Origin of the sequence: Clostridium fermenticellae (genome assembly GCF_003600355.1) — a bacterium.
GTDB lineage: Bacteria > Bacillota > Clostridia > Clostridiales > Clostridiaceae > Clostridium_AV > Clostridium_AV fermenticellae.
Window position 1 is genome coordinate 1152632 of the sequence record NZ_CP032416.1, and the last position, 115343, is coordinate 1267974.

Consider the following 115343-nt stretch of genomic DNA (forward strand, 5'->3'; position numbering starts at 1 on the left):
ATTGAACCTGAAAGTAGTGACATTATAATTTCGCAGATGAGAAGGCAAGCCCAAATTGCTATTGAAACTTCTGATGTCATAATATTTATAGTGGATGGCAAGGAAGGACTTACTGATTCTGATAGAGAAGTTGCACAAATGCTTAGAAAAAGCAGTAAACCGATTGTTTTAGTAGTAAATAAAATAGATCACTTAAAAGATGAAAATAATATATATGAATTTTATAATCTGGGAATTGGAGAGCCTGTGTCAATATCGGCATCTCAAGGATTAGGATTAGGCGATATGCTTGACAAGGTTGTAGGAAATTTTAAGGATCCTGATTCATATGATGAAGAGGATGAGTACATAAAGATAGCATTTATAGGTAAACCGAATGTTGGAAAGTCGTCACTTATAAATAAATTGATAGGTGAGGATAGAGTTATAGTGAGTAGTGTTCCAGGAACTACAAGAGATGCTATTGATAGTTATCTGGAGACTGAGTATGGAAAGTTTATTCTAATAGATACTGCGGGAATCAGAAGAAGAAGTAAGGTAAAAGAGGAAATAGAAAGATACAGTGTTATAAGAACGTATGCAGCTATAGAAAGAGCTGATGTTTGTATACTTATGATTGATGCTGTTCATGGAGTAACTGAACAAGATGAGAAAATAATAGGATATGCTCACGAGATGAATAAAGCCATAATTGTCATTGTTAATAAGTGGGATTTGGTGGAAAAAGAAACTAATACAATGAAGAATCTTAAAAATAAGATGCAAGTAAATCTTTCGTTTTTGTCTTATGCCCCATACTTGTTCATATCGGCATTGACAGGACAAAGAGTCCAAAAGGTACTTGAAACTGTAAAGGGAGCTTATGATAATTATTCAAAGAGGATAAAAACTGGAGTTTTAAATGATGTTATAAGTAGAGCGATAAGTATGAAGGAACCACCTATAGTGGGAACACAAAGACTCAAAATTTATTATGCAACGCAGATAGGTACTAAACCTCCTACGTTTGTATTCTTTGTAAATAATCCAGAGTGTCTTCACTTCTCATATCAGAGGTATTTAGAGAATCAACTCAGAGATAATTTTGACTTTGAGGGAACGGGCATAAAGTTGGAGTTTAGAAGGAAGAAAGAGTAATAATTTTATATGACCCTCCATATATATATATTGTTAATATTATAATAGTGGGGGGAATAACTTGGATAACTTTGATATATATAATGACATAGCAGAAAGGACGCAGGGAGACATCTATGTTGGTGTTGTTGGTCCAGTTAGAACGGGAAAATCGACGTTTATAAAAAGATTTATGGAGCTTATGGTTATACCTAAAATTGAAAATGCTTATAAGAAAGAAAGGGCAAAAGATGAATTACCTCAAAGTTCATCAGGAAAGGCAATTCATACTACAGAGCCTAAGTTTGTTCCAAATGAAGCTATAGAGATAAATTTAAATGAAAATACTAAATTTAAGGTTAGGATGGTTGATTGTGTTGGATATATTGTAAAAAATGCATCAGGGTATATGGATGGCGAACATGCAAAAATGGTTACTACTCCATGGTATGATTATGAAATACCATTTGAAGAAGCTGCTGAAATTGGAACAAAGAAGGTTATAAATGAACATTCGACAATAGGTCTTGTTGTTATAACGGATGGATCTATTACGGAAATACCGCGAGATGATTATGTTGAAGCAGAGGAAAGGGTAATAAATGAGCTTAAGGATATAAATAAGCCATTTATAGTGGTGCTTAATTCAGAACATCCGTATGCTCCTGAGACAATTTCATTAAAGAAGGAAATTGAAGAAAAATATGATGTTTCAGTACAGTGCATGAATGTTTTAAATATGACTGAAGAAGATGTAACTAATGTTTTTGAAAGAGTCCTTAGAGAGTTTCCTATAAAGGAAATAAATATAGATATGCCTGAATGGATAGAAAAGCTTGAGTCATCGCATTGGTTAAAAATAGATTTTATAGATGTAGTCAAGGAAATGTGCAAGAATATATATAAAATAAGAGATATAAATAAGTCTATGGAGAATATCAAGGACGTTGAATTCGTTGGAAAGTCAAATATAAGTGAAATAAATATGGGGCAAGGTGTAGCTAGAATAAACTTAAGGCCTAAGGAAAATTTATTTTATAATATTCTAAGCGAAATATGTGAAAGTAAAATTTCTGGTGAAAGTGATTTGCTCTCTGCTGTTAAGGAAATGCATGCAGCAAAATTTGAATATGACAAAATATCGCAGGCACTGACAGATGTTAGAGAAACAGGATATGGTCTGGTTGCTCCTCAGCTTTCAGAAATGAAGTTAGAGGAACCTCAAATAGTAAAACAGGGGAATAGATTTGGCGTAAAGCTTAAAGCTAGTGCACCATCACTTCATTTTATAAGAGCAGATATAGAAACGGAAGTTTCACCTATAATGGGGACAGAACGCGAAAGTGAAGAAATGGTAAAATCACTTTTAGAACAGTTTGAGAGTGATCCATCTAAAATCTGGCAGAGTAATATGTTTGGAAAGTCTCTTGAAATTTTAGTAAAAGAAGGATTACAAAACAAATTATATAAAATGCCAGAGGATGTACAAATTAAAATACAGAAAACTCTTCAGAAAATTATAAACGAAGGTAATGGTGGATTAATCTGTATAATCCTTTAAGTATTAAGGAAATTTACAATATTTTCACATCACATTTTATGATATAATCAATATCGGTATAACTATGGATTAAATAAGTATATCAATATTTATATCATGACATAAATTTGACTTGAAATTAATATTAGTGTTTATGTATAATTAGTATGAATTAACAGTTACACACGGAAGGATGAATGATATGGCAAGAAGTATGACTGGTTTTGGGATAGGAAATTTATCAGATGATACAGGAGAGTTTACCATAGAAATAAAGACAGTTAACCATAGATATTGTGATATAAATATAAAGATGCCTAAGACTTTAATATGTCTTGAAGATAGAATTAGAAAGGTTATACAGAAGAAAATTCATAGAGGCAAAGTAGACGTTTTTATAAATAGAAATAATTTAAGAAAAAAGGGAATTAAAGTTGACTTAAATGAAGAGTTGGTAGATAATTATGTTGAATGTTTAAGAAATATACAATGTAGATATAATATAGATGATAAAATATCTCTTGCTTTGATAACTAAATTTCCAGATGCAGTTAATGTACAGGAGGAACAGGAAGATATAGAAGAAGTGTGGAATGATATCATATGTGAGCCTTTAAATGAAGCTATAGATATGTTGGTTTCCATGAGAGAAAAAGAAGGCATTAAGTTAAAACAGAATATATTATGTAAATGTGATGCGATTAAAGATTTAGTAAATAAAATAGAAATTAAATCACCTGTTGTGGTTGAAGAGTATAGAGATAAATTGAAGAAAAAGTTAGAAGAGTTATTAGGCGATTATAGTATAGATGAAAATAGAGTTATGACAGAGGTTACTATTTTTGCAGATAAGGCATGTATTGATGAAGAAATAGTTAGAATGAAAAGTCATATAATACAGCTTAAGGAGACTTTAGAACATGATGAACCAATAGGAAGAAAGTTAGATTTTATTGTTCAGGAAATGAACAGAGAAACAAATACAATTGCATCAAAAGCTAATAATTTAGATATAACTAATTATGCTTTAACCATAAAAAATGAAATAGAAAAAATTAGAGAACAAATACAAAACATTGAATAAAATTAGGAGGAAACATATGAATATAAAATTAATAAATATAGGGTTTGGAAATATAGTTTCAGCAAATAGGCTTGTAGCTATAGTAAGTCCTGAATCTGCCCCTATAAAAAGAATAATTCAAGAGGCAAGGGACAGAGGTATGCTAATAGATGCTACATATGGCAGAAGAACAAGAGCAGTTATAATTACAGACAGTGATCATGTAATACTTTCTGCAGTTCAACCTGAAACGGTAGCGCATAGATTATCTTCAAAGGGTGAAGATGAGGAAGTAGAGCCCGGAGAGGCAGAGGAATAATGGATGAAAAGAAAGGACTCTTAATAGTTATATCCGGACCATCAGGCACAGGTAAGGGGACTATATGTAAATCTTTAGTTGGAAAAGGTGATTTTCTTATCTCAGTTTCTGCTACGACAAGACAGCCAAGACAAGGAGAGGTGGATGGCGTAAATTATTATTTTTTAACTAAGGAAGAATTTAAGACTAAAATAGAGAATGATGATTTTATTGAGTATGCTGAGGTATATGGAAATTATTATGGAACACCTAAGTCAAAAGTACTTGATTGCATTAAAAATGGGATCAATGTTATTTTAGAAATAGATATTCAAGGTGCATTAAAAGTTAAGAAAACTTGTCCAGATGGAGTATTTATATTTGTAATTCCACCATCAATGGATGAACTAAGAAAACGAATAAGCAACAGAGGAACTGAAACTCCGCAGTCTTTGATGCTGAGGTTTAGATCGGCATATGAGGAAATAAAGTATATATCTAGATACAATTATGTTGTTGTAAATGATACTGTTGATATGGCAGTTAAGAGAATACAGAGTATTATAATAGCTGAACAGTGTCGTGCAGATAGAAGAAAAGGCAAAATACTGGATTTAGAGGAGGAAATTATTGATGAATGATGATATGATTAATCCATCTGTAGTGGATTTGTTAAAATTGGTTGACAATAGGTATACATTGATTACAATGACTGCTAAAAGAGCAAGACAACTTATACAGGGATCTGAACCTCTCGTAAGTGTTGATTCTACTAAACCTGTTACTATAGCAATTAATGAAATCTATAAAGGTGCAATTACTTATAAGACAGTCAAGGAGGGTATAAAGTAATTATGTCATCTAAAGGAAATATTGTAATAGGAGTAACTGGTGGTATTGCTGCGTATAAAGCATTGGATATAATAAGTAGATTAAAAAAAGAAAGTTTTAATATAGATGTAATTATGACTGAATCTGCATCAAAATTTGTGACTCCTTTAAGTTTTCAAACATTGAGTCAGAATATAGTTAATTGTGATATGTTTACTGAACCTAGAGCATGGGAAATAAAACACATTTCTCTTGCTAAAAAAGCAGATTTAATGCTTATAGCACCAGCTACTGCTAATATAATAGGAAAAGTTGCAAATGGTATAGCGGATGATTTATTATCTACTACAATTATGGCAACTCAGGCAAAGGTGATTTTTGCACCAGCTATGAATACTAATATGTATAATAATGCTATAGTTCAACATAATATAGGCAAATTAAAGGATTTTGGATATGAGTTTATAGAACCATTCAGTGGAAGGCTCGCATGTGGTGATTATGGAACAGGTAAACTAGCAGATGTGGAAAAAATAGTTCAGGTTATTCAGAGTATTTTATATGATAAAAAAGATTTAAAAGGTAAAAAAGTGCTGGTTACAGCTGGTCCAACGATGGCGGCCTTAGATCCTGTTAGATATATTACGAATAGATCTTCGGGAAAAATGGGATATGCTATTGCAGAAGAGGCAAGAGATAGGGGAGCAGAGGTTACACTTGTATGTGGAAATACATATATTAAGCCGCCTATTGGAGTAGAATCAGTATATGCTAAGACGAATGAAGATATGCTAAATGTTGTTTTGGGTAATTTTAACAAACAGGATATAGTCGTAAAAGCAGCAGCAGTGGCAGACTATAAACCTAAAAATTACTCTGATAAGAAGATAAAGAAATCTGGAAACGATCTTGATCTGGTTTTAACTCAGGACAATGATATATTAAAAAAACTTGGAAGCATTAAAACTGATCAAGTGCTTGTAGGATTTGCAGCCGAGAGTAATGATTTGCTTGAAAATGCAAAGAAAAAACTTGAAAATAAAAACTTAGACTTTATAGTCGCAAATGATATAACTGCACCGGATTCAGGTTTTGCATCGGATAATAATAGGACTACTATTTTGTGTAGAGATGGCAGAATTATTCCTATGGAGAAAATGCCTAAGAGACAGGTCGCTAGGAAATTATTTGATTTGATAAATGCTAGATAACTTTATATTATTATACTAACTCCCGCTTTATTTTAGGTGGGAGTTAGTATATGTTAAGAAAGAATTATAAATTTAATGGATTTAAAAAGGTGATTAAGTGAATAAATATGTTGGCGTTATAATTAACAATCTCTCTGTGCAACTGGATAGGATATTTACATATAGAATTCCAGAGGCTTTTTTAGAACAAATTGATATAGGATATAGAGTAAAGGTTCCATTTGGCAGATCAAATAAGCTTATAGATGCTTTTATAGTTAGATTTTATAATGAGTATGACGGAGAAAACAAAATAAAAGATTTAAAGGAAATTTGTGAGCCTTTTCCTCTGTTTGATAAAAATGATTTACTAATAATAGAGGAAATGAGAAAAAAATATTTAAGTACTTATTTAGAGTGCATAAAACCTTTTCTACCTGCCGGAACATTTAAAGGTATGAAGAATAAAAAAGAAAACGTAATATGCGTCGCACAGGAACTCGATGGGAAATTTCTAAAGGATAATTATAAAATGATATATGAGGTTGTTAGAAATAATAATGGGATATATAGTAAAAGTTATTTATCAAGCAATTTTAATTTGTCATTGTCTTCAATTAATACGCTGATAAAACATGGATATCTTATAAATAAAGAAAAGATTGTAAGTAGATATGATAAAAGAAAGTACAAAAAATATGCAGTTAAAGAACTTAATTTTGAGCAGAAGTCATCAATTGAAGAAATATTAAATTCTGATAAGAAAGTATTTTTAATACACGGAGTAACTGGCAGTGGAAAAACTGAAATATATATGCACCTTGTAAGTGAAATGATAAAGCAAAATAAAGAATCTATTATATTAGTTCCAGAAATAGCACTGACACCGCAAATGGTTGAAAGGTTTAAAGGGAGGTTTGGAAATAATATAAGTGTATTCCACAGTAAACTCTCTGATGGTGAAAGGTATGATGAGTGGCTAAGGGTGAAAGAAGGAAAAGTTAAACTTGCAATTGGGGCGAGATCTGCAATATTTCTTCCATTTAGAAATCTTGGACTTATAGTAATTGATGAGGAACATGAGGAAAGTTACAAATCGGATAGTAACCCAAAATACAATGCAAGAGAGATAGGAAAACTTCAGTCTGATTTTAAGGGCTGTAAATTGATACTTGGTTCTGCAACACCATCAATAGAAACTTATTATAATTGTATAAAAGGAAACATTGAGCTTATAACTATAAAAAACAGGGTGGATGGAGCCCTTATGCCAAAGATAAAAATAGTTGATATGAGAGAGGAGTTAATGGCCTCCAACAAATCTATTTTTAGCAGAGAACTTTATAACAGTATAGAAGATAGGCTTGAACAGAAAGAGCAAATAATTTTGTTTCTAAATAGACGAGGTTTTTCAACTTTTGTATCATGTAGAAAATGTGGGTATGTTTTTAAATGTGAACATTGTGATATTTCGCTTACATATCATAGTGATAAGAGAAAACTTATATGTCATTACTGTGGTACAAGTCGAAATCTGCCTAGAATATGCCCCAAATGTGGCAGCAGATATGTTAAATTTTTTGGTGTGGGAACTGAAAAAGTGGAAGAAGAAATTAAAAAGGTTTTTCCTCAAGCTGTGACTCTAAGAATGGATTTTGATACTACACGAACAAAAAATTCTTATGAACAAATATATAATGATTTTAAGAATGGAAAAGCAGATATACTTATTGGTACTCAGATGATTGCAAAGGGTTTGGATTTTAAAAATGTGACACTGGTTGGAGTTATTGCAGCAGATGTTTCACTAAATTTGCCAGACTTTAGATCTGCGGAAAGAACGTTTCAACTTATTACACAAGTATCGGGAAGATCAGGAAGAGGTAAAAAAAATGGTGAAGTTATTATTCAAACATACAATCCTGATAATTATAGTATAGTGTATGCTGCGAAAAATGATTATATTGGTTTTTTTAAAGAAGAGATTGGAATTAGAAAATCTATGGAATATCCACCATTTACAGATATTCTTTTAATAAATATGAGTTCTAAAAATGAAAATATGTTAATAAAAAATATACAAAATGTTGGTGTGGTATTGAAAAATAAATTAGAAAAACATGATAAAATAAATATGTTAGGACCATGTCCGTGTCAGATTTCTAAGATAAAAGAATTATTTAGATGGCAAATATTTATAAAAGGTGTAATGAATATTGAATTTATTAAGGAGATAAAAGATATTGTTTATAATACAATGAAAAATGTGTCGGATGATATCAGGATAAGTATTGACGCTCATCCAAATAATTTGCTTTAATTATATGGTATTATAATTATTGTAAAGTATTTATATAATAAACTAGATTTTATTAGAATGTTATTAGGAGGTTAAGTTATGGCATTAAGAAATATAAGAAAGTATGGAGACGAAATTCTGAGGAAAAAAAGTAGAAAGGTAGATAAGATAGATGATAGAATTATAACTTTACTTGATGATATGCAGGAAACTATGTATGATTCAGATGGTGTAGGTCTTGCAGCACCTCAAGTTGGAATACTTAAAAGAATGATTGTAATTGATGTAGGGGATGGAATAATTAGACTTATAAATCCTTCAATAATGTCTTATGATGGAAATCAAGTCGATGAGGAAGGGTGTTTAAGTATTCCAGGAGAATCAAAGGAGGTTAATAGGCCATATAAAGTTAAGGTTAAAGCCTTAAATGAGGATGGAGAAGATATAATTATAGAAGCTGAAGGATTGCTAGCAAGGGCCTTGTGTCATGAAATAGATCATTTGGATGGAATATTATTTATAGATAAGGCAGTTGATAAGAATGAAAAATAGTAATATAAGTGTAGTGTTTATGGGAACACCAGAATTTGCAGTCCCATCACTTAATAAGCTTATAGAAAGTTTTAATGTAACTGGGGTATACACTCAACCTGATAAACCTAAAGGAAGAGGAAAAAAAATGACCATGTCCAAAGTAAAGGAAATTGCGCTTGACAGTAGTATACCAGTATATCAGCCTTTAAGGCTCAAGACAGATGCAGAAGCAATAGAAAAATTGAAAGATATGGCTCCTGATTTTATTGTGGTGGTGGCGTATGGTCAGATACTTACCAAAGAAGTGCTTGATATACCTAAGTATGGATGTATCAATTTGCATGCTTCTATTTTACCTAAGTATAGAGGAGCGGCACCAATAAACTGGGCTGTTATAAATGGGGAGAAAGAAACTGGAAATACCACGATGATGATGGATGTAGGATTGGATACAGGAGATATGCTTCTCCAAAGTAAGATGGAAATAAGTAATAACATGACTGCGGGAGAACTTCATGATTTGCTGATGCTGGATGGAGCGGACTTGCTTATAAAAACATTAAATGGTATTTTAGAGGGAAGGATTACAAGAAAAAAACAAGGAGAGACTACAACAGGGTATGCTTCAATGCTTGATAAAAAAATGGCAAAAATAAATTGGAATTCAACTAGCCGTGAGATAAAGGATTTTATTAGGGGTTTAAATCCATGGCCGGTTGCATATACTGAATACGATGGTCAAAATATGAAAATTTATGAGGCTGAAATCTTGGATGAAACTTCAAAACAGTATGAGCCTGGATATATAGTAGATATTGCAAGTTGTGGTATAAAAGTTGCCTGTAAGCAAGGAATTTTGCTTTTAAAGGTAATACAGTTTCCTGGACGTAAGGCAATGAAGGTTAGTGATTATATAAGAGGACATGAAATAAAGTGTAATGTTATACTTGGATAATAACTCTATTATAGATGAGGAGGTGTATTTTTTATGTTTTATTTTGATAGTACATTTATTATATTGATACCAGCTTTAATAATATCTGCATGGGCTCAGTACAAAGTGTCTTCTACTTTTAATAAGTATTCTAATTATAGAAGCATGAATGGATACACTGGTGCTCAGGTAGCTAGAATGCTTTTGGATAACAGTGGTCTTAACTATGTACCTGTAGAAGTGATACCAGGAAAACTTACAGATCATTATGATCCATCGAAACAGGTTATGAGGCTTTCTGAGGATGTTTTCTATGGTAATTCCGTCGCATCTATTGGAGTTGCAGCACATGAAACAGGTCATGCTATACAACACAAGAGACATTATGCACCTCTAATTATTAGAAATACTATAGTACCTGTTGTAAATTTTAGTTCAAATTTTTCATGGATACTTTTTATAGCTGGAATAATACTTGGATTTAGGGGACTTATAAGTGCCGGGATATTACTTTTTACAGCAGTTGTTATTTTCCAAATTGTAACTCTTCCTGTTGAGTTTAACGCTTCAAGCAGGGCACTTAAAATATTGAGCAGTAGAGGTATTTTATATGGTGATGAAGTTAGAGGCGCAAAGAAAGTCTTGTCTGCTGCAGCCATGACTTATGTAGCAGCTGCGTTAACATCGATAGCACAACTTATTAGATTAATAGTATTAAGCAGAAGAGATGACTAATAAATTTATATTTTAAGAAGAGGTAAAGTGATGAATAATGCTAGAAATATAGCAGTGAATGTACTGAGGAGAGTGCTTAATGAAGGAGCCTATTCAAATATAGAGTTAAAAAAAGAACTCAATTATAAAGACATAGATGATAGAGATAAGGCTCTAATTACTGAAATTGTGTATGGAACTATAAAGTATAAATATACAATAGATACTATATTAAAGAATTATATTAAAAGTGGACTTCAAAAGGTAAATATTGATGTTTTAAATATACTAAGGATATCTATATACCAAATAAGATATTTGGATAAGATTCCGTCTTTCGCTGTGGTAAATGAAGCAGTTGAACTTACAAAGAAAAAAGCGATTAGGAATGCAAAGTTTGTAAATGCAGTTCTCAGAAATTATATAAGAAATATGAAAACCGATTATAATTATGATTCACCAGATTTTGAATTAGCGTTTAAATACTCGTTTTCACCCTGGCTTGTAAAAATGTTCCTGAATCAATATGGTTTTGAAACTACTGAAAATATATTAGCTGGACTAAATAAAACACCGTCTGTGACTGTTAGAGTTAATGATTTAAAAACAGAATATGATAAAGTGTATGAAAGCCTTACAAAAAATGGATATTCAATTAGAGAGGGAAAAATATGTCCTGAAGCCATTGTAATAAGTAAAGGGAAAAATATAGAGGATAATCTTCTATTTAAAGATGGTTTTATAACAGTACAAGATGAGAGTGCAATGCTTGTAGCACCATCTATGGATTTAGAAGAGAATATGACTGTACTCGACTTATGCAGTGCACCTGGTACAAAAACTTCGCATATAGCTGAGCTTATGAAAAATACAGGTAGTATATTTGCATTTGACATTCATGCAAATAAGCTGTCTTTAATAAGACAAAATCTTAAAAGACTTGGTATAACAGATGTAAAATGTATTGAGGCTGATGCAGCAAAATACAATCCAGATTATGAAAAGTTTGGTGACAGAGTACTTGTTGATGTACCTTGTTCAGGATTTGGTATAATATCTAAAAAACCTGAAATTAAATGGACTAAAAATAATGAATCCTTAAAAAGTATTGTAAGGATTCAAAAAGGAATTATTTCAAATGCTGCAAAATATGTAAAACCTGGTGGAAAACTTATATATTCTACATGTACGCTTAATAGGCAGGAGAATGAGGACAACATAAAATGGTTTATAAAAAAACATGCTAACTTTGAAATCGAGCCTTTTTATGTTGGAAAGTTAACCAATATTATATATCATAGAGAAGGATTTATAACTATTTTGCCAGATGAATTTATGGATGGTTTCTTTATTGCCAAGATGATAAGACGTAGGTAGGTGTGGTTATGTATAATATTTTGGATTTTGATATGAATGAGTTAAAGGAATGGATGGAGCAGAATAAAGAAAGCAAATTTAGAGCAAAGCAAATAGTGGATTGGATCTATAAGCAGAATATATGGGATTTTAACGGCATGAAAAATCTTCCTAAATCAACTAAAGAAAAATTAACTAATTCATTTTATATAGATATACCTAAAATTGTCGAGATGTATACCTCAAAAACTAATGATACAGTTAAATTTCTATATGAATTTAGGGATGGAAATGTAATAGAATGTGTTGTCATGAAATATAAATATGGAAATTCTATATGTGTTTCTACTCAAGTTGGCTGTAGAATGGGTTGTAAGTTTTGTGCCTCTACACTGGGAGGAAGAATAAGAAATTTAAGTACAGGCGAAATATTAGCTCAGATATTGAATGCACAATATAAAATTAAAGATAGAATATCAAATGTAGTATTGATGGGAAGCGGGGAACCGTTAGATAACTATATAAATGTGTTAAAATTTTTGGATATGGTCAATTCAAATTATACATTTAATATAGGACAACGACATATAACTTTATCAACATGTGGATTGGTGCCCAAAATTTTAGATCTTGCTGATAAAGAATATCAGTTAACACTTGCGATATCACTTCATGCACCGAATGATAAACTTAGGAAACTTACAATGCCTATAGCGAATGAATATTCTATAAGTGAAATTATTGATGCATGTAAGTATTACATAAAAAAAACTAACAGAAGGATAAGTTTTGAATATGCACTTATAAAGGATTTAAATGATATGGATGAATGTGCTTACGAATTAATTAAATTACTTAAAGGTATGCTGTGTCATGTTAATTTAATACCTATAAATAAAGTGAGAGAGAGAAACTATGAAAAATCATCCTTAAGCAATGTTAAAAGATTTTATGATATTTTAGAAAAAAATGGTATAGAAACAACGATTAGAAGAGAAATGGGTTCAGACATTAATGCTGCTTGTGGCCAACTGAGGAGAAGTTATTTAAAATCTAAAAATGACCTGGAAGGGGTGTAAGATATGGTGGGGATGTTATCCGACGTAGGAAACTTTAGGAAGATAAATGAAGACTATTTAGGATTTCTAAGTAAAAACGAGTGTGATATTTATGTAATAGCCGACGGAATGGGTGGACACAATGCAGGTGAGGTCGCCAGCAAATTGGCAGTGGATACCACTATAGAGTATGTAAAATCTTTAAATTCAATAGATGATATGGATAATGCTTTAGTAGAGGGAATAAAGCTTGCTAATAAAAAAATTTTTGAAGTTTCAAAGAGTGGCGAAAGATTACGAGGTATGGGGACAACTATAACTGCCTGTCTTGTAAAAGATAAGGATATGGTAGTAGCAAATGTTGGCGATAGTAGTTGTTATATATTGAAAGAAGATGGATTAGTAAAAGTGACTAAGGATCATTCTCTTGTTCAGCAGCTTGTAGATGAAGGAAGTATAACAGAAGAAGAAGCTGTAGATCATCCTAATAAAAATATAATAACAAGAGCTTTAGGAACTAATATTTCTGTGGAAATAGACACCTTTGATGTAAAATTGAATGATATAAAAAAAGTTATTTTATGCACAGATGGATTATCTAATGATGTAAGTTTAAGTGAAATGTATGATATAATATTGAAAAATGATAATGAAGATGCATGCAAACAACTTGTTGAACTTAGTAAGTTAAAAGGTGCAAGAGACAATATATCAGTTATTGTATTTTAAGGAGAGTGTAAAGATGATAGGTACTATGCTAGGGAATAGATATGAACTGTTAGAAAAGATAGGAGAAGGGGGTATGGCTTTAGTTTACAAAGCTAAATGTCATCTTCTAAATCGTTTTGTAGCAGTCAAAATATTAAAAAAACAATTTTCAAATGATAGTGATTTTGTTAAAAAATTTAAAAGAGAAGCAACGGCGGCGGCAAGTCTTTCTGATAATAATATAGTAGATATTTATGATGTAGGAACTCAGGATGATATAAATTATATAGTAATGGAGTATATAGATGGTAAAACTTTAAAGCAGATAATTACACAAAATAAGAGAATAAACACAACTAGAGCTGTGAATATAGCTATTCAAATATCAAAGGCTTTAGCATGTGCACATAAGAATAATATTATACACCGTGATATAAAGCCGCATAATATTATGGTTACGGATGATGGAGTAGTTAAAGTAACAGACTTTGGCATAGCTAAGGCATCTAATTCAGTAACGATTACAAATTCGAGTAAAGTTATGGGATCTGCTCATTATTTTTCTCCAGAGCAGGCCAAAGGAAGTTTTGTAGATTTCAGAACTGATATATATTCCTTTGGTATAGTTATATATGAAATGGTTACTGGAAGAGTGCCATATGATGCAGATAGTCCTGTATCTGTAGCATTAAAGCATATACAGGAGCCAGTAGTTCCTCCAATAGAAATAAATCATGATATCCCTCAAAGTTTAAATAAACTTATACTGAAAGCGATTGAAAAGGAACCTGTAAACAGATACCAAGATATAAAGGATATGCTGACTGATCTTAGAAGGATAGAAAAGAATCAGGATTTTAATATAAGTATAAGTGACTTGGATGATGATATGACCAGAGTTATGGATCCGATAGTTATGGATGATGATAAAAACAAAAATTATAATGATAAAGATGATCTTGAAGATGATGATGAAGATAATAATGAAGATAACGATATCGAAGATGCATCCAAATTTAAAAATTTGAATCCAAAAAAGAAAAAAAGAATACTTATGGCTGCAATAGGATTGTTAGTCGTTGTAATAGGTGCAGTTACGGGGTATTTTGCATTTGGCAAATATTTTGATGCATCTGCAAAAGAGGTTTCAGTACCAAATGTAGTTGGTATGAAACAGAATGATGCTAAAAAAGCAATAGAAGATAAAAAATTAAAATTTGTCTTAGCGGGAAAGGAAAAAAGTAGTCAACCTGAAGGAACTGTAATAAAGACATATCCTTCCTCAGGAACAAAAGTAAAGGCGAATTCTGAAGTTAGAGTTAGTGTTAGTTCTGGGCAGGATAATTTGAGTGTTCCTAATGTAGTTGGAGTTGATTTGGGATCTGCAAAGGATATTATAACTAGTAGTGGGCTTAAGGTTGGAAGCATAACTTATAAGTATAGTGATAGTACTCAAAGTGGTTATGTTATAAGTCAGAGTCCGGAATCTGATTCAAATGCCACATCGGACACTGAGGTGAGTATTGTTGTAAGCAGAGGACCACAGATTAAAAATGTTACAGTACCAGATGTAACTGGAAAGGGTGTGGATGAAGCAGCTAGTATTTTATATGGATCTGGTTTTAAAGTGTCTAAATCAGCAATAACTACCAATGATAAGTCTCAAGATGGAAAGGTTGCAAGTCAATCAATAAGTGGTTCTGCAAGACAGGGGTCAACCGTCAATCTTAATTACTACCAGTATAAGGAACCAACAACCACACCATCAGATGTAAATAATTCTAATAATAATGGCGGAAATAATGGCGGAGACAGTAATAATGATAATGGTGGAAATGATGGTGAAAATGGTAATGATAAAGGTAATGGTAATGGCAATAACACTAATACTGATCCGAATAATAACAATCCAAGCAATCCATCAAAGAATAAACAATAGTTAAATGTGTTAGTGCTTCAAGTAATAAAATTACTTGAGGCCTAACTTTTTATAATGAAATGTGTGAACTATATAAATTAGGAGGTTATATGCAGGGTATTATAACAAAAGGAATATCAGGTTTTTATTACATAGAAGTTGATAAGAAGATAATAGAATGTAAGGCGAGAGGTAAATTTAGATATAATAGTCTTGTGCCTATGGTTGGTGATAATGTCGAAGTATCCATAAAAAATGGAAAGGGAGTTATTGATAAAATATATCCGAGGAAAAATAGACTTATAAGGCCAGCGGTTGCGAATGTGACTCAGGCACTATTGGTTGTTGCACTAAAAAATCCTGATGTAAATTTAGATTTGATTAATAGGCTCCTTTTAAATTGTGAATATAATGGATTAAAGGTAATTGTCTGTTTTAATAAACTGGATCTTGTAGATATGAGGAGTCAAAATATAGAAGATGTGGTAGATATGATAAAAAGTTGTGGATATAAAACAATATTTTTGAAAGCAAAAGATGGATATGGTATAGATGATATAATTGATATATTAGATAATAATGTTACTGTATTTTGTGGAGCTTCAGGTGTTGGTAAATCAACTATATTAAATGCTGTTGTTGGTAAACAATTAATGGAAACCGGGGATATAAGTGAGAAACTAAAAAGAGGAAAGCATACGACAAGACATAGTGAGATTATAGAAGTGAACAATGGATTTGTGGTTGATACTCCAGGTTTTTCATCGATAGATATAGATTTTATGGATAAGTTAGAATTACAGAATTATTTTCCTGAATTTATAGATTATATTGGTGGGTGTAAATTTACAGGTTGTATACATTATAAAGAACCATCATGTGCAGTAAAAAAAGCGGTTGAAGATGGAAAGATAAATGCCAGGCGGTATGAATTTTATATTAAAACATTAGAAAGTATAATAAATAAAAGTAATAAGTGGTAGTGTACATTATAAGGAGGAATAAAAAATGATAAAGATAGCACCATCAATATTATCAGCTAATTTTGCAAGGTTGGGTGAAGATATTGAATTACTTAATAAATCGAGAGCGGACTGGATTCATATAGATGTAATGGATGGAATGTTTGTTCCTAATATATCTTTTGGAATTCCTGTAATAAAATCTATAAGAAAGATTACATCTCTTCCATTTGATGTACATCTTATGATAGAAAAACCAGACAGATATATAGAAGACTTTGTAAAAAGTGGTGCGGATATAATAACTATACATTATGAAGCGGATAAACATTTGGATAGGACTATAAACTATATAAAAAGTTTTGGAGTTAAAGCAGCTGTAGCATTAAATCCGGCGACTCCAATAGAAAGTATAAGATACCTTATTCCTAATTTAGATATGGTGCTTATAATGTCTGTAAATCCAGGATTCGGGGGACAAAAATACATAAGATACTCATCAGATAAGATAAGGGAACTTAAAGAAATGAAAGATAAGTTTAATGAGAATTTATTAATTGAAGTAGATGGTGGAATCACAATGGAAAATGTAGAAGAAGTAGTTAAAAATGGTGCTGATATAATAGTTGCTGGTTCAGCTGTATTTAAGGGCGGTAACATTAAAAAAAATATAGAGAATTTAAGGGGAGATCTTTAGATGAAGGTAGTTATTTTATCTGGAGGGAATGCACCATCAATTGATTTAATTGAGGAAGAATTAAAAGATTCTTCCATTTTAATATGTGCAGATAGTGGTGCTAATGTGCTTTATAAATATTCCATAATCCCGGATTATTTGATGGGAGACTTTGATTCTATAGATGAAAAGGCATTTAGACATTTTGATAATTGTAAAGAATGTTCTGTTGAAAAGTTTCCACCGGAGAAAGATTTTACAGATACGGAATCGGTAGTTGAAAAAGCCCTTAGCTTTAATCCTGATGAAATTGTACTGCTTGGCTGTACTGGAACAAGAGTCGATCATATGCTTGGAAGTATTGGCATGCTTTTAAAATGTTTAAAGGAAGGTGTTAGGTGTTACATAAAGGATGATTTTAATGTTATTTGGCTCACTGATAAATCTGTAAAACTTAAAGGGAAAAGGAAAGATACATTTTCACTTCATGCATATTGTGACAGAGTTGAAGATTTAAGCATATATGGTGCGAAATACAAACTTGATAATTATTTGCTTAAAATTGGAGACAGTAGATGTGTGTCAAATGAGTTTTTAAATGAAGAGGTTGATATCACTTTTTCAAGTGGATTGTTGCTTGTGTTTTATAGTAAAGATTAAGTGAATTTTATTTGTAACACTATTATGACATTCTTCATATAATAGTATAGAGTAATTATATAGGATAGTATATGTCAAAAAAATATATTATAAAGAAAATTAAAGAAAATTTGGGCTTTGTAACTATGGCTGTTGGCATAGGCATTATAGTGACAATTGTTTTGCCTATTTGGGGCTGGATAATTGTTGTAGGTGTAACGCTTATTTATGTTGGATGGTACCTGATTCAAAATCATAAATAAAGAGGTGTGATTGATTTGAAAATAGTGACTATAAGGCTTCCTAAAGTTCTATCTTCCATAATAAAATTTTTCAGAAGAAAAAAATAAGTTATGATAACATAAATCATTGAAATATTTCTATGGAAATAAAAAAATGCAATTGCTTTTGTCAATTGCATTTTTTATTTATTATATGGCACGTTGAACCTTTCCTGAACGAAGGCACCTTGTACAAACATGCATAGTCTTTGGTGTTCCATTAACTATAGCTTTAACTTTTCTTACATTTGGAGCCCAAGATCTCTTTGACTGACGATGAGAATGACTGAACTGTACTCCGAATACAACGCCTTTACCACAAATTTCACATTTTTTTGACATCTAAAACACCTCCTTCGAAAGTTTTAAATAAACTTCCTTTTCAATTCAAACATTTATTATTTTACCACATAGTCATTGATAAGTGCAAGTCACGATATATACTAAAGTGTGAAAATAAGAATAAATAAGCTTACAGTTGTAAATTATCAAGATAAGGGTGGTAATTTTATTTCCTTGAATAAATTTTTTATTTAATATAAAATATGTAATATGGTAGTTGTATTAAGGAGGGTTAATTATGATATGTAATATCAATAATGAACACGGTTATATTGATTACTCGGAGGACGTTGTGGCTAATATCGTAGGTATTTCCACTATGGAATGTTATGGAGTAGTAGGTATGGCTTCTAGAAATGCTAAAGATGGACTTTGGAAATTGATAAAAAGTGAAAATTTAAGTAAAGGAGTAAAAGTTCGTTGTAAGGACAATACATTACTTATAGAGTTATATATAATAGTAGAATATGGAACTAAAATATCAGTAATATGCAATAATGTAATTCAGAAAATAAAATACAATGTAGAAAATTATACAGGAATTAAAGTTTCAAGTATAACAGTAAATGTGCAAGGTGTTAGAGTCTAGGAGGTAATTCAGTAAATGGAACACTTAAAGATAAATGGAAAGTGCTTTTACAATATGATAATCAATGCGAGCAACAAATTGAATTCACAGAGGGAGTATGTAAATTCATTAAATGTTTTTCCAGTTCCAGATGGGGATACAGGAACTAATATGTCTATGACACTTAGAAGTGCAGCTTTAGAAATATCTGGTATGGAGAATAAAGGTATTTTTGATATAGCGAAAACTGTTTCCAGAGGTGCGCTTATGGGTGCAAGAGGTAATTCTGGAGTAATACTTTCACAGATACTAAGGGGTATAGCAAAAGGATTAGAAGGGAAAAACGAGGTTTGCTGTAGTGAGTTTGCTCAAAGTTTGGTTGAAGGTTCAAGATCAGCATATAAAGCTGTTATGAAACCTACCGAAGGAACAATACTTACAATAATAAAGGCTGCGGGTGAAAAGGCTCAGGAGTTTCAGACTCAAGATATAACAGTACTTATGAAAGAGGTATGTAAACATTGTGAGGATATGTTAAATAAAACACCTGATATGCTTCCGGTTTTAAAAAAGGCTAAGGTTGTAGATGCTGGTGGTATGGGATTACTCTTTATTTTAAAAGGTATGTATCAAGTTTTAGAGGAAAATACAGATGAATTACTTTATATTAATGATGAACTGGAAAATACAGTTAAACATGTTTCAAGTAAATTAGATGATCATGATATAAGATTTGGATATTGTACTGAATTTTTTATTAAATCAAGTGATGCTGATGTAGAGGCCTTAAAATGCAAACTGAAGACTGCTGGAGATTCAATGGTAGTAGTTAAAGATGATAATATAATAAAAGTACATATCCATACAAATAACCCTGGATGGATTTTATCTGAGGCTATTAAGCTTGGTGAATTATCAAAAATAAAGATTGACAATATGAAAGAACAGCATAGAAATTTACTTGATATAAAGGATAGAGGCCCGGATATAAAAACTGAAAGTAAAAATATAGAAAAATCTAAAGGTGATTGTGATGTAAAAAAATATGCAATTATTTCAGTTTCAACTGGTTCGGGAATAGAAAATATATTTAAAGATCTTGGGGCAGACAATGTAATTGAGGGTGGCCAAACAATGAATCCAAGTACTCAGGATATATTGAAAAGTATAGATAGTATTAATGCTCAAAATATATTTATTTTACCCAACAATAAAAATATAATAATGACAGCTAATCAGGCATGTGGATTGACGGATAAAAATGTAAAAGTTATACCTACAAAAACAATACCCCAGGGTATTGCAGCAATAACCTGTTTTAATGAAGATTTGGATTTAGATAGTAATGTAGAATCTATGTTGGGAGCTATAAATAAAATAGCAAGCGGCTCTGTAACTTTTGCAGTGAGAGATACCCAAATTGATGGAAAAGATGTAAAGAGTGGAGATATGCTTGGAATTATAGAAGGTAAAATAGAGTATGTAGGTAAAGACAGATATCAAATATGTGAAGATATTATTTCAAGTATGGTAAATGAAGAAAGTGAACTTATAACTATATTATATGGTGAAGACTGTGATAATGAAACTGTAAATAAACTTGTATCAAAATTAGAGGAAAAATATCCTCAACTTGATGTACAATGTTATAATGGGGATCAGCCTATTTATTATTTTATAGTGTCTGTAGAATAAAATAAAAAAGCCTGTAATTGGGCTTTTTTTTGTTAGGTGGTGTTTTTTATATGAATATATACGATAATATAAATGTTTTAAAGGGAGTAGGCCCAAAGACTACTGAAATTCTAAATAAACTTTTTATATTTAATATTATGGATTTGCTGTTATACTTTCCTAGAGATTATGAAGTGATTTCACTTTGCAGAAATATAGATAATAATAAAACGAATCAAAAAGTTATAGTAAAGTGTAGGGTGCAAAAGATAGAAAGGGATATAAGAACTAAGTCAGGCAAAGTAATAACCACTATATTGTTCAATAGTGGCAGTAATTATTTTAAAGGTAAATGGTTTAATCAGCCATACATGAAGAATAATTTTAGATTAAATAATACATATACTATTTCAGGAAAAATGGAACAGTTCAATCATGAATTATTTATAATGAATCCTAAAGTATTAAGAGAAAGGTTACCAGATAATGCCGGGCAAAGAATAATACCAAAATATACTCTTAAATCGGGAATAAGTAATAATAGTATAATGAAATTGATAGCTTATTTATTGAGTAATATAAAAATAGAGGAAAATCTACCCAAGAGCTTAATAGAAAAGTATAAATTATTGGATTTAGATACTTCTATAAGAACAATACATAACCCGGATAATTTCAAGAAATTAAATCAAGCTAGAAGAAGGCTTAAATTTCAAGAACTATTTACATACTCACTTAAATTACTGATGCTCAAGAGAAGAACTTTAAATGTCAGTGGTATGGGGTTTAGAATAGCCGATGACTTAATTAAACTCAAAAATAGTCTCCCGTATCCTCTTACTAAAGCTCAGAATAAAGTTATAAGAGAAATATTGATGGATGAAAAGAGAGAAAAGACGATGAGTAGACTTGTACAAGGTGATGTTGGAAGCGGTAAGACTATAGTCGCACTTATAAGTATATTTAATGTTATAAAGAATGGATATCAGGCATGTTTGATGGCACCGACAGAAATACTTGCAAAGCAGCATTTTATAGAGGCCGAAAAGCTGTTTGAATCCTTCAATATAAATATAAAACTCTTGACTGGAAGTACCGGTAAAAAGGAAAAGGATCGAATAAAGGATTTACTTAAAGTTGGAGAGATTGATTTTGTAGTAGGTACACATGCTCTTATTGAAGATGATGTTGAATTTAAAAGGCTTGGAATAGTTGTGACAGATGAACAGCATAGATTTGGAGTAATGCAGAGAAGTAAACTTACAAATAAATCTCGAAATGTGGATACTTTGGTTATGACTGCAACTCCTATTCCAAGGACATTAACATTATGCCTATATGGTGATTTAGATGTGTCCATAATAGATGAGTTGCCTCCTGGAAGACAAAAAATAGAAACGCGTTATGTGAGTAAAATAAATAAAGATAAAGCTTATAATTTTGTTTTGAGTGAAATAGAGAAGGGAAGACAGGCATATGTAGTATGCCCACTGGTACAAGAAAATGAGGTACTTAATATAACTTCTGTAGAGGAATTATTTAATGATCTAAAAAATAAATATTTTAAGGAAGAATCAATAAAGATGCTTCATGGGAAAATGAATTCTAAGGAAAAAGAAAAAATTATGGAAGAGTTTAAGACTGGAAAAGTAAAAGTTTTAATATCAACCACAGTTATTGAGGTTGGAATTAATGTTCCAAATGCAACTGTAATGGTTGTGGAAAATGCTGAAAGATTTGGATTGTCACAATTACATCAGCTTAGAGGAAGAGTAGGAAGAGGAAAATATAAATCATACTGCATACTTATTCCAGATGTTAAAAATGACATAATAAGGAGAAGGATGGAGATAATGGAGAGCAGTAATGATGGATTCTTTATAGCTGAACAGGATCTAAAAATACGAGGCGGAGGAGAAGTATTCGGTTTTAAGCAGCATGGAGAAGATGAATTTTTGATTTCAGATGTGGTAGAGGATATAGGAATATTTAAATTTGCAAATATTGAGGCTAAAAGGCTTATTATGAGTACAGATGAGAGAGATCTTAGGATAAAAGAACAAATACTAGATAAGCTTGAGAAAACGTCAAGGTTTATTTGTTTCAACTAATAATTTTATGAAATTCTTTGTATAATGATAATAGATGTGTTAAAATGTTATAGAAATTATCAAAATTTTATTTAAAGCTGTAACTAAATAGGGAGGAAGAAATATGAGAATTATTGCAGGTCTTGCAAAAGGCAGGAAAATCATATCACCAATTGGAGCAAATATTACAAGACCTACTTTAGATAGAGTAAAAGAAGCTATGTTTAATATAATTCAAATGAGAGTATATGGTTCAGAAGTTTTGGATATGTTTTCAGGTACGGGAAGTCTTGGATTGGAAGCTGCAAGCAGAGGATGCAAGTTGTGCTATCTTGTGGATCAGGATCCTCAAACATATTCTTTTCTTGTTAAAAATGTTGAGAACTTGAAATTTAAAGATATATGTACATGTGTTAACATGGATTCATATAAGGTTCTTGAAGAATTTCAGCGAAAGGGAACAGTGTTTGATATAATATTTATAGATCCGCCTTATATGAAAAATATGATACCACCGGCTGTAGAATCAATTGATCAAAAGGGATTGCTTAAAAAAGATGGAATAATAGTTACAAAAATAGATACTTCAGAAAAATTGTATTATGGTAATTCAAGGATAGTATTAAGCAATTATAGGAAATATGGAAACACAACAGTATGTTTTTATCAGTATGAGGAGGAGAACCAAAAATGAAAATAGCGGTTTATCCGGGTAGTTTTGATCCTATAACGAATGGCCATTTGGATATAATAAAAAGGGCATGTAAAGTGTTTGACAAGGTAATTATAGGAGTACTTGTAAATCCAAATAAAGCAGGTTTGTTTACTATTGATGAAAGGGTCGAACTTATAACGAAAGTTGTTAAAAATATACCAAATGTTGAAGTTGAAAGTTTTAGTGGACTTTTGATAAATTTTATGAAGAAAAAGGAATCAAAGATAATAATAAAGGGTCTGCGCGCTGTTTCTGATTTTGAGTATGAATTGCAAATGTCACTTATGAATAAAAAACTGGATCCCGAAATAGAAACTGTATTTATGATGACAAGTGCGATAAATTCTTTTTTGAGTTCCTCTGCTGTAAAACAAGTTGCAATATTTGATGGATGTATTAAAGATTTAGTGCCGGATGAAATTATACCTTGTATATTTAAAAAAATAAAAGAACTTTAGGAGGAAAGAAAATGGATGTTATAAAATTATTAGAATATCTTCATGAAATTTTAGAGACATCTGCTAAGGTTCCTATGACAGGAAAAGTAATATTAGATAAAAATGAAACTTTAGAAATAGTTGAAAAAATTATAAATTATCTTCCTGATGAATTGAAAAAGGCTCAATGGATAGTTGAGGAAAAAGAAAGAATATTAAATGAGTCTATTCAAGAAGCGGAAAATTTAAAAAAGGAAAACTTAGTGTTTTTGAGAAAACAAGTTGAAAATCATGATATAACTAAAGAAGCTACAGAAAGAGCAGATAAGATAATAGAATCTGCTAAAAAGAATGCAAAATCTATTACTTTAGGGGCAAGGGATTATGCCGACGAAATATTAAATGAATTGGATAGAGAGGTAACTGAAAAAAAGAAGCAGTTACTTTTAAATTTGAAAAGTGAACTGCAGGGTTTTTTAGTTGAACTTGATTCAAGTATAAAATTCAAAACTGATGTAATAAAACAAAATATAAAAGAATTAAGAGATATGAAATAAGGATCTTAGTTTACTTAATATCCATGGGATTAAAAACAGTATATATATAAGTAATATAAGATTTTGTGTACTATAATGGTTGCAGTCGGCGTTATTATTGAAACTACTTATAATAGGCAAACTGTGATAGAAGAATATCTTATATAAAAATATGGTTATTAAGGAGCATATAACACCCTGAATAAGTTTTCTAAAAACATATGTCTTCATAGATATATCGAACTTATAGGTGAATGAATATACCTGTGAAATTATGGATAAGCCACTGAAGGTAAATAAAAAACTTATAATTGCTATTTTATATAACAGCGACAGACTGGTCTCTGAAATTAAATTGCAGCCATTGGTCATTTCTATTATTCCAAGTATAAAGCCCTGAATTGCATCTAATGGTATTTTTGTTATATTGTTAATAGTATTTGATAATATATGAAATAATATATTGTTTTTAATTATATTGTTTGCTACAGAGAATAAAGTCACAAATCCTCCTATTGATAAACAGTTCTTTATGGAACTTTCTACACTTGATTTTAGCACATTTCCAATGTTTTGCTGCGATTTTACATTATGAGGATGTAAGAACGTATCCTTTAAGACAACACCATCTGAAGGAACTATGAAAGCCATAGCTATACACGAGAGTATATTTGATAGAAGCAGTATATAACCTATTGAGTCATTTTTTAACATTGATATGCCAACTGAGCCTAATATGAACAAAGGGCTGCCATTTGAGGCTATGTTTATAAGTCTCTCGCAAGTCTTCGTATTTATTATCTTATTTTCATATAATTGACAGGCATATTTTGCACCAAGTGGATAGCCGCAAAGTACACTTACTATAAGGACAAAACTGCAGTTTATAGGAAGTTTTAGGGGTTTACAAATAAACTTTCCAAGTAACTTAGAATATATATGCACTCCGTCGTAAGCCATTATAATATTGCATACAATTAAAAATGAAAAAAGGGATGGAAAAACCTTATAAAAAAATAAAGATGCCCCAGATATTACGCCATCGATACATAGCTTCGGAGTTATTATAATTTGAATTATAATAAGTGAAAAAATTATGGTTATAACTATATTTTTGTTTTTTAGTAAAATGGCTAAAAGTACAATTATAATAAATATTAATATGTAGAATATTGAATTTAACATTAAGTACCTCCATCTTTAATTTATAAATTTTATCGTATGTCTTTTGATATAGATATATAAATAAACATATAAATATATTCCTCTTATTTTAAATAATGGAGGTTCTACAAAATAACGGCGTGTTAAATATATTTTATTGGACTTATAAGATAATCAGAAGCAGCATTTATATTTTTGTTTATTAAGCTATAGACTTTAGTGCTCTGCACATCAATAGCAAGTGAATCATTAATATTGTTTGGAAGTTTAGTATAGATTGGCACTGCAGAATTAGATTTCATTTCTTTTAATATTTTTAATCCGGTTTTATTAAAACCAAGAACCCGTGCATATGAACATTTGGATTTTCTTATAAAGTCGGTATTCCACTTTTCAAAACCGATAAAAAATTGACACAATATTCTGCTTATACGTGTATATGTATATCTCTTTGTTTTTGATTTGTCAATCAAATCTTTTAAGCTAGTTGCTTCATTTAAAAATTTAAATATCCTGTTTTCAATTCCTTCTGATACATCGGGAATATTTTTTATATAATTTGTGCCATCCAAAAAATATTTATATTTTATATATTTTAAAATTGAATTACTAAAAACAAATTCATATTGATTTTTTTTCAGATTTTCCAAAGAATAGTATACATTATCAGGCAAAAATTTTTTTAATCCACCTAATGAAGAAAAATTTTTAATATAATTCCTTATTGCGGTTGCACTTGAAATATCTTGATTCAAAGATGTGCTGTTATAGCCTTCACCTATTCTTTTTATTGTAAATGGTTTTATACTGCTTTTTAATTTTAATATATTTTTACAGTATTCTATACCAAGTATGTTATTTGATGCTTGCAATAAGTTGTCTAGATTAATATTGTTAAGCTCAGGGTACTCAGTATTGTGGTTATTTAAAAATTCAATAAGAGCTTTATTTCTTGCACCTGGATAAGACAGACCAAGTGATAATTTATGTTTTAATAATATTTTATATTCATTATTTTCAAAAGATAAAATTTTGGCTATAGAAATTAGTGGCTCAATTTTTCCAAGCTCGCTTCCGAAACATATATTGTTTATTGTACCGATACTGTCTAAAAGGCTTAAAGCGCCATATGCAAAAAATTCAGCGGATGATAGACTGTATACAACGGGAAGTTCAAGAACTAGATCAACACCATTTTTTAAAGCCATTTCTGTTCTATTCCATTTATCTATTAAAGCTGGTTCGCCTCTCTGAACAAAGTTGCCACTCATGATAGCTACTATGCCATCTGATTTACATATTTCTCTCGTTTTTTTTATATGATAAATATGACCTTTGTGAGGAGGATTAAATTCTACGATAATTCCAGTAACATTCATACAAAACACCCCTATACATTGATATTAATCTGTGAACTTTCAAATGTCAATCTTTGAGTGGTTACTAGATGTAATACAAGTTTAAATGATTTTTTACTTTTAATATAAATAATATCAATTTTATTGAGAATAATATACAGTATATTTGATTTATTCATACAATTCTCTAATTAAAGGAATTTATTTTTTTTATTGAAAAATGTGCAGAAAAAGGATTATAGTATAAGTGTATGTAAATTTATTTATAGGGGGAAACGAACATGGAACTTATGAACGAAATTTGGAAAAAAGCAAAAGCAGATAAGAAAAGAATTGCTCTAGCAGAAGGAGAGGAAGAGAGAAATCTCAAAGCTTGTTCAAAAATATTAGAAAATGAATTGGCTGATATAGTTTTGGTAGGTGATAAGAAAGTAATAGCTGACAAAGCCCAAAAGTTAGGTGTGAATGTCAGTGGAGCAGAAATAGCTAATCCTCAAACTTCGGAAAGGGCTTCGGCATATGCGGAGGCATTTTATGAACTTAGAAAGAAAAAAGGAATGACTTTAGAAAAAGCAGAAAAGATAGTAAAAGATCCTCTTTATTTTGCAACAATGATGATTAAACTTGGAGATGTAGATGGAATGGTTTCTGGTGCTATACATACTACAGGTGACTTATTAAGACCGGGATTACAAATTGTAAAGACTGCACCTCAAACATCAGTAGTTTCAAGTATGTTTATCATGGAAGTGCCAAACTGTGATTATGGAAAAAATGGTATGTTGTTATTCGCAGACTGTGCTGTAAATCCTCAACCAAGTGCAGAGGAATTAGCATCAATAGCTATAAGCACTGCCGAGACAGCAAAAAGTCTTTGTGGAATAGATCCCAAAATTGCTATGTTATCATTTTCAACAAAAGGAAGTGCCAGTCACGATTTAGTTGATAAAGTTACTAAGGCAACTCAGATTGCTAAAGAAAGTAGGCCTGATTTGTCGATAGATGGAGAATTACAGCTTGATGCTGCTATAGTTAAGGAAGTTGCAAATTTAAAAGCTCCTCAAAGTGATGTAGCTGGAAAAGCTAATGTTTTAGTATTTCCGGATCTTCAAGCAGGAAATATTGGATATAAATTGGTTCAAAGATTTGCTAAAGCTGAAGCTATAGGACCTATATGTCAAGGTTTCGCTAAACCAATAAATGATTTATCAAGAGGTTGTAGTGCAGATGATATAGTAAATGTAGTGGCTATTACTGCAGTCCAAGCGCAGGCCAATTAGTTGTAATACTGTTACAGCTATAAATTTAAATATAATATGGTTCAATGTGAAAGGAAGATATAAATGAAAATATTAGTAATCAACTGCGGAAGTTCATCTTTGAAATATCAATTGATAAATATGGAAGATGAAAGCGTATTAGCAAAGGGACTTGTAGAGAGAATAGGAATTGAAGGTTCTGTTTTAACACACAAGGTAAATGGAGAAAAGGTTAAGATCGAGCAGCCAATGGAAGATCACAAAATAGCAATCAAATTGGTTCTGGATGCACTTATCGATGAAAAACATGGAGTAATTAAAGATATGTCTGAAATATCAGCAGTAGGACATAGAGTTGTACATGGAGGAGAAAAATACGCAGAATCTGTTTTAATAGATGATAATGTTATGAAAGCAATTGAAGATTGTGTAGATTTAGCACCTCTTCATAATCCACCTAACATAATAGGAATAAATGCATGTAAAGAACTTATGCCGGATACACCTATGGTTGCTGTTTTCGACACTGCATTTCATCAAACTATGCCGAATTATGCTTATATGTATGCATTACCATATGACTTATATGAAAAGTATGGTATAAGAAAATATGGATTCCATGGAACTTCTCATAGGTTTGTATCAAAAGAAGCTGCTAGAATGCTGGGAAAAGATTTAAGAGATCTAAAGATTATTACATGTCATTTGGGAAATGGTGCAAGTCTTTGTGCAATTAAAGATGGAAAGTCTATAGATACTACAATGGGATTTACCCCACTTGCAGGACTTGTTATGGGAACTAGATGTGGAGATATAGATCCTGCTGTTGTGACCTTCCTTATGAATAAATTGAATATGTCAGCAGCAGAAATTGATAAATTAATAAATAAAGAATCAGGTGTATTAGGACTTTCGGGATTAAGCAGTGATTTTAGAGATTTGGGAGAGGCTCAGGAAAATGGAAATGAGAGAGCCAAACTTGCGTTAGATGTTTATTACTATAGAGTAATAAGTTACATAGGACAATATGTTGCTGCTTTAAATGGAGTTGATTGTATTGTATTTACTGCTGGTCTTGGAGAAAATGCAGCAGATGGAAGAGAAAGAATTTGCAAGGGATTAAAATATTTAGGAATAGAAATAGATGATGCCAATAATTCCTCTGCAAGAGGAAAAGCTATGGAAATAAGTACATCAGCTTCTAAGGTTAAAGTACTTGCTATACCAACAAATGAAGAACTTATGATAGCAAGGGATACAAGGGCTATCGTGGAAAAATAATTATTTATATTATTGTTTACATAGGATTCTGCAAATCAAATAAATCTTGACTTTTAATGCCCATCTCTATATAATAAATTGTGGCTAATGTATAGAGGTGAGCATTATGAAATTATGTGTATCAGATTTATTAGAAAAAGAAGTGTTTGAAAAAGAGCTCCATGTTAATGTGGAAAAAGATAGCCTCAATGATGGAAGCGAAGATATCAAATTGCTTGAACCAATTAAATTAGATGGGATTTTAAGTAAAGCAGGAGATATCATTGAATTAAATGGTGCGGTACATACTGTTTTAGAACTCACTTGTTCAAGATGCTTAGAAAAGTTTAGTTATATCGTAGATATTCCTATTAAAGAAAGATTTGAAAACGCTGAAAAGGACAATAAAGATGATGATATTATTTTTATAAGTGATAATGCAATAGATATCATAGAAGTATTAGAAAATAATATAATATTGATGCTGCCAATTAAAAGATTATGTAAGAAAGATTGTAAAGGGTTATGTCAGCATTGTGGGACTAATTTAAATTATTTCACATGTAATTGTAAAGATGATGATATAGATCCTAGATTGGCAAAACTGAAAGAGATGTTTTCGACTGATTAAGGAGGTGTTTATTGTGGGAAATCCAGCAAGAAAATTTTCAAAAGGAAGAAGAGATTCAAGAAGAGCTCAGACTTTTAAAGCGAGTTTACCAGGAATAGTTGAATGTCCTCAATGTCATGAGATGAAACTTGCACATAGAGTATGTAAGAATTGTGGATATTATAATGGCAAGGAAGTTGTTTCAACTGAGAAATAGGAAGAAAGTCATATGACTTTCTTTTTTTGTTACAGGGGGCATGTTATATGATAATAGCTGTTGATGGAATGGGAGGAGATTTTGCACCTAAAAGTGTAGTTGAAGGCTGTATTATGGCCTTGGATGAATTTGATGCAGATATAGTAATTACTGGCAAGGAAGAAGAATTAAAAAGAGAACTTACTAATTATAATTATACCCGCGGTAGAATTCAGCTTGTAGATGCAAGAGAAGTTATAGATACAAATGAAGCACCTGTTATGGCTATTAGAAAGAAAAAGGATTCTAGTTTAGTTAAAGCAATTAAACTTGTCAAAGATAAAAAAGCTGATGCAGTGGTTTCAGCAGGAAGTACTGGAGCATTTATGGCAGGTTCTACTTTGATACTTGGAAGAATAAAGGGTATTGACAGAGTTGCACTAGCACCAATATTGCCCGGAAAAAATGGAACATTTATGGTAGTAGATGCAGGCGCAAATGTTGACTGTAAGCCTCAATATTTAGTTCAGTTTGCATTGATGGGAAAATTATATGTTGAAAATATATTAAATATAAAAAACCCATCTGTAGGACTTGTAAATATAGGTGTAGAAGCAGAAAAAGGTAATGAACTTACTAAAAATGCATATAATATGTTAAAGGATACAGAACTTAATTTTATAGGAAATGTTGAACCGCGAGATGCTTCAAATGGTGATGTGAATATTTTAGTGTGCGATGGTTTTGTTGGCAATACTATATTAAAGATGTATGAGGGCGTTGGCATGAATCTGTTCAGGATGATAAAAGATGAAATTTTAAAATCAAACAGAAATAAACTTGGAGCACTCCTGCTTAAGCCAATGTTCAAGGATTTAAAGAAAAAGTTTGACTATACTGAGTATGGTGGAGTGTGCTTTTTAGGAGCCAATGGTATATGTGTGAAAGCACATGGAAGTTCAAACAGCAAGGCATTTAAAAATGCGATAGGTAATGCCGTTATATGTCATCAAAATGGAATTACAGGTATTATAAAAAAACAGTTAAGTGAAAAGTAGAATAATTAAAAAAATACTATTAATATAAAATACTGTTAATATTAAATATTTTAATATAATAATTTTAATACTATTTTATATTGACGGTGTAACCGTTATGTAATATTATTTATTTATAAAGCTTTTAGGAGGTGAAGACTGTGATATTTGAAAAGGTTAAAAGTATAATAGCGGAACAGCTTGGTATTGATGAAGGAGAAATTACTATGGAATCATCATTTGTTGATGATTTAGGTGCTGATTCTTTAGATGTAGTTGAATTGATAATGGCTCTGGAAACAGAGTTTAATTTGGAAATACCTGATGAGGATGCTGAAAAAGTAACTATTGTTGGGGATATAGTTGATTACATAAAAGCTCATACAGAAGAGTAATTTTAAAGTCCCGTTTATGTACGGGACTTTAAGTTTTTAAAATGTAGTTTATTCTTGAATATGTTAATATTTAGCAAATTGAAGAATAAACTTCAAAAAGGAGTTTATTTAATGAAGAGAGATACATATGTATTAGATGATTTGGAACTAAAATTAGGAGTAATATTTAGTGATAAAGATATATTAAAAACTGCTGTCACCCATAGTTCATATGCTAACGGGAATAAAAATATAAAATTTAATGAGAGGCTTGAGTTTTTAGGAGATGCTGTTTTGCAAATTTGTATATCGGAGTATTTGTTTTTAAATTATACAAATAAAGCAGAAGGTGAGCTTACAAGAAAAAGGGCACTTATAGTGTGTGAAAATTCGCTTTATGAAGTTGCTAAAAATTTGGGCGTAGGCAAGTATATAAGAATGAGCAAAGGAGAAGAACTAACTGGTGGAAGAGAAAGAGTATCTATACTTGCGGATTGTATGGAAGCTATAATTGCTGCAATTTATATAGATAAAGGCATTGAACAGGCAAGAGTATTTGTTATGTCTAATTTTAAAAATATAATAGAGAAAGCAATGCTAAATAAGATAATTCTTGATTATAAAACAAAACTTCAAGAAATTGCCCAAAAAAATGGATATGTAGATATTGAATACAATCTATTAAAATATGACGGACCTCCTCATAGAAGAAAATTTTATACACAAGTTTTAGTGAATGAAAAAATGCTTGGTAATGGAACTGGATATAGTAAAAAAGAAGCAGAACAAAATGCAGCAAGATGCGCACTTGATAATATGGAGGAAGAAGATGAGTAAAGGTCATTATATAATACCGATTTTTGTTCCTCATGAAGGGTGTCCTCATAATTGTGTATTTTGCAATCAAAATACAATTACAGCGAGTGCACAAAATGTACAAAATGTAGATGCAAAATTCACAAGAAATATTATAGAAGAGTACCTAAAGACTATGAATCATGATGAGTCTACTATAGAGGTATCATTTTTTGGTGGTACTTTTACAGCAATAGATATTAATAAGCAGAATGAATTGCTTGAAGTGGCGAAGTATTATAAAGATGGAGGATATATAGATTATATACATCTTTCAACCAGACCAGATTATATTGATGATGATATACTCAAGAATCTAAAGAAGTATTCTGTTGATGTAATAGAACTTGGAGTTCAATCTTTAGATGATGAAGTTCTTAAAAAATCCGGAAGGGGACATTCTGCTAAGGATGTGAGAATAGCTTCTGAACTTATAAGACAGTATGGATTTTGTCTGGGACATCAGATGATGCTTGGACTTCCAGGAGATAGTTTTGAAAAGGATATTGAGAGTATCAAAATGTCTATAGCTATGAAACCAGACATATATAGGATATATCCAGCTTTGGTTATAAAAGATACTCCCATGGAAAAAATGTATAATCAAAACATCTATAAGCCATATGAGTTGTATGAAGCTGTAAATATATGCAGGGTATTATATATTATGCTTCTTGCAAGTAATATAAATGTCATAAGAATAGGACTTCAGCCAACAACAGAAATAAATGTTGGAGGTGAACTTATTGCAGGACCTTTTCATCCTGCCTTTAGAGAGCTGGTTGAGGGAAGGATATATAATGAGTGCTTATATAGTAAAATTGCAGCGAGTAATAGTGATGATGTTATTGTTTATATAAACAGCAGGGATATCTCAAAATTATATGCAGATAAAAAGAAATTTTTTAATGACACTATGAAACAAATAAAAACAAAAAATGTTAAGATTATACAGGATGATTCTGTTATGCGTGGTAAATTGATTTTTAATATGGGAAAAGAGTGCAAAAAGGTGTCAATATATAAGTATATTATAAAAAAGTATAAAGAAGGAAATGAAAACATTTTATAGAAATATAACTATGAATATAACTAATATTTGTAGGGAGGAATTATTTCATGGAAGTATTAAAAGTATCAGCTCAATCACAGCCAAAATCTGTAGCAGGAGCATTAGCAGCAGTGCTTAGAGATAATATATCCGCAGAGGTTCAAGCAGTTGGAGCAGGAGCAGTTAATCAAGCTGTAAAAGCCATTGCAATTACAAGAGGGTTTGTAGCCCCAAATGGGATTGATTTAGTAGTAGTTCCGGCTTTTTCTGAAATAAGCATAGATGGGGAAGAGAGGACTGCCATAAAGTTTATCGTGGAACCAAGATAATTAAACTATTATAAACCCTGTGTGTTGAATCGCAGGGCTTTTATTTTATAATTGATATTTTTATTTTTATAATATAAACTATATTATGTAGACTTGCAATCTTATTATGTAGAATGGAGTGTTTAAAGTTGAAGAAGAAGCAAAGAGAGAAAATGACTAAATTTCTTATTGTTTTTGTAGTTATTATATTTTTAGTTAGCTTACTCCCAATGTTAGGTAGATAGGAGTGACTTTATGTTTTTAAAGTATATTGAAATACGTGGTTTTAAATCTTTTGCAGATAAAACCGAAATAACCCTAAAGAAGGGTGTTACAGGTATTGTCGGTCCAAATGGAAGTGGAAAAAGTAATATTGCAGATGCTGTAAGGTGGGTACTTGGTGAGCAGAGCATAAAAAACCTCCGAGGTGGTAAAATGGAAGATGTAATTTTTTCCGGAACTCAATTTAGGAGGGCTGTGGGATTAAGCCAGGTATCCCTTACTCTCGATAATGAAGATAAAAAGCTGCCAATTGGTTATACCGATGTGACTATAGCTAGGAGATTATATCGTTCAGGGGAAAGTGAATACTACATAAATAATACCCGGTGCAGACTTAAAGATATTCAGCAGCTTTTTATGGATACCGGTATAGGTAAAGAAGGTTATTCTATAATAGGACAAGGCAAAATAGATGCAATTTTAAGTGGTAAACCTGAAGATAGAAGAGGTCTTTTAGAGGAAGCAGCTGGAATAGTCAAATTTAGATGGAGAAAAGATGAAGCTCAGAAGAAATTAGAAAATACAGATGCAAATTTAATAAGAATAGATGATATTTTAAGAACATATAATGAAAGATTGGAACCATTGAGGCTGGAGAATGAAAAGGCTAAAAAATTTATAGTTATATCAAAAGAACTTAAGGATAAGGAAGTAAATATAGTAATTCATTCCATTGAAGAAATACAAATTAAAATTGATGACCTTGATAAAAAATCAGATAAGATAAGTTCTGATATAGATAAACTGAATTTGGATTATAAGAATGTTAATGACTATATAGTTAAGAATAATGCATTAATAGAAGAATTGAATCTTAAAGATGAGGACTATAAAAAGCAGTACTATGATAATAAATCAAGGAAACAAAATATAGAGGCAAATATAAACCTGCTTAATGAAAGATTAAAGAATGCAAAAATTTCTATAGAAACTCATTCAAGCGAATTTAAGGATATTGAATTAAAAGTTAAGGGTTTAATTGAAAATAAGAATGATATTGATAAAATTTTGAGAAATTTAATTGAAAAACAAAATTTTCTTAAAGAAAATACGGATGTTTTTCAAAAGCGGATAGATAATTTAAGTGCATCCATATATGATAAAAGCGATCTAGTTAAAAATTTGAAGAATGACCAGATAGAGTACGTTACAACTGTATCAAATGTAAAAAATGATTTGACTATGATGAATAATAATATTAAGGAATTAAAAGAAAAGATAAGCAATATGGAAAAGCAGTGCAGGGGGTATTCAAATTCTATGGACATGAATTTGAATACAAAAAGCATATTACAAAAAACCTTTTCTGATATGAAAAGTGAAATATCAGGTATTGATGATAAAATTCATCAGAATAAAAAGAGTATAGTTCAACTTAATAAGTCAGTTTTATCTTGTGAAAATGAACTGAGAGAAGTTAATACTAAAAAGGCAAAGTTAGAAGCTAATTATATTATGCTGAATAATCTTGAAAAACAACATGAGGGTTATTCAAAATCTGTTAAGATACTTATGAATGATATAAATAAGGGAAAAGTAAATGTGGGTAAAGACGGATGTTTTGTATTGGGTGATGTTTTTAAGGTTAGAAAAAAATTTGAAATTGCGATAGAAATAGCTTTAGGTTTTACTATATCACAGATTATAACACTTAATGATAACATTGCGCGAAAACTTATAAAGTATTTAAAAGACAATAATATAGGGAGAGCAACTTTCCTGCCTTTAAATACAGTCAGAGGTAAAAAATTTACTGATATGAAGCATATAAGCAGCATGAATGGGTATATAGGAATAGCAAGTGATCTTATAGAATATGATACTGTGTTTACTAATGCTATTGTACATATTCTTGGTAGGACAATTGTAGTAGATAATATGAATAATGCACTTAAGATAGCAAAACAGGGCAATTACTCCTTCAAGATTGTTACACTTGACGGTCAAGTTGTTAATCCAGGTGGTTCGCTTACAGGTGGAAGCCTTCAGCATAAAAGTATTAGTATAATAGGAAGAAAAAGGCAAATACATGAAACGAAATTTGAAATAGACAAGTATACTGAAAAAGTTGAAACTCTGGATAATAGTATAAGAATTCATAGATATGAAATTAAGAAGCTAGATGATCAAAATCTTAATTTTAAGGATGAAATTTACAATAAGAATTTGGAAGTGGCGAAGATAGATCAAAAAATAAGGACAATTGAGGATGAATACAAAAAACTTAATGAAAATATAAAAGTTTGTACAACTGAAATAGCTTCTTTAAATTTAAAATTAGAAGAAACAATTAATAACATAAAATTAAAAGAAACTGAATTGCAGGTTATATCGAATAAACAAATGGAAAATAATAAACTTATAATTGAAACTGAAAATAAACTTGAAGATAGAAATAAGGAAATAAATGAGAATAGGGATAAGCTTACTGGTTTTAAAGTAGAAAAAGCTCAAATAGATGAAAGTGTTTTAAATAAAAGATCTGAACTCCAAAATATAAAGTTTAGTATAGATGAGATGACCACAAAAAAAGTTAATTTAAAAGATGAAATAAAGAAACTTGAAGACGAGTTAGTAGATTATAAAAACAATATAAATAATAGTAGAAGTGAAATTTTAAAAATAGATGAGTATCTATCAGAACTTGATCATAAGAGCAGAGATATAAGTGTTGACTTAATACGTATAAAACAGGAGCTTGAAAAACATAATCAAGGTATACATGATATTTCTATGGATAAATCAAAGCTAGAGAAGGAATTACATAAAATAGAGATACTTATAACAAGGTTTAATACCGAAAAAGATGGATTTTATACTAAATTAAATCAGGAATTGGAAATTACTTTTGAAGAGGCATTAAAATTAAAAAAAAGTATACCAAATCTCGAATCATATAAAAGAGATATATTCAACTTAAAAAAGGAAATTTCAGAACTTGGTGTTGTGAATCTTGGATCAATAGAAGAGTATAAAACTTTAGTTGAAAAAGTTAATTTTATGACTTCTCAAAGAGAAGATCTTGTAAGTTCCAAAAGTGAACTTATAAGCCTTATAAATGAGATGACAGATAAGATGAGAGATTTATTTGCAAAGAATTTTGAAGAGCTTAGAAAGAATTTTAATGAGATATTTAATCAGCTTTTTAAGGGTGGAAGTGCAGACTTGATTTTATCAGATGGAGATGAACTTACGGGAAATATAGAGATCAAAGCACAGCCTGCAGGTAAAAAGCTTCAAAATATTAATCTTATGTCAGGCGGAGAAAAGGGTTTGTCTGCTATAGCTCTTTTGTTTGCTATATTAAAGATGAAGCCAACGCCGTTTTGCATATTAGATGAAATAGAAGCTGCACTTGATGATGCAAATGTAGTGAGATATGCTGATTTCTTAAAGAGATTTTCGAATGGCATACAGTTCATAGTTATAACACATAGAAAGGGAACTATGGAAGCTGCGGATGTGTTGTATGGTGTTACTATGGAGGAAAAAGGTATATCTAAAATAGTATCTGTGGATTTGAAGGAAAAAGTCTCATAATTTTATAAACGTGGAGGAATAAGTAATGTTTAGTAATTTTTTTGATAAATTAAAAAACGGTTTGAGTAAAACGAAAAATAATTTAACAGAGAGGGTAACTGATATCCTAGCCGGAGCAATGACCATAGACGATGAACTTTATGAAAGTCTAGAAGAAATATTGATAACAGCTGACATAGGAGTAGAAACCACTATGGAGATAATAGATAAGTTAAGAGAGAAAATAAGAGAAAAGAAGATAAAAGATCCTACTTTAGTGAATTCTTGCCTTAAAGAGGTTGTTGCAGATATGATGGGAAATGAAATATCTTCAATAGAGCCTGAAATGCTTCCAGAAGTGATAATGGTAATAGGTGTGAATGGAGTTGGAAAAACAACTTCCATAGGCAAGATGGCTTCAAAACTTAAAAATAATGGTCATAAAGTAATTGTGGCTGCTGCAGATACTTTTAGAGCTGCAGCTATAGACCAACTTGAGGTCTGGAGTAATAGGTCTGGAGTTGATCTTATAAAGCATAAGGAGGGATCAGATCCAGCAGCTGTTGTTTTTGATGCAATACAAGCAGCAAAGGCAAGAAAATCCGATATACTAATATGTGATACGGCCGGGAGACTTCATAATAAAAAGAATTTAATGGATGAACTTGGGAAAATAAATAGGGTGCTTGACAGAGAATTCAGTGAAGCTAAAAAGCAAATATTGTTGGTTTTGGATGCTACTACAGGTCAGAATGCAGTGAATCAAGCAAAACAGTTTTCGGAGGTATGTCCTATAGATGGGATAATACTAACCAAATTGGATGGAACGGCTAAAGGTGGTATTGTAATATCGATAAAAAACACTTTAAATATTCCTGTCAAACTTATAGGAGTTGGAGAAGGGATAGATGACCTTCAAGAATTTAATGCAAAGGAATTTGCTGAGGCACTTTTTTAAAATTTTTAGATGTGTTAAGTAAAGCTACTTGACACATCTAAAAATGTTTGTTATTATGTAATTCGTAAGTAAAGGAGAGATATGCAGTAGAAGTATTGCAGATGCTTAATGGAAGATAGAGTTAGAGTATCTATATTAATGGATATTTATGGAAAGCTTTTAACAGAAAAACAAAGAAACGTAATGGATTTATATTATAATGATGATTTGTCATTATCAGAAATATCTGAGTTGACCTTTACAAGTAGGCAGGCAGTTTATGATATAATAAAAAGATGTAATAAACTTTTGGATGGATATGAGGATAAAATTGCTCTTATGGATAGAATTTTTAAAATGAGAGATGCTAAAAAATCTATACTTGGTGAATTAAATAAAGTTAAATGTGCAGATAAAGATAGCAAATTGATACTTAAGAATATAAAAAAATCTATAATAGATAATTTTTAGGAGGAAATGGCATGGCTTTTGAAGGATTAACGTCTAAACTTCAAGGTACATTAAAAAAGCTTAGGGGTAAGGGTAAACTTTCAGAAAAAGATATAAAAGATGCTATGCGCGAAGTAAAACTTGCACTTTTGGAAGCAGATGTCAATTATAAAGTTGTAAAAGACTTTATAAAAAAGGTAAGTGAGAAGAGTTTAGGAGAAGAAGTTCTTAAAAGTTTGACTCCAGCACAGCAGGTTGTAAATATTGTTAATGAAGAACTTAAAGAATTAATGGGCAGCACTCAGAGTGACATTAAATATGGTTCAAATGGAATTACTGTTATAATGCTAGTTGGTCTTCAGGGAGCTGGTAAGACTACTATGTGTGGTAAACTTGCACTTCAGCTGAGAAAAAAGAATAAAAAACCACTTCTTGCAGCATGTGACATATATAGACCTGCGGCCATAAAGCAGCTTCAAGTAGTTGGAAAACAAATAGATATACCTGTTTTTTCAATGGGTGATAAGGTTACCCCGGTTGATATATCTAAAGGAGCCGTAGAGTATGCAAAAAATAATGGATTGAATGTTGTTATAATAGATACTGCTGGAAGGCTTCATATAGATGAGACTTTAATGAATGAATTAAAGGATGTAAAAGAAAATGCAAGGCCTGATGAAATATTGTTGGTAGTTGATGCCATGACAGGTCAAGATGCAGTAAATGTGGCTGACAGTTTCAATGAAAAGTTGGATATAGATGGAGTAATACTCACAAAACTAGATGGTGATACAAGGGGAGGAGCAGCTCTATCAATAAAGGCTATGACGCAGAAACCTATCAAGTTTATAGGTACTGGTGAAAAAATGAGTGACTTTGAGGAATTTCATCCAGATAGAATGGCGTCTAGAATACTTGGAATGGGTGATGTCCTGTCTCTTATTGAAAAAGCAAAACAGGCAATAGATGAAGATGAAGCTAAAGAATTAGGAACAAGGATTATGAATCAGGAATTTAATCTTGAGGATTTTTTGACTTCTATGCATCAAATGAAAAAACTTGGACCATTAGATAAGCTTCTTGAAATGGTACCTGGTGTTACACCCAAAGAATTAAAGGGTATAGATTTAGGCAATCAGGAAAAGGAAATTGCAAAAATGGAAGCCATAATAAATTCTATGACAGTGAAGGAAAGGAGAAATCCTTCTATAATATCTTCTTCTATGTCCAGGAAAAAGAGAATAGCTAAAGGCTCAGGTACTGCAGTTCAAAATGTAAATAAAGTATTAAAAGATTTTGAAAATATGAAAAAGATGATGAAACAGATGAAGGGTATGAAAAAGTCATTTAACAAGAAAAGCTTATTTGGTGGTAAGATGCCTTTCTAGCATTATTTGTATCGAGTAAAATTATTAAAATAAAAGATTTATAGTTACTATATTAAATAATACAATGCTTGTAAGGAGGTGATATAAATGGCAGTTAAAATAAGATTAAGAAGAATGGGTGCAAAGAAAGCTCCATTTTATAGAGTAGTTGTTGCAGATTCAAGATCTCCAAGAAACGGTAGATTTATTGAAGAAATAGGATATTATAATCCAATAACTGAGCCAGTTACTATAAAGTTTGATGAAGAAAAGGCTGTTAAATGGGTGAAAAATGGTGCTCAACCAACAGAAGTTGTAAAAAGGCTTTTTGAAAAAACTGGATTAAATGAAAAACTTGCAAAATAGTTACTGGGGGTGTAATGAATGAAAGAATTAGTTGAAATTATAGCCAAATCACTAGTTGATAACCCAGACATGGTTCAAGTTAATGAAATATCGGGAGAACAGTCGATTATTTTAGAATTGAAAGTAGCTCCGGATGATATGGGAAAAGTAATAGGAAAACAGGGAAGAATAGCAAAAGCTATAAGAACTGTTGTGAAGGCGGCAGCTATAAAGGAAAATAAAAGAGTTGTTGTTGAGATAATATAAGAGTTAGGTATACCTAACTCTTTTGTTTGATTAATTTTAAAAGGAGGGGTACACTTATGAAGAAGTTTTTAACTGTTGGTCAGATAATAAATACTCATGGAATCAATGGTGAATTGAAAGTATATCCTTTAACAGATGATGTAAAAAGGTTTAAAAAATTAGATAAAATATATATTGATGGTAATGAAAATAAAGTTGTTTCATGCAAAATTGGACCCAAGATAGTTATTTTGAAAATTGAAAATATAGATAGTATTGATGAGGCGACTAAATATAGGCAGAAATATATTGAAGTTTCAAGAGAAGATGCTGTAAGCCTTAAAAAAGGAAGTTACTTTATTGCAGATATAGTAGGATGCCATGTTGTAGATGAAAATGGCTTAGATTATGGAGAAATATCAGATGTAATACAAACAAAAAATAATGATGTATACTGGATAAAAGGTAGTAGAGAACTTCTAATTCCAGCATTAAAAAATGTTGTGGTTAATGTTAATGTAGAAGATAAAAAAGTGATCATAAGGCCTTTAGATACATGGCAATGAAGATAGATATATTGACTTTGTTTCCTGAGATGTTTGATATATTTAACCACAGTATAATTGGAAGGGCTATAAAAAACAATATTATTGAGATAAATACTTTTGATATTAGAAACTGCACTTTAGATAAGCATAGAAAAGTTGATGATTACCCATATGGGGGTGGAGCTGGCATGATAATGGCAGCGCAGCCAATAGTTGATTCTATAAAGACGGTAAAAACAAATAATAATGGAAAAGTTATATTCTTAGGACCTAGAGGAAAAACTTTTGATCAGGATTTAGCAAAGCAGCTTTCTAGGGAAAGTGAACTTATATTTTTGTGTGGACACTATGAAGGAATAGATGAAAGAGTTTATGAATATATAGATATGGAAATATCATTAGGAGATTTTGTATTGACAGGTGGAGAAATGGCTTGCATACCGATAGTAGATAGTATATGCAGGTTGATTAATGGGGTATTATCTAACAGCAACAGTTGTATTGATGAATCATTTTACAGTGGGTTACTTGAGTATCCTCAGTATACAAGGCCAGAAAATTTTAGAGGACAAAAAGTGCCAGAGGTACTTATCTCAGGACATCATGATAATATAAGGAAGTGGAAAAAGGCTCAATCTTTAAATATAACAAAGATTAAAAGGCCTGATTTATTTAAAAAGTATGTGCTTACAGAAGAGGATAAAAAGCTTATAAAAGATGTAAAGCTATAGTCGATTGCAAACTTAAAAAATATATACTTAATAATGTTGAAAATTATAAAAGCATATGATAAAATAAAGTTTGTGCTATACAGGCGCTCCGCTGTCTGCTTGTAAATTAGCTGGATATGAACGTCGAATAATTGTTAGGAGGGTAATGCACAATGTTAGAAGTAATAAAACAAATAGAAGCAGAGCAAATAAGAAATGATTTACCACAATTTAATGTAGGAGATACTGTAAAAGTCCATGTAAGAATCAAAGAAGGAAACAGAGAAAGAATTCAGGTATTTGAGGGAATAGTACTTAAAAGACAGAATGGTGGCTTAAGAGAAACCTTCACTGTAAGAAGAGTAGCTTATGGTGTCGGAGTAGAAAGAACTTTTCCTGTTAATGCACCTATAATTGAAAAATTAGAAGTTGTAAGAAGAGGTAAAGTAAGAAGAGCAAGATTGTTCTACTTAAGACACAGAGTTGGTAAGGCAGCAAAGGTAAAGGAAATATTATAATTGAAATGGGGCTTTTAGAGTCCCTTTTTGTATATTAAGGTGGTGTTTTGTTTTGGTGAAGGAGCTATTGGATTTAGGTAAATCTATAATTATAGCGATAATAGCGGCATTTCTTATAATTACATTTGTATTTGAAACAGTTAGTGTAGACGGCCACTCTATGGATCCTACTTTGAACAATAAGGATAGACTTATAGTTGAAAAGGTAAGTTATTATTTTAGAGCACCTAAGAAAGGTGACATAGTTGTTATTAAATATCCTGCTAATCCAAAAGAAAAATTTATTAAAAGAGTTATAGGCATTGGTGGAGACAGAATTAAAATTCAAGATAATAAATTATATATAAATGATGTAGAGCAAGATGAGCCGTACATACTTGAGAAGACAATGGCTGATTTTAATGAGGTTACTGTTCCACAAAATACAGTTTTTGTCTTAGGAGATAATAGAAATAATAGTAGAGACAGTAGATTTAGTGATGTGGGATTTGTAGATTATAAAATGATAGTTGGAAGAGCTGCACTTAGAATATTCCCATTTAGTAGATTTGGACCTTTGAAATGATTAGAAAGGATAGGTTAATATGGTTATAAATTGGTTTCCAGGTCATATGGCAAAGACGAAGAGAGAACTTAAGGAAAGCTTGAAACTTGTTGATGCCGTGATAGAGATAAGAGATGCTAGAATAGTTAAATCAAGTGAAAATCCTGATATAAATGATATATGTGAAGGTAAGCCGCGAATAATACTACTAAATAAAAGTGATTTAAGTGCGCCATTGATTACTAAAGGTTGGATCAAATGTCTATCGAATAATAATGTAAAAACAATAAGTGCAAACTGTGTTACAGGAGATGGTTTGAAGTCCATCAAATCGTTGTTGAATGAACTTTTAAAGGATAAACATGATAGAGCTAAGCAAAGAGGAATTGCAAAGATAGTGGACAGAGTAATGGTGGTTGGCATACCTAATGTTGGAAAATCATCTTTTATAAATAGAATTGCAAAAAGTAAAAATGCGAAAACTGGTGATAGACCAGGTGTTACAAAAAGCAAACAATGGATAAGAACTAAAATTGGTATTGAACTTATGGATACACCAGGAATCTTATGGCCCAAACTTGAAAAACCTGAAACTCAATTAAATTTAGCATTTACTGGTGCAATAAAGGATGAAATACTTGACACAGAAGAATTAGCACTAAAATTAATAGAAAGGCTTATGGAGGATTATCCTAGTAACTTGATGATCAGATATAAGTTAAATGAATTATATGATGATCCTTTAAAAAACATGGAGGCTATAGCTTTAAAAAGAGGAGCAGTTCTATCAGGCCATAATATAGATTATACTAGAGTTTCCACAATAATACTTGATGAATTTAGAGGCGGAAAATTAGGGAAAATATCATTGGAGAGACCGTAGAATAGTTACATGGAATGAGGTTTTAAGTTTTATGAATATAGGCAATGATGGAAATTTAGATTTTGATATAACAGAAAACTGTTTATTTGATGATTCATCAAAGTTAAAATTTACAGATATAAAAAGTTATGTCAATCTCTTAAAGAATTCTTATTTTGATACTAAAGAAGAAAAATATCTTAAGGTTATAAAGATACTTTCGGGTGACCAAAGAAAAAATGTTATAAAATTGTCTGAGAGTTTAAGCAAATTTATATATAAAATGGATCAGGAAATAAATAGAGTTAAAAGTATGTATGAATTTGATAGAAAGTTTAGCAAATGCATTTTTATAGCGGGGACAGATGAAGTAGGAAGAGGTCCACTTGCAGGTCCAATAGTAGCTGCATCTGTAATTTTAAATTTAAATTACAAGAGTGATAAAGACTTGATTTTAGGAATAAAAGACTCTAAAAAACTATCGGCATCTGTGAGAGAAAAGCTTTCTAAAGTGATAAAATCAAAGGCGTTGGATTTTAATATAGCATTGATTAATAATACGAAAATTGATGAGAGAGGTATATCATGGTGCAATAATGAGGTACTTAGAAAGGCTGCGGATGGCTTGAAAATACAACCGGACTTGGTGCTTTCAGATGGGTATGCCGTAAAAAATTTAAACATAGATAATGAGTTTATCATAAAAGGAGATGCAAAAAGTGCAAGTATAGCATGTGCATCTATAATAGCAAAAGTATATAGAGATAATTTAATGAGGGAGTATTCTAAAGAATATCCTAACTATAGATTTGAAAATAACTCAGGATATGGAACTAAGGAACATATAGAAGCTATTCGTAAATATGGTGTATGTAAAATACACAGAAGGTATTTCTTGAAAAATATTATATAAATTAAAACTGCATTTTTGATAATGCAGTTTTTTGTTGTGCCTATTCTTATAGTTGGAATGCATCCTTGATCAATTTTACAGAAGGAGTATTAGTGTCATTTGAGAGAATTATTTCAATAACATCAAATCTAAAGTTAAATTTGAAAAGTTTTTTCTTCATTATATATAGTTCAGCTGTTTTATATATTTTTCGCTGCTTTGAATAGGTTACAGATTCACACGGGTTACCAAATAATGAACCATATCTTGTTTTGACTTCAATAAAACATATATAGTCTCCATCCTTACCAATTAAATCTATTTCACCTATCCTGCATCTGAAATTTCTTTGAAGAATTGTGTATCCAATTTGTCTTAAATAATTTTCAGCAATATCTTCGCCCAGGGAACCTATATCCTTGTTAAAAGAATGCATACATATCTTCCTTTCAAATATATATTGTAAAATAGTATTATGTTTAAAAAGTACTAATAAACAAGTTTATATGCTATGATTCTAACATTAATATCGTCGATTGTAAATCACATTTGTATATGTTTACAAAAAATCAGTGTGTTTTGAATATATAATTTTTTATTTGTCAATACTTAAGCAGAGGTGATATTATGGCAGTTAAAATTATAACTGCTGCAGTTAGAGGTATAGATGGATTTATGATAAGTGTCGAGATTGATATAGAAAGGGGACTCCCGTGTTTTAATATTGTAGGACTTGCAGAAGCTTCAGTTAGGGAATCAAAGGAAAGAGTTAGAGCTGCAATAATAAATTCTGGATTTGAATTTCCTGTAGCAAGAATAATAGTAAATCTAGCTCCAGCTGATGTTAGAAAAGATGGTTCACAGTTTGATTTGCCTATAGCTATAGGAATACTTACTGCAACAAATCAGATTGTTTTTACTGATACAGAAGAATTTGTAATAATGGGTGAACTTTCATTGTTTGGCGAATTGAAGGGAATAAAGGGCGTTCTTCCGATTACTATCGAGGCGATTAAAAATAATATAAATAGTTTTTTATTACCATATGAAAATGCAAACGAGTGCTCAGCTGTAAAAGGAAGCAAAGCATATTATTTTAATGATTTAAAACAGGTTGCAGGGTATATATCATATAGGGATTTAGTGCCATACGAATATAGTGAAAATTACGATTGCATTAGATCAAATTTAGATTTTGAGGATGTTATAGGACAGGAGAGTTGCAAAAGGGCTGTGGAAGTTGCGGCAGCTGGTAATCATAATATATTAATGGTTGGAGCACCTGGATCCGGTAAGACAATGATTGCAGAAAGAATACCATCTATATTGCCAGAGCTTACCTATGAGGAATCATTAGAAGTAACTAAAATTTATAGCATATTAGGTAAACTTGATTGCAGCAACGGTCTAATAAAAAATAGGCCATTTAGAAATCCGCATCATAATACTACGGTTACTTCAATTATAGGAGGTGGAAATCTTATGCCCGGGGAAGTATCGCTTTCTCATAATGGAGTTCTATTTTTGGATGAAGTATTAGAATTTAAAAGTAAAGTGTTAGAAGCATTAAGACAGCCATTGGAAGAAAAGAAGATAAGAATATCCAGGCTTTCTGGTAATGTCGAATATCCAGCTAATTTTATGGCAGTATTTTCTACAAATCCATGTCCGTGTGGTTTTTATAAGTCATCAAGGCCGTGTACTTGCAGCGATTACGAAAGAAAGAGATATATAAATAAGTTGTCTGGACCTATAATAGATAGGATTGATTTATTTACTTTTGTGAATCCAATTTCATATAATGAAATACAAAGTAAAACTAAAAATGAAAATTCATCTTGCATAAGAAACAGAGTTGAGATGGCAAGGAAGATTCAGAAAGAAAGGTTTAAAAATTATGGCATACATTGCAATTCTGAAATGAATACAAGACTTATAAAAAAATATTGTAAATTAAGCAGAGGGTGTTCAGATATTATGGCTACAATATATAATAAATTTAACTTGAGTACAAGGGCGTATAGCAGGATATTAAAGGTTTCCAGAACAATAGCTGATCTAGAAGGATCAAAAAATATAGAAAAAAAACATATAGTAGAATCGCTTCAGTACAGAAGGTTTTTAAATGAGGAGATTATATAAAAGACCCTTTAGTTTTATAAAGAGTCTTTTAAAAGTATATATTATAAATTTTCATATGTTTCTTTTAGGAGAAGAGCGTCATCTTCAAGTATAGGACTTTCGCATATTATACATCCTTTTATGTCAAAATCTTTAAATGCACGTAAGCAATCTATGTAATTAAAGTCACTTTCCTTAAGTGGTAGATGATTTCGTTCTCCTTTAGCACTATACCTTATGCCTGACATATGTATATGCATATCCTTGAGTGCATCTTCTCCCAAATTTGATTTTACATATTGTAATATTTTTGCAAAATCATCATAACTTTTAAGGGAACCATTATATCTTGCATGTATGTGAGAAAAGTCGATGCAAAGTTTGCATGAAGGAATTTCTCTGCAGAGTGATACTAATTCTTCTAAGCTTCCGAATTGAGAGGCTTTACCTGTAGTCTCGAGTCTATAATCTATAGTATCATGTGGAAGCTTAAGCAAGTTGGATTTTATTGTACTATAAGCTTCCTCCTTGGAGTCCTTTAGATAAAAGCCTGGATGAAATACAAGACTTCTTCCATTTATTTTTGATAGGCCATTAGCACATTTTATGATTCTTTCAAGCGATTTATTTTGTTTTTCATCTTCATCAGCATTTAAATTCACATAGTAAGAACCATGAGCTGAAAGGTAAAAGTTATTTTTAATTTTAGTTTCTAGTATACTTTCTTTATTTTTATCTGTTACATTTACGGAACGCACAAAAGGAAGTTCCATTGCGTCAAGATTTAAGGATTTTAAATATTCTATTCCTGATGAGTAATTAAACTTTTGAGTTCCGTTTCCATGAGGAAGTCCTGAAATGCCAAATAATAATTTGTCCATAGTATTTTGTATCCTTTCTTAAAATAGATAGTTATAGATAAATATATCTGTTAGATATTAATAATTAATTATAGACTTGCATATAAAATGTAATTTGTCAAGTTGATTTAAGGAGAAATATTAATGAGTATATACGATTTGTGGTTTAGTTCAATAAAGTTGTCGAATAAATCTAAAATAAAATTGTTAAGTAGTTTCAATAGTATTTATGATATATGGAGTTATGTATTGTACAGCAATGATAATTCATTAATAGATGAAAAAGTAAAGAAATACATTAAAAAGTTTTGGGACAGATCAAAACTTGAAGATATTTATAAGGAATGCATTAATAAGAATATAAGAACTGTAAGCTTATATGATAAAGACTATCCATGTAATTTGAAGAATATATGTGATTATCCATCAATATTGTTTTATAAGGGAAATATAAAAAAACTCAGTCAAAATGTGAATGTTGCCATTGTGGGATCAAGAAATTACACTGTATATGGTAAAAATATTGCGGAAGCAATAAGCAGAGAACTTGCCCAAAATGGAGTAAATATAGTTAGTGGAATGGCGAGGGGAATAGATACATTTTCACATACAGGGAGTCTTGCTCAGAATGGATTTACTTGTGCAGTATTAGGATGTGGAATAGATGTAATATACCCAAGGGAGAATAGAAAATTATATGATTCAATATGTGAGAAAGGTTGTGTTATTTCAGAATTTATGCCTGGAACTAGACCATTTTCATATAACTTTCCAGTTAGAAATAGAATAATAAGTGGACTCAGCAGCCTTGTAATTGTAATCGAGGCCGGGGAGAAAAGTGGATCTCTTATAACTGCTGGGTTAGCATTAGATCAGGGAAGAGATGTTATGAGTGTTCCTGGCTCAATTTTCAAAAATCAAAGTAAGGGAACGAATAAACTTATAAGAGAAGGGTCTTATGTATTCACAGAGATTAAAGATGTTTTTGAAGTTTTGGGCTTAAATTACAAGAATGAAGTCAAATGTAAAAAAGTTTTAGATATGTCTAATGAAATAGAAAGAAGAATATATAATGTGTTGAGTGATGAACCAATGCATATAGATGATATATTTAGAAGAACTAATATTGACATAAAACAATTATATGAGGTATTATTTGAATTGCAACTTAGAAACTGGGTAATATGTATTTCAGGAAACTACTTTGCAAGGATAGAAAAAACCTCTTAAATAGATTAATCTATATTTGTGAAGGTATAATTATTTACATATAGTGAATAGTATTTATTGAAAATAGAATACATTTATTAACTAAAAGTTTTAAAACGAGGGGGTGTAAAACTCTAGTTAAAATGCTAACTGGAGCTAAAAATGGGACAGAAATTAATTATAGTTGAATCACCAGCGAAAGCCAAAACCATAGGAAAATATTTAGGTAAAAATTATACGGTTCAAGCATCTATGGGACATGTAAGGGATCTACCCAAGAGTCAATTGGGAGTTGATATAGATAATGAGTACAATCCTAAGTATATAACGATAAGAGGAAAGGGAGAACTTCTTGATAAAATAAGAAAAGAAGCAAAAAAAAGTGATAAGATCTACCTTGCTACTGACCCTGATAGAGAAGGGGAGGCTATTTCGTGGCATTTATCTCATGTACTTAAATTGGATGAAGATCAGGATTGCAGGATAGAATTTCATGAGGTAACAAAAGATGCTGTTAAAAACGCTATAAAAAACCCACGCAAGATAAAGCTGGATTTGGTCAATGCCCAACAGGCCAGAAGAGTACTTGATAGGTTGGTTGGTTATAAGATAAGTCCTATACTATGGAATAAGGTAAGATGGGGATTAAGTGCGGGTAGAGTACAATCTGTAGCTTTAAAAATGATATGTGACAGAGAAAAGGAAATAAAAGGATTTATACCCAAAGAATATTGGACAATAGAGTGTGAGCTTCATAAGGAAAAGATGAAAAAAGCATTTAAAGTTAAACTTACGACATTTAATAAAAAGAAAATAGAAATAAAGAGCAAAGAGGAGACTGACAAAATAATAAAAGAACTAGAAAATGGAGAGTTTATTGTAAAATCGATAAAAAAGTCAATAAAGACCAGGAATCCGCTTCCTCCATTTACAACTAGTACGCTTCAACAGGATGCATATAAAAAATTGAGTTTTTCAACTAAGAGAACTATGTCAGTTGCTCAGCAATTATACGAAGGCATTGATGTTAAAGGGTATGGGACAGTTGGACTTATAACCTATATGAGAACAGATTCTGTGAGAATAGCACTTGAAGCACAAAATTCGTGTAAGGATTTTATAGAGGAGAAATTCGGAAGAGAATATACTGTAGAGAAATTTAGAAACTTTAAGGGTAAAAAAAATATACAAGATGCCCATGAAGCTATAAGACCAACTAATGTTCAGATTACACCTGAAATAGCTAAGGAAAATTTAAAACCAGAACAGTACAAATTATATTCGCTTATATGGAATAGATTTGTTGCAAGTCAAATGGCAGAGTGCACGATTAATGCTATATCCGTAGATATATATAATGAGAAATATGGACTTAAGGCAAATGCTTCAAGTATAAAGTTTGATGGTTTTATGAAGGTATATGATTATACAACTGATGATGAAGGGAACAATACAAATTTTCCGACTTTGGAAGAAGGAGAGAAATTAGTTAGAAAATCTATAGAAGGAAAACAGCACTTCACACAGCCACCTGCTAGATATTCTGAAGCTAGCCTTGTAAAAACACTCGAAGAGAATGGAATAGGAAGGCCGAGTACGTATGCTCCAATAATATCAACACTTCTTGCCCGAAAGTATGTTGAAAGATTAAAAAAGACATTAGAGCCAACCGAATTGGGTGAAATAGTAAATAATATAGTAAGCGAATATTTTAAGCAGATAGTCGATATAGAATTTACCGCAGAAATGGAGAAAAAACTTGATGATGTAGAAGAGGGTAAAGAAAAATGGAATAAGGTAGTTGATGAGTTTTATAGTCCGCTTAAAGAGGCTATTGATGTTGCGGAAAAGGAAATTGCGAAGGTGACAATAGAGGATAAAGTAACGGATATAAAATGTGAGAAATGCGGAAGAAATATGGTTATAAAACATGGCAGATTTGGAGAATTTCTTGCGTGTCCTGGATATCCTGAATGTAAAAATACCAAACCTATAGTTCAAGAATTAGATGTAAAATGTCCTAAGTGTGGAGGAAAGGTTTTAGTTAAAAAAAGTAAAAAAGGCAGAAAATTTTATGGCTGCAGTAACTATCCTGAGTGTGATTTTATAAGTTGGTTTGAACCTACTTTAACCAAGTGTTCTGTATGTGGAAGTTATATGGTTAAAAAATATAGCAAGGCTAAAGGCAATTATTTGCAATGCTCTAATGATGAATGCAAAAATATACAACAAGTAGAAGATAAAAATTAAAGTTAGCTATTTCTTTATATAATGAGGAAACTTGATTTATATGCTGCTTAAAGAACAATATGTCGAATAATATAAAAATCAGGTTGAAATACAATTACTATTATGTTATGATAACTAATGTGTGTAAGAGATAATTCTAAATATTTAAAAAAGTCTAAATTATTTACATGATACTTTAGTATGTGACGTTTTTGTATTTTAATGATATTACTATATAAATATTGTAAATAACAAATAGTTTGGTTGTATTGCAAATTATAAGGAGGAATAACGATGAAGTCTTTATTAGACAAAACTAGAATGTTAAATAAGATATTACAGAAGTCGGGCACCGAACCAGTTGTTTTTAATGATATATGTAATTTATTAAGCGACGTATTAAACTGTAATGTTTATATTATAAGCAGGAAAGGGAAGGTACTTGGATATAATTTTTCAACAGGATTTGAATGTGATGTTGTGAAAAATAGAGTTATAAGTGAAATGAGATTTCCTGAAGAATATAATTCTAAGTTATTAAATGTTCATGAGACATTATCTAATTTACCTAATAATGGTATGTGTGTCTTTGAAGATGATGAATCTTGTAAAGTTGATAACAAATTAACAACTATAGTACCTATAAACGGAAATAGAGAAAGATTAGGCACTCTTTTGCTTGCAAGGTTTGATGAAGAATTTACAGATGATGATTTAGTTCTGGGAGAGTATAGCGCTACAATAATAGGATTAGAAATATTAAGGGCAAAACATGATGAAATAGAGGAAGATGCAAGAAAAAAAGCTGTGGTTCAGCTTGCAATAGGCACGCTTTCTTATTCAGAATTAGAAGCAGTTGAGCACATTTTTGATGAGCTGGATGGAAATGAAGGTTTGCTAGTTGCTTCTAAAATAGCGGATAAGGTTGGAATCACGAGATCTGTTATTGTAAATGCACTTAGGAAATTTGAGAGTGCCGGAGTTATTGAATCAAGATCATTAGGAATGAAAGGAACTCATATAAAGATACTAAATGAAAAGTTATTGGATGAATTAAAAAAGATAAAATAATCAATAATATTATTTAAAGGTTAGGTTAAGATATTTTAGCCTAGCCTTTATTATTTAGGCATACCGTAGAAATTTGAATTTATAGTTGAATAGTACTGATGCTTATGATATACTACTATAGGTGATAATACACACATTGCTTAATTTATGGAATGGTTCCTTTGATTTTAAGGTATTCTGTAAATATGATTGCGATGGAGGAAAAAACCTAGGAGGTAAGATTATGTCAGTTATTTCAATGAAACAATTATTAGAAGCAGGTGTTCATTTTGGACATCAAACAAGAAGATGGAATCCTAAAATGGCTCCATACATATTCACAGAAAGAAATGGGATCTATATTATAGATCTACAAAAGACAGTTAAAAAGGTAGAAGAAGCTTATGACTTCATAAAAAGTACTGCCGAAGAAGGAAAAGATATACTATTTGTAGGAACTAAAAAACAGGCACAGGAAGCTATCAAAGAAGAAGCATTGAGAAGTGGAATGCACTATGTTAACAATAGATGGCTTGGTGGAATGATGACTAACTTTGTTACCATAAAGGCTAGAATTAAAAAATTAGAAGAACTTGAAAAAATGGAAGAAGACGGAACATTTGAAGTTCTTCCTAAAAAAGAAGTTATAAAGCTTAGAAATGAAAAGGAAAAATTAGAAAGAAACTTAGGCGGAATAAAGAAAATGGATGCTAACAATATTGGAGCACTTTTCGTAGTTGATCCAAGAAAAGAAAGAAATGCTATATCTGAGGCTAAGATTTCAGGAATACCAGTAGTAGCTATTGTTGATACAAATTGTGATCCAGATGAAGTTGATTATGTAATCCCGGGAAATGATGATGCAATAAGAGCTGTAAAATTGATAACATCAAAGATTGCAGATGCAGTAGTAGAGGGAAAACAAGGAGAAGAGTTAGCAGAATAGTCTGTTGAGGTAAATGAAAAGTTTTTCATTTACCTTTTGAATTGACTTTAATTAAAGGATTATAGGAGGAATAAACATGATAACTGCACAAATGGTTAAAGAATTAAGAGAAAGAACCGGCGCAGGAATGATGAACTGCAAAAAAGCATTAAATGAAGCAAATGGTGATACAGAAAAAGCTGTTGAGATATTAAGAGAAAAAGGATTGGCAGCTGCAGCTAAGAAGGCTGGAAGAGTGGCATCTGAAGGAATAGTAAAAACTTATTTATCAGATGATTGTAAAAAGGCATCAATAGTGGAAGTTAATTGTGAAACTGATTTCGTTGCAGTAAATGAAGATTTTACTGGATTTGTTGATATTGTTTCGAAAAAAGCAGCTTCTACAAGTACTCAGACAGTAGAAGAATTTGTTGAGGAAAAATATGATGATACTACTACAATAAAAGATGCCTTGACTGCTTTAATTGCAAAGCTTGGAGAGAACATGAATGTTAGAAGATTTAAAGCTCTTTCAGTAGAAAATGGTGTAATTCAGGCTTATGTTCATGGTGGAGGAAGAATAGGTGTTCTTGTTAAACTTGAATGTGAAAAACAGAGTGATTTATTAAAAGAAGTTGCAAAAGATGTTGCTATGCAGGTTGCTGCAACTAATCCGCTATTCTTAGATAAGGATTCAGTAGATAAAAATGTACTAGAAAAAGAAAAAGAAATATATAAAGTTCAAGCTTTAAATGAGGGAAAACCTGAAAAAATTGTTGAAAAAATGGTAATGGGAAGAATTCAGAAGTATTACAAAGAGAATTGTTTAGTTAGCCAAATTTGGGTTAAGGATTCAGATTTTACCATTGAAAAATATCTTCAGGTAAAATCAAAAGAAATTGGAGCACCAATAAAAATTGCAAGTTTCGTGAGATTTGAAAAAGGTGAAGGAATAGAAAAGAAGGAAGAAAACTTTGCTGAAGAAGTTCAAAAACAAATGCAGGGTAAATAAGAAATTGAAAATAGAGAACACAGGGTGTTCTCTTTTTTTAAAGTACAAAAATAAATATATAGTTTATTACAAATTGGAGGTATAATATATGTGTAAACCTAAATATAAGAGAGTTATGTTGAAACTTTCAGGAGAAGCTTTGTCAGGAGAAAAAGGATTTGGGATAGATTTTGATATAAGTAATAAAATAGCAAAGCAAATAAAAGCTCTTGTAGATATGGGTGTTGAAGTGGGAACTGTTGTAGGTGGCGGAAATATTTGGAGAGGCAGAAATGGAAAAGAAATGGACAGAACTACTGCTGATTATATGGGTATGCTTGCAACTTGTATAAATGCCTTAGCTCTTCAAGATTCTCTTGAAAATATAGGAGTTAACACTAGAGTTCAAACTGCAATAGAAATGAGGGAAATAGCTGAGCCTTTTATAAGGAGAAGAGCTATGAGACATCTTGAGAAAGATAGAGTTGTAATATTTGCAGCAGGTACAGGAAATCCTTATTTTTCAACAGATACTACTGCAGCATTAAGAGCTGCTGAGATTGAAGCAAATGTTATACTTCTTGCAAAAAAAGTAGATGGTGTTTATGATAAAGATCCTCACAAATATGAGGATGCTAAAAAGTTTAACAAATTGAGTTACATAGAAGTTTTAGATAAGGGTTTACAGGTTATGGATTCTACAGCAACTTCATTATGTATGGATAATGATATACCTATATTAGTATTTGGATTAGATACTCCTGAAAATATAATAAAAGCCGTAACTGGAGAGAACATTGGTACAATTGTTTCTAAATAGTAAATAAAAGGGAGGTATTTTTATGATTAAAGATATTTTAAATGTGGCAAATGAAAAAATGGTTAAAACTACTGTAGTTTTGAAAAAAGAACTGGCATCATTAAAGGCAGGCAGAGCCAATCCGGCAATACTAGATAAAATAGAAGTTGAATATTATGGTACTGTTACACCTATATCACAATTAGCTAATATATCAGTTCCAGAACCTAGAATTCTTGCCATACAACCCTGGGATAAAAATTCTATTAAGGATATAGAAAAAGCTATTTTAAAATCAGATTTAGGTATAAATCCTAACAATGATGGTGAAATGATAAGGTTAATAATACCTGAACTAACAGAAGAAACGAGGAAAGATCTAGTTAAAAATATAAAAAAAGATGGGGAAGAATGTAAGGTCGCTATAAGAAGTATAAGAAGAGATTGCAATGATAAGATAAAATCGTTAAAAAAGCAGGGAGATATTTCCGAGGATGAAATAAAAAAAGGTGAAGAAGAGATACAAAGGAAGACAGATTCGTTTATAAAGGAAGTAGACAAATTAGTTGAAAATAAAGAAAAGGAAATTATGGCAATATAATAAAAAGCTACAATTAGATTGTTCATTGCTAAGTTAATTGTATGTCTAAAAACAAGATAGCATTCAAACAGAATGATATCTTGTTTTTTACTTTAGACGAAGATATAGTAACATATCTGTAGAAATATGTTTTAAAATTTAGTTTGTTGTATGCAAATTTTGAATTAAATAGGTTATTACTAGTAGAAGATGATAAATTAGTATATAATATAAAAGTATGAACTTTAAAACAGTGTAATATGGAGGTAGATGATGTTTAAGTTTTTAGATAAACAAGATGAAGGATTTAAAGTAGATAATATAAAACTTGATATGAATAATATACCAAAACATATAGCAATAATAATGGATGGAAATGGAAGATGGGCGAAAAAGAGAAAATTGCCAAGGGCCATGGGACATAAGGCTGGTGTAGAAGCTGTAAGAGAAATAGTTAAGGAATGCAGCAAGTTAAATGTAGAATATTTAACTTTATACGTTTTCTCAACTGAAAATTGGAAAAGACCTCAAGAAGAGGTTACAACACTAATGAACATTCTTGCAAAATATTTAAAGAGCGAATTTAAGGAACTAGACTCAAATAATGTTAAGATAAATCATATAGGTGATATGTCTAAATTGCCAGATATTTGTCAAACAGAATTAACAGATGCCTGTGAGAAAACTAAAACTAATACTGGACTAACTTTAAACCTTGCTATAAATTATGGCGGAAGAAATGAGATTGTTCACGCATTTAAAAACATAGTCTCTGATATAAAAGATGGCATAATTAATGAAAGTGATATAGATGAAAAATTAATAAGTAATTATCTTTACACTAAAAATATACCTGATCCAGATATAATAATAAGGCCAAGTGGAGAACAACGATTAAGTAATTTTTTACTTTGGCAGTGTGCTTATTCAGAATTTTGGTATTCGAATATAAACTGGCCAGATTTTAAAAAAGTTGACCTCCATAGAGCTATATATGATTATCAAAATAGGGATAGAAGATTTGGAGGAATAAAATAAATCTTGATGTTGTAAATTTTTAGTGTAGGAGATGATTTAGTGAATAGTAGATACCTTGGGGCAGCAATACTGGCACCATTTTTAATAGTTCTATTTGTAGGGGGAGAAATTTTAAAATATGGCATTATGATATTGTCACTTGTGGGAATGTATGAATTATATAATGTCATGAGACATAATGGAGAAAATCATCCTATAAATACAATAGGATATGCACTTTGTATAATATATTATATAACCCTGGATAAGTCTATAAATACTCAACTGGTGTTTTTTATAGTTATATTAACACTTTTCATTTTGTTATGTATGCCAGTCTTAGATCTGGGATATAATTTTATAGATGTTTCTTTAACTATGTTTGCATTTTTGTATGCTTCAGTGTTTTTTAGTTTTATAGTCCTTGTAAGTAATAAAGAGCATGGAAATTATTTTGTTTGGATCATATTTATAGCATCGTGGCTTTGTGATACAGCGGCATATTATACTGGAAAGTACTTTGGAAAGAATAAATTATGTCCAAAGATAAGTCCTAAAAAAACTATAGAAGGTTCTATAGGTGGTATAATAGGCAGTGTTATTGGATGTTTGTTTTTTGGAATCTTTATTAATTCAAGAGGAATTATTATACCATTATATCATTACATAATATTAGGATTTATATGTGGAGTTTTCGGTCAGTTTGGTGATCTTACAGCGTCTTCAATAAAAAGGCATGCAGGAGTTAAAGATTATAGCAATTTGATACCAGGCCATGGTGGAATCTTAGATAGATTTGACAGCATTTTATTTTCATCTGTTATAGTATATTATTATTTAACATTCGTAATGCAAATATAAGGGAATCCAGTTCTTACTAGATTCCTTTTTAACATAATATTAACTATAGGGTTATTGCATAAAAATCCTATAGAAAGGTGATTATAATTACTTTATTTTAAATAATAAATATGGTATATTTAATCGTGTTAAAAATCTTAAAAACTAAAATATTCTGTAATGAATTTGAAAGTTATTATTTGATATAAATTAGGAGATGTTAGATTTGAGGAAATTAGCTATACTTGGCGTTACAGGATCAATTGGAACGCAAACACTTGATGTTATAAGAAAATTTAAAGATAAATTTGAACTCATTGCTGTGTCTGCAAATAAGAATTTTGATAAAATGATAGATATAATTGGGGAGTTTAGACCTCAATTTGTTACAATGATGGATAAGGAAGCGTTTAAAAAGGTACAGTCTTATTGTGCAGAGAAAAAATTAAAAACAAACGTATTTTTCGGCATGGATGGATTAATAGAAATAAGTACACTCTCCTCTGTTGATATGATTGTTACAGCTGTAGTCGGTATGGTTGGATTGCTTCCAACTATGGCAGCTATAAAGTCAGGAAAGGATATAGCATTAGCCAATAAGGAAACACTAGTTACAGGTGGAGAGCTAGTTATAAAAGAAGCTAAAAAAAATAATGTAAAGATACTGCCTGTAGACTCTGAACATGGAGCTATATTCCAATGTCTGCAGGGAAATGACAGAACTTCTGTAAAAAGTATAATAGTAACTGCTTCTGGAGGACCATTTAGACGAAAAAAACTTGATGAGCTTAAAGATGTTACAGTTGATCAGGCGTTAAAACATCCGAGATGGAATATGGGTAAGAAGATTTCTATTGATTCAGCTACACTTATGAATAAAGGACTTGAGGTTATAGAGGCACATTGGCTGTTTAATATGGATTATGATAACATAAAAGTGGTTGTCCATCCAGAAAGTGTTATACATTCTATGGTAGAATATAGTGATGGCAGCGTTATAGCTCAATTGGCAGCTACAGATATGAGACTTCCTATACAATATGCATTGACATATCCGAATAGATATGGGGCTGTAGTTAAGAGGGTTAATTTTTTTAAACTTGGTTCATTGACTTTTGAGGAACCTGATTTAGATACGTTTAAACCTTTGAAACTTGCATATGAAGCAGGAAGGATAGGAGGTACTATGCCAGCAATTTTAAATGCGACAAATGAAGAAGCTGTAAAACTTTTTATACATAAAAAGATTAAATTCTTAGATATAGGAGATATATTAGAAGAAAGTATGAATAAGTTTGAAGTTAAAAATTCGTATAAATTGGAAGATATACTGGAAATAGATTCAAAAGTAAAAGAATATATTTGTAATAAATTCGATTAAATTGGAGGGATTTTTTTGTATATAATAGCAGCTATAATAGCTTTTGGATTGTTAATTTTAATCCATGAACTTGGTCACTTCACTCTTGCAAAATTGAATGGTGTAAAAGTTGAGGAATTTGCTATAGGTATGGGACCTAAACTTTTTAGTATAAATGGCAAAGAAACTGTATATTCTATAAGAATACTTCCTATAGGTGGATACGTTAAGATGCTTGGAGAAGAATCTGAAAGTAACGATCCGAGAGCGTTTAATAATAAAACTGCGTGGCAAAAATTGAGTATAGTAACTGCGGGACCTGTAATGAATATATTACTTGGAGTACTGTTATTTGCGATAATAGCGTCAGCAAGGGGATATGTATCTTCAACAGTAGATAAGGTTGTCCAAAATCAACCTGCAGCTATTATGGGACTTAAATCTGGAGATAGAATTGTAAAGGTAAATAATTCTAAGGTAGCACTTGGAGATGATTTTGTAACGGAGTTATATACTAATGGTGCTAAATCTGTTAATGTAACCTATATTAGAGGTGGTAAAGAACAAAACATTAAAATAACACCAATAAGAGATAAAAGTGAAAATAGGTATGTTGTTGGTATATATTTTAAAACAATTGAAAATGCGACTTTTGGTCAATCCGTAAAATATGGATTGGATGAAACTAGATCTCTCATAAAACAGACATTTGCATTTTTTAAGATATTATTTGCTGGAAGAGCATCCATGAATGATTTTGGAGGACCTGTTACGATAATAAAATTATCTGGAGCAGCTGCCAGGGCTGGAATTTTAAGCCTTATTGCTTTTGCAGCATATATAACACTTCAATTGGGAATATTTAACTTGCTGCCTATACCGGCATTAGATGGAGGATATATTTTATTATTTATATTTGAAATAATAACCGGTAAGAAGGTAAGTGATAATAAAGTTGGAGTCATTAACTATATAGGTTTTGCACTGCTGATGACTATTATGGTTTTAGTAACTATAAAAGATATATTCTACCCTATAAAAATCTAATAAATATTTATAGGGTTTGGAACTTAAGCTTGGAATTACAAACCCTATAAAATCTATGCTGTCATCTTCTAAGGTGGTAGCATTCATTATAAAGGGGATGATTTTTTGAAAAGGAAAGATACTTTTAAAATAAAAATAGGAAATACATATATTGGAGATAAAGAACCTATATCAGTTCAATCAATGACCAACACAGATACAAGAGATGCAATAAGTACAGTTGCCCAAATAAAAGAACTCGAGAATTGTGGCTGTGATATAGTAAGATGTGCTGTACCAGATATGGAGGCTGCAGATTCTATAAAAAAAATAGTTAATAAGGTAAATATTCCGTTTGTCGCAGATATTCATTTCGATTATAGACTAGCACTTAAATCTATTGAAAATGGAGTTGATGCGCTTAGAATAAATCCAGGAAACATTGGGGATATAGATAAGGTTAAAAAAGTAGTTGAAGCAGCCAAAGAAAGAAATATACCTATAAGGATAGGTGTAAATTCGGGTTCCTTAGAAAAAAATATTCTAAATAAATATGGGAAAGTATGCCCGGAAGCTCTTGTTGAAAGTGCAATGGAACATGTAATTATATTTGAAAAATTAGATTTTCATAATATTGTTATATCTATAAAATCGTCTAACGTCAATCAAATGATAGAAAGTTATAAAATTATATCAAATAAAGTCAAATATCCACTTCATTTGGGAGTGACAGAAGCAGGTACAATATGGAGAGGAACGATAAAATCGAGCATAGGTATAGGAGCCTTACTGTCACAGGGTATAGGTGATACTATAAGGGTATCTCTTACTGGTGATCCAATAGAAGAAGTTAAAACAGGCAAAGAAATTCTAAAGACATTAGGATTAATAAAAAGTGGCATAGAATTCATATCATGTCCTACTTGTGGAAGAACACAGATAGATATAATAAAAATAGCGAATGAAGTTGAAAGAAGACTAGATAATTGTAATAAAAGTATAAAGATTGCAGTAATGGGTTGTGTTGTTAATGGACCTGGAGAAGCAAAAGAGGCCGATATTGGAATAGCGGGAGGAAAAGGCGAAGGATTGATATTTAAGAGAGGAAAAATAATAAAGAAGGTTAGAGAAGAATACCTGGTAGATGAACTTATAGATCAGATTAAAAAGATGTAAATTGAATATAAGATTTGCTATATATACGTTAAACTTTAGCAGATTGTAAGATAAGTTTTTCTTGAAATAAATTATTTAGTGTGCTAAAATGGTTTTAACAAAGCTAGATAGTTTTACTGAGATTATGTAGAGTGGGTTAAAGCCCGCTCTTTCTATTTGTTAAAAACGCAGCGTTAGTTGCGTTTTTAAATTATGTATGATTTAAGTTATATCTTATTTCAAGTTATATGGTATATAAATAGGGAGGGATAAATTTATGAGTAAAGACAGTTTGAAGGATAGGCTTGGAGATCTTGTAGAGCCTATTGTATCTGAACTCGGATTTGATTTGTATCATCTTGAATTTGTAAAAGAAGGAAAAGAAAATTACCTAAGAGTATATATAGATAAAGAAGATGGAAATATATCGTTAGATGACTGTGAGAAGGTAAGTAGAGCTGTGAGTGATATGCTAGATTTAGAAGATCCGATAAAAGACAGTTATTACTTAGAGGTGTCGTCTCCAGGAATAGAAAGAACACTATATACTGAAGAACATTTAAAAAGATATATTGGATCAGATGTATCGATAAAATTATATTCTGTATTTGATGGAAAAAAACAATATGATGGAAAATTAATTGATTTTGATAAGGAAAATATAGTGGTAGATTGCACTGGAAGTAATATTTCCATTCCGAGAAATAAAGTTTCAAATGTAAGTTTAAGAGCAGAATTTTAAGGGAGGGTATTAGAAAAATGAATCAGGAGTTTATTGAAGCTTTACGAGAGATAGTTAAAGAAAAAGGAATAAGTGAAGATTTGTTGTTTACGACTATAGAAGATGCATTGGTTGCTGCTTATAAGAAGAATTATGCAAATCATGGGGCAGGAAATCAAAATGTCAAGGTTACAATGAATAGGGAGAATGGAGAAATTCATGTATATTCACAGAAGACAGTTGTTGAAGATGTGATGGATGATGTAGATGAAATATCTCTTGAGGATGCTAAAGGTATAGATTCAAATTATAATATTGATGATATAGTTAGTATAGAGGTTACTCCTAAAAAATTTGGAAGAGTAGCTGCACAGGCTGCAAAACAAGTTGTTATTCAAAGAATAAAAGAAGAAGAGAGAAGAATAGTATATAATGATTTTATAGAAAAGGAAGATGATATAATAACAGGTACTGTTATTAGAAAAGATAAGAATAATGTACTTGTTGATCTTGGAAAAACAGAAGCTGTTCTTGGACCTAATGAGCAGATGCGTGGTGAGAAATACAATTTTAATGATAAACTTAAACTTTATATTGTGGAGGTTAAGAATACTACAAAAGGAGCACAGATTGTCATATCAAGAACTCATCCCGGGCTCATAAAGAGACTGTTTGAACTTGAAGTTCCAGAAATTTTTGATGGAACTGTTGAAATAAAGGCAATATCAAGAGAAGCAGGTTCTAGAACTAAGATAGCAGTCAGTTCAAATGATGAAAATGTTGATCCTATGGGAGCCTGCGTTGGACCTAAAGGTATAAGGGTACAGAATATAGTTGATGAGCTCAAAAATGAAAAAATCGATATTATAAAATGGAGTAAGCTCCCGGAGGAGTATATAGCTAATTCTTTAAGTCCAGCTAAAGTTTTGGATGTAACATTGGATGAAGAAAGTAAATTTGCCCAGATTGTGGTAGATGACAATCAACTTTCACTTGCAATTGGTAAAGAGGGTCAAAATGTTAGATTGGCTGCAAGACTTACGGGATGGAAAATTGATATCAAAAGTAAATCTCAAGCAGATGAAGCCAGGGACATTTGTAAGGAAGATGCTAATAGTGACACTCAAAATGTTGAGGACACCGGTGATATTTTAGAATAAATTTGTTTTTAGGACTGGATGGTGAGAGTATGAAGGTGAAAAAAATACCCAAAAGAATGTGTACTGGATGCATGGAAATGAAACCTAAAAAAGAGCTTATAAGAGTTGTGAAAAATAAAGAAGATGAAGTCTTTATAGATTTGACAGGTAAAAAAAATGGTAGAGGAGCTTATGTCTGTAAAAACATAGATTGTCTAGACAAAGCGCTCAAAAGTAAAAGGCTAGAAAAAAACCTTGAAATTACTATAGATGAAGAGATATACAATAGACTTAAGGAAGAAATAGAAAATGAAAAATGACTTTTTTCAGTTCTTGGGATTGGCAAAACGTGCAGGAAAAATCCTGGAAGGTTATAATAAATGTGAAGATGGTATAAAACATCACAAGGTTTTTTTAATATTACTTACTTCAACTGTAAGTAAAAATACTCTGAATAAATTTAAGAACTATGCAGAAAAATTTAATATACCTGTAATAGAAAATATTGATGGAGATAAAATAAGTGGGTCAATAGGTGTAGATATTATAAAAGTACTGGGAATATCTGATAAAAACATAAGCAGAAAATTAATTGACATATGGAAATAAAATTTAGTTTCGGGGGTGATCTATTTGACAAAAGTAAGAGTATACGAATTAGCTAAAGAGTTAAATATATCAAGTAAAAGTTTAATAAAAATCTTACAAGAAGAATTTAATGTCAAAGTAAAGAATCATATGAGTGTTATAGAGGAAGAAGATGCTCAGTTAATTAAGGAATTATTTGCAGAAAAAAAAGATGAAAAGAATCCAGATGATGAAGAGAGCATAGAGGAAAAATATGAAGATTTAGCAGAAGAAGATCTCAAGAAGTCTTTAAAAAAGAGTAAGGTAAAGAATAAGAATAATAAAGATAAAAAAGAAGATACGTCAAAAGCTTTAGCTTCAAATAGAGATAATGTAATAGAATTAGAGGAAAGTACTATAACTGTAAAGGAATTTGCTGAAAAAATAAAAAAACAGACTACAGAGGTAATAAAACAGCTCATATTTATGGGAGTAATGGCAGCTATAAATGATGAGATAGATTTTTCTACTGCCAAAAAATTAGGAGAAAAATTTGATACTGTAGTTGTTCAGAAGGAATTGGATATTGATAAAGAAGCGGTAGAACAAGAGGAAGATGATGATGAAGATGATAATTTAGTCAGCAGACCTCCAGTTATAACAGTCATGGGACACGTTGACCATGGAAAAACTTCATTACTTGATGCAATTAGAAAAGCAAAAGTTACTAGTATGGAAGCTGGCGGAATTACACAACATATAGGTGCATATACAGTAAACTTAAATGGACAAAAGATTACGTTTTTAGATACTCCAGGACATGAAGCATTTACTGCCATGAGAGCAAGAGGTGCACAAATTACTGATATAGTTATATTAGTTGTAGCGGCAGATGATGGCATAATGCCTCAGACTGTGGAAGCAATAAATCACTGTAAAGCTGCTAATGTTCCCATAGTAGTAGCTATAAATAAGATGGATAGACCTGGTGCAAATCCAGATAGAGTTAAACAGGAATTAACTGAGTATGATCTTGTACCTGAAGATTGGGGTGGAGATGTAATATGTGTTCCAGTATCGGCCCATACAAAAGAAGGAATAGATACACTTTTGGAAATGGTTATTTTAACGGCCGAAATGCAGGAATTAAAAGCAAATCCTGATAGAAATGCGAAAGGAACAGTTGTAGAAGCCAAACTCGATAAGGGAAGAGGAGCTGTAGCAACTTTATTAGTTCAAAATGGAACACTTCATGTTGGAGATTCTATAATAGTTGGATCAACATATGGAAGGATAAGAGCTATGTTTGACGACAAGGGCAAAAAGATAAAGTCAGCAGGACCTTCCATACCAGTTGAAATATTAGGACTCTCAGAAGTACCTGCTTCAGGAGATAGATTTCATCAAGTAAAAGATGAAAAAACAGCTAGAGAAATGGCTGATAAAAGAAAAGAAAAACTTAGATTACAATATTTACAGTCAACCCACAAGGTTTCACTTGAAAACTTGTATAATCAGATAAAAGAGGGCAAGGTAAAAGAGTTAAATGTTATAATTAAAGCAGATGTTCATGGATCGATAGAAGCTTTAAAACAATCTTTAGAAAAGTTGTCTAATGAAGAAGTAAAGGTAAGAGTTATACATGGAGCAGTAGGAGCTGTAACTGGAACGGATGTAGCACTGGCATCTGCATCTAATGCAATAATAATAGCTTTTAATGTAAGACCAGATTCTAATGCAACAATTTTGGCTGAAAAGGAATCAGTTGATATAAAGACATATAGGGTAATATATAATGCAATAGATGATATAAAAGCTGCTATGGAAGGTATGCTTGAACCGGATTATAAGGAAGTTGTAATTGGAAAAGCAGAGATTAGACAGACATACAAGATTTCAAATGTTGGAACTATAGCTGGTTGTTATGTTACGGATGGTAAGATAATTAGAAACAGCAGTGTTAGAATTATAAGAGATGGAATAGTGATATTTGAGTCTGAACTTGCATCTTTAAAGAGATTTAAGGATGATGTAAAAGAAGTTGCTTCCGGATACGAATGTGGCCTTTCAATTGAAAAGTTTAACGATATAAAAGAGGGCGATGTGGTAGAAGCCTATGAAATGGAAGAAGTAAAGAAGCAGTTGTAGTTTATATGAATAGGTTATTCCTGCTTTTGGAGTGACTAGAAATGAGGTGAATTATATGGCTAAGTATAGAGGCGGAAGAATAAATGAAGAGATGAAAAAAGAGATAAGTAATATAATTCAAAATGAGGTAAAGGATCCTAGAATAACTGCAATGGTAAGTGTTACGAAAGTTGATGTTACAAAAGATTTAAGATATGCAAAAGTATATGTAAGCATTTTTGGTAATGAAGATGCTAAAACGAGTACTTTTGAAGCTTTAAAAAGTTCTGCAGGATTTATAAGAAGAGAAGTAGGACGAAAGGTTAGTTTAAGGTATACTCCTGAAATAATAATGGAAATAGATAATAGTATAGAACAAGGGATGCATATAGATAAAATTCTTCAGAAAATAAAGGATAAGCAAAATGGTAATGAATGAAGTGCTGGAAAAGATGGAGGAGAGTAATAGTATAGCGATTACTTTTCACACTTCTCCAGATGGTGATTCCTTAGGTTCTTCTTTAGCTTTAATGCAGGCATTGAGGAAAATGGGGAAGGATGCATATATATTATCAAAAGAAATAATCCCAGAAGATTTCAAATTTTTGCCTTGTTCTTGTGAAATAGATGGGAGTAAATTAAATGTAAGGCCAAATACTGAGTGTGTTATAGTACTCGATTGTGGAAATACAGATAGAATAAATGCAAATTTAGATTTAAATAATAGAGAGTATGTTTTAATAAATATAGATCACCATATGTCAAATGATTTATATGCGGATTTAAATTATGTAGATACGAATGCAGCCGCTGTCAGTGAGATTATCTATCAAATGATAAGGATAATGGGTATAGAGCTTGATAAAGAAATAGCTTCATGTTTATATACTTCGATAATTACAGATAGTGGATCATTTAAATATCCATCTACAACAAGTGTTACACATACTATAGCAGGAGACCTAATTAATACAGGTATTGATTTTAGTGAGATTCATAGAACTATATTTGATAATAAGAAATTTGAGAGAATAAAGTTATATGGAAAAGCAATAGAAAGTATGAAGTTAATAGATAAAAAAATATGTTTAATGACTCTTACTAAAGATATGCTTTTGAGTTTAGGAATTGAGGAAAAGACTAATACTTCTGATATTATAAGTTTTGCAATGCAGGTGGAAGGTATTGAGGTTGGAATTTTAGTGAAGGAAACAGATGAAGGATCAAAAGTAAGTTTGAGATCAAAATCTCGAGTTGATGTAAGGAAGGTTGCCGAAATTTTTGGTGGAGGCGGACATACTATGGCTTCTGGTTGTTCTATGGACGGAAAGAATGTATATGAGGCTGAGAAACTAATAGTTGAAGCATTAAAAAAAGAATTTAATTAAAAGAGAGATATACGTATATGGATGGAGTATTAAATATAAACAAACCAGTTGGAATTAGTTCCTTTGATGTAGTTAGAAAGATTAGAAAATTAACTGGTATAAAGAAGGTTGGACATACTGGCACTTTAGACCCGGAGGCATCAGGAGTTTTACCTGTATGTATTGGATCTGCGACGAAATTAGTTAATCATATAATGAGTGACTGTAAGGTGTATAGAGTTGAACTTATGCTTGGTGTAGTTACTGATAGCTATGATAGAGAAGGAACTATAGTTAGAAATTCAAGAGTAGATTTAAGAAATGATGAAATAAAAAAGGCAATAAAGAGTTTTGAAGGCGAAATAAATCAAGTTCCACCAATGTATTCAGCTTTGAAGGTGAATGGAAGAAGGCTTTATTCACTTGCAAGACAGGGTATAGAAATAGAAAGAGAGCCTAGAAAAGTAAAAATTTATTCTATCAATATATTAGAATTGAATCTTCCAAAAGTTATTTTTACTGTAAAATGTTCTAAGGGCACATATATCAGAAGTTTATGTTATGATATAGGTGAAAAGTTAAAGTGTGGGGGATCAATGTGGAATCTTCAAAGAATTGAAACGGGAAATTTCAATATAAGAAATTCTGTAGAACTTGATGAACTTACAAAAGATAATATATACAAATATATTATATCCATGGATAAAGTTTTGTTTGATTATCCAGAGATTCATATAGATGAAAAATATGAAAAATTATTATTAAATGGAGTAGAAATGAATAATCCATTTATTATAAGAAATATACAAAAGAATGAATTTCATAGAGTCTATATTGGAAAGGATAAATTTATTGGTATAGGAATTAGAAAAGATTCTGGATTTAAAATGACAAAGTTATTGTTACAGAGGTAGTATTAATATGATTGTAATAGAAGATAATTTTCAAAAGCATTTACAAAATAGTACATATGTTGCACTTGGAAGCTTTGACGGGTTACATATGGGACATATGAAACTTATAGATAAAACAATAAAGCTTGCTAAGATAAATGATGCAAAGAGCATGGTATTTACTTTTAAGAATCATCCTCGTATGGTTATAAATAAAGAATTGGCTCCCAAAATTATTATGGATAATAAAACTAAAATAAATGTATTACAATCTGCTGGACTTGATATAATTAATTTTGCAAGCTTTGACAAGGAATTTATGAAGATAACTCCTGAAAGATTCATAATTAACCTAGTAGAGCATTATAATGTCAAGGGAATTGTAATTGGATTTAATTATAGATTTGGATATAAGAATTTGGGCGATTTAGAACTTTTAAAGAAAATGAGTAAAAAATATGGATATTTGCTTCAGGTAGTTGAACCAGTAAAATTAAAAAACCAGATTGTAAGTAGTTCAATAATAAGAAATCTCATATCCGAAGAAGGCGATGTAAAAACTGCCAGGAAAATGCTCACAAGACCGTTTATGATTGAGGGAAATGTAATAAAAGGTAAGCAACTTGGAAGAAAATTAGGATTTCCAACTGTAAATCTTGATTATGATAAAAGATTTATACTTCCAAGGGGAGGAGTATACTATACAATTGTATACTATGATGGAAGGCCATTTAGAGGTATAACTAATATAGGTTACAATCCTACTGTTCATGATAATAAATTGAGTGTAGAAACTAATATATTGGATTTTAATAAAATTGTCTATAATGAACATATAACTATATTTTTTATAGATAGAATAAGAGATGAAAAAAAATTTGATTCATTAGAGGAATTATCAGCACGGCTAAAAAAAGACAAAATGTATGCTGTTAAGCATAAATTAGAAATTAATCTTAAAAATTAATTTACATTTGATAATATATTTGCTATAATACACTCGTGAACCCTATGCTATGAGAACCGACTTGCCGACGGCTTTCATGGAATTGGGAGATTACAATTGGAGGTGTCAGTAGATGGAAAAGGCAATGAAAAATAAGATAATGGTAGAGTATGCAAGACATGAAGGAGATACAGGTTCTCCAGAAGTACAGATTGCATTGCTTACTGAGAGAATTAATCATTTAAATGAACATTTAAAGGTTCATAAGAAAGACCACCATTCAAGAAGAGGTCTTTTGATGATGGTTGGTAAAAGAAGAGGACTTTTAAATTATTTGATGAAACAAGATATTGAGAGATATCGTGCTATTATTGCAAAATTACATTTAAGAAAGTAATTTCAGAGCGGCTTAAATACCGCTCTTGTTTTAATTAGTTATCAATTTTTAAAGCATAAGATATCAACTATAATTTTGTAAGTTCAGTAAATGTATAATAAAAATTACTAATAACTATAATAATATTAAAACCTATGAAGGGAGGTTAAATTATTTATGAGTCAGACATTACAGACTAGTGTAGCAGGAAGAACTCTTAAAATTGATTATGGAAAAGTTGGAATGCTTTCAAACTGTGCATTATTGGTAAGCTATGGAGATACGGTGGTTCTTATAAATGCAAATGCTTCAAATGAGCCAAGAGAAGGGGTGGATTTTTTCCCACTAAGTATAGAATATGAAGAAAGATTATATTCGGTAGGTAAAATACCGGGAGGATTTATCAAGAGAGAAGGTAAACCATCTGAAAAGGCTATTTTACATGCGAGGGCTATAGATAGACCGCTTAGACCATTATTTCCAAAAGGATATAGAAATGATGTTCAGGTAGTATGTACTGTTCTTTCTGTAGAACAGGATAATTTGCCGGATATATTAGCAATAAATGGGGCATCGATGGCTTTGTGCTTATCAAGTATACCATTTGATACTCCAGTTGGAGCAGTATCAGTAGGTATCGTTGATGGAGAATATGTAATAAATCCAACACTTGAACAGAGAGAAAAGAGTACTTTAAATTTGACTGTCTGCGCTACAAAAGAGAGAATTATGATGATAGAAGCAGGTGGAGATGAAATACCTGAAGATAGTATGTATGATGCTATTTTATTTGGATTTGAAGAATGTAAGAAAATAGTCGCATTTCAGGAAGAAGCCATGCAAAAATTTGGCAAGCAAAAAGTTATACCAACATTATACGAAGTAGACGATACTCTTGAAAAAGAGATAAGAGCGTTTTCATTTGATATGTTGAATGAAGCTATGTACATAACGGATAGAGATAAAAGAAATGAAGCTATTGATGAAGTAAAAGAAAGAATAGACGAAGAATTCAGTGAAAAATATCCAGATAGTGGTGCTGACATTGCTGATGTTATATATAGAATTCAAAAAGAAATAGTCAGGAATATGTTACTTAATGAACACAGGAGGCCAGATGGAAGAGCATTTAATGAAATTAGACCTATAAGTTGTGAAGTGGGATTGCTGCCCAGGACACATGGTACTGGTCTATTTACTAGAGGATTAACTCAGGTAATGACAGTTGCAACTCTTGGAGCTTTAGGAGATGTTCAAATTTTAGATGGACTAGGTTCAGAGGAATTTAAGAGATATATGCATCATTATAATTTCCCATCATATAGTACTGGAGAGGTTAGGCCACTCAGAGGACCAGGAAGAAGAGAAATAGGACACGGTGCTTTAGCAGAAAAAGCATTAGATCCACTTATTCCTGGTGAGGATAAATTTCCGTATACAATAAGGTTGGTTTCAGAAGTATTGAGTTCAAATGGGTCAACATCACAAGCCAGCGTATGTGGAAGTACACTTGCATTACTTGATGCTGGTGTTCCAATAAAAAGACCAGCAGCAGGAATTGCTATGGGACTTATAACAAATGAAGATTTGTCAAAGCAAGAGATACTGACAGATATACAGGGTATAGAGGATTTTTTTGGAGATATGGATTTTAAAGTCGCCGGAACAGAGATAGGAATTACAGCTATACAGTTTGATACAAAGATACATGGATTAACTATTGAATGTATCAATGAAACTCTTAAAAAAGCAAGAGAAGGTAGATTATTCATATTAAGAAAAATAAATGAATGTATACCGGAGCATAGGGCAGAAGTGTCTAAATATGCACCTAAGACTTATACTATGACGATTGATCCAGATAAGATAAGAGACGTTATAGGTGCAGGTGGAAAAGTTATAAATAAAATTATAGCTGAGACAGGAGTTAAAATTGATATCAAAGAAGATGGAAGAATATTTGTTATGGCTGAGGATAGTGTTGGAGCAAAAAGGGCACTTAAGATAATAGAAGATTTGACTAGAGAAGTAAAAGCAGGAGAGATATATCTTGGTAAAGTAACTAAGATAACTAATTTTGGGGCTTTCGTGGAAATACTTCCTGGAAAAGAAGGACTTGTTCACATATCTAAGCTTGATTTTAGTAGGGTAAATAAAGTTGAAGATGTAGTATCTGTAGGGGATGAAATACTAGTTAAGGTTACTGAAATTGATAATCAGGGAAGGATTAACTTATCCAGAAAAGATGCTATAAAGGATTCGGAAGATAAGAATTCTAAAGAGCAGCAAAAGTAGAAGGGCATTAAAATGCCTTTTTATTTTTATTAATAATTAAGATATAAAATATTTATCTGTATTTAATAATCTTATTTGTAGGAGGATATATGTATAACTTATTTAAATTAGATAATGGTTTAAGGGTTGTTTTAGAAAATATAGATTATGTTAATTCAGTAAGTGTTGGATTATGGGTAAAAAATGGTTCCAGAAATGAAAATAAAAATAATAATGGCATATCGCATTTTATAGAGCATATGCTTTTTAAAGGTACTCAAAATAGGAGTGCACTCGAAATAGCGGAATGTATAGAAAATGTGGGTGGACAAATAAATGCCTTTACTGGAAAAGAATCTACGTGTTTCTATATAAAAGCTCTGGATTCTCATCTTGAACTTGCTATAGATGTAATAGCTGATATGCTATTTAATAGCAAATTTGAACCTCAAGATATAAAGAAGGAAAAAGGAGTTATTATAGAGGAAATAAATATGGGGGAAGATCTTCCTGAGGATGTTTTGGCTGATTTGCACAGTAAGGCCTCATGGGGAGATGATCCTATATCACTTCCAATACTTGGCACTATTGATACTGTTAATTCATTTAATAGACAGCAAATATTAGATTATGTTGAAAAATATTATATACCACAAAATTCAGTATTGTCTATTTCCGGAAAATTTGAAGTCGATAATACATTAAACTTAATAAAGAGGTACTTCGGAAATTGGGTAAGTCATAATAAAAAAGTTACATTATATTCTAAACCTAAGATTTTAAATAATCATATGTTTAAGAAAAAGAGTATAGAACAGCTTCATATGACTCTTGGAATTCCAGGAATTGATATGGATAATGAAGACATGTATGCATTGTCAATTTTAAATAGTATATTTGGTGGAGGAGCATCATCACTTCTTTTTCAGAAGATAAGGGAAGAGAAGGGACTATGCTATTCAATATATTCATATATATCCTCATTTGAAAATACAGGAATAATAAATATATATAATAGTTTAAATAGTAAGTATTGTGAAAATGTAATATATATGATAAAAGAAGAAATATATAAATTTACAAAAAATGGGATAAACAATAAAAAATTAGAGGTAGCTAAGGAACAACTTAAAGGAAGTTATATATTAGGACTCGAAAGTACTAGCAGCAGAATGTTCAGTAATGGAAGATCGATGTTGTTTTTAAATAAAATAAAGGTGCCTGAAGACATAATAGCTAAGATTGACAGTGTTACTTCTGACGATATAAATAGAGTTATGGATTATACATTCAAAAATGGGATAGTAAACTCTGCTTTTGTTGGTGATGATATTAATTTGGACAATATTAAAAATTTAATAGAAAAGGATATAGATTTATTTAATACAGCTGGGAATAAAAAATTTGTTTAGAATTTTTGGTATAGAAGCTTTAGAAAAATCATGGTAATATTTTAAGTTCTCATATCATAATTGTAGATTAATAGATATGTGTGAAATATTTATTTAAACTTAAGGAGGGTAATTATGAGTGAGAATTTAAAATTGTATAGTGAAATGGAAGGCTATGAAGTAATTAATGTAAATGATGGAAACAAATTTAATTGTTTGGGAAATAATGATGTAATAATAGACGAAAATGGTAATTTTAAAATGCTTGTTTTAACTAACAATAAATCTAAAATAGGCCTATTCAGTAAAAATGAATTTATAGAGGTGCCATGGGAATATGTTAGGAAAATAGGAACAAAAACTGTGATAATAGATGCGGATGAAGAACTTTTAAAAAAATATCATTAATTTAAATAGTAAAAAATGTATATATAATTTCTCTAATGCACAAAATATAATTGTGTTAAAGGAGGGAAATTATATGTGTGAAAAAGATGATAAAAAGGGTCAAGAAAGAGAAAACTTAAAGGAATTTGGAAACCAAAATATCCCTAACAGTATTGATAGAATTCAAATTTTACCAATAATAGGTCAGATAGAAGGGCATATGGTACTTACACCGCAGACTAAATCAACAAAATATGAACATGTGATTCCACAGTTAATAGCAATAGAGAATAACAAAAAAGTAGAAGGTTTACTAATAGTCTTAAATACTGTTGGTGGAGATGTAGAGGCAGGTCTTGCAATAGCAGAAATGATAAGAAGTTTAAGCAAACCGACAGTTTCACTTGTGATAGGAGGAGGACACTCTATAGGAGTTCCACTTGCAACTTCAGCTGATTATTCATTTATATCACCATCTGCAACGATGATAGTTCACCCCATAAGAATGAATGGATTAATAATAGGAGTACCGCAGACGTTTGAATATTTTAGAAAGATGCAGGATAGAATTACCGATTTTATAGTTAGAACATCAAAAATTAAAGAAGAGGCTTTAAAAAAACTTATGTCACAGACGGATGATTTATTAAATGATATGGGTACAATTTTGATTGGAAAACAGGCTGTTGCAGAGGGATTAATTGACGAAGTAGGAGGGATAAGTGCTGCATTAACTAAACTTGAAGTCTTGATAAAACAGAAGTCAGATAATGAATAGATAAGATTATAAAATATTTCATTTTATGTATTTGATATGTTAAATAAAAGGAAATATTATAAGCACGTAGAATTATTAACTTGAGGTGATAACGTACATGGCTAAAAAGGTAAAAATTCATCAAAATAATAATGATGTGAAGGGTATTGTACTAGTTACAGCAGGTATACTTATGCTAATTAGTGTCTTCTCAACAGAGACATCGGGCATAGCTGGCAAATTTGTAAAGAAAATGCTGATAACTGCTGCTGGTTTGGGAGCTTTTATATTTCCAGCATTAATAATATTTATAGGTTTTTGCTATATAGCCAAAAAGAAAAAGATAAATTTCAGTCCAAAGTTTTATGGTATAATGCTTTTTCTGATAAATACATTACTTTTTATACAAATGACTGTGATTGATAATTATTATATAGATAGTGATATTCAAGCTTCAATAAGGAAATTGTATCAATCAGATGATATAATTCACGCTGGAATTATAGGAATGATAATAGACATACCATTAATGAAGTTATTTGGCAAAGTTGGATGTTATGTGATTTTTATATCATTATATATAATATCAATTATTTTAATGAGCAGGATTAGCATATATGAAGTAGTGGATAGTATAAGAAATTTCATTCACAAAGATGATGATGATGCTATAAAACTTATTGACGAAGAGCAGGAAGGTACTAAAAAGAGTGTTGATAGTAAAAGGGAAAAGTTTATAAAAAATATAAATAGTAAGATAAAAATACTAAATTTTATGAAGTCATCTGAAGGAGGAAAGGAAGATCGGAAGTTAGATGAACAAGAAGAGTATACGCATAACGAATATAGAAAACACCCTATAAATATTGAGTGTGCATCGGACAGAAAGGTTGATGCACCTATTCCTATGGATGATGAATTAAGTAGACGAATACAGAATATGACTACTAATACTACATATGAATTTCCAAATTCAAATTTATTGAATACAAATTCACAATCTAAGTTGAATAAAGAAGATAAAAAAGAATTAATAGGCAACGCCAGTAAACTTGAAGAAACTTTGTTGAGTTTTGGAGTTGAAGCTAAGGTTATTCAAGTCAGTAAAGGTCCATCCGTCACAAGATTTGAAATTCAACCGAGCCCTGGAGTTAAGGTTAGTAAAATAGTAAACTTAGCTGATGATATAGCACTAGGGCTTGCATCATCTGGAATTAGAATAGAGGCACCTATTCCTGGAAAATCAGCTATAGGAATAGAGGTCCCAAATAGGGAGCTCACACCAGTATATTTAAGAGAGGTTATTGAATCCCCCGAATTCAAAAATTCAAATAAGAATCTTGCATTTTGTCTTGGAAAAGATATAGCAGGTAATTGTGTTATATCTGATCTTTCAAGGATGCCACATATGCTTATAGCAGGATCAACAGGATCAGGTAAGAGTGTATGTATAAATACTCTTATAATAAGTCTAGTATATAAATATTCCCCGGATAATGTAAAACTTTTAATGATAGATCCTAAAGTAGTAGAGTTAAGTATATATAACGGCATACCACATTTGCTTATACCTGTAGTTACTGATCCTAAGAAGGCAGCGGGAGCCTTAAATTGGGCTGTACAGGAAATGAAAAGAAGATATAAATTATTTGCTGGTAATGGTGTTAGAAGTATTGAGAGTTATAATGAACTAGCCGGTCATAAAATTACTTTAGAAAAACTTCCTTTTGTTGTAATTATAATAGATGAATTAGCCGATTTAATGATGGTTTCACCTCATGATGTTGAGGATTATGTATGTAGATTAGCGCAAATGGCGAGAGCTGCTGGTATGCACTTAGTTATAGCAACTCAAAGGCCATCTGTAGATGTAATTACAGGTGTCATAAAGGCAAATATTCCGTCGAGAATATCTTTTGCTGTATCTAGCCAAATTGACTCAAGAACTATACTAGATAGTGCTGGTGCAGAAAAATTATTAGGAAAAGGTGACATGCTTTTTTATCCAGTTGGGGAGTCAAAACCAATAAGGATACAAGGCGCATTTATATCTGAAGGCGAAGTTGAAAGAGTTGTTAGTTTTATAAAGTCTACAGAAGAACCACCAAGTTACCAGAATGATATAATAGATCAAATTAGTACAAGTACTGATAGTAAGAATGAGTATAATAGTGATGAATTATTACAAGAGGCGATAAATATTGTTGTACAAGCAAATCAGGCATCTACTTCACTTCTTCAAAGAAAACTTAGAATAGGATATAATAGGGCGGCTAGGATTATAGACCAAATGGAGGCAAATGGAATAATATCTGCGAGAGATGGAAGTAAACCTCGAAAGATATTAATAAAGAGAGATGATATATAGAATTTGTATTTGTGATTTAATAAGAATTTAATTTACTGCTTGTAAAAATTAATAAGTAGTTTTAAAATAAATTATATGTTGATTTTAATATACTATAATACAGGAGGAAATATAGTGGATGGCGTAAAGATTGGACTAGTAAGTTTAGGCTGTGACAAAAATAGGGTGGATTCAGAAATTATTTTAAGTGGTATTAAGGCTGAGCATATTATAGTAAATGACCCTAGAGAAGCTGATATTATAATTGTAAATACATGTGGATTCATAGAGAGTTCAAAGCAGGAATCCATAGATACAATATTGGAAATGGCTGAATACAAAAGTAAATATAAATGCAGGCTTTTGGTTGCAACAGGATGTCTTACTCAAAGGTATGGTAAGGAATTAATTGATTTAATCCCCGAAATAGATATACTTCTTGGGGTAAATGACTATGATAAACTGAGTGAAGCAATAGATAAGTGTATCAGTGGAGATAAGGAAAAATTCTACAGTTGTACATATAGTGATGTAAATATAAATGAAGGAAACAGAGTCTTGACTACCGGTTCACATTTCGCATATATAAGAATAGCAGAGGGATGTAACAATTTTTGTACCTATTGTATAATACCAAAAATAAGAGGGAAATATAGGAGTAGACAAATAGAGAGTATATTAAAGGAAGCGACTAGTTTAGCTAGGTCTGGAGTAAAGGAATTAATACTAATAGCACAGGATACAAGTATTTATGGCATCGATATATATGGGAAAAGTGTACTTCACAAACTTATAAAAAGGCTTTCTTTAATAGATGGCATAGAATGGATTAGGATTCTATACTGTTATCCTGAACAGATCACACAGGAGCTTATAGACGAAATAGAAAGCAATAAAAAAGTATGTAAATATTTAGATATACCGATTCAGCACATAAGCGACAATGTATTAAAGGCTATGGGAAGAAAAGGTACCAGACAGGATATAATAAATAATATATATAAGCTTAGACAAAAAATAAAAAATATTGTACTCAGGACCTCTATTATAGTTGGATTTCCAGGTGAAACACAAGAAGATTTTGAAAAACTCAAGAAATTTATAAAGGATATTAAATTTGACAAATTAGGAGTATTCAAATATTCTAAAGAGGAAGGTACTGCTGCTGCTTTAATGGATTGTCAGGTTTCTGAAGATGTAAAGGAAAGCAGAGAAGAAGAACTTATGAGTATTCAACAACAGATATCAAAGAATATTAATGATTCAAAGATTGGAAAGACATATGAGGTTATAGTAGAAGGCAAAGAAGAAGAGTGGTATGGAAGAAGTTATGAAATGACACCTGAAGTCGATGGAATGATTTACTTTAATTCTAATAATGATTTGAAAATAGGTGAAATTGTAAAAGTGAAAATCACTCACGCTTTTGAATATGATTTAATAGGAGTTGAGTGTTATGAATCTTGCTAATAAACTTACAATACTTAGAATTATATTGGTTCCATTTTTTCTGATATTTGTCACTGTAAAGGATATACCATATGGCATACTTATCTCTATAGTCATATTTATTTTGGCATCTATAACAGATAAGTTGGACGGTTATATTGCTAGAAGTAGAAACCAAGTAACTAGTTTTGGCAAAATAATGGACCCGCTAGCAGATAAATTATTGGTCACAACGGCATTGGTATGTTTGGTTGAATATCACATAATACCTTCATGGGTTGCAATAATAATTATAGCTAGAGAATTTGCAGTCAGTGGACTTAGGACTGTTGCCGCTGCAGAGGGAAAAGTTATAGCAGCTAGTAAATGGGGAAAGGCAAAAACAGTTACTCAGATAATAGCTATAATATTAGCTTTGATAAATTTAAATTATAATCATGTTTCTTTAGGAGTACTAAAGAAATTTATTACATATCCACATAAGTTTTTAAATATAACGACAGATGCAGTTATGGCGTTAGCTATAATAATGACTATAATATCTGGATTAGAATACTTTGTAAATAATAATGATATATTTAAATCAAGTAAATAGATTAAGCAGGGAGTTAAGTTTTTGAATTTAGCTCTCTATTTTTGTTTAAAATATTATTTTATGTGTATAATTATAATGTTATATAACAATATCAATGATTTTAATGAGATTTTATGTTGAATAAATCCTATAATGCAGATTTGATTTAAATAGTTAAAATATACTAGGTTGACCAAATATATAATGTATTATATAATTATCTTAGAACAAATGTTCGAATAAATTCAATATATTATATATATCATATTTAGAGAAGGGAAGTGGCTGTTTTGGCAAATGTTAATAACGAAAAATTAAAGGCACTTGATTCTGCGTTGATGCAAATAGAGAAGCAGTTTGGTAAAGGCTCTATAATGAAATTGGGTGAACATAGTACTCTTGACTTAGATGCAATATCAACTGGATGCTTGGATCTTGATATAGCACTTGGAATAGGAGGTATTCCAAAAGGAAGAGTTGTAGAAATATTTGGCCCCGAATCATCTGGTAAAACTACAGTAGCATTACATATAATAGGAGAAGCTCAGAAAGCTGGTGGAGCAGCGGCATTTATAGATGCTGAGCATGCACTTGATCCTGGGTATGCAAAGATACTTGGTGTAGATATAGAAAATTTGATTGTATCTCAACCGGATACTGGGGAACAAGCACTTGAAATAGCTGAAGCACTTGTAAGGTCTGGAGCTATAGATGTTATAGTAGTTGATTCTGTAGCTGCGTTAGTTCCTAAGGCAGAAATAGAAGGAGAAATGGGAGATTCTCATGTTGGACTTCAAGCAAGGCTTATGTCTCAGGCTTTAAGAAAACTTACTGGATCTATAAATAAATCCAAATGTTCAGTAGTATTTATAAACCAGCTTAGAGAAAAGGTTGGTATTATGTTTGGAAATCCAGAAATTACACCTGGTGGAAGAGCACTTAAATTTTATTCTTCTGTCAGAATGGATGTAAGGAGAATAGACTCTATAAAACAAGGCGATGAAGTGGTAGGGAATAGAACTAGGATAAAGGTAATTAAAAATAAAGTTGCACCTCCGTTTAAACAAGCAGAATTTGATATAATGTATAAACAGGGAATATCAAGAGAAGGGAATGTTTTGGATGTTGGTGTAAGAGAAGAGTTAGTTCAAAAAAGTGGGGCATGGTTCTCATATAAAGAGACAAGACTTGGACAAGGAAGGGAAAATGCAAAGCAATTTTTAAAAGAAAACCCAAATATAATGTATGAGATAGAAAATACGATAAGAGAAAAATACGATCTTCCAATTATAAATCCTAAGATAAATGAAGAGAGTAAGGAAAAACCTAAGAATAAAAAAGAAGATGTTGATCAAGAAAAATAGAAGTTTAAATTAAAGAATAAGAATAAGATTTCTTTTAAAAAATATAGTATTTCAAATATAAGTTATGTTTATTATGGAATATCATATTAAATTAATAATATAACTCTTAAAACTTGACAATAATAAAAATATAATATAAAATTAAGACAAATTCTGGTTTATCATTTATTTAAATAAATACCAATTGAATAAATAGGGCACCTTTTCTATGCTTACATATTTATCTGAAATATATACGCGGAAGAGCAAAGGAGGTGTTTGTATGAATTCTATTATATATGTGATTATTACTGGTATAGTAGTAGCTATTGTTTTGTTAATAATGTTATACCTTATAAAAAATAAGGCTGAAACTATAAAATCGGAGGCTCTTGTAGAGTCTAATAGACTGAAAGAAGAAGCTAAGAGAGATGCAGAATCCAAAAAGAAGGAAGCAATACTTGAGGCTAAAGAAGAAGTCCATAAATTAAGGGCAGATTTTGATAAAGAATCAAGGGATCGAAGAAATGAATCCCAGAGATTTGAAAGAAGATTAATTCAAAGAGAAGAACTTCTTGATAAGAAGAGTGATATGCTTGAAAAAAGAGATGAAAATCTTAATAAAAAACAGCAAAAAATTGATGAATTACAACAAAATGTAGAGCAATTATATGAAAGACAAAGAGAGGAACTTGAGAGGTTATCAGGGTTGACATCTGAGCAGGCTAAAGAAATATTGCTAGATGAAGTTAAAAGGGAAATCAAGCATGAATCTGCAATTATGATTAAAGAAGTAGAAACAAAGGCAAAGGAAGAAGCAGACAAAAAGGCAAGAGAAATAATAACATGTGCTATTCAAAGATGTGCAGCAGATCATGTTGCAGAAACAACTGTATATGTTGTTTCTCTCCCTAATGATGAAATGAAAGGTAGAATAATAGGAAGAGAAGGCAGAAATATAAGGACTCTTGAAACGTTGACTGGTGTTGATTTAATTATCGATGATACACCGGAGGCTGTTATTCTCTCTGGATTTGATCCTATAAGAAGAGAAGTAGCTAGAATAGCGTTAGAGAAGCTGATAATTGATGGAAGAATTCATCCAGCGAGAATTGAAGAAATGGTTGAAAAAGCTAAAAAAGAAGTTGAAAATAACATAAAAGAAGAGGGAGAGCAGGCAACTTTTGAAACAAGTGTACATGGCCTTCACTTAGAATTGATAAAATTGTTAGGAAGATTGAAATATAGAACTAGTTATGGCCAAAATGTATTAAAACATTCAATTGAAGTTGCATATTTAGCTGGTCTTATGGCATCAGAGCTTGGAATTGATCCTACCATAGCGAAAAGGGCAGGATTACTTCATGATATAGGTAAAGCAGTTGATCACGAAGTAGAAGGACCCCATGCAATTATTGGATCAGAAGTAGCAAAAAAATATCATGAATCTCCTATAATTGTAAATGCTATTGCAGCTCATCATGATGATGTAGAGTCTGAATCGCTTGAAGCTGTGCTTGTTCAAGCAGCAGATGCTATATCAGCAGCAAGGCCTGGAGCTAGAAGAGAGACTTTAGAGGCTTATATAAAGAGATTAGAAAAGCTGGAAGAAATAGCAAATTCATGTGAAGGCGTGGAAAAGTCATATGCCATTCAAGCAGGTAGAGAAATAAGAATTATGATCAAACCAGAAGAAATTGATGATGCAGGAGCTTTGGAAATGGCAAGAAACATAGTAAAGAGAATAGAAAATGAATTGGAGTATCCTGGTCAAATAAAAGTAAATGTAATAAGAGAAACACGTGCGATTGAATACGCAAAGTAATTGATTTTGTTAATATTCCTTTTAAATTTTGTAAAAGCTTTACAAAAATTAAAAGGAATTTTTAATTTTATGTAGAATAGTATTATGTAGAATAGTATATTGTAGTAACAATAACAAGTAAAGTTAGATGATTATTATAATTAATATGTAGGAGGTATATTATGGAAGTATTAAAAGTTTCAGCAAAATCAAGTCCAAATTCAGTTGCAGGAGCCTTAGCAGGTGTTTTAAGAGAAAGAGGGGCTGCAGAGATACAAGCTATAGGAGCAGGAGCTCTAAACCAGGCTGTAAAAGCTGTTGCAATAGCAAGAGGTTTTGTAGCACCAAGTGGTATAGATTTAATATGTATTCCCGCATTTACGGATATTGAAATAGATGGTGAAGAAAGAACTGCGATAAAGTTAATTGTTCAACCAAGATAGTATATAAATAAAAGGCTTGAAATTTCAGGCCTTTTTCTTAATATATGTGATAAAATTAAATTATACTTATATCAAAATATGTATAATTTAAGTTGACTATATTTTGCTCTGTGTTAAAATGTAAAAAGGCATTGTATTATAGTTTTTGTATTGCAAGGAGGAAAATATGGACATAAAGGCGATATTACAACTTATGAGACCAAAACAGTGGATAAAAAATTCATTTGTGTTTGCTGCCATAGTCTTTTCTGGTAATTTCTTAAATGGAAGGCTACTTTATTATAATATATTAACTTTTATTATATTTTGTTTTACATCATCAACTGTATATATATTAAATGATATAGTTGATATAGAAAAAGATAAATGTCATCCAGACAAGAAAAAAAGGCCACTTCCAAGTGGACGCATTTCAAAAAGAACGGCTATTATATTTGATATTCTTATATTGTTTTGCGTTATATTTTTTTCTTATATATATCTAAACTTGAAAATATTGAGTATATTTTTGATTTACATAATAGTAAATATATTTTACTGTTTTAAATTAAAGAATATAGTCATATTAGATGTAATGACTATAACCTTTGGATTTGTACTTAGAGTAGAAAGCGGAAGTCTTGCTTCAAATGTTCAGATTTCTCCATGGCTATTTTTATGTACAATATTGTTAGCATTATTTTTAGCACTTAACAAGAGAAAAAGTGAACTGATAGCTTTAAAGGATAAAAGTTCATCGCATAGGAAGATATTAAAAGAATATTCTATAGATTATATAGATAGTATGCTTACTATAGTTACACCATCTATACTAATGGCTTACTGCCTTTATACATTTAGTTCAGTACAAAGTAAAACTATGATATTTACAATCCCATTTATATTGTATGGTATATTCAGATATCAGTATCTGATGGATAAGGAAAATATAGGTGGAAAACCTGAAGATGTTTTTTTCAAAGACACTCCTTTTTTGGTTGATATATTGTTATGGGGAATATCAGTACTGATTATAATATATTTGAAGTTATAAATGGATTTTAATGATTGTAGAAAGGACCTAACAGTAATTATGAAAGTTGACGTAATTAAACGAAATAAATTTTATGAAATTATTATGCTTATAGGTTTAGCTTGTTGTATACTATGGGTAACACTTGTAAATACTCAACCATTTTCTGATTTTGACTATTACTATACATTGGCGATTAAAATAGCAAATGGAGGATCATGGGGAGATACGTATACTTCTGTAGGTTATCCTATAGTCTTAGGCGGCATATTTAGAATATTTGGAGCAAGTATACTTGTTGGAAAGATATTTAATATAATACTTACATTTATTTCAAATATTTTTTTCTTAAGTATACTTAAAAAGATACAGTTAAAGGAGAGAGAACGAAAGATAATATTTACATTATTTGTTATGATACCAAATAATATATTTTTTAATAGTGTTCTAGGCACTGAAATATTATTTACAACGATACTGCTTGGGATAACCATGTTATATTTTAGCAAGATCAAATTAAGATATTTATTTATTGGTATTTTGACTGGAATAAATACAATGATAAAACCATTTTTCTTGGTATTTTTCTTTGCTGTATTTTTAGTGGATTTAATAATTCAAAAAAGGATTCTAAGGCCGATTTTAAATTCTCTTGTTATATTAGCTTTAAGTATACTAGTTATATCGCCATGGATTTATAGAAATACAAAGCTAATGGGACAGTATACATATGTATCTAATAATGGAGGTATTGTTTTATACATAAATAATAATTCTCAAAATAAAGCTGGAAGATGGATGGCTGCAAATAATGTAGAAAATTCAGTTGTTAAAACTAAAGAATATAAAACGGCAAATATGACGCAAAAGAATACAATGCTTAAAAATGCTGCTAAAGAATGGATAAAAGATCATCCTAAACAGTTTGCTATACTTGGATTTAAGAGACTTTTTAATACATATTTTGTAGGTGATGATATAGTATATAGCGTTCATGGTGCGAATCTGAGTAAATTTATGAGAATAACTATATATTTAATTACGGGTATTATAAAAGATGTAATTTTTTTGTTTGGAATATTATATTTTTTATTATATGGCGTATATATAATTTTAAATTTATTTCATATTAGGTCTTTAAATATAAATAGATTTGATTTATACTGTGTAGTATTATTTTGCATGTTCACTTCAATATATTTTGTTACTGAAGGGCAGGGAAGATACTCATTTCCTGAAATATTTATGTTTGTATATGGATTTTATAACTTTTTAAAACTCATTATATGTAAATGCAAGGAGTTAAGTTTATGATAGTATTGATATTAATTTCAGTTTTATTAGGTGCTGTAGGACAGGTACTTGTAAAGTACGGAATAACAGGAGTTCAATTGGATTTAACATTTAGGCACCTTATACCTAGTATAATTAGCATAATTAAAAATTTACCAGTTATGTGTGGAATAATATCCTATGGGGTGAGTTTTTTACTGTGGATAAAAGTTTTGAGTAAGGTAGAGTTGAGTTATGCATACCCTATGGTGAGTATGGGTTATATTTTGGTTATGATTTTTTCCTATTTTTTATTTAAGGAAAATATTTCGATTTTAAGGATTATTGGTGTTGCATTTATTATAATAGGTGTTGTACTGGTAGCAAGGAGCTAAGTTAACTGGAAAATTATTTAATATATAATTATTATAGAAATGGGGGAATGAAAATGACTTTGTCAAAAAAGGCGCAGCAGATCCAACCATCTATAACTTTAGCGATAACTGCTAAGGCAAAAGAGATGAGATCAAATGGAATAGATGTAGTTGGTTTTGGAGCCGGAGAACCAGATTTTAATACACCTAAAAATATACAAGATGCTGCTATAGAAGCTATAAAAAAAGGATATACTAAGTATACTCCAGCTTCAGGAATAGTAGAATTAAAAAAGGCAATTGTTAATAAATTTTATAAGGATAATAATTTGAAGTATAATACAAATCAGATAATTGTTTCAACGGGGGCAAAGCAATGCCTGGCTAATACATTTTCCGCAGTTTTAAATCCGGGAGATGAAGTAATAATCCCCATACCATATTGGGTTAGTTATCCGGAGCTTGTTAAATTGGCTGACGGAATTCCAGTATTCGTTAAAACTGATGAAAAGAATGGGTTTAAATATACAATAGAGAGTCTTAATAAAGCACTAACTGAGAAGACCAAGATGATTCTCGTAAACAGTCCCAATAATCCAACAGGAACCGTCTATACCAAAGAGGAATTGAGAGAAATTGCGGAATTTGCTGAGAAACATGATTTGTTTATTTTATCAGATGAAATATATGAAAAATTAATATATGGAGAGAGTAAGCATATAAGCATAGCAAGTCTTTCAGATGATGCTTATAGTAGAACTATTGTCATAAATGGTGTTTCAAAAACTTATGCAATGACAGGATGGAGAATTGGATATGCTGCCGCAAGTGAAAAAATAATAAAACTTATGTCTAACATACAGAGTCATACCACATCAAATCCAAATTCAATAGCTCAGTATGCTTCATTGGAAGCATTAAATTCTGATCCTTCTGATATAGATAACATGATAAAAGAATTCAAAAGAAGAAGAGATTTTATGATAGGAAGAGTAAATTCGATAGATAATATATCTTGCAGAAAACCTGAAGGCGCATTTTATGTAATGATGAACATATCAGGATTGTTTGGTAAAAAATCTGATGAAATTGAAATAAAGGATTCTCTTAGTTTTTCACAAATGCTTTTGGAAAAACAAAAAGTTGCAGTAGTACCTGGTGCAGGGTTTGGTGTTGATAATTACGTTAGGCTCTCATATGCTACTTCTATGGAGAATATTCAGGAAGGGCTTAATAGAATAGATCAATTTGTAAAATCCTTGAATTAAGAATGATAATTTATAGTTATCATGTCGAATTTTAAGTAATAAGTATTGTTAAATATGCAATGAAAATGTTATAATTAAATACGATTTTAAGAATAGTATATAGGGGTGAACGAAAATGGTATCAAAAGAAGTTATAGTTAAGAGTTCAACGGGGTTACATGCACGTCCGGCAACATTATTAGTAAAAAAAGCATCTTCTTTTAAATCAGATATAAGTATAGAATTTGATGAAAAGAAGGCTAATGTAAAAAGTCTTATAGGAGTATTATCATTAGGAGTTACTAAAAATGCTCAAATAAAGATTTCAGCTTCAGGTGATGATGAATCATTAGCATTAGAAGAAATTGTTAAATTATTGGATTCTCTTGAAGAATAATTAGAGGTTATAAATAAAAGGTTTATAATTAAACCTTTTATTTATAACTGTTTTTATTCTTTAAAACTTTTTCTCATTTTGAATAAAAACAGTACCATATCTATTCCTGATATTCCTATTAATATGTAAACAATTCTCCCGATTAAATTTACAGGTTCACTAAATACAAGTCCTACTATATTGAGGTTAAATAATCCTATTAATCCCCAATTAATAGCCCCTATAATTATGAAGATAAATGAAAGCTTGTCTAAAACATTTAGTTTATACATAAAATATATACCTCCTTTTATTCTATAACTATAATCTTGTTTAATAAATTATATTAATTTTGATAAAAAATAGAACGATGGATATATTTATACGAACAAATATATATTATTAAGGATTATTATATGTTATAATATGAATGAAAAATATATTAATAGAAACTATATACGTATGGAGGTCTTTTGTAAAAATGAAAAAAAGAGATGTTTATAATACACCACTTAATAGTAGATATGCTTCTAAGGATATGAGTTACTTATTTTCTGATGAAATGAAATTTAAAACCTGGAGAAAACTTTGGGTTGCTTTAGCAGAATGTGAAAAGCGACTTGGTTTAAATATAACGGATGAGCAAATTTGTGAACTTAAATCTAATATTGAAAATATAAATTATGAAGTTGCAGAAGAGAGGGAAAAAGAAGTCCGTCATGATGTTATGAGTCATGTATATGCGTACGGTGTTCAATGCCCGGAAGCAAAGGGAATAATACATCTTGGTGCTACTAGTTGTTATGTAGGTGATAATACAGACCTAATTATAATGAGAGATGCCCTTCTTATAATTAAGAAAAAGATATTAAATGTTATAAACTCGCTTACGAAATTTGCATTAAAATATAAAGAATTGCCAACCCTTGGATTTACGCATTTACAGCCTGCTCAACTTACGACAGTGGGTAAAAGGGCTTGTATTTGGATTCAAGACTTATATATTGATCTTGAAAATTTAGAATTTGTTATAGATCATATGAGATTTAGGGGAGTTAAGGGTACAACAGGAACTCAAGCTAGTTTTATGGAATTATTTGATGGAGATGAAGAAAAAGTTAAAGCTCTTGATAAAATGGTTTCTGAAAAGATGAAATTCAACAGTGAATTTATGATTACAGGTCAAACTTATACAAGGAAGGTTGATTCTATAATATTAAATACACTTTCAGAGGTGGCACAGAGTGCATATAAATTTAGTAATGACCTTAGGCTCCTCCAAAATATGAAGGAAATGGAGGAGCCATTCGAGAAGAATCAGATTGGATCATCTGCAATGGCATACAAGAGAAATCCTATGAGATCAGAAAGGATAAGTGCGTTATCTAGATATGTAATTATAAATTCTTTAAACCCGGCCATAACAGCATCTACTCAATGGTTTGAAAGAACTCTTGATGATTCTGCAAATAAAAGAATATCAGTAGCAGAAGCATTTTTGGCACTTGATGGAGTTCTAAATTTATATATGAATATATCATCAAATATGGTTGTATATCCTAAAGTTATAGAGACCCATGTTAAGAAAGAACTGCCATTCATGGCTACAGAAAATATAATAATGGAAGCTGTTAAAAAGGGTGGAGATAGACAGGAATTACATGAAAGGATCAGACAGCATTCTATGAAAGCAGCAAAAATGGTAAAAGAAGAAGGAAAGGAAAATGACTTAATATCAAGAATAATATCTGATAAATTTTTTAATATGACAGAGAATGAAATAGTATCTCTAATAGATCCTAAAAAGTTTATAGGAAGAGCACCTGGCCAAGTTATAGATTTTATTAATAAACAAATAAAACCCTTGCTTGATGAAAATAAGAATTTACTTGGAGAAAAGGCGGAGATTACAGTCTAAAATATTTATTAGTCAAAATTAATTTGATCTTCATATATTAATATAAATAGATTTATAATATTAATTTTATAAATCTAAAAGTTAAGATAACGTAAAGTATGGCATAATGTAATAAGGAATTTAATATTTTATAATAATATTATGTTATTATAATTATGAGGTGATAAAACTGTGAGTGTACAGATATATCAAAATCCAGAATTTAAGATATATAAAGCTGGAGGTGATTATATTATTCACAACACACATAAAAAATTTAAGGAGGGTCATACGCACGTAAAGAAATATGATATATGTATGGTTATGATTAAATTAATAAGGAGAAAACAAATTCCGAAGAGTAAGAGTAAATATTTTAGGGAAAGCCTCATAAGACTAAGTGATGACAGAAATTATATAGATAAGATATCAAATATTTAATATTATAAAATTATTTCTATTTGTAGCGAACTGCAATATTGCAGTTCGCATTTTTATGTATTAATATAAATATACTATTTAAAATATAATAATGAAGAATTTCTTTTAAAATTGCAAAATAAAATTTAAAATAGGAATGAAATTATTTATTACAAGTTAAAAAATGTTTTAAGTTATTTAATTCAAGAGGAGATGATAATGATAGATAATCAAAATAAAAATGTATTAATTCAGATATTTGGAGAGAAAAGCAAAAAAATAGATTTAAATTCTGGTGGATGTGGAGGATATAAAAGTAGTAGATGTAGTTCGTGTGAAAATGATAACTGTTGTGGATGCCGCGGCAGAAATGATTTAAAATCTATTAATACTATTGCAGATATGTATGGTGCTCTTGAGACCTTTATACGAAAAAGTGATGTATGTAACAATGTAAAATTAGAATTTATAGATATAAGTAAATGTAATAATTTTGGCCATACATATCCTAGAATAAAAGAATTGATTGATAAGGGATATGAGGATCCTTTTACAGTTATAGATGGTGTAATAAGATACTATGGTAGTATATCGAATATTCTGATATATAAAGATATCTTAGAATTGATTGAGTAGAGAATAATATTTAAAATTAAAGAACTCAATGTTTAAGGGAGTTAAACATTGAGTTCTTTAATTGAATCTTAAAACTTTTAATAAAATGAGAGAAAGTATTATAAAATTTTAAGAAAGAGTTAATTTATACTTATCAATCTTTTAACAAATTTAAAGACTGATATAGCCTGAATAATATTGAAATATCACAATAACTGTAAACAATCATACAATTATTGTAAAAATTAAAATATGTTATTTGTAATAAACTTCAAAAAGTAGCTATTGATGATATATTATATTAAATTATTTCAAATGTCAACAGAACATAAAAAATTCATAATTTTCATAATAATAACTATAAAATATATATTTTCAATATATTTAGAATAAAAATAATTATTTAAACTTAAATGATTATAATAATATATGAATATGAAATAAATTATTTATTCACACATAGTTTTATATAGTATTTTAAAGATATTTGTAGTAAAGGTTATATTTATAACAAGTTATTTTAGTAATTAAGTAAATAGAAAATTATAATAAAAAATATATTTATATATTGCAATTTCTTATGGAAGCTGTTACAATAATTATATTAATTTATCACTTTATCGTAGTAAATTAATAACGCAATAAAATGGGGAAGTGAGATTGATGAGTAATTTGAGAAAATATATACCGGAAGGGACAAAGGATATTTTATTTGATGAATACAGTAAAAGAATGTATGTAGAAAACATATTAAGGAAGACTTACATGGAGAATGGATTTATAGAAGTTAAATCCCCTACACTAGAATTTTATGATGTATTTAATATAGAAAATACAACATTGCCTCAGGAAAAAATGTATAAATTGTTTGATAATCAAGGAAGAATATTGGTGCTTAAACCTGATATGACAATACCGATAGCACGGATAGCAGCAACTAAACTTAAAGAAGCACCTCATCCGCTTAAATTATGTTATACCTCAACTATATATAGGGTTAATGAAAGTTTATATGGAAAAAATAATGAAATAATACAATCTGGAATTGAGATAATAGGAATTAGTAATTTAAATGCGGATGCTCAGGCTATAGTGAATGGAATTAGATCTCTTATAAATTGTGGACTCACAGATTTCAAAATAGAACTAGGTCATGCTGAATTTTTTAAAGCATTGATTGAAAAGACAAATCTTAATGACGAAAAAAGAGAAAAACTTAGAAAATGTATTGAGAGTAAAAGCTTTACGGCTCTATCAGAATTGATGAAAAGTGAAAGAGGTAATATTGACAATAGAATATTGCATGTATTAAATGAAATGCCAGGATTATTTGGGGGTATAGAAATACTTGACAGGGCCGAAAAAATCATATCGGATAATGTAAGGGCGCAAAATGCGTTAGAAAGTATAAGAAAGGTATATACAATAATAAAAAGCATAGGCCTTGATTCTTATTTGTCGATAGATCTTGGAATGGTTCAGGATCTTAATTATTATACGGGTATAATTTTCAGGGGATATACACATGGAGTTGGTGGAAATATATTAACCGGGGGAAGATATGACAAGCTAATAGCTCAATTTGGTGATGATCAGCCTGCGACTGGTTTTGCAATAGATGTCGATAGTATAATAGCTGCACTTGGAGATGATTGTCGTATGTGTGAGAATGAGAAACCTAAAGTTCTTATATGTTATGATGATAGTTTATTTGAAGAAGCATATAAAAAGGCATTAGAGCTTAGAATCAAAGGAATGATAGCTGAAATAAGTCCTTTTGACAGTAAAGATGATGCTGTAGATTATGCTGGTAGAAAGAATATGAGAATTATAAATTTATAAATAAATGTCAGGAGAAATTTTTATTATGGATAATTCTAAAACTGTCAAGATAGCTTTGACAAAAGGAAGGATTGAAAAAGAAGCTGTTAAACTGCTTCAATCCTGTGGAATAGATTGTAGACAGATTATAAATAAGGGTAGAAAGCTTATATTTGAAGATAATGATCATAATATAGAGTTTGTACTTGTTAAAGCACCTGATGTACTCACATATGTTGAATATGGTGTTGTTGATATTGGTATAGTTGGAAAAGATACGTTGCTTGAGCAGAGTAGAGAATTTTATGAGGTACTGGATCTAAAATTTGGAGCATGCAAATTTGTTGTTGCGGGGCCTAAAGACAAGAATAAATTTTATCACGGGTATAATAGAAAAAAAATAGCTACTAAATATCCTAATGTTGCGAGGGAGTATTTTAGAAAGCTTGGCACAGATGTTGAAATTATAAAGATAGAAGGGTCTGTTGAATTGGCACCTATATTAGGTTTATCAGATGCAATAGTAGATATAGTTGAAACAGGGAATACACTTAAAGAGAATGGCCTTTTAGTGTATGAAAATATATGTGATATAAGTGCACGAATGGTTGTTAATGTGGCAAGTATGAAGATGAAAAAGGGAGAGATAGAAAAAATAATAAATTATATAAAAAAGCAAGTTGAATTGAGAGAAAAATTATCTATTTAAACTGGAGGTGTATTTTGTGAAGGAAGAAATTATAAATACCATATATAGTAAAACAAAAACTGCAGAGGACTATTTAAAAAGTTTTAGAGATAGAGGAAAGGTTATGCAAGATGAAGTTTGCAAATCAGTAGATAAAATATTAAGTGATATAAAAAATTATGGTGATGATGCTTTAATAAAATATACGAATAAATTTGATAGTCAAAATATAAGTAAGGAAAATATATGTGTAAGTAGAGAAGAGATAGAGAATGCCTATAAGACTGTAGATAAGAAATTTTTAGATGTATTGAGGCGTGCTGCTGAAAATATAATGTTCTTTCATGAAAAGCAAAAAAGGAATTCATGGATTGTTACAAAAGAGAATGGAGTTATACTTGGACAAAAAGTTATGGCACTTGAGAGAGTAGGAGTATATGTACCGGGTGGTACAGCTGCATATCCTTCATCAGTTTTAATGAATGTAATACCAGCAAAAATAGCAGGGGTTAAAGATATAGTAATGGTGACACCTCCATTAAAAGACGGAAGTATAAATTCAAACATACTTGTGGCAGCTGATATAGCTGGAGTTAGCAAGATATATAAGATTGGAGGTGCACAAGCAGTTGGTGCACTCGCATTTGGAACGGATATTATTGATAAGGTGGATAAGGTAGTTGGACCTGGAAATGTTTTTGTTGCTGAAGCTAAAAAGAGTGTATTTGGATATGTTGGTATAGATATGATTGCAGGGCCAAGTGAGATATTGATATTAGCCGACGGGAGTGCAAATCCAAAGTATATAGCTGCTGACTTGATGTCACAAGCAGAACACGATAAACTGGCATCAGCAATTTTAATAACCGATTCAGAAGAATTGTCAGAGAAAGTTACGATTGAATTACAAAGACAGGTTAAAACTTTAAGTAGAAAGAATATAATTCTAGAATCACTTAAAAATTATGGATTAATTATAGTTACAGATAATATTGAAAACGGAATTAGATTAAGTAACATCATAGCTCCTGAACATTTAGAACTGTGTGTAAGAGAACCGTTTTCCATTCTTGAGAGCATAAAAAATGCAGGATCAATATTTATGGGAAATTTTGCTCCGGAACCTCTTGGTGACTATATAGCAGGACCTAATCACGTTCTTCCAACAAGCGGGACAGCGAGATTTTTCTCGCCTTTATCTGTAGATGATTTTATAAAAAAATCAAGTTTCACATATTATACGAGGAAAAGTTTCAGTAAAGTAGGAAACGATATTATTAAATTTGCCGATATAGAAGGACTTACAGCACATGCAAATTCGGTAAAGGTTAGACTAAAGTAAATATTATTAGGGGAGTGTTAAAATGATAGAAAAATTAACTAGAAAAAACCTTAAGAGCTTTAAGCCGTATGATGCTTTAGAGGTAAAATGTGATGTAAAACTTGATGCCAATGAAAATTCTATGAACATAAAAGAAGATATATTAAATAAAATAGTCAAAAAAATTATGACACTTAACTTTAATAGATATCCTGATCCTGCTTCAAGAAAAGTGTGCAGGCTTTATGCTGATTATGCAGGGGCGGATGCTAAAAATGTAATGGCTGGTAATGGTTCAGATGAATTGATACAGATAATAGTTTCTACATTTGTAGACAGAGGTGAAAGCATAATGTGTGTGAATCCCGATTTTTCAATGTATAAAAATTATGCAAAATTAGCGGGAGGAAGAGCAAAGGTATTTGAGTTGAATGAAGATTTTTCTCTAGATGTTGATGGAATTATAGATTCTGTAAATAAAGAAGATGTAAAAGTACTTTTTTTATCAAATCCCAATAATCCAGTTGCAACAGTAATAAAAAGAGAGAATATATTAAAAATAGTGGACAAATGTAATTCTATAGTTGTAATTGACGAGGCATATATTGAATTTTATGGTAATTCAGTAATTGATGAGATAAATAATTATGAAAATCTCATAGTGCTTAGAACATGTTCTAAAGCTGTGGCTATGGCTGCTATAAGGCTGGGATTTTTAATAACAAATTATAGGCTGCTTCAGGAAATAAAAAAGGTTAAACCGCCTTTTAATGTGAATTCAGTAACTCAAGCTATTGGTGAAGTTATACTAGAAAATACTGGCTATATAAGAGAGTATACAGAAAAGATATTACAGGAAAGAAAATTTTTATTTGATGAATTAAAAACTATAGATGGATTAGAAGTTTATGGTACACACTCTAACTTTGTCATAATGAGACTTAAAAATTCGAAACAGGTGTATGAAGGACTCTTACAAAACGGTATATCAGTCAGAAATTATTTAAATGATGCAAGATTAAGCAATTTTATAAGAATAACCGTTGGCAGCAGAAAAGAAAATGAATTGACGATTGAGTGCTTAAAAAAATTTATAAAGTAGATGGAAGTTGAGGTGATAATAATGAGAGAAGCTTCAATATCACGTAAAACTAATGAAACAGATATAAATGTAAAAATTGAACTTGATGGAAGTGGGAAATATGATATAGATACTGGCATAGGTTTTTTTGATCACATGTTAAGCCTTATGTCAAGGCATGGACTCATAAATATGAAGGTGGCTGCAAAGGGTGATTTATATGTGGATTCACATCATACAATTGAGGATATAGGTATAGTTATCGGAAAGTGTATTCATGAGGCTCTTGGTGACAAAGAAAAAATAAGAAGGTATAGTACAGTATTTCTACCGATGGATGAGGTACTTTGTATGGTGTCAATGGACATAAGCGGAAGACCGTATATTGTTTTTGATGCAAAATTTGATGAAGAAAGAGTTGGAGAGATGGATACAGGGATGGTTGAAGAATTTTTTAGAGCAGTGGCCTTTAACGCAGGAATTACACTTCACGTAAAGGAACTTTATGGAAAAAATTCTCATCACATTATAGAAGCAATGTTTAAAGCTTTTGGAAAGGCTTTAAGAGAGGCGGCAGAATTGGATGAGAAAATAGAAGGAATAATGTCTACAAAAGGTACCCTTTAAGTTATTTCAAATAAAAGTTATTGGAGAGTGATTTTATGATTGCAATAATAGATTATGGAATGGGAAATTTAAGAAGTGTGCAAAAATCACTTCAATATATAGGAGAAGAGGCAATTATAACATCTGATTCATCTGACATCATAAACGCAGATGGAATTATACTTCCTGGAGTGGGTGCCTTTCCAGATGCGGTGGAAAATCTAAGCAGAAAGGGATTGGATAAAATATTTAAAGAGGTTGTTAAGTCAGGTAAACCAGCACTTGGGATATGCCTTGGAATGCAGCTTCTATTTAGCCTTGGAGAAGAAATAAGAGAGAGCAGAGGATTACAACTTCTAAAAGGCAGAATAAAAAGAATATATGCAGATGTAAAGATACCACATATGGGATGGAATAGTATAAATATAAAAAAGACATGTGAAATTTTAGATGGTGTCACTGAAGAAAGTTATGTTTATTTTGTACATTCATTTTATGCCGAGGTAGAGAATACCGAGGATCTGAATGCAGTTTCAAATTATGGAATAGAAATACCAGCTGTTGTGAGCAGAAGAAATTTGTTTGGAGTTCAATTCCATCCAGAGAAGAGTGGTGATATTGGTATGCATATACTTAAGAATTTTTCAAAATTAACTAGACTCTAATAGTTATAAGGGGGTTTTTTAATTGATTATAATTCCAGCGATTGATTTAAAAGAAGGAAATTGTGTTAGACTTTATCAAGGTAAAATGTCATCGGCACAGGTGGTTGCAAGAGACGCTGTAAAGGCGGCTTTAGAATTTAAAGCTGCTGGAGCTGAATTTATACATATGGTTGATTTGGATGGTGCTGTTCGTGGTAAAATGTATAATTTGTCTCAAGTTATAAGGGTAATAAATGAAACTGGCCTTCCTGTAGAAGTTGGCGGGGGTATAAGAAATATTGAGACTATAAATAATTTAATAAAAAATAAAATATCAAGAGTTATACTTGGAACAGCTGCTCTAAATGATTTTAATATGCTAGAAGAGGCAGTGAAAAAGTATGGAGAAAAAATAGCTGTCGGAATAGATGCTAAAGATGGAAGAGTAGCTGTGGATGGGTGGGTTAATATAAGTAAAACTGATTATATAGATTTTGCAAAGAAAATTGAAGATGTTGGTGTGAAAACTATAATATTCACGGATATAGGCAGAGATGGAACTTTAAAAGGTGCTAATTTAATGCAGCTTTCTGAAATTAGTTCAAGCGTTTCCTGCAATATAATTGCGTCAGGTGGAGTCAGTAATATAGAAGATGTAAAAAACTTGAAGAATACTGGAGTTTATGGAGTTATAATAGGAAAGGCAATTTATTCAGGTGCTGTCTCTATTCAAGATGCAATAGAAGTTGGGAGGAATTGATTTGTGCTTACTAAGAGAATAATACCATGTTTGGATGTAGAAGGCGGAAGAGTAGTAAAAGGAGTTAATTTTGTGAATTTAAAGGATGTGGGAGATCCTGTAGAAATAGCAAAGGCTTATAATAAGGAAGGCGCGGACGAAATAGTATTTTTAGATATTACCGCAACAAGTGATAAAAGGGAAACTATGATAGATGTAGTTAGGAGGACAGCGGAAGAGGTATTTATACCATTAACTGTCGGAGGAGGTATAAGAACTTTAGATGATTTTAAAAATATTCTAAGAGCTGGTGCTGATAAAATATCTGTAAATTCGGCGGCGGTCCGCGACCCGGATTTCATAAGAAGGGCTGCAGATAAATTTGGGAGTCAATGTGTAGTTGTTGCTGTAGATGCCAGGATGAGAGATGATAAAACAGGATGGAATGTAGTTATAGACGGCGGCAGGATCGATACCGGACTTGATGCAGTAGAGTGGGCTAAAAAAGTAGAAGTTCTGGGCGCAGGAGAAATACTTTTAACAAGTATGGATACAGACGGAACTAAAAATGGGTATGATATACCACTTACAGATATAATATCCAGGTCAGTAAACATCCCTATTATAGCATCTGGGGGCTGTGGAAATTTAAGGCATTTTTATGATGTGTTTTCTAAAACAGGTGCCGATGCAGCACTTGCAGCTTCTCTTTTTCACTACAGGGAACTCAGCATAACCGAAGTAAAGCAGTATTTGAAGGATAAAAATGTGGAGGTTAGAATCTAAGTTTCTAAAGAGGAGAATAAAATGAATGATAGTATAAATACTCAAAATTTAAAATCAGTAAATTTTAAAGGCGGCCTTATTCCTGCAGTGATTCAGGATTATAAAAATGGTGAGGTTTTAATGCTTGCTTATATGAATGAAGAATCTTTAAAGAGAACTCTGCAGAGCGGGACGACATGGTTTTGGAGCAGATCAAGAAGTGAGTATTGGAATAAAGGTGAAACTTCAAAACATTACCAGTATGTAAAGAGTATAAGTTTGGATTGCGACGGTGATACACTTCTTATAAAAGTAGATCAAGTTGGAGCAGCATGTCATACAGGCAATAGAAGCTGCTTTTATCGAGATATACTGTAGGGTTTATAAATGAAAGGTTAATCCATCCTCCGGGAGATGCCGCCAAAATCCGGTATTATAAATGCTTTTAGTAATTCTATGCTTAAGTTATGCTCCAGCTGCCACTTCCAAAATTCGTCACCTAAAAAATTTCTAGTAAGTCTAAGTTCGTATTTATAAAAATCTAAGCAGATTTTATAAACTCGCAGGCTCAAACATATAAAATCTGCTTAGATTTTCAAAAATACTTCACTAATACTTACTAAAAAATTTTTTAATGTGCCTACATTTTGGAAGTGTCAGCTTACGTATAACTTAAGCTTGGAATTACAAACTCTATATAGAAGTTAAATTTGTAGACTAACTTTGTAAATTTGGAACATATATTTTGGGAGGAGAGTTATAAATGGATTTGAATAATGTTGTGAGAGATCTTTATAAAATTATAGAAAGCAGAAGGGACAATCCTGTTGAGGGTTCATACACGAGTTATCTATTTAAAGAAGGATTGGATAAGATATTAAAGAAGATCGGAGAAGAGTCCTCTGAAGTTATAATAGCCAGTAAAAATTTAAATAAGCAGGAGGAGATATACGAAATAAGTGATCTATTATATCATCTCTTAGTTCTAATGGTTCATCAGAAAGTTACATTAGATGATATAGTAAAGGAGCTTGAAAAGAGAAGACAAAAAACTTTAAATAAAAAAGTCATGGGTAAAAGAGCTGATGGAGTGGATTAAAAAGATTAGTATTTTAAGGCATCTGATTCATAAATTGCATATATTGCGTATTAAGCATTGTTGTAAGATTATAGCACATAAGGACAAACTTAACTCACACGCAGAGGTATACTCACAAACTTCGGCACCCTAAAAAAGTTTTAACATCTCTAAGCTTGTCTTTTAGAAATTTAAGCAGATTATATAAACTCGCTTTGCTCAAACATATATAATCTACTAAAATTTTTCTAAAAGACTTCGCCAAGAGATGTAAAAAACTTTTTAGATGTGCCTTCAGTTTCTAAGTATACCTCTGCGTATGAGTTAAGTTTGTCCTTATAAATTATAAATCAAATGCTCAATAAAATAATTTCGCCTTTAAGGGTTTATGGCGATAGCCATATTGATTTAAAAGTCCTCTACTCCATTTAAATATAAATCATATATAATCTCACTCATTTTCTTGCAATAGTATTTGTCAACTTACATTATAATCTCCATGATTGTATTCTCTTTATAAAGGTTTTACGGACGTAGTCCTTGTATATATAACATTAATCCCGGAGGGATATTTCAAAATTACAGAAGTTATAATAAATAACGAAATTTTTCCCGGTAAAAGATTAAATATATCTAAAATTAAAATAACCTGCCCTTCACAAGAAGAACAGAGCACCCTAACGGGTTTGAAGGCTTACAGTCTTCCTTCTTTAAGTTATAGTAATGACTGTACTAATTTAATTATTAGGATATTAACTTCCCGGGTATATAGTAAAACTCACATTTAAATTTAAATCTGTTATGAAAATAGATATGCTATTTTTTGTAACTCCCATAAGTTTAAAATATCCCTCCGGGATTATATTATTCGGAGGATTACCATTCATAAAATTCCAAATCAATTAAAAATATAGAATATCGCATTAAACAATTTATTGCAAACATAAGTAAAATTTTTACGTAGTGGAGTACTGTAAGGCTGAAGACACATTTAAAACTTTTTCTATAAATTTTGACGAAGTGCTGTGAAAAACCTTAAAGTCCCGGATATCATTTAAAATATGATCTTATTCAGATTTTTTTAATTACTTCAATATATGTTTAAAATTGTAATTATAGTATAAATTACAAGGGCTAATCGCCCTAGAAACCTTGAAAGTGATATCTCACTTATTAAGCATATAACCATATATTTATGATCAATGCTTAATACGCAATATATGCAATATCTGATTTTTAATGCCGAATTTACTTGAAAATTTAGTTGTATAAAGGTATCTTAAGATTATGTATTAAATTAAATGCTTAGGAGGAATAAGGTGGATACTAGGTATGATGAATATTATAATAGACTTAAAAATTACAGTAGCTTGATTGAAAAACAAAATAAATCAATAAAAGTTACAGCATATTTCAGATTGATTACTTTTCTAATTGGATTAGTGATTACAATTTATACTTTTATTATTAAGAGCTATATTATAAGTGCAGGTGTTTTTATTATTTCAGCTGCTGTCTTTGTTTATTTGATTATTGAACACAACAAAGAGGTTTGCAGAAGAAACAATTTAGTTGCATTAAAAGAAATAAACGAAAGATCACTAAAAAGATTAAATGGAGAATGGAAATACTTTGAGGATGATGGAAGTGAATTTAAAGATAAGGAACATAATTATTCTGATGACTTAGATATATTTGGTAAATCTTCATTGTTTCAATGGATAAACAGCAGTAAAACATTTATGGGAAGAAGAGCACTTAGGGAAAGGCTTACTCATCCACTCAAGACATATGATGATGTTGGATTTACCCAAGAGTCAGTTAAAGAATTGGCTGAAAACGTAGAATGGAGACAGCAATTTGAAGCTTATGGTATGGTTATTAAGGATTTAAGTACCGATCCTGAAGAACTTTATAAATGGGGCAATGACAGAAATGGAGAATATAATAAGCCAGGATTTATTTTTACTGCAAGGTTATTGCCGTGTGTAACAATTATATTTATTTTACTTGCTTGTTTTACTCCATATTTAGATTTTAAACTTCCATGGATTATGATACTTTTACAGATGATGGTGCTGTTTATTGGATCAAAGAAAAGGAATTATGTGCTTAATAGCGTTTGCAAGTACAAAGATAATATAACTTTATACCTTAAATTGTTAAAATTAATTGAGGGCAGGGACTTTAAAAGTGATTATTTAAAACAATTAAAAAATAAGCTTACAGGAGATCAAGATGCTGTAACATCAATTAAGAAATTATCAGATATATATAGAGGAATTGCAGATAGACAGAATGCATTCTTTATAATAATCAATATATTACTATTATGGGATTATAGATGTGTGATAGAATTTGAAAAATGGAGGATTAAATGTGGGAATGATTTAAAAATCTGGTTTGATGTAATAGGTGAGTTTGAGGCACTTAATAGTATTTCAAACATCGTATATGACAATCCAGAGTGGGTTATGCCGTCAGTTGCAGATAAAAAGCTAATATTAAGGGGAAAAGAATTAGGGCATCCTCTTTTAGGAGATGAGAGAGTATGCAATGATGTTGTGATTAATAAGGATAGAAGTATCTTACTTATAACGGGATCAAATATGTCTGGAAAAAGTACATTTTTAAGAACTGTAGGTATAAATTTGGTGTTAAGTTATATTGGTGCCCCTGTGTGTGCAAGAGAGTTTGAATGTTCTTTAATGGAAATTTTTACTTGTATGAGAATAAGTGATAACTTAGAAAATAATATATCTTCTTTTTATGCTGAAATATTAAGAATAAAGAAAATTACTCAAGGTGTAAGGGAAAATAAAAAAATATTTTTCCTATTAGATGAATTGTTTAAAGGCACTAATTCTATTGACAGACATGAAGGAGCAAAAGCACTTATAAAACAGTTAGGCAGGCAAGGGGCTTCAGGACTTATTTCCACCCATGATTTGGAGCTGTCTAATTTGGAACAGGAGTATTCCAGAATAAAAAATTATCATTTTCAGGAATACTACATAGATAATAAATTAAAATTTGACTATAAACTAAGAGATGGGGTATCGACTACAAGAAATGCCTTATATTTGATTAAGCTAGCTGGTATAGATATCGAATAACATAAAAACATTAAAAGAAAAAAGGTGAATTTTATGAAAGCTGCAATTGTGACAGGAGCATCCTCCGGGATAGGTTTTGAAATAAGCAAAAGACTTTTGAATATAGGGTATAAAGTTTATGGTTTCGGAAGAGATTTTTCTAGAGTCGATTCTGAAATGGATAACTTTATAAGAATTTGCTGCGATTTGAGAGAAACACATAAACTTATAGATAATATAAAGTCAATAAAAAAGGAGGAAGAAATATACATTCTTGTTAATAGTGCAGGAATTGGGTATTTTGGTCCTCATGAAGAATTAAATCCGTATAAAATAAAAGAGATGGTGGAGGTTAATTTGGAGGTCCCGATGATACTTACAAATTTACTTTTAAGGGATTTGAAAAAGAATAGAGGGTATATAATAAATATATCATCCATAACAGCTAAAAAGTGGAGTACATATGGGTGTGCATATGCTGCATCTAAAGCAGGAATTACACATTTTTCGGAAAGTTTGTTTGAAGAAAGCAGAAAGTATGGTGTTAAGATTGTAACTATACATCCAGATATAGTTAAAACACATTTTTATGATAAGTGTAATTTTAGAGAAGGTGATGCAGATGATAGTTACATAATGCCAGAATGTATAGGTGATGCAGTTCAAAATATTTTAAGCCAAAAAGAAGGTATAATTGTAACAGATATGACGATAAGACCTCAAAGGCATATGATAACAAGAAAAAAATAATCTGCAGTTAGGTGGGAGAAGTAATGAATAAACCCGAAAGTATTTATAGCAAAGCCAGTTCCAAGAGAAGTATTTGATTATGTATCAGAGAATTGCGATTGTAAGATGTGGGATTCTGATGATGACATTCCTAAGGATGTACTTTTTGATGAATTAAGGGATGCAGAAGGGCTTTTAACAAGCGGAACAAAGATAGATAGTGAATTATTATCACATGCCCCTAATCTCAAGGTAGTAAGCAATATATCAGTTGGATATAATAATTTTGATTTGAAGGAAATGAAGAAAAGGGGTGTACTTGGTACCAATACCCCATATGTTTTAGATGATACCGTTGCGGATTTGATATTTGGATTAATTTTGTCATCTGCAAGAAGAATTGCAGAGTTAGATAGATATGTAAAACAGGGAAAATGGAACAAAGGAGACAATGAAAATTTATTTGGTATAGATGTACATCATTCTGTAATTGGAATCATAGGAATGGGAAGAATAGGAGAAAAGGTTGCCAAAAGAGCAAAATTTGGATTTGATATGGATATAATCTATCATAATAGACACAAAAAAACAAAAATTGAAAATAAATTGGGGGCGAAATATGTTGAATTAGATGAACTTTTAAGGAAGTCTGATTACATAGTGTTAATGACTCCGCTTACAAAGGAAACTGAACATATGATAAGTTATAATGAGTTTAATTTGATGAAAAAAACAAGTATATTTATAAATGCTTCGCGGGGAAAAACTGTTGATGAGGCTGCATTAATAGATGCACTTACGTGTGGAAAAATATTTGCGGCAGGACTTGATGTGTTTACGAATGAACCAATAGAGAAAGACAGCCATCTATTAAAAATGGATAATGTAGTAACAGTGCCTCATATTGGTTCTGCTACATATAGAACGCGATTAGATATGGCAAAGGTTGCATCAAAGAATTTAGTTCAGGTACTTTTAGGGAAAAAGCCTCAAAATATAGTTACTGAACTTAAAGATTAGTTATTTTAATCATTGAATTTAGGAGTAATCACTATGAATAAAACGATTGGGATATTTGCACATGTGGATGCAGGTAAGACAACATTTGCCGAACAAATACTGTATCACACAAAAAGTATTAAAAATCTCGGAAGAGTTGATCATAAAGACGCGTTTTTAGATATGCATAATGTAGAGATGGAGAGAGGAATTACTGTATTTTCTGAACAAGGAGTTTTTGAATATAATTCTTCAACTTATTATCTAGTAGATACACCAGGACATATGGATTTTTCTATGGAAATGGAACGATCAATAAATATTGTGGATTATGCGATTCTTATAATAAGTGGAACTCATGGTATACAAAGTCAGACTGAGGTTATATGGGAACTTTTAAGAAAGAATAAAATTCCTACTTTTATCTTTATAAACAAGATTGATATAAAAACTGCGGATGTTTCTTCTGTTTTAGATGAGATAAGATTAAATTTAACAGATGATATATATCTTATGGACGATTCTTCCTTTAAAGATGGAAGTATGGATACAGATCTTATTGAATTTATAGCGGAAAAAGATGAAAATCTCATAGAAATGTATTTGGAAAACGGATATGACAAAGAACTGTGGCTTAAATATGTGCAAAATCTTATTAAGCAAAATAAACTATTTCCATGTTTCAGTGGCTCTGCGTTAAAAGATATTGGAATAGATACATTTATAGAAAAACTTGATAGTTTGACATTTACTGAATATAAAAATGATCTTCCCTTTAGTGGAATAGTGTATAAGATTAGGCATGACGAAAACATGAATAAAATTACTTATATAAAAGCATTAAGTGGAATGCTTAATGTAAAACAAGAAATGCGTATTGGGAAAAATTTAAATAAGGTAAATGAGATAAGAATATATAATGGCGACAAGTTTAAAACTACAGAAAGTATCTCTGCAGGAGAATTATTTGCGGTATGTGGTCTATCATCCTCAAAAATAGGAAATGGTGTTGGAAATTTGAATGAAGATATAGACTACAGTTTGGCTCCAACCTTAAAAACTAAAGTCATAATTGATGAAAAATTAAATGCACGAGAGGTTTTAAGCTATTTTAAGATTTTAGAAGATGAAGATCCAGGTCTAAATGTAAGCTGGAATGAAAAGGCTAAGGAAATACAAGTTCATATTATGGGTGTAGTTCAACTGGAAATTTTAAAACAGATTGTGCTTGAGAGGTTTAATTTAGAGGTCGAGTTTGGATCTTGTAAAATTTTATATAAGGAAACAATTCTTAAGGGCAGTATGGGGTATGGTCACTTTGAGCCATTGAGGCATTATGCTGAGGTTCATTTAAAATTGGAACCTGGAGAAAGAGGTAGTGGAATTGTATTTAATAGTGAATGCAGTACCGAGAATCTTGAAATTGGCACTCAAAATCTCATCCGTACCCATATATATGAAAGAAAACATAGAGGTATTTTAACGGGCTCTCCTCTAACAGATTTAAAAATAACGCTTATTACAGGCAGAGCTCATATCAAGCATACCTGTGGTGGAGATTTTAGAGAGGCTACTTTGAGGGCATTAAGACAGGGACTGGAAATGTCAGAAAATATTGTTTTAGAACCATATTATCGATTTAAAATATCAGCAGATACAGAGTATATGGGAAAAATAATATCGGATATACAGAAATTAAATGGAAGTTTTAGAAATCCAGATATACATGATGGTAAAGTATTTATAAAAGGGCGTGGACCTGTATCTGAATTTATGAATTATAATTTGGAGTTTATAACTTCAACAAATGGCAGGGGAAAAATTAATTTTCAGTTTGACGGATACGATATATGTCACAATGAAGAAAAGGTTATAGAAAAAGTAGGGTATAACAAAAATGCAGATATTGAATACACATCTGCATCTGTATTTTGTTCTAAAGGACAAGGCTTCTTGGTTCCATGGGATAAGGCAAAAGAGTATATGCATTGTTTAAAATAAAATGCTATATAATATTATATATTAAGTTATTTCCAAATTTTGCCTGAAATTTCTTTTATAAGGCGAAGTTTATTCCATTGCTGTTCTTCTGTTAAAATATTTCCTTCTTCTGTGGATGCAAAACCGCATTGCGGACTTAGACAAATTTGATTGATATCAATGTATTGAGTAGCCTCTTTAATACGTTTTATAATAATATCTTTTTTTTCTAATTCACCTGTTTTGGAACTTACAAGACCTAAAACTACCTGTTTATCTTTTATGAACCTTAAAGGTGAAAAATCACCAGCGCGATCTGTATCATATTCCAAATAAAATGCATCTACATTTTCTTTCTCAAACAATATCTCAGCTATTGGAGCATAACCACCGGATGAAGCCCATCTTGAACTGTAATTTCCACGACATACATGGGTTGTAATAATCATATCCTTTGGATGATCTTCAAGAGCTTTATTATTTACTTTCAAATATAAATTTGCAATGTCCTTTATATTTGTACCTTCATTTTGTCGGTTTTCCCAATAATTTTTATCACAAAACATACCCCAGGTGCAATCGTCAAATTGGAGATTTTTAGGTTCATATCATTATTTAAGTTGATCTTTTGAGTTCCTTTTATACCAAGGAAAAAATCTAAATGCCACCATGAACGCCTAAATTCTCCATCAGTAACTATCTTGAGCCCGATTTCTTGTTCTTTTTCCACTAATTTTTTAATCTCTATATTTTCGATAGCTTCAAGTTGGTTAGCTGTTATTTTATTATTTTGAAAATCCAATCGAGCTTTTTTAATTTCACTGCTGCGAAGAAAACTTCCTACAATATCATAATGAAAAGGTGGCCTGTGTTTTGTTGTGTTTAAAACCTTGTTAATCATATTAACCTCCATTTAAATATTAAAGTAGACAATAATTCAAATCATAACTAGTTGAAATAATATCATTTAAAATATTTATATAACATAGGGCTATTTTACTCATTTTGATATCCTTATGGGTAATCCATCCAATTGTCGATATACTTTCACTTTCAATAGGTATAGATTTAATTTTATTCCCATTTAATCCGGAAACTATGATTCCTGTTCCAATTGTATAACTGTTTGTTGTAACTAGTAGATTAGTCATAGTTGCTCTATCATTCACGTGAATACTTTTTGATATTTTTGAAAGATTTAATATCTCCTCTGAAAAATTAGAAGAGTCATTATTTCCTTGTTCAAATGTTATATATGGGAATTCTTTCACATCTTCAATAGTAACACTTTTTTTATGTGCAAGAGGATGATCCTTATTAATAAAAATATATGGATTTGTATTAAAAAGTGGAGTAAATTTTAAATTGTTATAGCTAAATAAGCTATTCATAATTTTTGAATTAGTTTCATTAATATATAAAATTCCAATATCACTATGTAATGTTCTAACATCTTGAATAATATTATATGTTTTTGTTTCCTTCAAACTAAATTCATATTGTGTAAGATCAACTTTATTTATTAATTTTATAAAGGCATTTACTGCAAAAGTATAATGCTGCGTTGAAATAGAAAAGTGAATCGGTTTTAATTCTACTCCATGATATCGATTTTCTATTAACTCAGTTTGTTCTATAATTTGCCGTGCGTATCCTAGAAACTCCACACCGTCTAGAGAAATACTAATTCCACGGTTAGTTCTATCAAATATTATTATTCCGAGTTCACCTTCAAGTTCTTTTATAGCGTTTGAAAGACTGGGTTGAGATATAAAAAGTTTTTTTGCTGCTTCATTTATTGAACCACAATTTGCAATTTCAATTGCATATTTTAATTGTTGTAGTGTCAAAATGTACTCCTCCTTAAAATTTAATAATTTATCCTTTAATATTAAATTCTTGTTTTATGGAGTTCAAAGCTGTTTTTCTGGTAGTATCACTAGCAAGAAATATATCAGTTGTAACTTTGTTTTTTTATATATAGGGTTTGTAATTCCAAGTTTAAGTTATACGTAAGCTGACATTTCCAAAATGTAGGCACATTAAAAAATTTTTTAGTAAGTATTAGTGAAGTATTTTTGAAAATCTTAGTGGGTTTTATATGTTTGAGCCTGCGAGTTTATAAAATCTGCTTAGATTTTTATAAATACGAACTTAGACTTACTAGAAATTTTTTAGGTGACGAATTTTGGAAATGTCAGCTGGAGTATAACTTAAGCTTTCATTTAAAGCCCCTATATTTATAATATAACTCAATAGTGTTTTTATGTAAATTATTTAATTATAAACCTATAGTAACGGTTAATTATAATTTTAAAAGATTCCCATTATAAAATGCTGTACGCCAAGAGAGGTAAGTGCAAGGACGATCCAACATGAAAAACCTAATATAATTGGTCTTGTGCCATTTTTTATGAGCTGTATAATATTGGTATTAAGGCCAACTGATACCATGGACATTACTATTACGAATTTTCCAGCCTCCGATAAAAATTTAGATACTGAAGTCGGTATTGGCAGGAAAGTATTAATTATTGATGCAGCTACAAATCCTAATACAAACCATGGGAATATCTTAGATATGTTGTATGACATATGCTTGTCCTTGGCTTTTTTTCTCGAAGTATAAATAGCAAGTACAAGGGTTACAGGAACTATTGCTAAAGTTCTTGTGAGTTTTACTATAACTGCAAGATTACCTGCTGCATTACTGTAGGAATAACCGGCAGCAACTACGGATGAAGTATCATTAACTGCAGTACCACTCCAGAGGCCGAAACATTGATTGCTCATATTAAATATGTGACCAAGAAACGGAAATAAAAAGGCTGCGATGGCATTAAAAAGAAATATGGTGGATATGGAATGAGCAACTTCACTGTCAGTTGCGTTAATTACTGGAGCTGCTGCTGCAATAGCTGAACCACCACATATTGAAGACCCGACTCCAATCAAGGTTGCTGTTTTACTATTTATTTTTAATAATTTGCTAACAAGATAAGCAGTGATAAATGCTGCGGATAAAGTAAAAATCATTAAAATAATTGTTTGTTTACCTACTTTAAAAACATTAAAAAGATTCATTCCAAAACCTATAAGTATAATTGAATATTGAAGTAATTTTTTTGATGTATAGGTTATACCTTCATCAAGATAGCTTGGTCTATTAAAAAATGCTAAGATCATACCGAACAAAATTCCGAGTACGGGACTTCCTATGATTGGAAAAATATTCCCAATTATCCATGCCGGTACTGCTATAATTAGTGCAAATAAAATTCCTGGAAATTTATTAATTATTGTTTTCATAATATCTTCCTCCTGTCCGTTTTTTATAATACACCTTGATGTTATGTAAGTAAAATATTATTATATTATTATAATAATAAGTATATACTAATATATAGGGAGGATATTATGACTTTAAGGCATTTCAATATATTTGTTGTTGTATGTGATAAAATGAATATGACTAAGGCTGCTGAAGTACTTTTTATATCTCAATCAGCAGTTAGTCAGGCAATTTCCGAACTTGAAGATCATTATGGAGTACGACTTTTTGAACGTTTATCAAGAAAACTTTACCTGACTCAGGCCGGGAAAAAATTGTTGAGTTATGCTAGATACATTATTAAATTAAATTCAGAATTGGAAAATAATATAAAAGCTTTATGTAAAAAAGGTTCTATTCGCATTGGCGCGAGTGTTACTGTTGGGGCTTATGTTCTGCCTAAACTTGTCTCAAACTTTCAAAAGACAGATCCTGAAACTGATATAAGAGTATATGAAGAAAATACTGAAACAATTGAAAAAATGCTCCTTCACGATGAAATCGATATGGCACTTGTTGAAGGAGAAACAACAAATCCTGATATTATAAATAGACCATTTATGAATGATGAATTGGTTCTTATATGTGATCCTAATCATAGATTTGCAAAACTTTCTTATGTTGAACCTTATGAACTTGAAAAAGAAAAGTTTATTATTCGTGAAAAAGGAAGTGGAACTCGTAAGACGTTTGAAGATAAGATGACAGAGAATAAATTAAAATGGCAGGCTGCATGGATATGTAATAATACTGATACAATCAAAATTGCAGTTGCAGAGGGACTTGGGATTTCTGTTATCTCAAAAAATTCAGTAATAAATGAATCTAAAGCAGGTATTATATGTAAGGTACCTATTAAAGGAATTAGTTTTAAAAGGCAATTTAAAATAATATGCCATAAAAATAAATATTTAACGGATGCTATGAGAAGTTTCATAAATTTGTGTATTAAAACTTATAAAATAGAGGATGGTTTGTACTAAAAATTAATTTACGATCCGGGATATGTTATAGGGTTTATAAATGAAAGCTTGACTTATGCTCCGGCCGGAATTTCCAAAATACGTCACGTAAAAAATTTCTAGTAAGTCTAAGCTTGTGTTCATAAAAATCTAAGCGGATTTTATAAACTCACTTTGTTCAAACATATAAAATCCACTAAGATTTTTAAGAACTATAAATACTTTTATTCTAGTAACATATCCTTATGTGTAAACAAACCTTTTAATATTGTAGTTTATTAATGCTGGCAGCCATGTTCGTGTTCATGACAGCAGTCACCTGAATCTACAAGAGAACCATTGATCCATTTTATAGCTGTATCCTTTACATCTCCAGAGCATCCACGCAAAACATCAATTTCAGAATTTTTCAGTACTTTTACAGCACCTTCCCCCATATTACCTGCAAGCATAAGTGTAACTCCCATATCTTTAAGTACACTAGCTATATTTGATTTACAGCCGCAGCCTTCTGGTGATGGTACGATCTCACGATTGGTTATTTGTTTAGTATCCATATTAACTGTAAAAACGGTAAAATATTCACAGTGTCCAAAATGATCATCAATTTGATTTCCGTGTGATGGTAGTGCAATTTTCATATAAAATACCTTCTCTCCTAATTATTGGTTATTGGCATATGCCTCTTATGTATTATAATAATCTTATAAATGGCATATGTCAATAAAAATATTAATTTTAAATATAAAAAGGCCGTGTTAGCTATTTTAGAATTACTAACACGGCTTTTTTTATGTATATATGCTAATATTATTTAACATTATACATACCATTATTTTGCATATAATTAAATATCTTTTCTCCATGCTGTTGTTCTTCTTTTTGTATATGGTTTAATACATTGCGTGCCTGAGGATCTTTGAATTCAAAAATCGAGGTATCATAAGCTCCAGAAACATATTTTTCTGTCATAAGTAGATCTGTGCACATATCTTTTTCGCAGTTACATCCACTTGCTTGATTTGTGCTTGAAGACAAATTTTGATTTTGCTGTTGTTGGTTTTGCTGCTGATTTTGTTGTTGACCCTGTTGCTGATTCATTTGAGGAATTGTGCCGCTTAATAATTGGTTTATAGTATTGAGATGATTTTTTTCCTCCTGACCGTTTTGATTAAATATTTGTTTGAGCTGAGGATCACTTGCCTGGTTTGCATAATTGGAGTATTTTTCTATACAGATCTCCTCATGATTTTTTTGATCCTCTAATAACATTCTTTCTTTTTCTGATAAATTTATATTCATAATAATACACCTCCAATTCTATTTTGTGTTAATATTATTATTTTATACTCATGTCTGCCAGAATTGGAGTGTCTCTAAAAATATGATTAGCTAATATGTTGATTTTTTAAATTTTTTCTATAATCTTTGAATTTATCTGCTATTTCGGGATTGATTTTTATAAATTCAAGAAAATCGTTAAAACAATTCATGGTTTCTTTACTTATCGTATGTTCAATTTTTTCCGTTTCTTCTAATATATTTGTTTCAGAAATGTCAAGTATTTTTAAAAATTCTTCAATCATGTTGTGACGTTTTAATAATTCAAATCCGATAAGTTTACCTTTTTCCTCAAGCGTCAGGATACCATATTTTTTATATTGTAAAAGATTTAGTTCTGCGAGTTTTTGTACCATCTTTGTTGCTGATGGAGGTTGCACGTTAAGTGCATTTGAAAGTTCATGAATTCTTGTAAAGCCTGTTTTTAATGACAATCTATATATCATTTCAACATAATCTTCCATAGAAGCAGTAAGATGGTTATCTTCTTTTTTCATATATTCATTGAAGGTGTAAAAAGTATTTTTCGTCATAATATTCACCTGCTTTGAGTTGAAATATTTAATAGATTATATGTATAAAGAGCTAAAAAGATTACTTTAAAGTAACACTTTATATGAAAATTACATAGTCTATATTATAAAAATTAGCCTTGGCTAACAAGATTAACTTATAATAACTATTTTAGTTAACATATATTAAAAAAGAAGGTGTACTACTTTTATGCGGAATGAAAAGAATTTAATTAATTCTGTATTCAGTGAATCAGGAGATATTTCTATAAAGAATAACATAATTAGAAATAGGAATATTGGAAAAAATAAAGTACGGGAATTTACAAAATTTTTAGGACCTGCATTTGTTGTAAGTGTTGCATATATTGATCCTGGTAATTTTGCGACAAATATAAGCGGAGGTTCTAAGTTCAATTATACATTAATATGGGTCATTTTGTGGAGTAATATTATGGCCGTATTTTTGCAGACTATGTCTGCAAAAATAGGGATTGCTACGGGGCATAATCTTCCTTACATGTGTTCAAAGGTATTTCCCAAAGCTCTTAATTGGATATTTTGGATTGTTGCTGAAATAGCAGCTATGGCAACAGATTTGGCAGAATTTTTAGGCGGAACTCTTGGAATGTATTTATTGTTCCATATACCTATGATATATGCGGGTTTATTAACAGGAGTTATAACTTTTATAATATGTTGTATGGAGAAGTATGGACAAAAAGTGATTGAAATCATAATATCAGCTCTTGTAGCAATAATTTCCGTTGCTTATATAATAGAAATATTTTTGGCCAAACCTGATTGGATTCAAGTTGGAATTCATACGATAATACCATCACTTCCTAATGGTGAGGCTGTATTAATTGCTGTTGGAATGCTTGGGGCAACAGTTATGCCACATGTAATATATCTTCATTCTGAACTTGTTCAAAACAGATGCACAGATTCATCTGATGCCGGCAAGTTAAAACATTTAAAAATGGAAAAGATAGATATTGCTATAGCAATGAATATAGCCTTTATTGTAAATGCTGCAATGGTTGTCGTATCTGCGGCTGTATTCTATAAGAATGGTATAATTGTAGATTCTATACAGCAGGCTCATAAATCATTACAGCCATTAATAGGACCGTTATCCAGTGGTATATTTGGTGTAGCGCTTCTTGCGGCTGGGCTTTCATCTTCTGCAGTTGGTACTTTGGCAGGTCAAACTATAATGAAGGGTTTTGTGAATTTAAGTATACCCGTAAATTTAAGAAGATTAATAACTATGATACCAGCTCTAATTATTATTTCATTTGGGCTTAATCCAATGTACGCTCTTGTGCTAAGTCAGGTTGTTTTAAGTTTTATTTTGCCATTTCCGATAATTCAGATGTTAATTATATCTAAACGTGAAGATTTAATGGGTGCTCTAGTAAATAAACGTGTTATAAGGTTAATGGGTATTTTTATAGCATCGGTAATAATAATTTTGAATACTATTCTTATATATTTTACATTTACGGGCCTTGCTTAAAATATATAAATATATGATATAATTTTTTTAGAGTAATTTAGGGTAATATTGTAAAGATATTTGAACAAAATAGATTAATAGAATGAATAATGATTTTTGGGATGGTGTTTTATGAATAAATTTGAAACAGTACTGATAACTGGTGCATCAAGTGGTATTGGTTGTGAACTTGCAAAAATATTTGCACAGAATGGATATAATCTTATTTTGATCGCTAGAAATATTATTAAATTAAATGAACTAGCTTGTGAGTTAATGGATAAGTACAATATAAAGGTATACGTATTGCAGCAGGACTTATTAGAAAATAATGCAGCTGAAAAAGTGTATGAGAGTGTAACTAAAATTGGTAAGAATGTGGATATACTTATAAATAATGCTGGAATAGGATATGTTGGATCATTTCATAAAAAATCATTAAAAAGTGACAAAGAAATTTTAAGACTTAATATAGTTACATTAACGGAACTTACAAAATTATTCTCAAAAGATATGGTAAAATTAAAAAAAGGTAAGATATTAAATGTTGCATCAACTGGATCATTTTCTCCGGGGCCTTTTACAGCAGTTTATTATGCAACAAAGGCATATGTTTTATCATTTTCAATGGCAATTTCAGAGGAACTGAAACCGTATAATGTTATGGTTTCAGTACTTTGTCCTGGTGCTACAAGAACAAATTTTTCAAAGAGAGCTGGTAAACGTGATAATAAAATAGGAATGTCACCAGATAAAGTTGCAAGAATCGCATATTTTGGATTACTAAAAAATAAGAGAATTATAATACCCGGAATTATAAATAAAATTTTAACCAAAATTCCGGGTAACTTAGTCTATAAAGTAGTCGGTATATACCAAAAAAAGTTAATGAACTAATTTATGTCAATATTATAAAATATAATTTTGGATTTAAAGTGGAAAATTATCCTTTAGCAAAATTATCATTACCTTTTTTCCCGAAGGTTTCTTCCCAAGTTTTTTCAGCATATGGTGCGAACTCTAGAGCTGATTTCGTTATTTTTTTATGAAATTCCTCATCGTGGAGCATTTTCTCTGCACCTAAGTCATCAGGTTTTGCACCTACTTCTTTACATACATTTATTATGACATTAGTATTATCTATCATCATGCATGGTCTTAACATATTTTTGTTATAAGGTTGCATTGATCTAAGCTTTTTGAAAAATGGATTTCTAAAGGCATCAATCAAATGGTTTCCTTTTAAATTCATCGTAGAAAAATGTGAGAATATGCATGGCTCAACATCTTCATGCGAATTAATATGAAAATAATATTTACCTGCTATACATCCACCAACATATGGTGCATCATTAAAGAAGTCCAAAGTGAAATATGGCTTAGCTGCCCGTATTTCCCTACATCTCTTTCCAAGGTAATCTCTTTGCTCGGCTGTAAGCATCATTTTAAAATCTTCATCATCGCCATTAACTGGCATGAACAGAAAATACCAACTCATTTTTGAACCTTTTTCGATTAACATATCTGTGAATTCATCGCTGAGAACTGTATTTATATTGGTTCTTGTAACTGCTGAGGATACTCCAAACAGTATTCCTCTATCATGAAGCAGTTCCATAGCTTTCATAACTTTTTTATACGTTCCCTTTCCCCTACGAGAGTCTGTGTCATCCTCAAAGCCTTCAACTGAGAGCATAGGTATAACATTGCCGCATTCTTTAAGTTTATCTGCAATTTCTTCATTTATTAGGAGTCCGCTAGTAAAAGGAGTAAACATTATATCATCATATTTTTTATATATATCTAGTAGATAATCATTAAAGAAAGGTTCACCACCCAGTATGATAATATAATAAATTCCTAGATCTCTAGCTTCCCCTATAATTCTATCGACCTCTTCTGGTGGTATATCATCTTCCTTACTGAAGCTTGAGGCGTAACATCCTTTACAGTGGAGTGGGCACCTCATAGATGGACTCAAAAGCATTACGAATGGTATTTTTGTGTCTTCATTATCCATATATTCCTGCCTTTTAGGACTGGCATACCAGATTGCATTTGAGAAGAAATTTGTAAAGAATTTTTTTAAACATTTAGGATCTGTATTTTCCAAAATATCCTGTATGAATTTATGTTTTGCTGCATCATTGTTATAGTAATTCTCAACAAATTCAATTTGGGATAGCGATGATTTATTTTTAGTTAGTAATTTTATAGCCGAAAATATTTTATTCGCATTTTCACCTGGATTCTTGTCAAGATAATCAATAATTTTACTTACAATGACTTGTTTAGTAGATTTTTCTAAAGAGTTTTTTATACTCATACATAATACCCCCCTTAAGTAAATTGATTATAAAATTATTATACCACTTTCTTTCAAAATAACTCTTGAACAATTTGTTATATATTATAAACAGTTTTTATCTATTCTATACCTATGTATCAGATAAGTAAATCCTTATATTTTACATGATATTAAAAATATGGATTTTTTTATAAGCATTTTAAATATAAAACTATTTTGTATAACTATGTAATAGTTATTGTAAATAAGAGAGTTCAAGTTTAAAACTGTTCTTGAGAGTATAATTTAAGAGGGTATAAAATTTGATTAATTCTAATTATATACTGAAATGGATATAAGTTAGTGAGTAAATATATATAAAAATTCTAAAAATAAATATTAAATAAATTAT

117 protein-coding genes and 1 pseudogene (1 of these 118 cut by a window edge) are annotated in these 115343 nt (G+C 30.7%); 104 read left to right on the forward strand and 14 right to left on the reverse strand.

Going from position 1 to position 115343, the window contains the following annotated elements; translation table 11 throughout:
• From der to D4Z93_RS13195, 19 genes are all read left to right on the forward strand, one after another.
• Positions 1–1137, forward strand: the 3' portion of a protein-coding gene (der, locus tag D4Z93_RS05545; protein WP_119971105.1) for a ribosome biogenesis GTPase Der. 180 nt of this gene lie to the left of the window's left edge; the window shows 1137 of its 1317 coding nt (coding positions 181–1317); its start codon lies beyond the left edge, outside the window; the stop codon is at positions 1135–1137.
• A 61-nt stretch (positions 1138–1198) separates the two neighbouring features.
• Complete coding sequence (spoIVA, locus tag D4Z93_RS05550; protein ID WP_119971107.1) at positions 1199–2677, forward strand: stage IV sporulation protein A; 1479 nt, start codon at positions 1199–1201, stop codon at positions 2675–2677.
• Positions 2678–2858: 181 nt separating this feature from the next.
• Entirely contained in the window at positions 2859–3740 is an 882-nt protein-coding gene (locus tag D4Z93_RS05555) for a YicC/YloC family endoribonuclease (RefSeq protein WP_119971109.1), read from the forward strand.
• Positions 3741–3756: 16 nt separating this feature from the next.
• A complete protein-coding gene (gene remA, locus D4Z93_RS05560) occupies positions 3757–4038 on the forward strand; it encodes an extracellular matrix/biofilm regulator RemA (RefSeq protein ID WP_119971111.1) in 282 nt (93 codons plus the stop codon).
• Entirely contained in the window at positions 4038–4658 is a 621-nt protein-coding gene (gmk, locus tag D4Z93_RS05565) for a guanylate kinase (protein WP_119971112.1), read from the forward strand. Before remA ends, gmk begins: the two co-directional genes overlap by 1 nt.
• Positions 4651–4869: a DNA-directed RNA polymerase subunit omega gene (gene rpoZ / locus D4Z93_RS05570; protein WP_119971114.1), complete on the forward strand. Its 219-nt coding sequence runs from the start codon at positions 4651–4653 to the stop codon at positions 4867–4869. Before gmk ends, rpoZ begins: the two co-directional genes overlap by 8 nt.
• A 2-nt stretch (positions 4870–4871) precedes the next feature.
• A complete protein-coding gene (coaBC, locus tag D4Z93_RS05575; protein ID WP_119971116.1) occupies positions 4872–6059 on the forward strand; it encodes a bifunctional phosphopantothenoylcysteine decarboxylase/phosphopantothenate--cysteine ligase CoaBC in 1188 nt (395 codons plus the stop codon).
• Positions 6060–6156: 97 nt separating this feature from the next.
• A complete protein-coding gene (gene priA / locus D4Z93_RS05580) occupies positions 6157–8358 on the forward strand; it encodes a primosomal protein N' (RefSeq protein WP_119971118.1) in 2202 nt (733 codons plus the stop codon).
• 78 nt (positions 8359–8436) lie between these two features.
• Positions 8437–8889 carry a peptide deformylase gene (def, locus tag D4Z93_RS05585; RefSeq protein ID WP_119971120.1) on the forward strand — a complete coding sequence of 151 codons (453 nt, stop codon included), beginning with the start codon at positions 8437–8439 and terminating at the stop codon, positions 8887–8889.
• Positions 8890–8893: 4 nt separating this feature from the next.
• Entirely contained in the window at positions 8894–9826 is a 933-nt protein-coding gene (gene fmt / locus D4Z93_RS05590; RefSeq protein WP_119974246.1) for a methionyl-tRNA formyltransferase, read from the forward strand.
• Between the two features lie 33 nt (positions 9827–9859).
• A complete protein-coding gene (locus D4Z93_RS05595) occupies positions 9860–10540 on the forward strand; it encodes a zinc metallopeptidase (protein ID WP_119971122.1) in 681 nt (226 codons plus the stop codon).
• 30 nt (positions 10541–10570) lie between these two features.
• On the forward strand, positions 10571–11896 hold the full coding sequence (gene rsmB, locus D4Z93_RS05600) for a 16S rRNA (cytosine(967)-C(5))-methyltransferase RsmB (protein WP_119971124.1): 1326 nt from the start codon (positions 10571–10573) through the stop codon (positions 11894–11896).
• A gap of 8 nt (positions 11897–11904) precedes the next feature.
• Complete coding sequence (gene rlmN, locus D4Z93_RS05605; protein WP_119971125.1) at positions 11905–12954, forward strand: dual-specificity RNA methyltransferase RlmN; 1050 nt, start codon at positions 11905–11907, stop codon at positions 12952–12954.
• A 3-nt stretch (positions 12955–12957) separates the two neighbouring features.
• The gene (locus tag D4Z93_RS05610; RefSeq protein WP_119971127.1) at positions 12958–13662 is read left to right on the forward strand and encodes a Stp1/IreP family PP2C-type Ser/Thr phosphatase; all 705 of its coding nucleotides are present in this window, start codon (positions 12958–12960) and stop codon (positions 13660–13662) included.
• A gap of 13 nt (positions 13663–13675) precedes the next feature.
• Complete coding sequence (gene pknB, locus D4Z93_RS05615; protein ID WP_119971129.1) at positions 13676–15580, forward strand: Stk1 family PASTA domain-containing Ser/Thr kinase; 1905 nt, start codon at positions 13676–13678, stop codon at positions 15578–15580.
• 89 nt (positions 15581–15669) lie between these two features.
• Positions 15670–16542 (forward strand): ribosome small subunit-dependent GTPase A, encoded by an 873-nt coding sequence (gene rsgA / locus D4Z93_RS05620; protein ID WP_119971131.1) that lies wholly within the window; start codon positions 15670–15672, stop codon positions 16540–16542.
• A 25-nt stretch (positions 16543–16567) separates the two neighbouring features.
• Positions 16568–17218: a ribulose-phosphate 3-epimerase gene (rpe, locus tag D4Z93_RS05625; RefSeq protein ID WP_119971134.1), complete on the forward strand. Its 651-nt coding sequence runs from the start codon at positions 16568–16570 to the stop codon at positions 17216–17218.
• A complete protein-coding gene (locus D4Z93_RS05630) occupies positions 17219–17857 on the forward strand; it encodes a thiamine diphosphokinase (protein WP_119971136.1) in 639 nt (212 codons plus the stop codon). It abuts the gene before it with no gap.
• Between the two features lie 71 nt (positions 17858–17928).
• Positions 17929–18099, forward strand: a complete 171-nt coding sequence (locus tag D4Z93_RS13195) for a hypothetical protein (protein WP_162920220.1) — start codon at positions 17929–17931, stop codon at positions 18097–18099.
• 168 nt (positions 18100–18267) lie between these two features.
• Here D4Z93_RS13195 and rpmB read toward each other — a convergent pair whose 3' ends face one another.
• Positions 18268–18459, reverse strand: coding sequence for a 50S ribosomal protein L28 (rpmB, locus tag D4Z93_RS05635; RefSeq protein WP_119971138.1), 192 nt, complete (start codon positions 18457–18459; stop codon positions 18268–18270).
• A 238-nt stretch (positions 18460–18697) separates the two neighbouring features.
• On the opposite strand from rpmB, the gene D4Z93_RS05640 reads away from it, so the two are divergent.
• The 6 genes from D4Z93_RS05640 to D4Z93_RS05665 all read left to right on the forward strand — a co-directional run bounded on the left by D4Z93_RS05640 (position 18698) and on the right by D4Z93_RS05665 (position 24500).
• A complete protein-coding gene (locus D4Z93_RS05640) occupies positions 18698–19048 on the forward strand; it encodes an Asp23/Gls24 family envelope stress response protein (protein WP_119971140.1) in 351 nt (116 codons plus the stop codon).
• 15 nt (positions 19049–19063) lie between these two features.
• Complete coding sequence (locus D4Z93_RS05645) at positions 19064–20722, forward strand: DAK2 domain-containing protein (RefSeq protein ID WP_119971142.1); 1659 nt, start codon at positions 19064–19066, stop codon at positions 20720–20722.
• A gap of 50 nt (positions 20723–20772) precedes the next feature.
• Positions 20773–22812: an ATP-dependent DNA helicase RecG gene (gene recG / locus D4Z93_RS05650; protein WP_119971144.1), complete on the forward strand. Its 2040-nt coding sequence runs from the start codon at positions 20773–20775 to the stop codon at positions 22810–22812.
• A 103-nt stretch (positions 22813–22915) separates the two neighbouring features.
• Positions 22916–23485 (forward strand): 16S rRNA (guanine(966)-N(2))-methyltransferase RsmD, encoded by a 570-nt coding sequence (gene rsmD, locus D4Z93_RS05655; protein ID WP_119971146.1) that lies wholly within the window; start codon positions 22916–22918, stop codon positions 23483–23485.
• Positions 23482–23964, forward strand: coding sequence for a pantetheine-phosphate adenylyltransferase (gene coaD / locus D4Z93_RS05660; RefSeq protein WP_119971147.1), 483 nt, complete (start codon positions 23482–23484; stop codon positions 23962–23964). The genes rsmD and coaD overlap by 4 nt, the downstream gene beginning before the upstream one ends.
• 11 nt (positions 23965–23975) lie before the next feature.
• Positions 23976–24500, forward strand: a complete 525-nt coding sequence (locus D4Z93_RS05665; protein ID WP_119971149.1) for an ATPase — start codon at positions 23976–23978, stop codon at positions 24498–24500.
• Here D4Z93_RS05665 and ylbJ read toward each other — a convergent pair.
• The gene (gene ylbJ, locus D4Z93_RS05670) at positions 24483–25664 is read right to left on the reverse strand and encodes a sporulation integral membrane protein YlbJ (RefSeq protein ID WP_119971151.1); all 1182 of its coding nucleotides are present in this window, start codon (positions 25662–25664) and stop codon (positions 24483–24485) included. The genes D4Z93_RS05665 and ylbJ overlap by 18 nt on opposite strands.
• A gap of 122 nt (positions 25665–25786) precedes the next feature.
• Entirely contained in the window at positions 25787–27022 is a 1236-nt protein-coding gene (locus D4Z93_RS05675) for a nucleotidyltransferase (protein ID WP_119971153.1), read from the reverse strand.
• Positions 27023–27282: 260 nt separating this feature from the next.
• Between D4Z93_RS05675 and pta the strand changes: the two genes are divergently transcribed.
• The 21 genes from pta (at position 27283) to D4Z93_RS05785 (ending at position 45192) form a co-directional block, all read left to right on the forward strand.
• Positions 27283–28281, forward strand: coding sequence for a phosphate acetyltransferase (gene pta, locus D4Z93_RS05680; protein ID WP_119971155.1), 999 nt, complete (start codon positions 27283–27285; stop codon positions 28279–28281).
• Positions 28282–28344: 63 nt separating this feature from the next.
• Positions 28345–29541 carry an acetate kinase gene (locus D4Z93_RS05685; RefSeq protein ID WP_119971157.1) on the forward strand — a complete coding sequence of 399 codons (1197 nt, stop codon included), beginning with the start codon at positions 28345–28347 and terminating at the stop codon, positions 29539–29541.
• Between the two features lie 106 nt (positions 29542–29647).
• Complete coding sequence (locus tag D4Z93_RS05690) at positions 29648–30151, forward strand: YceD family protein (protein WP_119971159.1); 504 nt, start codon at positions 29648–29650, stop codon at positions 30149–30151.
• Positions 30152–30164: 13 nt separating this feature from the next.
• The gene (gene rpmF, locus D4Z93_RS05695) at positions 30165–30347 is read left to right on the forward strand and encodes a 50S ribosomal protein L32 (protein WP_119971160.1); all 183 of its coding nucleotides are present in this window, start codon (positions 30165–30167) and stop codon (positions 30345–30347) included.
• A gap of 47 nt (positions 30348–30394) precedes the next feature.
• Entirely contained in the window at positions 30395–31384 is a 990-nt protein-coding gene (gene plsX / locus D4Z93_RS05700) for a phosphate acyltransferase PlsX (protein ID WP_119971161.1), read from the forward strand.
• A gap of 140 nt (positions 31385–31524) precedes the next feature.
• A complete protein-coding gene (acpP, locus tag D4Z93_RS05705) occupies positions 31525–31758 on the forward strand; it encodes an acyl carrier protein (protein WP_119971163.1) in 234 nt (77 codons plus the stop codon).
• A gap of 111 nt (positions 31759–31869) precedes the next feature.
• Positions 31870–32574, forward strand: coding sequence for a ribonuclease III (gene rnc, locus D4Z93_RS05710; protein WP_119971165.1), 705 nt, complete (start codon positions 31870–31872; stop codon positions 32572–32574).
• Positions 32567–33664 (forward strand): elongator complex protein 3, encoded by a 1098-nt coding sequence (locus tag D4Z93_RS05715; protein ID WP_119971167.1) that lies wholly within the window; start codon positions 32567–32569, stop codon positions 33662–33664. Before rnc ends, D4Z93_RS05715 begins: the two co-directional genes overlap by 8 nt.
• Positions 33665–33711: 47 nt before the next feature.
• Positions 33712–33972, forward strand: a complete 261-nt coding sequence (locus tag D4Z93_RS05720) for a stage V sporulation protein S (RefSeq protein ID WP_119971169.1) — start codon at positions 33712–33714, stop codon at positions 33970–33972.
• Between the two features lie 234 nt (positions 33973–34206).
• Entirely contained in the window at positions 34207–37773 is a 3567-nt protein-coding gene (smc, locus tag D4Z93_RS05730) for a chromosome segregation protein SMC (protein ID WP_119971173.1), read from the forward strand.
• Between the two features lie 25 nt (positions 37774–37798).
• Positions 37799–38710, forward strand: a complete 912-nt coding sequence (gene ftsY, locus D4Z93_RS05735) for a signal recognition particle-docking protein FtsY (RefSeq protein ID WP_119971175.1) — start codon at positions 37799–37801, stop codon at positions 38708–38710.
• Between the two features lie 108 nt (positions 38711–38818).
• Positions 38819–39160 carry a putative DNA-binding protein gene (locus D4Z93_RS05740; RefSeq protein WP_119971177.1) on the forward strand — a complete coding sequence of 114 codons (342 nt, stop codon included), beginning with the start codon at positions 38819–38821 and terminating at the stop codon, positions 39158–39160.
• An 11-nt stretch (positions 39161–39171) separates the two neighbouring features.
• Complete coding sequence (ffh, locus tag D4Z93_RS05745; RefSeq protein ID WP_119971179.1) at positions 39172–40527, forward strand: signal recognition particle protein; 1356 nt, start codon at positions 39172–39174, stop codon at positions 40525–40527.
• 87 nt (positions 40528–40614) lie between these two features.
• Positions 40615–40872: a 30S ribosomal protein S16 gene (rpsP, locus tag D4Z93_RS05750; RefSeq protein ID WP_119971181.1), complete on the forward strand. Its 258-nt coding sequence runs from the start codon at positions 40615–40617 to the stop codon at positions 40870–40872.
• Between the two features lie 18 nt (positions 40873–40890).
• Positions 40891–41118 carry a KH domain-containing protein gene (locus D4Z93_RS05755; protein WP_119971183.1) on the forward strand — a complete coding sequence of 76 codons (228 nt, stop codon included), beginning with the start codon at positions 40891–40893 and terminating at the stop codon, positions 41116–41118.
• A 56-nt stretch (positions 41119–41174) separates the two neighbouring features.
• Positions 41175–41663 (forward strand): ribosome maturation factor RimM, encoded by a 489-nt coding sequence (gene rimM, locus D4Z93_RS05760; RefSeq protein ID WP_119971184.1) that lies wholly within the window; start codon positions 41175–41177, stop codon positions 41661–41663.
• Positions 41654–42376, forward strand: coding sequence for a tRNA (guanosine(37)-N1)-methyltransferase TrmD (gene trmD / locus D4Z93_RS05765; RefSeq protein WP_162920259.1), 723 nt, complete (start codon positions 41654–41656; stop codon positions 42374–42376). The genes rimM and trmD overlap by 10 nt, the downstream gene beginning before the upstream one ends.
• 152 nt (positions 42377–42528) lie before the next feature.
• Positions 42529–42873, forward strand: a complete 345-nt coding sequence (gene rplS, locus D4Z93_RS05770; protein ID WP_119971186.1) for a 50S ribosomal protein L19 — start codon at positions 42529–42531, stop codon at positions 42871–42873.
• Between the two features lie 52 nt (positions 42874–42925).
• The gene (gene lepB / locus D4Z93_RS05775) at positions 42926–43438 is read left to right on the forward strand and encodes a signal peptidase I (RefSeq protein ID WP_119971188.1); all 513 of its coding nucleotides are present in this window, start codon (positions 42926–42928) and stop codon (positions 43436–43438) included.
• 19 nt (positions 43439–43457) lie between these two features.
• Positions 43458–44300: a ribosome biogenesis GTPase YlqF gene (gene ylqF, locus D4Z93_RS05780; protein WP_119971189.1), complete on the forward strand. Its 843-nt coding sequence runs from the start codon at positions 43458–43460 to the stop codon at positions 44298–44300.
• Positions 44301–44331: 31 nt separating this feature from the next.
• The gene (locus D4Z93_RS05785; protein WP_119971191.1) at positions 44332–45192 is read left to right on the forward strand and encodes a ribonuclease HII; all 861 of its coding nucleotides are present in this window, start codon (positions 44332–44334) and stop codon (positions 45190–45192) included.
• Between the two features lie 46 nt (positions 45193–45238).
• Here D4Z93_RS05785 and D4Z93_RS05790 read toward each other — a convergent pair whose 3' ends face one another.
• A complete protein-coding gene (locus D4Z93_RS05790; RefSeq protein WP_119971193.1) occupies positions 45239–45607 on the reverse strand; it encodes a YraN family protein in 369 nt (122 codons plus the stop codon).
• A 191-nt stretch (positions 45608–45798) separates the two neighbouring features.
• On the opposite strand from D4Z93_RS05790, the gene D4Z93_RS05795 reads away from it, so the two are divergent.
• Positions 45799–47313 carry a YifB family Mg chelatase-like AAA ATPase gene (locus D4Z93_RS05795; protein WP_119971195.1) on the forward strand — a complete coding sequence of 505 codons (1515 nt, stop codon included), beginning with the start codon at positions 45799–45801 and terminating at the stop codon, positions 47311–47313.
• A gap of 41 nt (positions 47314–47354) precedes the next feature.
• Here the strand turns inward: D4Z93_RS05795 and D4Z93_RS05800 are convergent, their stop codons facing one another.
• A complete protein-coding gene (locus D4Z93_RS05800) occupies positions 47355–48173 on the reverse strand; it encodes a TIM barrel protein (RefSeq protein ID WP_119971196.1) in 819 nt (272 codons plus the stop codon).
• Between the two features lie 123 nt (positions 48174–48296).
• Between D4Z93_RS05800 and dprA the strand changes: the two genes are divergently transcribed.
• The 37 genes from dprA (at position 48297) to D4Z93_RS05985 (ending at position 86540) form a co-directional block, all read left to right on the forward strand.
• Entirely contained in the window at positions 48297–49382 is a 1086-nt protein-coding gene (gene dprA / locus D4Z93_RS05805; RefSeq protein WP_119971198.1) for a DNA-processing protein DprA, read from the forward strand.
• A gap of 141 nt (positions 49383–49523) precedes the next feature.
• Positions 49524–51611, forward strand: a complete 2088-nt coding sequence (gene topA / locus D4Z93_RS05810) for a type I DNA topoisomerase (protein ID WP_119971200.1) — start codon at positions 49524–49526, stop codon at positions 51609–51611.
• Positions 51612–51884: 273 nt separating this feature from the next.
• Positions 51885–52661 carry a GTP-sensing pleiotropic transcriptional regulator CodY gene (gene codY, locus D4Z93_RS05815; protein WP_119971202.1) on the forward strand — a complete coding sequence of 259 codons (777 nt, stop codon included), beginning with the start codon at positions 51885–51887 and terminating at the stop codon, positions 52659–52661.
• 223 nt (positions 52662–52884) lie between these two features.
• The gene (rpsB, locus tag D4Z93_RS05820; protein ID WP_119971204.1) at positions 52885–53586 is read left to right on the forward strand and encodes a 30S ribosomal protein S2; all 702 of its coding nucleotides are present in this window, start codon (positions 52885–52887) and stop codon (positions 53584–53586) included.
• 76 nt (positions 53587–53662) lie between these two features.
• Positions 53663–54577, forward strand: a complete 915-nt coding sequence (gene tsf, locus D4Z93_RS05825) for a translation elongation factor Ts (protein ID WP_119971205.1) — start codon at positions 53663–53665, stop codon at positions 54575–54577.
• A gap of 88 nt (positions 54578–54665) precedes the next feature.
• Complete coding sequence (pyrH, locus tag D4Z93_RS05830; RefSeq protein ID WP_119971207.1) at positions 54666–55376, forward strand: UMP kinase; 711 nt, start codon at positions 54666–54668, stop codon at positions 55374–55376.
• A 22-nt stretch (positions 55377–55398) separates the two neighbouring features.
• Positions 55399–55956, forward strand: a complete 558-nt coding sequence (gene frr / locus D4Z93_RS05835) for a ribosome recycling factor (RefSeq protein WP_119971209.1) — start codon at positions 55399–55401, stop codon at positions 55954–55956.
• Between the two features lie 252 nt (positions 55957–56208).
• Complete coding sequence (locus D4Z93_RS05840; RefSeq protein ID WP_199798415.1) at positions 56209–56973, forward strand: isoprenyl transferase; 765 nt, start codon at positions 56209–56211, stop codon at positions 56971–56973.
• Positions 56974–57012: 39 nt separating this feature from the next.
• Positions 57013–57813 (forward strand): phosphatidate cytidylyltransferase, encoded by an 801-nt coding sequence (locus tag D4Z93_RS05845; protein WP_119971213.1) that lies wholly within the window; start codon positions 57013–57015, stop codon positions 57811–57813.
• A 205-nt stretch (positions 57814–58018) separates the two neighbouring features.
• A complete protein-coding gene (gene dxr, locus D4Z93_RS05850) occupies positions 58019–59173 on the forward strand; it encodes a 1-deoxy-D-xylulose-5-phosphate reductoisomerase (RefSeq protein ID WP_119971215.1) in 1155 nt (384 codons plus the stop codon).
• Positions 59174–59188: 15 nt separating this feature from the next.
• Complete coding sequence (rseP, locus tag D4Z93_RS05855; RefSeq protein ID WP_119971216.1) at positions 59189–60199, forward strand: RIP metalloprotease RseP; 1011 nt, start codon at positions 59189–59191, stop codon at positions 60197–60199.
• Positions 60200–60304: 105 nt separating this feature from the next.
• Positions 60305–61354, forward strand: a complete 1050-nt coding sequence (ispG, locus tag D4Z93_RS05860; RefSeq protein WP_119971218.1) for a flavodoxin-dependent (E)-4-hydroxy-3-methylbut-2-enyl-diphosphate synthase — start codon at positions 60305–60307, stop codon at positions 61352–61354.
• 256 nt (positions 61355–61610) lie between these two features.
• Positions 61611–62075, forward strand: a complete 465-nt coding sequence (gene rimP / locus D4Z93_RS05865; RefSeq protein WP_119971219.1) for a ribosome maturation factor RimP — start codon at positions 61611–61613, stop codon at positions 62073–62075.
• Between the two features lie 17 nt (positions 62076–62092).
• Positions 62093–63214, forward strand: coding sequence for a transcription termination factor NusA (nusA, locus tag D4Z93_RS05870; RefSeq protein WP_119971221.1), 1122 nt, complete (start codon positions 62093–62095; stop codon positions 63212–63214).
• Positions 63215–63243: 29 nt separating this feature from the next.
• The gene (gene rnpM, locus D4Z93_RS05875) at positions 63244–63513 is read left to right on the forward strand and encodes an RNase P modulator RnpM (RefSeq protein ID WP_119971222.1); all 270 of its coding nucleotides are present in this window, start codon (positions 63244–63246) and stop codon (positions 63511–63513) included.
• The gene (locus D4Z93_RS05880; RefSeq protein ID WP_119971224.1) at positions 63503–63802 is read left to right on the forward strand and encodes a ribosomal L7Ae/L30e/S12e/Gadd45 family protein; all 300 of its coding nucleotides are present in this window, start codon (positions 63503–63505) and stop codon (positions 63800–63802) included. The genes rnpM and D4Z93_RS05880 overlap by 11 nt, the downstream gene beginning before the upstream one ends.
• 24 nt (positions 63803–63826) lie before the next feature.
• Positions 63827–65908: a translation initiation factor IF-2 gene (infB, locus tag D4Z93_RS05885; RefSeq protein WP_119971226.1), complete on the forward strand. Its 2082-nt coding sequence runs from the start codon at positions 63827–63829 to the stop codon at positions 65906–65908.
• Positions 65909–65963: 55 nt separating this feature from the next.
• Positions 65964–66326 carry a 30S ribosome-binding factor RbfA gene (rbfA, locus tag D4Z93_RS05890; protein WP_119971228.1) on the forward strand — a complete coding sequence of 121 codons (363 nt, stop codon included), beginning with the start codon at positions 65964–65966 and terminating at the stop codon, positions 66324–66326.
• Positions 66313–67275: a DHH family phosphoesterase gene (locus D4Z93_RS05895; protein ID WP_119971229.1), complete on the forward strand. Its 963-nt coding sequence runs from the start codon at positions 66313–66315 to the stop codon at positions 67273–67275. Before rbfA ends, D4Z93_RS05895 begins: the two co-directional genes overlap by 14 nt.
• A gap of 17 nt (positions 67276–67292) precedes the next feature.
• Complete coding sequence (gene truB, locus D4Z93_RS05900) at positions 67293–68168, forward strand: tRNA pseudouridine(55) synthase TruB (protein ID WP_119971231.1); 876 nt, start codon at positions 67293–67295, stop codon at positions 68166–68168.
• 7 nt (positions 68169–68175) lie between these two features.
• Complete coding sequence (locus D4Z93_RS05905) at positions 68176–69114, forward strand: bifunctional riboflavin kinase/FAD synthetase (protein WP_119971234.1); 939 nt, start codon at positions 68176–68178, stop codon at positions 69112–69114.
• A 112-nt stretch (positions 69115–69226) separates the two neighbouring features.
• Entirely contained in the window at positions 69227–69490 is a 264-nt protein-coding gene (rpsO, locus tag D4Z93_RS05910; RefSeq protein ID WP_119971237.1) for a 30S ribosomal protein S15, read from the forward strand.
• A 156-nt stretch (positions 69491–69646) separates the two neighbouring features.
• Positions 69647–71764, forward strand: a complete 2118-nt coding sequence (locus tag D4Z93_RS05915; RefSeq protein WP_119971239.1) for a polyribonucleotide nucleotidyltransferase — start codon at positions 69647–69649, stop codon at positions 71762–71764.
• An 89-nt stretch (positions 71765–71853) separates the two neighbouring features.
• Entirely contained in the window at positions 71854–73155 is a 1302-nt protein-coding gene (locus D4Z93_RS05920) for a M16 family metallopeptidase (RefSeq protein WP_119971242.1), read from the forward strand.
• 114 nt (positions 73156–73269) lie between these two features.
• Complete coding sequence (locus D4Z93_RS05925) at positions 73270–73542, forward strand: YlmC/YmxH family sporulation protein (protein WP_119971245.1); 273 nt, start codon at positions 73270–73272, stop codon at positions 73540–73542.
• A 73-nt stretch (positions 73543–73615) separates the two neighbouring features.
• Complete coding sequence (locus D4Z93_RS05930; RefSeq protein ID WP_119971248.1) at positions 73616–74299, forward strand: ClpP family protease; 684 nt, start codon at positions 73616–73618, stop codon at positions 74297–74299.
• A gap of 97 nt (positions 74300–74396) precedes the next feature.
• The gene (locus tag D4Z93_RS05935) at positions 74397–76646 is read left to right on the forward strand and encodes an FtsK/SpoIIIE family DNA translocase (protein ID WP_119971251.1); all 2250 of its coding nucleotides are present in this window, start codon (positions 74397–74399) and stop codon (positions 76644–76646) included.
• Positions 76647–76760: 114 nt separating this feature from the next.
• Positions 76761–78095, forward strand: a complete 1335-nt coding sequence (gene rimO, locus D4Z93_RS05940; RefSeq protein WP_119971254.1) for a 30S ribosomal protein S12 methylthiotransferase RimO — start codon at positions 76761–76763, stop codon at positions 78093–78095.
• Positions 78082–78669 carry a CDP-diacylglycerol--glycerol-3-phosphate 3-phosphatidyltransferase gene (gene pgsA, locus D4Z93_RS05945; protein ID WP_119971256.1) on the forward strand — a complete coding sequence of 196 codons (588 nt, stop codon included), beginning with the start codon at positions 78082–78084 and terminating at the stop codon, positions 78667–78669. Before rimO ends, pgsA begins: the two co-directional genes overlap by 14 nt.
• Positions 78670–78938: 269 nt before the next feature.
• The gene (gene recA / locus D4Z93_RS05950) at positions 78939–80012 is read left to right on the forward strand and encodes a recombinase RecA (RefSeq protein ID WP_119974250.1); all 1074 of its coding nucleotides are present in this window, start codon (positions 78939–78941) and stop codon (positions 80010–80012) included.
• 262 nt (positions 80013–80274) lie between these two features.
• On the forward strand, positions 80275–81816 hold the full coding sequence (gene rny / locus D4Z93_RS05955; RefSeq protein WP_119971258.1) for a ribonuclease Y: 1542 nt from the start codon (positions 80275–80277) through the stop codon (positions 81814–81816).
• Between the two features lie 161 nt (positions 81817–81977).
• Positions 81978–82238: a stage V sporulation protein SpoVS gene (gene spoVS, locus D4Z93_RS05960; protein WP_007060056.1), complete on the forward strand. Its 261-nt coding sequence runs from the start codon at positions 81978–81980 to the stop codon at positions 82236–82238.
• Positions 82239–82404: 166 nt separating this feature from the next.
• Positions 82405–83271: a decaprenyl-phosphate phosphoribosyltransferase gene (locus D4Z93_RS05965; protein ID WP_119971261.1), complete on the forward strand. Its 867-nt coding sequence runs from the start codon at positions 82405–82407 to the stop codon at positions 83269–83271.
• A 39-nt stretch (positions 83272–83310) separates the two neighbouring features.
• On the forward strand, positions 83311–84564 hold the full coding sequence (locus D4Z93_RS05970; RefSeq protein WP_119974251.1) for a hypothetical protein: 1254 nt from the start codon (positions 83311–83313) through the stop codon (positions 84562–84564).
• A complete protein-coding gene (locus tag D4Z93_RS05975) occupies positions 84561–84917 on the forward strand; it encodes an SMR family transporter (RefSeq protein WP_119971264.1) in 357 nt (118 codons plus the stop codon). The genes D4Z93_RS05970 and D4Z93_RS05975 overlap by 4 nt, the downstream gene beginning before the upstream one ends.
• Positions 84918–84970: 53 nt before the next feature.
• The gene (locus D4Z93_RS05980; protein ID WP_119971266.1) at positions 84971–86164 is read left to right on the forward strand and encodes a pyridoxal phosphate-dependent aminotransferase; all 1194 of its coding nucleotides are present in this window, start codon (positions 84971–84973) and stop codon (positions 86162–86164) included.
• 115 nt (positions 86165–86279) lie between these two features.
• Positions 86280–86540, forward strand: a complete 261-nt coding sequence (locus D4Z93_RS05985; RefSeq protein WP_119971269.1) for an HPr family phosphocarrier protein — start codon at positions 86280–86282, stop codon at positions 86538–86540.
• Between the two features lie 53 nt (positions 86541–86593).
• On the opposite strand, the gene D4Z93_RS05990 is transcribed toward D4Z93_RS05985, so the two are convergent.
• Positions 86594–86812: a DUF378 domain-containing protein gene (locus D4Z93_RS05990; RefSeq protein ID WP_119971272.1), complete on the reverse strand. Its 219-nt coding sequence runs from the start codon at positions 86810–86812 to the stop codon at positions 86594–86596.
• Positions 86813–87000: 188 nt separating this feature from the next.
• Between D4Z93_RS05990 and purB the strand changes: the two genes are divergently transcribed.
• From purB to hisI, 12 genes are all read left to right on the forward strand, one after another.
• Positions 87001–88437, forward strand: coding sequence for an adenylosuccinate lyase (purB, locus tag D4Z93_RS05995; protein ID WP_119971275.1), 1437 nt, complete (start codon positions 87001–87003; stop codon positions 88435–88437).
• Positions 88438–88608: 171 nt separating this feature from the next.
• On the forward strand, positions 88609–88857 hold the full coding sequence (locus tag D4Z93_RS06000; RefSeq protein WP_119971278.1) for a hypothetical protein: 249 nt from the start codon (positions 88609–88611) through the stop codon (positions 88855–88857).
• A 198-nt stretch (positions 88858–89055) separates the two neighbouring features.
• Complete coding sequence (locus tag D4Z93_RS06005; protein WP_119971280.1) at positions 89056–89472, forward strand: hypothetical protein; 417 nt, start codon at positions 89056–89058, stop codon at positions 89470–89472.
• Between the two features lie 642 nt (positions 89473–90114).
• On the forward strand, positions 90115–91293 hold the full coding sequence (hisZ, locus tag D4Z93_RS06010; protein ID WP_119971283.1) for an ATP phosphoribosyltransferase regulatory subunit: 1179 nt from the start codon (positions 90115–90117) through the stop codon (positions 91291–91293).
• A 25-nt stretch (positions 91294–91318) separates the two neighbouring features.
• Positions 91319–91981 (forward strand): ATP phosphoribosyltransferase, encoded by a 663-nt coding sequence (hisG, locus tag D4Z93_RS06015; RefSeq protein WP_119971286.1) that lies wholly within the window; start codon positions 91319–91321, stop codon positions 91979–91981.
• A 28-nt stretch (positions 91982–92009) separates the two neighbouring features.
• Positions 92010–93302, forward strand: coding sequence for a histidinol dehydrogenase (gene hisD / locus D4Z93_RS06020; protein WP_423243044.1), 1293 nt, complete (start codon positions 92010–92012; stop codon positions 93300–93302).
• Between the two features lie 22 nt (positions 93303–93324).
• Complete coding sequence (gene hisC, locus D4Z93_RS06025) at positions 93325–94383, forward strand: histidinol-phosphate transaminase (RefSeq protein WP_119971289.1); 1059 nt, start codon at positions 93325–93327, stop codon at positions 94381–94383.
• Positions 94384–94404: 21 nt separating this feature from the next.
• A complete protein-coding gene (hisB, locus tag D4Z93_RS06030; protein ID WP_119971292.1) occupies positions 94405–94989 on the forward strand; it encodes an imidazoleglycerol-phosphate dehydratase HisB in 585 nt (194 codons plus the stop codon).
• 35 nt (positions 94990–95024) lie between these two features.
• A complete protein-coding gene (gene hisH / locus D4Z93_RS06035; RefSeq protein ID WP_119971295.1) occupies positions 95025–95633 on the forward strand; it encodes an imidazole glycerol phosphate synthase subunit HisH in 609 nt (202 codons plus the stop codon).
• Between the two features lie 22 nt (positions 95634–95655).
• On the forward strand, positions 95656–96372 hold the full coding sequence (hisA, locus tag D4Z93_RS06040; RefSeq protein WP_119971298.1) for a 1-(5-phosphoribosyl)-5-[(5-phosphoribosylamino)methylideneamino]imidazole-4-carboxamide isomerase: 717 nt from the start codon (positions 95656–95658) through the stop codon (positions 96370–96372).
• 3 nt (positions 96373–96375) lie between these two features.
• The gene (gene hisF / locus D4Z93_RS06045; protein WP_119971301.1) at positions 96376–97137 is read left to right on the forward strand and encodes an imidazole glycerol phosphate synthase subunit HisF; all 762 of its coding nucleotides are present in this window, start codon (positions 96376–96378) and stop codon (positions 97135–97137) included.
• A gap of 21 nt (positions 97138–97158) precedes the next feature.
• On the forward strand, positions 97159–97494 hold the full coding sequence (gene hisI, locus D4Z93_RS06050) for a phosphoribosyl-AMP cyclohydrolase (RefSeq protein WP_119971303.1): 336 nt from the start codon (positions 97159–97161) through the stop codon (positions 97492–97494).
• Positions 97495–97511: 17 nt separating this feature from the next.
• Here the strand turns inward: hisI and D4Z93_RS13200 are convergent, their stop codons facing one another.
• Positions 97512–97688 carry a hypothetical protein gene (locus tag D4Z93_RS13200; protein ID WP_162920260.1) on the reverse strand — a complete coding sequence of 59 codons (177 nt, stop codon included), beginning with the start codon at positions 97686–97688 and terminating at the stop codon, positions 97512–97514.
• A 191-nt stretch (positions 97689–97879) separates the two neighbouring features.
• Between D4Z93_RS13200 and hisE the strand changes: the two genes are divergently transcribed.
• The 5 genes from hisE (at position 97880) to D4Z93_RS06075 (ending at position 105018) form a co-directional block, all read left to right on the forward strand.
• The gene (gene hisE / locus D4Z93_RS06055; RefSeq protein ID WP_119971306.1) at positions 97880–98215 is read left to right on the forward strand and encodes a phosphoribosyl-ATP diphosphatase; all 336 of its coding nucleotides are present in this window, start codon (positions 97880–97882) and stop codon (positions 98213–98215) included.
• A 1298-nt stretch (positions 98216–99513) separates the two neighbouring features.
• Positions 99514–101310 carry a MutS-related protein gene (locus D4Z93_RS06060; protein ID WP_119971309.1) on the forward strand — a complete coding sequence of 599 codons (1797 nt, stop codon included), beginning with the start codon at positions 99514–99516 and terminating at the stop codon, positions 101308–101310.
• Positions 101311–101343: 33 nt separating this feature from the next.
• Positions 101344–102039, forward strand: a complete 696-nt coding sequence (locus tag D4Z93_RS06065; protein WP_119971312.1) for an SDR family oxidoreductase — start codon at positions 101344–101346, stop codon at positions 102037–102039.
• 27 nt (positions 102040–102066) lie between these two features.
• On the forward strand, positions 102067–103038 hold the full coding sequence (locus D4Z93_RS06070) for a 2-hydroxyacid dehydrogenase (protein WP_119971315.1): 972 nt from the start codon (positions 102067–102069) through the stop codon (positions 103036–103038).
• Between the two features lie 33 nt (positions 103039–103071).
• On the forward strand, positions 103072–105018 hold the full coding sequence (locus D4Z93_RS06075) for an elongation factor G (RefSeq protein WP_119971318.1): 1947 nt from the start codon (positions 103072–103074) through the stop codon (positions 105016–105018).
• Between the two features lie 26 nt (positions 105019–105044).
• Here D4Z93_RS06075 and D4Z93_RS06080 read toward each other — a convergent pair.
• The 3 genes and pseudogenes from D4Z93_RS06080 to D4Z93_RS06090 all read right to left on the reverse strand — a co-directional run bounded on the left by D4Z93_RS06080 (position 105045) and on the right by D4Z93_RS06090 (position 108306).
• Positions 105045–105898, reverse strand: a pseudogene (locus tag D4Z93_RS06080) (uroporphyrinogen decarboxylase/cobalamine-independent methonine synthase family protein).
• 19 nt (positions 105899–105917) lie between these two features.
• Entirely contained in the window at positions 105918–106847 is a 930-nt protein-coding gene (locus D4Z93_RS06085) for a LysR family transcriptional regulator (protein WP_119971320.1), read from the reverse strand.
• A 463-nt stretch (positions 106848–107310) separates the two neighbouring features.
• Entirely contained in the window at positions 107311–108306 is a 996-nt protein-coding gene (locus D4Z93_RS06090) for a YeiH family protein (protein WP_119971323.1), read from the reverse strand.
• 108 nt (positions 108307–108414) lie between these two features.
• On the opposite strand from D4Z93_RS06090, the gene D4Z93_RS06095 reads away from it, so the two are divergent.
• A complete protein-coding gene (locus D4Z93_RS06095) occupies positions 108415–109311 on the forward strand; it encodes a LysR family transcriptional regulator (RefSeq protein ID WP_119971325.1) in 897 nt (298 codons plus the stop codon).
• 257 nt (positions 109312–109568) lie between these two features.
• Here the strand turns inward: D4Z93_RS06095 and D4Z93_RS06100 are convergent, their stop codons facing one another.
• From D4Z93_RS06100 to mntR, 3 genes are all read right to left on the reverse strand, one after another.
• The gene (locus D4Z93_RS06100; protein WP_119971328.1) at positions 109569–109931 is read right to left on the reverse strand and encodes a NifB/NifX family molybdenum-iron cluster-binding protein; all 363 of its coding nucleotides are present in this window, start codon (positions 109929–109931) and stop codon (positions 109569–109571) included.
• A 169-nt stretch (positions 109932–110100) separates the two neighbouring features.
• Positions 110101–110592, reverse strand: a complete 492-nt coding sequence (locus tag D4Z93_RS06105) for a spore coat protein (RefSeq protein ID WP_119971331.1) — start codon at positions 110590–110592, stop codon at positions 110101–110103.
• An 86-nt stretch (positions 110593–110678) separates the two neighbouring features.
• Positions 110679–111164, reverse strand: a complete 486-nt coding sequence (gene mntR, locus D4Z93_RS06110) for a transcriptional regulator MntR (protein ID WP_119971333.1) — start codon at positions 111162–111164, stop codon at positions 110679–110681.
• A gap of 190 nt (positions 111165–111354) precedes the next feature.
• Here mntR and D4Z93_RS06115 point away from each other — a divergent pair, with 190 nt between their 5' ends.
• Together D4Z93_RS06115 and D4Z93_RS06120 are read left to right on the forward strand one after the other, a co-directional pair.
• Entirely contained in the window at positions 111355–112665 is a 1311-nt protein-coding gene (locus D4Z93_RS06115) for an Nramp family divalent metal transporter (protein WP_119971335.1), read from the forward strand.
• A gap of 111 nt (positions 112666–112776) precedes the next feature.
• A complete protein-coding gene (locus D4Z93_RS06120; protein ID WP_119971338.1) occupies positions 112777–113541 on the forward strand; it encodes an SDR family NAD(P)-dependent oxidoreductase in 765 nt (254 codons plus the stop codon).
• Between the two features lie 46 nt (positions 113542–113587).
• Here the strand turns inward: D4Z93_RS06120 and D4Z93_RS06125 are convergent, their stop codons facing one another.
• Positions 113588–114970: a radical SAM/SPASM domain-containing protein gene (locus D4Z93_RS06125; protein WP_119971340.1), complete on the reverse strand. Its 1383-nt coding sequence runs from the start codon at positions 114968–114970 to the stop codon at positions 113588–113590.
• Positions 114971–115343 lie beyond the last annotated feature (373 nt).

Bases quoted from the DNA above. Each gene is read 5' to 3' on its own strand.
- D4Z93_RS05965 (WP_119971261.1), top strand. From the start codon at position 82,405: ATGGACATAAAGGCGATATTACAACTTATGAGACCAAAACAGTGGATA.
- trmD (WP_162920259.1), top strand. From the start codon at position 41,654: ATGGCAATGAAGATAGATATATTGACTTTGTTTCCTGAGATGTTTGAT.
- smc (WP_119971173.1), top strand. From the start codon at position 34,207: ATGTTTTTAAAGTATATTGAAATACGTGGTTTTAAATCTTTTGCAGAT.
- ftsY (WP_119971175.1), top strand. From the start codon at position 37,799: ATGTTTAGTAATTTTTTTGATAAATTAAAAAACGGTTTGAGTAAAACG.
- rplS (WP_119971186.1), top strand. From the start codon at position 42,529: ATGTTAGAAGTAATAAAACAAATAGAAGCAGAGCAAATAAGAAATGAT.
- hisH (WP_119971295.1), top strand. From the start codon at position 95,025: ATGATTGCAATAATAGATTATGGAATGGGAAATTTAAGAAGTGTGCAA.
- D4Z93_RS05840 (WP_199798415.1), top strand. From the start codon at position 56,209: ATGTTTAAGTTTTTAGATAAACAAGATGAAGGATTTAAAGTAGATAAT.
- D4Z93_RS06120 (WP_119971338.1), top strand. From the start codon at position 112,777: ATGAATAAATTTGAAACAGTACTGATAACTGGTGCATCAAGTGGTATT.
- D4Z93_RS06090 (WP_119971323.1), bottom strand. From the start codon at position 108,306: ATGAAAACAATAATTAATAAATTTCCAGGAATTTTATTTGCACTAATT.
- tsf (WP_119971205.1), top strand. From the start codon at position 53,663: ATGATAACTGCACAAATGGTTAAAGAATTAAGAGAAAGAACCGGCGCA.
- hisZ (WP_119971283.1), top strand. From the start codon at position 90,115: ATGAGTAATTTGAGAAAATATATACCGGAAGGGACAAAGGATATTTTA.
- D4Z93_RS05905 (WP_119971234.1), top strand. From the start codon at position 68,176: ATGATTGTAATAGAAGATAATTTTCAAAAGCATTTACAAAATAGTACA.
- D4Z93_RS05555 (WP_119971109.1), top strand. From the start codon at position 2,859: ATGGCAAGAAGTATGACTGGTTTTGGGATAGGAAATTTATCAGATGAT.
- D4Z93_RS05715 (WP_119971167.1), top strand. From the start codon at position 32,567: ATGAGTAAAGGTCATTATATAATACCGATTTTTGTTCCTCATGAAGGG.
- frr (WP_119971209.1), top strand. From the start codon at position 55,399: ATGATTAAAGATATTTTAAATGTGGCAAATGAAAAAATGGTTAAAACT.
- D4Z93_RS13195 (WP_162920220.1), top strand. From the start codon at position 17,929: ATGTCAAAAAAATATATTATAAAGAAAATTAAAGAAAATTTGGGCTTT.
- spoVS (WP_007060056.1), top strand. From the start codon at position 81,978: ATGGAAGTATTAAAAGTTTCAGCAAAATCAAGTCCAAATTCAGTTGCA.
- hisE (WP_119971306.1), top strand. From the start codon at position 97,880: ATGGATTTGAATAATGTTGTGAGAGATCTTTATAAAATTATAGAAAGC.
- D4Z93_RS05720 (WP_119971169.1), top strand. From the start codon at position 33,712: ATGGAAGTATTAAAAGTATCAGCTCAATCACAGCCAAAATCTGTAGCA.
- D4Z93_RS06065 (WP_119971312.1), top strand. From the start codon at position 101,344: ATGAAAGCTGCAATTGTGACAGGAGCATCCTCCGGGATAGGTTTTGAA.
- D4Z93_RS05980 (WP_119971266.1), top strand. From the start codon at position 84,971: ATGACTTTGTCAAAAAAGGCGCAGCAGATCCAACCATCTATAACTTTA.
- topA (WP_119971200.1), top strand. From the start codon at position 49,524: ATGGGACAGAAATTAATTATAGTTGAATCACCAGCGAAAGCCAAAACC.
- rlmN (WP_119971125.1), top strand. From the start codon at position 11,905: ATGTATAATATTTTGGATTTTGATATGAATGAGTTAAAGGAATGGATG.
- D4Z93_RS05895 (WP_119971229.1), top strand. From the start codon at position 66,313: ATGGTAATGAATGAAGTGCTGGAAAAGATGGAGGAGAGTAATAGTATA.
- ylqF (WP_119971189.1), top strand. From the start codon at position 43,458: ATGGTTATAAATTGGTTTCCAGGTCATATGGCAAAGACGAAGAGAGAA.
- D4Z93_RS05740 (WP_119971177.1), top strand. From the start codon at position 38,819: ATGGAAGATAGAGTTAGAGTATCTATATTAATGGATATTTATGGAAAG.
- D4Z93_RS05685 (WP_119971157.1), top strand. From the start codon at position 28,345: ATGAAAATATTAGTAATCAACTGCGGAAGTTCATCTTTGAAATATCAA.
- D4Z93_RS05675 (WP_119971153.1), bottom strand. From the start codon at position 27,022: ATGAATGTTACTGGAATTATCGTAGAATTTAATCCTCCTCACAAAGGT.
- D4Z93_RS05690 (WP_119971159.1), top strand. From the start codon at position 29,648: ATGAAATTATGTGTATCAGATTTATTAGAAAAAGAAGTGTTTGAAAAA.
- coaD (WP_119971147.1), top strand. From the start codon at position 23,482: ATGAAAATAGCGGTTTATCCGGGTAGTTTTGATCCTATAACGAATGGC.
- D4Z93_RS05595 (WP_119971122.1), top strand. From the start codon at position 9,860: ATGTTTTATTTTGATAGTACATTTATTATATTGATACCAGCTTTAATA.
- D4Z93_RS06095 (WP_119971325.1), top strand. From the start codon at position 108,415: ATGACTTTAAGGCATTTCAATATATTTGTTGTTGTATGTGATAAAATG.
- pyrH (WP_119971207.1), top strand. From the start codon at position 54,666: ATGTGTAAACCTAAATATAAGAGAGTTATGTTGAAACTTTCAGGAGAA.
- rnpM (WP_119971222.1), top strand. From the start codon at position 63,244: ATGAAGGTGAAAAAAATACCCAAAAGAATGTGTACTGGATGCATGGAA.
- rpsO (WP_119971237.1), top strand. From the start codon at position 69,227: ATGGAAAAGGCAATGAAAAATAAGATAATGGTAGAGTATGCAAGACAT.
- rpsP (WP_119971181.1), top strand. From the start codon at position 40,615: ATGGCAGTTAAAATAAGATTAAGAAGAATGGGTGCAAAGAAAGCTCCA.
- D4Z93_RS05920 (WP_119971242.1), top strand. From the start codon at position 71,854: ATGTATAACTTATTTAAATTAGATAATGGTTTAAGGGTTGTTTTAGAA.
- D4Z93_RS05800 (WP_119971196.1), bottom strand. From the start codon at position 48,173: ATGGACAAATTATTATTTGGCATTTCAGGACTTCCTCATGGAAACGGA.
- hisC (WP_119971289.1), top strand. From the start codon at position 93,325: ATGATAGAAAAATTAACTAGAAAAAACCTTAAGAGCTTTAAGCCGTAT.
- ffh (WP_119971179.1), top strand. From the start codon at position 39,172: ATGGCTTTTGAAGGATTAACGTCTAAACTTCAAGGTACATTAAAAAAG.
- purB (WP_119971275.1), top strand. From the start codon at position 87,001: ATGAAAAAAAGAGATGTTTATAATACACCACTTAATAGTAGATATGCT.
- pknB (WP_119971129.1), top strand. From the start codon at position 13,676: ATGATAGGTACTATGCTAGGGAATAGATATGAACTGTTAGAAAAGATA.
- hisB (WP_119971292.1), top strand. From the start codon at position 94,405: ATGAGAGAAGCTTCAATATCACGTAAAACTAATGAAACAGATATAAAT.
- D4Z93_RS06115 (WP_119971335.1), top strand. From the start codon at position 111,355: ATGCGGAATGAAAAGAATTTAATTAATTCTGTATTCAGTGAATCAGGA.
- pta (WP_119971155.1), top strand. From the start codon at position 27,283: ATGGAACTTATGAACGAAATTTGGAAAAAAGCAAAAGCAGATAAGAAA.
- D4Z93_RS05785 (WP_119971191.1), top strand. From the start codon at position 44,332: ATGAATATAGGCAATGATGGAAATTTAGATTTTGATATAACAGAAAAC.
- D4Z93_RS05880 (WP_119971224.1), top strand. From the start codon at position 63,503: ATGAAAAATGACTTTTTTCAGTTCTTGGGATTGGCAAAACGTGCAGGA.
- truB (WP_119971231.1), top strand. From the start codon at position 67,293: ATGGATGGAGTATTAAATATAAACAAACCAGTTGGAATTAGTTCCTTT.
- D4Z93_RS06105 (WP_119971331.1), bottom strand. From the start codon at position 110,592: ATGAATATAAATTTATCAGAAAAAGAAAGAATGTTATTAGAGGATCAA.
- D4Z93_RS05795 (WP_119971195.1), top strand. From the start codon at position 45,799: ATGGCAGTTAAAATTATAACTGCTGCAGTTAGAGGTATAGATGGATTT.
- D4Z93_RS05970 (WP_119974251.1), top strand. From the start codon at position 83,311: ATGAAAGTTGACGTAATTAAACGAAATAAATTTTATGAAATTATTATG.
- D4Z93_RS06005 (WP_119971280.1), top strand. From the start codon at position 89,056: ATGATAGATAATCAAAATAAAAATGTATTAATTCAGATATTTGGAGAG.
- D4Z93_RS05640 (WP_119971140.1), top strand. From the start codon at position 18,698: ATGATATGTAATATCAATAATGAACACGGTTATATTGATTACTCGGAG.
- hisI (WP_119971303.1), top strand. From the start codon at position 97,159: ATGAATGATAGTATAAATACTCAAAATTTAAAATCAGTAAATTTTAAA.
- D4Z93_RS05930 (WP_119971248.1), top strand. From the start codon at position 73,616: ATGTGTGAAAAAGATGATAAAAAGGGTCAAGAAAGAGAAAACTTAAAG.
- D4Z93_RS05915 (WP_119971239.1), top strand. From the start codon at position 69,647: ATGAGTCAGACATTACAGACTAGTGTAGCAGGAAGAACTCTTAAAATT.
- rpmB (WP_119971138.1), bottom strand. From the start codon at position 18,459: ATGTCAAAAAAATGTGAAATTTGTGGTAAAGGCGTTGTATTCGGAGTA.
- plsX (WP_119971161.1), top strand. From the start codon at position 30,395: ATGATAATAGCTGTTGATGGAATGGGAGGAGATTTTGCACCTAAAAGT.
- D4Z93_RS05630 (WP_119971136.1), top strand. From the start codon at position 17,219: ATGAAGGTAGTTATTTTATCTGGAGGGAATGCACCATCAATTGATTTA.
- rpsB (WP_119971204.1), top strand. From the start codon at position 52,885: ATGTCAGTTATTTCAATGAAACAATTATTAGAAGCAGGTGTTCATTTT.
- D4Z93_RS05990 (WP_119971272.1), bottom strand. From the start codon at position 86,812: ATGTATAAACTAAATGTTTTAGACAAGCTTTCATTTATCTTCATAATT.
- hisG (WP_119971286.1), top strand. From the start codon at position 91,319: ATGGATAATTCTAAAACTGTCAAGATAGCTTTGACAAAAGGAAGGATT.
- dprA (WP_119971198.1), top strand. From the start codon at position 48,297: ATGAGTATATACGATTTGTGGTTTAGTTCAATAAAGTTGTCGAATAAA.
- codY (WP_119971202.1), top strand. From the start codon at position 51,885: ATGAAGTCTTTATTAGACAAAACTAGAATGTTAAATAAGATATTACAG.
- pgsA (WP_119971256.1), top strand. From the start codon at position 78,082: ATGAATCTTGCTAATAAACTTACAATACTTAGAATTATATTGGTTCCA.
- coaBC (WP_119971116.1), top strand. From the start codon at position 4,872: ATGTCATCTAAAGGAAATATTGTAATAGGAGTAACTGGTGGTATTGCT.
- rnc (WP_119971165.1), top strand. From the start codon at position 31,870: ATGAAGAGAGATACATATGTATTAGATGATTTGGAACTAAAATTAGGA.
- D4Z93_RS06100 (WP_119971328.1), bottom strand. From the start codon at position 109,931: ATGAAAATTGCACTACCATCACACGGAAATCAAATTGATGATCATTTT.
- rsgA (WP_119971131.1), top strand. From the start codon at position 15,670: ATGCAGGGTATTATAACAAAAGGAATATCAGGTTTTTATTACATAGAA.
- recG (WP_119971144.1), top strand. From the start codon at position 20,773: ATGAATATATACGATAATATAAATGTTTTAAAGGGAGTAGGCCCAAAG.
- def (WP_119971120.1), top strand. From the start codon at position 8,437: ATGGCATTAAGAAATATAAGAAAGTATGGAGACGAAATTCTGAGGAAA.
- D4Z93_RS06125 (WP_119971340.1), bottom strand. From the start codon at position 114,970: ATGAGTATAAAAAACTCTTTAGAAAAATCTACTAAACAAGTCATTGTA.
- rimP (WP_119971219.1), top strand. From the start codon at position 61,611: ATGAGTAAAGACAGTTTGAAGGATAGGCTTGGAGATCTTGTAGAGCCT.
- gmk (WP_119971112.1), top strand. From the start codon at position 4,038: ATGGATGAAAAGAAAGGACTCTTAATAGTTATATCCGGACCATCAGGC.
- rny (WP_119971258.1), top strand. From the start codon at position 80,275: ATGAATTCTATTATATATGTGATTATTACTGGTATAGTAGTAGCTATT.
- D4Z93_RS05935 (WP_119971251.1), top strand. From the start codon at position 74,397: ATGGCTAAAAAGGTAAAAATTCATCAAAATAATAATGATGTGAAGGGT.
- D4Z93_RS05755 (WP_119971183.1), top strand. From the start codon at position 40,891: ATGAAAGAATTAGTTGAAATTATAGCCAAATCACTAGTTGATAACCCA.
- nusA (WP_119971221.1), top strand. From the start codon at position 62,093: ATGAATCAGGAGTTTATTGAAGCTTTACGAGAGATAGTTAAAGAAAAA.
- rsmB (WP_119971124.1), top strand. From the start codon at position 10,571: ATGAATAATGCTAGAAATATAGCAGTGAATGTACTGAGGAGAGTGCTT.
- remA (WP_119971111.1), top strand. From the start codon at position 3,757: ATGAATATAAAATTAATAAATATAGGGTTTGGAAATATAGTTTCAGCA.
- D4Z93_RS05790 (WP_119971193.1), bottom strand. From the start codon at position 45,607: ATGCATTCTTTTAACAAGGATATAGGTTCCCTGGGCGAAGATATTGCT.
- rpe (WP_119971134.1), top strand. From the start codon at position 16,568: ATGATAAAGATAGCACCATCAATATTATCAGCTAATTTTGCAAGGTTG.
- mntR (WP_119971333.1), bottom strand. From the start codon at position 111,164: ATGACGAAAAATACTTTTTACACCTTCAATGAATATATGAAAAAAGAA.
- ylbJ (WP_119971151.1), bottom strand. From the start codon at position 25,664: ATGTTAAATTCAATATTCTACATATTAATATTTATTATAATTGTACTT.
- rsmD (WP_119971146.1), top strand. From the start codon at position 22,916: ATGAGAATTATTGCAGGTCTTGCAAAAGGCAGGAAAATCATATCACCA.
- D4Z93_RS05925 (WP_119971245.1), top strand. From the start codon at position 73,270: ATGAGTGAGAATTTAAAATTGTATAGTGAAATGGAAGGCTATGAAGTA.
- D4Z93_RS06075 (WP_119971318.1), top strand. From the start codon at position 103,072: ATGAATAAAACGATTGGGATATTTGCACATGTGGATGCAGGTAAGACA.
- rpoZ (WP_119971114.1), top strand. From the start codon at position 4,651: ATGAATGATGATATGATTAATCCATCTGTAGTGGATTTGTTAAAATTG.
- D4Z93_RS05645 (WP_119971142.1), top strand. From the start codon at position 19,064: ATGGAACACTTAAAGATAAATGGAAAGTGCTTTTACAATATGATAATC.
- D4Z93_RS05665 (WP_119971149.1), top strand. From the start codon at position 23,976: ATGGATGTTATAAAATTATTAGAATATCTTCATGAAATTTTAGAGACA.
- rbfA (WP_119971228.1), top strand. From the start codon at position 65,964: ATGGCTAAGTATAGAGGCGGAAGAATAAATGAAGAGATGAAAAAAGAG.
- D4Z93_RS05985 (WP_119971269.1), top strand. From the start codon at position 86,280: ATGGTATCAAAAGAAGTTATAGTTAAGAGTTCAACGGGGTTACATGCA.
- D4Z93_RS05975 (WP_119971264.1), top strand. From the start codon at position 84,561: ATGATAGTATTGATATTAATTTCAGTTTTATTAGGTGCTGTAGGACAG.
- rimM (WP_119971184.1), top strand. From the start codon at position 41,175: ATGAAGAAGTTTTTAACTGTTGGTCAGATAATAAATACTCATGGAATC.
- D4Z93_RS05610 (WP_119971127.1), top strand. From the start codon at position 12,958: ATGGTGGGGATGTTATCCGACGTAGGAAACTTTAGGAAGATAAATGAA.